Annotated in this window: 92 protein-coding genes, 2 tRNA genes and 1 other RNA gene; 48 read left to right on the top strand and 47 right to left on the bottom strand. The window is 65.0% G+C overall.

Going from position 1 to position 102,765, the window contains the following annotated elements:
• Window positions 1-48 precede the first annotated feature (48 nt).
• Together BMY12_RS18120 and uvrB are read right to left on the bottom strand one after the other, a co-directional pair.
• Window positions 49-125 (bottom strand) — tRNA-Val (locus BMY12_RS18120).
• 65 nt (window positions 126-190) lie between these two features.
• A complete protein-coding gene (gene uvrB, locus BMY12_RS18115) occupies window positions 191-2,251 on the bottom strand; it encodes an excinuclease ABC subunit UvrB (RefSeq protein ID WP_093289238.1) in 2,061 nt (686 codons plus the stop codon).
• A gap of 199 nt (window positions 2,252-2,450) precedes the next feature.
• On the opposite strand from uvrB, the gene motA reads away from it, so the two are divergent.
• Both motA and motB read left to right on the top strand, forming a co-directional pair.
• On the top strand, window positions 2,451-3,311 hold the full coding sequence (gene motA, locus BMY12_RS18110; RefSeq protein ID WP_093289237.1) for a flagellar motor stator protein MotA: 861 nt from the start codon (window positions 2,451-2,453) through the stop codon (window positions 3,309-3,311).
• 6 nt (window positions 3,312-3,317) lie between these two features.
• The gene (gene motB / locus BMY12_RS18105) at window positions 3,318-4,520 is read left to right on the top strand and encodes a flagellar motor protein MotB (RefSeq protein WP_093289235.1); all 1,203 of its coding nucleotides are present in this window, start codon (window positions 3,318-3,320) and stop codon (window positions 4,518-4,520) included.
• A gap of 8 nt (window positions 4,521-4,528) precedes the next feature.
• Here motB and abc-f read toward each other — a convergent pair whose 3' ends face one another.
• Both abc-f and BMY12_RS18095 read right to left on the bottom strand, forming a co-directional pair.
• Window positions 4,529-6,409 (bottom strand): ribosomal protection-like ABC-F family protein, encoded by a 1,881-nt coding sequence (gene abc-f, locus BMY12_RS18100; RefSeq protein ID WP_093289234.1) that lies wholly within the window; start codon window positions 6,407-6,409, stop codon window positions 4,529-4,531.
• 63 nt (window positions 6,410-6,472) lie between these two features.
• Complete coding sequence (locus tag BMY12_RS18095; RefSeq protein WP_093289232.1) at window positions 6,473-6,886, bottom strand: GFA family protein; 414 nt, start codon at window positions 6,884-6,886, stop codon at window positions 6,473-6,475.
• Window positions 6,887-7,026: 140 nt separating this feature from the next.
• Between BMY12_RS18095 and BMY12_RS18090 the strand changes: the two genes are divergently transcribed.
• The 4 genes from BMY12_RS18090 (at window position 7,027) to BMY12_RS18075 (ending at window position 11,068) form a co-directional block, all read left to right on the top strand.
• A complete protein-coding gene (locus tag BMY12_RS18090; RefSeq protein WP_093289231.1) occupies window positions 7,027-8,208 on the top strand; it encodes a pyridoxal phosphate-dependent aminotransferase in 1,182 nt (393 codons plus the stop codon).
• A gap of 131 nt (window positions 8,209-8,339) precedes the next feature.
• Window positions 8,340-8,415 (top strand) — tRNA-Asn (locus BMY12_RS18085).
• 137 nt (window positions 8,416-8,552) lie between these two features.
• Window positions 8,553-9,590: an RNA methyltransferase gene (locus BMY12_RS18080; RefSeq protein ID WP_093289229.1), complete on the top strand. Its 1,038-nt coding sequence runs from the start codon at window positions 8,553-8,555 to the stop codon at window positions 9,588-9,590.
• 110 nt (window positions 9,591-9,700) lie between these two features.
• A complete protein-coding gene (locus BMY12_RS18075; protein WP_093289228.1) occupies window positions 9,701-11,068 on the top strand; it encodes a TrpB-like pyridoxal phosphate-dependent enzyme in 1,368 nt (455 codons plus the stop codon).
• Window positions 11,069-11,162: 94 nt separating this feature from the next.
• Here the strand turns inward: BMY12_RS18075 and gcvA are convergent, their stop codons facing one another.
• Entirely contained in the window at window positions 11,163-12,149 is a 987-nt protein-coding gene (gcvA, locus tag BMY12_RS18070) for a transcriptional regulator GcvA (protein ID WP_093289226.1), read from the bottom strand.
• Window positions 12,150-12,838: 689 nt separating this feature from the next.
• Between gcvA and BMY12_RS18065 the strand changes: the two genes are divergently transcribed.
• The 4 genes from BMY12_RS18065 (at window position 12,839) to BMY12_RS18050 (ending at window position 18,632) form a co-directional block, all read left to right on the top strand.
• Window positions 12,839-14,464, top strand: coding sequence for a 3-(methylthio)propionyl-CoA ligase (locus tag BMY12_RS18065; RefSeq protein WP_177189065.1), 1,626 nt, complete (start codon window positions 12,839-12,841; stop codon window positions 14,462-14,464).
• A 79-nt stretch (window positions 14,465-14,543) separates the two neighbouring features.
• Window positions 14,544-15,639, top strand: a protein-coding gene (gene prfB, locus BMY12_RS18060; protein WP_177189064.1) for a peptide chain release factor 2 whose coding sequence is annotated in 2 segments (ribosomal slippage) — window positions 14,544-14,615 and window positions 14,617-15,639 — 1,095 coding nt in all. Because the reading frame shifts where the segments join, the coding sequence is not laid out codon by codon here.
• Between the two features lie 89 nt (window positions 15,640-15,728).
• The gene (lysS, locus tag BMY12_RS18055) at window positions 15,729-17,228 is read left to right on the top strand and encodes a lysine--tRNA ligase (protein WP_093289223.1); all 1,500 of its coding nucleotides are present in this window, start codon (window positions 15,729-15,731) and stop codon (window positions 17,226-17,228) included.
• A 168-nt stretch (window positions 17,229-17,396) separates the two neighbouring features.
• A complete protein-coding gene (locus tag BMY12_RS18050) occupies window positions 17,397-18,632 on the top strand; it encodes a Bcr/CflA family multidrug efflux MFS transporter (protein WP_093289222.1) in 1,236 nt (411 codons plus the stop codon).
• Here BMY12_RS18050 and BMY12_RS18045 read toward each other — a convergent pair.
• The 13 genes from BMY12_RS18045 to BMY12_RS17985 form a co-directional block, all read right to left on the bottom strand.
• Window positions 18,613-19,677 (bottom strand): serine hydrolase domain-containing protein, encoded by a 1,065-nt coding sequence (locus tag BMY12_RS18045; protein ID WP_093289220.1) that lies wholly within the window; start codon window positions 19,675-19,677, stop codon window positions 18,613-18,615. The genes BMY12_RS18050 and BMY12_RS18045 overlap by 20 nt on opposite strands.
• A gap of 105 nt (window positions 19,678-19,782) precedes the next feature.
• On the bottom strand, window positions 19,783-20,913 hold the full coding sequence (locus tag BMY12_RS18040; RefSeq protein ID WP_093289219.1) for a sulfate/molybdate ABC transporter ATP-binding protein: 1,131 nt from the start codon (window positions 20,911-20,913) through the stop codon (window positions 19,783-19,785).
• Between the two features lie 108 nt (window positions 20,914-21,021).
• Window positions 21,022-21,933 carry a sulfate ABC transporter permease subunit CysW gene (gene cysW, locus BMY12_RS18035; RefSeq protein ID WP_093289217.1) on the bottom strand — a complete coding sequence of 304 codons (912 nt, stop codon included), beginning with the start codon at window positions 21,931-21,933 and terminating at the stop codon, window positions 21,022-21,024.
• 15 nt (window positions 21,934-21,948) lie between these two features.
• Entirely contained in the window at window positions 21,949-22,794 is an 846-nt protein-coding gene (gene cysT, locus BMY12_RS18030; protein ID WP_218140250.1) for a sulfate ABC transporter permease subunit CysT, read from the bottom strand.
• 119 nt (window positions 22,795-22,913) lie between these two features.
• Window positions 22,914-23,909 (bottom strand): sulfate ABC transporter substrate-binding protein, encoded by a 996-nt coding sequence (locus BMY12_RS18025; protein WP_093289214.1) that lies wholly within the window; start codon window positions 23,907-23,909, stop codon window positions 22,914-22,916.
• A 24-nt stretch (window positions 23,910-23,933) separates the two neighbouring features.
• Entirely contained in the window at window positions 23,934-24,557 is a 624-nt protein-coding gene (locus BMY12_RS18020; RefSeq protein ID WP_093289213.1) for a class II glutamine amidotransferase, read from the bottom strand.
• A 14-nt stretch (window positions 24,558-24,571) separates the two neighbouring features.
• Window positions 24,572-24,796 carry a TOBE domain-containing protein gene (locus tag BMY12_RS18015; protein ID WP_093289211.1) on the bottom strand — a complete coding sequence of 75 codons (225 nt, stop codon included), beginning with the start codon at window positions 24,794-24,796 and terminating at the stop codon, window positions 24,572-24,574.
• A 70-nt stretch (window positions 24,797-24,866) separates the two neighbouring features.
• Entirely contained in the window at window positions 24,867-25,865 is a 999-nt protein-coding gene (locus tag BMY12_RS18010) for a sulfate ABC transporter substrate-binding protein (RefSeq protein ID WP_093289210.1), read from the bottom strand.
• A 35-nt stretch (window positions 25,866-25,900) separates the two neighbouring features.
• Entirely contained in the window at window positions 25,901-27,280 is a 1,380-nt protein-coding gene (locus tag BMY12_RS18005; protein ID WP_093289208.1) for an OprO/OprP family phosphate-selective porin, read from the bottom strand.
• A gap of 120 nt (window positions 27,281-27,400) precedes the next feature.
• Window positions 27,401-28,723: a TolC family outer membrane protein gene (locus BMY12_RS18000; protein WP_177189063.1), complete on the bottom strand. Its 1,323-nt coding sequence runs from the start codon at window positions 28,721-28,723 to the stop codon at window positions 27,401-27,403.
• Between the two features lie 27 nt (window positions 28,724-28,750).
• Window positions 28,751-29,065, bottom strand: a complete 315-nt coding sequence (locus BMY12_RS17995; protein ID WP_093289205.1) for a rhodanese-like domain-containing protein — start codon at window positions 29,063-29,065, stop codon at window positions 28,751-28,753.
• A gap of 36 nt (window positions 29,066-29,101) precedes the next feature.
• A complete protein-coding gene (locus tag BMY12_RS17990) occupies window positions 29,102-30,106 on the bottom strand; it encodes a DUF5924 family protein (RefSeq protein WP_093289204.1) in 1,005 nt (334 codons plus the stop codon).
• Window positions 30,107-31,096: a helix-turn-helix transcriptional regulator gene (locus BMY12_RS17985; protein WP_093289202.1), complete on the bottom strand. Its 990-nt coding sequence runs from the start codon at window positions 31,094-31,096 to the stop codon at window positions 30,107-30,109.
• A 161-nt stretch (window positions 31,097-31,257) separates the two neighbouring features.
• Between BMY12_RS17985 and BMY12_RS17980 the strand changes: the two genes are divergently transcribed.
• A complete protein-coding gene (locus BMY12_RS17980; protein ID WP_093289201.1) occupies window positions 31,258-31,728 on the top strand; it encodes an Mpo1 family 2-hydroxy fatty acid dioxygenase in 471 nt (156 codons plus the stop codon).
• 124 nt (window positions 31,729-31,852) lie between these two features.
• The gene (locus BMY12_RS17975) at window positions 31,853-32,440 is read left to right on the top strand and encodes a hypothetical protein (protein WP_093289199.1); all 588 of its coding nucleotides are present in this window, start codon (window positions 31,853-31,855) and stop codon (window positions 32,438-32,440) included.
• Between the two features lie 5 nt (window positions 32,441-32,445).
• Here the strand turns inward: BMY12_RS17975 and BMY12_RS17970 are convergent, their stop codons facing one another.
• Window positions 32,446-34,761 carry an NADP-dependent malic enzyme gene (locus tag BMY12_RS17970; protein ID WP_093289198.1) on the bottom strand — a complete coding sequence of 772 codons (2,316 nt, stop codon included), beginning with the start codon at window positions 34,759-34,761 and terminating at the stop codon, window positions 32,446-32,448.
• Window positions 34,762-34,939: 178 nt separating this feature from the next.
• Here BMY12_RS17970 and BMY12_RS17965 point away from each other — a divergent pair, with 178 nt between their 5' ends.
• The 3 genes from BMY12_RS17965 to BMY12_RS17955 all read left to right on the top strand — a co-directional run bounded on the left by BMY12_RS17965 (window position 34,940) and on the right by BMY12_RS17955 (window position 40,360).
• The gene (locus tag BMY12_RS17965; RefSeq protein ID WP_093289196.1) at window positions 34,940-36,259 is read left to right on the top strand and encodes a dicarboxylate/amino acid:cation symporter; all 1,320 of its coding nucleotides are present in this window, start codon (window positions 34,940-34,942) and stop codon (window positions 36,257-36,259) included.
• A 209-nt stretch (window positions 36,260-36,468) separates the two neighbouring features.
• A complete protein-coding gene (locus tag BMY12_RS17960) occupies window positions 36,469-37,770 on the top strand; it encodes an MFS transporter (RefSeq protein WP_093289195.1) in 1,302 nt (433 codons plus the stop codon).
• Entirely contained in the window at window positions 37,763-40,360 is a 2,598-nt protein-coding gene (locus tag BMY12_RS17955) for a hybrid sensor histidine kinase/response regulator (RefSeq protein ID WP_093289193.1), read from the top strand. The genes BMY12_RS17960 and BMY12_RS17955 overlap by 8 nt, the downstream gene beginning before the upstream one ends.
• On the opposite strand, the gene BMY12_RS17950 is transcribed toward BMY12_RS17955, so the two are convergent.
• The 3 genes from BMY12_RS17950 to hmuQ form a co-directional block, all read right to left on the bottom strand.
• On the bottom strand, window positions 40,340-40,981 hold the full coding sequence (locus BMY12_RS17950; RefSeq protein ID WP_093289192.1) for a response regulator: 642 nt from the start codon (window positions 40,979-40,981) through the stop codon (window positions 40,340-40,342). The two genes, BMY12_RS17955 and BMY12_RS17950, sit on opposite strands and share 21 nt — an antisense overlap.
• Window positions 40,978-41,667: a TerC family protein gene (locus BMY12_RS17945; protein ID WP_093289190.1), complete on the bottom strand. Its 690-nt coding sequence runs from the start codon at window positions 41,665-41,667 to the stop codon at window positions 40,978-40,980. Before BMY12_RS17945 ends, BMY12_RS17950 begins: the two co-directional genes overlap by 4 nt.
• Before the next feature lie 337 nt (window positions 41,668-42,004).
• Window positions 42,005-42,265: a heme-degrading protein HmuQ gene (hmuQ, locus tag BMY12_RS17935; protein WP_093289189.1), complete on the bottom strand. Its 261-nt coding sequence runs from the start codon at window positions 42,263-42,265 to the stop codon at window positions 42,005-42,007.
• A gap of 485 nt (window positions 42,266-42,750) precedes the next feature.
• Here hmuQ and BMY12_RS17930 point away from each other — a divergent pair, with 485 nt between their 5' ends.
• Window positions 42,751-43,578: a class I SAM-dependent methyltransferase gene (locus BMY12_RS17930; RefSeq protein WP_093289187.1), complete on the top strand. Its 828-nt coding sequence runs from the start codon at window positions 42,751-42,753 to the stop codon at window positions 43,576-43,578.
• A gap of 138 nt (window positions 43,579-43,716) precedes the next feature.
• Here BMY12_RS17930 and BMY12_RS17925 read toward each other — a convergent pair whose 3' ends face one another.
• The 4 genes from BMY12_RS17925 to BMY12_RS17910 are packed head-to-tail and all read right to left on the bottom strand — an operon-like array spanning window position 43,717 to window position 46,134.
• Entirely contained in the window at window positions 43,717-44,346 is a 630-nt protein-coding gene (locus BMY12_RS17925) for a 3-oxoacid CoA-transferase subunit B (RefSeq protein ID WP_093289186.1), read from the bottom strand.
• 2 nt (window positions 44,347-44,348) lie between these two features.
• Complete coding sequence (locus BMY12_RS17920) at window positions 44,349-45,044, bottom strand: CoA transferase subunit A (RefSeq protein ID WP_093289184.1); 696 nt, start codon at window positions 45,042-45,044, stop codon at window positions 44,349-44,351.
• The gene (locus BMY12_RS17915; protein WP_093289183.1) at window positions 45,041-45,955 is read right to left on the bottom strand and encodes a hydroxymethylglutaryl-CoA lyase; all 915 of its coding nucleotides are present in this window, start codon (window positions 45,953-45,955) and stop codon (window positions 45,041-45,043) included. Before BMY12_RS17915 ends, BMY12_RS17920 begins: the two co-directional genes overlap by 4 nt.
• Window positions 45,952-46,134: a hypothetical protein gene (locus BMY12_RS17910; RefSeq protein WP_093289181.1), complete on the bottom strand. Its 183-nt coding sequence runs from the start codon at window positions 46,132-46,134 to the stop codon at window positions 45,952-45,954. Before BMY12_RS17910 ends, BMY12_RS17915 begins: the two co-directional genes overlap by 4 nt.
• A gap of 548 nt (window positions 46,135-46,682) precedes the next feature.
• Between BMY12_RS17910 and BMY12_RS17905 the strand changes: the two genes are divergently transcribed.
• The 16 genes from BMY12_RS17905 (at window position 46,683) to BMY12_RS20070 (ending at window position 65,630) form a co-directional block, all read left to right on the top strand.
• Complete coding sequence (locus BMY12_RS17905; RefSeq protein ID WP_093289180.1) at window positions 46,683-49,241, top strand: FAD-binding oxidoreductase; 2,559 nt, start codon at window positions 46,683-46,685, stop codon at window positions 49,239-49,241.
• A gap of 161 nt (window positions 49,242-49,402) precedes the next feature.
• The gene (locus tag BMY12_RS17900) at window positions 49,403-50,164 is read left to right on the top strand and encodes a glucose 1-dehydrogenase (RefSeq protein ID WP_093289247.1); all 762 of its coding nucleotides are present in this window, start codon (window positions 49,403-49,405) and stop codon (window positions 50,162-50,164) included.
• Window positions 50,165-50,204: 40 nt separating this feature from the next.
• Window positions 50,205-50,606, top strand: a complete 402-nt coding sequence (locus BMY12_RS17895; RefSeq protein WP_093289246.1) for a limonene-1,2-epoxide hydrolase family protein — start codon at window positions 50,205-50,207, stop codon at window positions 50,604-50,606.
• Between the two features lie 125 nt (window positions 50,607-50,731).
• Window positions 50,732-51,961 carry a sensor histidine kinase gene (locus BMY12_RS17890; protein WP_177189061.1) on the top strand — a complete coding sequence of 410 codons (1,230 nt, stop codon included), beginning with the start codon at window positions 50,732-50,734 and terminating at the stop codon, window positions 51,959-51,961.
• The gene (locus BMY12_RS17885) at window positions 51,958-52,599 is read left to right on the top strand and encodes a response regulator (protein ID WP_093289177.1); all 642 of its coding nucleotides are present in this window, start codon (window positions 51,958-51,960) and stop codon (window positions 52,597-52,599) included. The genes BMY12_RS17890 and BMY12_RS17885 overlap by 4 nt, the downstream gene beginning before the upstream one ends.
• Before the next feature lie 391 nt (window positions 52,600-52,990).
• Window positions 52,991-54,202: an acyl-CoA dehydrogenase family protein gene (locus tag BMY12_RS17880; RefSeq protein WP_093289175.1), complete on the top strand. Its 1,212-nt coding sequence runs from the start codon at window positions 52,991-52,993 to the stop codon at window positions 54,200-54,202.
• Window positions 54,199-55,287: an acyl-CoA dehydrogenase family protein gene (locus tag BMY12_RS17875; protein WP_093289174.1), complete on the top strand. Its 1,089-nt coding sequence runs from the start codon at window positions 54,199-54,201 to the stop codon at window positions 55,285-55,287. The genes BMY12_RS17880 and BMY12_RS17875 overlap by 4 nt, the downstream gene beginning before the upstream one ends.
• A gap of 41 nt (window positions 55,288-55,328) precedes the next feature.
• Window positions 55,329-56,129 (top strand): enoyl-CoA hydratase/isomerase family protein, encoded by an 801-nt coding sequence (locus BMY12_RS17870; RefSeq protein WP_093289172.1) that lies wholly within the window; start codon window positions 55,329-55,331, stop codon window positions 56,127-56,129.
• Window positions 56,130-56,158: 29 nt separating this feature from the next.
• The gene (locus BMY12_RS17865; RefSeq protein ID WP_093289170.1) at window positions 56,159-57,790 is read left to right on the top strand and encodes an AMP-binding protein; all 1,632 of its coding nucleotides are present in this window, start codon (window positions 56,159-56,161) and stop codon (window positions 57,788-57,790) included.
• 166 nt (window positions 57,791-57,956) lie between these two features.
• On the top strand, window positions 57,957-60,488 hold the full coding sequence (locus tag BMY12_RS17860; protein WP_093289169.1) for an efflux RND transporter permease subunit: 2,532 nt from the start codon (window positions 57,957-57,959) through the stop codon (window positions 60,486-60,488).
• 195 nt (window positions 60,489-60,683) lie between these two features.
• Window positions 60,684-61,952, top strand: coding sequence for a DUF1329 domain-containing protein (locus BMY12_RS17855; RefSeq protein WP_245732608.1), 1,269 nt, complete (start codon window positions 60,684-60,686; stop codon window positions 61,950-61,952).
• 4 nt (window positions 61,953-61,956) lie between these two features.
• The gene (locus BMY12_RS17850) at window positions 61,957-62,970 is read left to right on the top strand and encodes a WD40/YVTN/BNR-like repeat-containing protein (RefSeq protein ID WP_093289166.1); all 1,014 of its coding nucleotides are present in this window, start codon (window positions 61,957-61,959) and stop codon (window positions 62,968-62,970) included.
• A gap of 238 nt (window positions 62,971-63,208) precedes the next feature.
• Window positions 63,209-63,667, top strand: coding sequence for a hypothetical protein (locus tag BMY12_RS17845; protein ID WP_093289164.1), 459 nt, complete (start codon window positions 63,209-63,211; stop codon window positions 63,665-63,667).
• Complete coding sequence (locus BMY12_RS17840) at window positions 63,667-63,981, top strand: hypothetical protein (protein WP_093289163.1); 315 nt, start codon at window positions 63,667-63,669, stop codon at window positions 63,979-63,981. The genes BMY12_RS17845 and BMY12_RS17840 overlap by 1 nt, the downstream gene beginning before the upstream one ends.
• Window positions 63,982-63,988: 7 nt before the next feature.
• Window positions 63,989-64,396 (top strand): hypothetical protein, encoded by a 408-nt coding sequence (locus tag BMY12_RS20075; protein WP_177189059.1) that lies wholly within the window; start codon window positions 63,989-63,991, stop codon window positions 64,394-64,396.
• Between the two features lie 7 nt (window positions 64,397-64,403).
• Window positions 64,404-65,630: a hypothetical protein gene (locus BMY12_RS20070; protein WP_143069002.1), complete on the top strand. Its 1,227-nt coding sequence runs from the start codon at window positions 64,404-64,406 to the stop codon at window positions 65,628-65,630.
• 18 nt (window positions 65,631-65,648) lie between these two features.
• Here the strand turns inward: BMY12_RS20070 and BMY12_RS17830 are convergent, their stop codons facing one another.
• Entirely contained in the window at window positions 65,649-67,268 is a 1,620-nt protein-coding gene (locus BMY12_RS17830; RefSeq protein WP_093289244.1) for an AMP-binding protein, read from the bottom strand.
• Between the two features lie 320 nt (window positions 67,269-67,588).
• On the opposite strand from BMY12_RS17830, the gene BMY12_RS17825 reads away from it, so the two are divergent.
• From BMY12_RS17825 to BMY12_RS17785, 9 genes are all read left to right on the top strand, one after another.
• Window positions 67,589-68,623 carry an alpha/beta fold hydrolase gene (locus BMY12_RS17825; protein ID WP_093289160.1) on the top strand — a complete coding sequence of 345 codons (1,035 nt, stop codon included), beginning with the start codon at window positions 67,589-67,591 and terminating at the stop codon, window positions 68,621-68,623.
• A gap of 5 nt (window positions 68,624-68,628) precedes the next feature.
• Window positions 68,629-70,008 (top strand): DUF1329 domain-containing protein, encoded by a 1,380-nt coding sequence (locus tag BMY12_RS17820; protein ID WP_093289158.1) that lies wholly within the window; start codon window positions 68,629-68,631, stop codon window positions 70,006-70,008.
• 384 nt (window positions 70,009-70,392) lie between these two features.
• On the top strand, window positions 70,393-72,420 hold the full coding sequence (locus BMY12_RS17815; protein ID WP_093289157.1) for a DUF1302 family protein: 2,028 nt from the start codon (window positions 70,393-70,395) through the stop codon (window positions 72,418-72,420).
• 60 nt (window positions 72,421-72,480) lie between these two features.
• Window positions 72,481-74,244, top strand: coding sequence for a hypothetical protein (locus BMY12_RS17810; protein ID WP_093289155.1), 1,764 nt, complete (start codon window positions 72,481-72,483; stop codon window positions 74,242-74,244).
• A gap of 63 nt (window positions 74,245-74,307) precedes the next feature.
• Window positions 74,308-74,676, top strand: a complete 369-nt coding sequence (locus tag BMY12_RS17805) for a c-type cytochrome (RefSeq protein WP_093289154.1) — start codon at window positions 74,308-74,310, stop codon at window positions 74,674-74,676.
• A 496-nt stretch (window positions 74,677-75,172) separates the two neighbouring features.
• Window positions 75,173-75,463 carry a co-chaperone GroES gene (locus BMY12_RS17800; RefSeq protein ID WP_093289152.1) on the top strand — a complete coding sequence of 97 codons (291 nt, stop codon included), beginning with the start codon at window positions 75,173-75,175 and terminating at the stop codon, window positions 75,461-75,463.
• A gap of 113 nt (window positions 75,464-75,576) precedes the next feature.
• Window positions 75,577-77,223 carry a chaperonin GroEL gene (groL, locus tag BMY12_RS17795; protein WP_093289151.1) on the top strand — a complete coding sequence of 549 codons (1,647 nt, stop codon included), beginning with the start codon at window positions 75,577-75,579 and terminating at the stop codon, window positions 77,221-77,223.
• 222 nt (window positions 77,224-77,445) lie between these two features.
• Window positions 77,446-78,399: a helix-turn-helix transcriptional regulator gene (locus BMY12_RS17790; protein WP_093289149.1), complete on the top strand. Its 954-nt coding sequence runs from the start codon at window positions 77,446-77,448 to the stop codon at window positions 78,397-78,399.
• An 83-nt stretch (window positions 78,400-78,482) separates the two neighbouring features.
• Window positions 78,483-78,689 (top strand): hypothetical protein, encoded by a 207-nt coding sequence (locus BMY12_RS17785; RefSeq protein WP_093289148.1) that lies wholly within the window; start codon window positions 78,483-78,485, stop codon window positions 78,687-78,689.
• Between the two features lie 51 nt (window positions 78,690-78,740).
• Here BMY12_RS17785 and BMY12_RS17780 read toward each other — a convergent pair whose 3' ends face one another.
• A complete protein-coding gene (locus BMY12_RS17780) occupies window positions 78,741-79,481 on the bottom strand; it encodes a hypothetical protein (RefSeq protein ID WP_143069001.1) in 741 nt (246 codons plus the stop codon).
• Window positions 79,482-79,614: 133 nt separating this feature from the next.
• Here BMY12_RS17780 and BMY12_RS17775 point away from each other — a divergent pair, with 133 nt between their 5' ends.
• Together BMY12_RS17775 and BMY12_RS17770 are read left to right on the top strand one after the other, a co-directional pair.
• A complete protein-coding gene (locus BMY12_RS17775) occupies window positions 79,615-80,244 on the top strand; it encodes a nuclear transport factor 2 family protein (protein WP_177189058.1) in 630 nt (209 codons plus the stop codon).
• A 118-nt stretch (window positions 80,245-80,362) separates the two neighbouring features.
• Window positions 80,363-81,382 (top strand): class 1 fructose-bisphosphatase, encoded by a 1,020-nt coding sequence (locus BMY12_RS17770; RefSeq protein ID WP_093289143.1) that lies wholly within the window; start codon window positions 80,363-80,365, stop codon window positions 81,380-81,382.
• 61 nt (window positions 81,383-81,443) lie between these two features.
• Here the strand turns inward: BMY12_RS17770 and BMY12_RS17765 are convergent, their stop codons facing one another.
• The 3 genes from BMY12_RS17765 to BMY12_RS17755 form a co-directional block, all read right to left on the bottom strand.
• Window positions 81,444-81,638 (bottom strand): YgaP family membrane protein, encoded by a 195-nt coding sequence (locus tag BMY12_RS17765; protein ID WP_093289142.1) that lies wholly within the window; start codon window positions 81,636-81,638, stop codon window positions 81,444-81,446.
• A gap of 56 nt (window positions 81,639-81,694) precedes the next feature.
• Window positions 81,695-82,645, bottom strand: a complete 951-nt coding sequence (locus BMY12_RS17760) for a DnaJ C-terminal domain-containing protein (RefSeq protein ID WP_093289140.1) — start codon at window positions 82,643-82,645, stop codon at window positions 81,695-81,697.
• Between the two features lie 122 nt (window positions 82,646-82,767).
• Entirely contained in the window at window positions 82,768-83,202 is a 435-nt protein-coding gene (locus tag BMY12_RS17755; protein WP_093289243.1) for an Hsp20/alpha crystallin family protein, read from the bottom strand.
• 204 nt (window positions 83,203-83,406) lie between these two features.
• Here BMY12_RS17755 and BMY12_RS17750 point away from each other — a divergent pair, with 204 nt between their 5' ends.
• Window positions 83,407-83,889, top strand: a complete 483-nt coding sequence (locus BMY12_RS17750; protein WP_093289139.1) for a protease complex subunit PrcB family protein — start codon at window positions 83,407-83,409, stop codon at window positions 83,887-83,889.
• 44 nt (window positions 83,890-83,933) lie between these two features.
• Window positions 83,934-84,845: a 1-acylglycerol-3-phosphate O-acyltransferase, YihG family gene (yihG, locus tag BMY12_RS17745; RefSeq protein ID WP_093289137.1), complete on the top strand. Its 912-nt coding sequence runs from the start codon at window positions 83,934-83,936 to the stop codon at window positions 84,843-84,845.
• 34 nt (window positions 84,846-84,879) lie between these two features.
• Here yihG and metW read toward each other — a convergent pair whose 3' ends face one another.
• From metW to proC, 4 genes are read right to left on the bottom strand one after another with little or no spacing between them, the layout of a single operon-like run.
• On the bottom strand, window positions 84,880-85,491 hold the full coding sequence (gene metW / locus BMY12_RS17740; RefSeq protein ID WP_218140251.1) for a methionine biosynthesis protein MetW: 612 nt from the start codon (window positions 85,489-85,491) through the stop codon (window positions 84,880-84,882).
• A 5-nt stretch (window positions 85,492-85,496) separates the two neighbouring features.
• Entirely contained in the window at window positions 85,497-86,645 is a 1,149-nt protein-coding gene (gene metX, locus BMY12_RS17735) for a homoserine O-succinyltransferase MetX (protein ID WP_093289134.1), read from the bottom strand.
• Between the two features lie 8 nt (window positions 86,646-86,653).
• On the bottom strand, window positions 86,654-87,211 hold the full coding sequence (locus tag BMY12_RS17730) for a YggT family protein (protein ID WP_093289133.1): 558 nt from the start codon (window positions 87,209-87,211) through the stop codon (window positions 86,654-86,656).
• Window positions 87,212-88,084: a pyrroline-5-carboxylate reductase gene (proC, locus tag BMY12_RS17725; RefSeq protein WP_245732606.1), complete on the bottom strand. Its 873-nt coding sequence runs from the start codon at window positions 88,082-88,084 to the stop codon at window positions 87,212-87,214.
• Between the two features lie 69 nt (window positions 88,085-88,153).
• Here proC and ilvA point away from each other — a divergent pair, with 69 nt between their 5' ends.
• The gene (gene ilvA / locus BMY12_RS17720; protein WP_093289240.1) at window positions 88,154-89,683 is read left to right on the top strand and encodes a threonine ammonia-lyase, biosynthetic; all 1,530 of its coding nucleotides are present in this window, start codon (window positions 88,154-88,156) and stop codon (window positions 89,681-89,683) included.
• Window positions 89,684-89,687: 4 nt separating this feature from the next.
• Window positions 89,688-90,911 carry a serine hydrolase domain-containing protein gene (locus BMY12_RS17715; protein WP_093289131.1) on the top strand — a complete coding sequence of 408 codons (1,224 nt, stop codon included), beginning with the start codon at window positions 89,688-89,690 and terminating at the stop codon, window positions 90,909-90,911.
• On the opposite strand, the gene BMY12_RS17710 is transcribed toward BMY12_RS17715, so the two are convergent.
• The 8 genes from BMY12_RS17710 to sohB form a co-directional block, all read right to left on the bottom strand.
• A complete protein-coding gene (locus BMY12_RS17710; RefSeq protein ID WP_093289130.1) occupies window positions 90,889-91,356 on the bottom strand; it encodes an EVE domain-containing protein in 468 nt (155 codons plus the stop codon). The genes BMY12_RS17715 and BMY12_RS17710 overlap by 23 nt on opposite strands.
• Window positions 91,341-91,871: a 5-formyltetrahydrofolate cyclo-ligase gene (locus tag BMY12_RS17705; protein ID WP_245732613.1), complete on the bottom strand. Its 531-nt coding sequence runs from the start codon at window positions 91,869-91,871 to the stop codon at window positions 91,341-91,343. Before BMY12_RS17705 ends, BMY12_RS17710 begins: the two co-directional genes overlap by 16 nt.
• A gap of 46 nt (window positions 91,872-91,917) precedes the next feature.
• A non-coding RNA gene (ssrS, locus tag BMY12_RS17700) (6S RNA) lies at window positions 91,918-92,101 on the bottom strand.
• A gap of 45 nt (window positions 92,102-92,146) precedes the next feature.
• Window positions 92,147-92,467 carry a cell division protein ZapA gene (locus tag BMY12_RS17695; protein WP_093289127.1) on the bottom strand — a complete coding sequence of 107 codons (321 nt, stop codon included), beginning with the start codon at window positions 92,465-92,467 and terminating at the stop codon, window positions 92,147-92,149.
• Window positions 92,464-92,658, bottom strand: coding sequence for a hypothetical protein (locus BMY12_RS17690; RefSeq protein ID WP_093289125.1), 195 nt, complete (start codon window positions 92,656-92,658; stop codon window positions 92,464-92,466). The genes BMY12_RS17695 and BMY12_RS17690 overlap by 4 nt, the downstream gene beginning before the upstream one ends.
• 76 nt (window positions 92,659-92,734) lie before the next feature.
• Window positions 92,735-94,183, bottom strand: coding sequence for a DegQ family serine endoprotease (locus tag BMY12_RS17685; protein ID WP_093289124.1), 1,449 nt, complete (start codon window positions 94,181-94,183; stop codon window positions 92,735-92,737).
• Between the two features lie 83 nt (window positions 94,184-94,266).
• Window positions 94,267-94,899, bottom strand: a complete 633-nt coding sequence (locus BMY12_RS17680) for a YbhB/YbcL family Raf kinase inhibitor-like protein (RefSeq protein ID WP_093289122.1) — start codon at window positions 94,897-94,899, stop codon at window positions 94,267-94,269.
• A gap of 19 nt (window positions 94,900-94,918) precedes the next feature.
• On the bottom strand, window positions 94,919-95,950 hold the full coding sequence (gene sohB, locus BMY12_RS17675) for a protease SohB (protein WP_093289121.1): 1,032 nt from the start codon (window positions 95,948-95,950) through the stop codon (window positions 94,919-94,921).
• A 145-nt stretch (window positions 95,951-96,095) separates the two neighbouring features.
• Here sohB and BMY12_RS20835 point away from each other — a divergent pair, with 145 nt between their 5' ends.
• Complete coding sequence (locus BMY12_RS20835) at window positions 96,096-97,253, top strand: OmpA family protein (RefSeq protein ID WP_177189057.1); 1,158 nt, start codon at window positions 96,096-96,098, stop codon at window positions 97,251-97,253.
• A 58-nt stretch (window positions 97,254-97,311) separates the two neighbouring features.
• Here BMY12_RS20835 and BMY12_RS17665 read toward each other — a convergent pair whose 3' ends face one another.
• The 4 genes from BMY12_RS17665 to BMY12_RS17650 form a co-directional block, all read right to left on the bottom strand.
• Window positions 97,312-98,133, bottom strand: coding sequence for an SDR family NAD(P)-dependent oxidoreductase (locus BMY12_RS17665; RefSeq protein ID WP_093289118.1), 822 nt, complete (start codon window positions 98,131-98,133; stop codon window positions 97,312-97,314).
• Entirely contained in the window at window positions 98,130-99,206 is a 1,077-nt protein-coding gene (hemH, locus tag BMY12_RS17660; RefSeq protein ID WP_093289116.1) for a ferrochelatase, read from the bottom strand. Before hemH ends, BMY12_RS17665 begins: the two co-directional genes overlap by 4 nt.
• A 39-nt stretch (window positions 99,207-99,245) precedes the next feature.
• Window positions 99,246-100,742 carry an APC family permease gene (locus tag BMY12_RS17655; protein ID WP_093289115.1) on the bottom strand — a complete coding sequence of 499 codons (1,497 nt, stop codon included), beginning with the start codon at window positions 100,740-100,742 and terminating at the stop codon, window positions 99,246-99,248.
• Between the two features lie 136 nt (window positions 100,743-100,878).
• Window positions 100,879-102,168: an acetyl-CoA C-acetyltransferase gene (locus tag BMY12_RS17650; protein WP_093289113.1), complete on the bottom strand. Its 1,290-nt coding sequence runs from the start codon at window positions 102,166-102,168 to the stop codon at window positions 100,879-100,881.
• Between the last annotated feature and the right edge of the window lie 597 nt (window positions 102,169-102,765).

The following is a 102,765-nucleotide window of genomic DNA, read 5'->3' as shown; positions in this document are numbered from 1 at the left end:
GTTTCGCGCAACAAAAAAGCCTCCGAAGATCGGAGGCTTTTCATGTGTTGGTAGGCGCGATTGGACTCGAACCAACGACCCCTACCATGTCAAGGTAGTGCTCTAACCAGCTGAGCTACGCGCCTGTGGGTCCCTGCGAGGGGCGCGAAAGATACCCTGTTTGCGGGCGCGGGCGCAACCGGTGCCGCGCTTACACGGGCTTGGCCAGGGCCTGCTCGCGCAGGCGGCGGATTTCGTCGCGCTTGGCGGCGGCGGCCTCGAATTCCAGGTTCATGGCGGCCTGTTTCATTTCTTTCTCCAGCTTGGCGATGCGCCGGGCCATCTGTTCCGGCGGAATCACCTCGTAGCGGGCCTTGACCTCGGCGGCCTTGAGCACCTGGCCCACCTGGTAGTCCTCGTAGCCGTAGCGCATGACGTCGGCGATGCGCTTCTGCACGCCCTTGGGGGTGATGCCCTGCGCCTTGTTCCAGGCCAGCTGCTTGTCGCGGCGGCGGTCGGTTTCCGCCAGGGCGCGGCGCATGGAATCCGTCACGCGGTCGGCGTAGAGAATCGCCTTGCCGTGCAGATGGCGCGCGGCGCGGCCGATGGTCTGGATCAGCGAGCGCTCGGAACGCAGGAAACCTTCCTTGTCGGCGTCCAGAATTGCCACCAGCGAGACTTCCGGCAGGTCCAGGCCTTCGCGCAGCAGGTTGATGCCGACCAGCACGTCGAACACGCCCAGGCGCAGGTCGCGGATGATCTCGGCGCGCTCCACGGTGTCCACGTCAGAGTGCATGTAGCGCACCTTCACGCCGTTCTCGTGCAGATAGTCAGTGAGGTCTTCGGCCATGCGCTTGGTCAGCACGGTGACCAGCACGCGCTCGCTCTTCTCGGCGCGGATGCGGATTTCGCCGAGCAGATCGTCCACCTGGCTGCCGGCCGGCCGCACTTCCGTCTGCGGATCGACCAGGCCGGTGGGACGCACCACCTGTTCGACGATGGCCTCGCCGGACTTCTTGCGCTCGTAATCGCCCGGGGTGGCGGAGACGTAAATGGTCTGCGGCGCCAGGCGCTCGAATTCGTCGAAGCGCAGCGGGCGGTTGTCCAGGGCGCTGGGCAGGCGGAAGCCGTATTCCACCAGCGTCTCCTTGCGCGAGCGGTCGCCCTTGTACATGGCGCCGATCTGCGGCACGGTCACGTGCGACTCGTCCAGCACCACGATGGCATCCGGCGGCAGGTAGTCGAACAAGCAGGGCGGCGGCTCGCCCGGCGCGCGGCCGGAGAGATAGCGCGAGTAGTTTTCGATGCCGTTGCAGTAGCCGATCTCGCGGATCATCTCCAGATCGAAGTTGGTGCGCTGCTCGATGCGCTGCGCCTCCAGCAGCTTGCCCTGCTGGCGGAACAGCTTCACACGTTCCTCCATCTCGGCCTTGATGGCGTCGAACATCGCCACGATCTTCTCGCGCGGCGTCACATAGTGCGTCTTCGGGAACACGGTGACGCGCGGCAGCTTGCGCTTGATCTCGCCGGTCAGCGGGTCGAAGTGCGCGATGCTGTCGATCTCGTCGTCAAACAATTCCACACGCACCGCGTCCTCGTCGGATTCGGCGGGGTGGATGTCGATGACATCGCCGCGCACGCGGTAGGTGCCGCGCTCCAGGGCCATCTCGTTGCGCGTGTACTGCATGGCGGTGAGCTGGCGGATCAGCTCGCGCTGGCTCATCCGCTCGCCCTTGATCAGGTGCAGCACCATCGAAAAATAGCTTTCCGGATCACCCAGGCCGTAAATCGCCGAAACCGAGGCGACGATGATGGCGTCGCGCCTCGTCATCAGCGCCTTGGTGGCCGACAAGCGCATCTGCTCGATGTGGTCGTTCACCGAGCTGTCCTTCTCGATGAAGGTGTCGGTGCTGGGGACGTAGGCTTCCGGCTGGTAGTAGTCGTAGTAGGAGACGAAGTACTCGACGGCGTTGTGCGGGAAAAATTCCTTGAACTCGCCGTAGAGCTGCGCGGCCAGGGTCTTGTTCGGCGCCATGATCAGCGCCGGACGCTGCACCTGCTGGATGACGTTGGCGATGGAAAAGGTCTTGCCCGAGCCGGTCACGCCCAGCAGGGTCTGGTGCGAGAGACCGTCGCGCAGGTGTTCCACCATGGCCGCGATGGCGGCGGGCTGGTCGCCGGAGGGTGACCAGTCGGCCTTGAGCGTGAAGGGCGCTTCTTCGCGCGCCTTCAGGCGGATGTTCTTCAGCGATTCGCGGGGGGCTTCCTGCATGGCGACCAGAACACTTCGGGGAGTCCGTCAAGGGTAGCGCAAGCCCGGGCCGCGCGGCCGGACGGGCGGGCAAAAACCCGGTATCCGACGAACGTTGCATTTAGCCCACCGACCGGCCTCGATTCTGTGGCGCCGCTGCCAATAAGCTGAATACAGGCGTCGCACCACGAGCAGCAGCCTCTCACGTTCCGGGTACAACATGCTGGCCATCATCGGTTCCATCGTCGTCATCGTCGCCGTGCTGGGCGGCTTCGTGCTGTCTCACGGCAAGATTGCCGCGCTCTGGCAGCCGTACGAGTTGGTGATCATCGGCGGCGCTGCTTTTGGCGCGTTCCTGTCGTCGAACTCCAAGCAGGTGGTGATCGGCACGCTCAAGGGCGTGCTGCAGGTGCTCAAGGGCCCCAAATACAAGCAGTCGCACTATCTGGCCATCCTCTCGCTGCTCTACGCCCTGCTCAACAAGATGCGCAAGGACGGCGCAATGTCCCTGGAAGAGGACGTCGAGAATCCCGACAAGAGTCCGATCTTCTCCAAGTTTCCCGAGGTGCTGGCCGATCATCATCTGATCGAGTTCATCACCGACTGCCTGCGCCTGATGGTCAGCGGCAACATCAATCCGCATGAGCTGGAACCGCTGCTGGAGCTGGAGCTGGAAAAGCATCATCACGATGCGCTGGCGCCGGCGCATGCGCTGAGCAAGGTGTCCGACGGTCTGCCCGGCTTCGGCATCGTCGCCGCCGTGCTCGGCATCGTGATCACCATGGGCGCGCTGGACGGCCCGGTGAACGAGATCGGCCATCACGTCGCCGCCGCGCTGGTGGGCACCTTCCTGGGCATCTTGCTGGCCTATGGGTTCGTGTCGCCGCTGGCCACCGCCATGGAAGGCCTTGCGCACGAGGACAGTGCGGCACTGGAATGCATCAAGTCGGCGCTGCTGGCGGCGCTGCGTGGCTACAACCCGATCGTGGCCGTGGAGTTTGCGCGCAAATCGCTCAATTCCAAGGTGCGACCGGCTTTTGCCGCGCTGGAAACCCATCTCAAGGAAAGCGCCAAGAAGTAAGCGCCGATGGCCGAAGAAAACAATGCATCCATCGTCATCCGCCGGGTCAAGAAGGTCCAGGGCGGCGGACACCACGGTGGCGCCTGGAAGGTGGCCTACGCCGACTTCGTGACGGCGATGATGGCCTTCTTCATGGTGATGTGGATCGTCGGCATCAGCGACAAGAACAAGCGCGCGGCGATCTCCGATTACTTCAACAATCCCAGTGCCTCGCCTGGTGCGGCGCAGACGCCGGCGCCCGGCGCCAATGGTCCGGGTGGCCCCAGCAATGCGCTGGTCGACATGGGCGGCGGCATGAGCCGTCCGGCCATGAGCAAGGAAACACCGCGCGAAGGCAAGGTGGAAAAGCCGGGCAAGCCGGTGCTGGGACAGCCCGGCGACGGCGGCCAGGAGAAGGGACTGCAGCTGGGCAAGGACAGGGATCCGGGCAAGGGTGCCGACAGCGCGCAGGAAAAAGCGCGCGCGCTGGCCAAGGAAGCCGACCGCCAGCGTCTGGAATCCTTGCGCGAGGAGCTGAAGAAGGCCATCACCCAGAGTCAGGCCCTGGAGCCGTTCAAGGATCAGCTGCTGCTCGATATCACGCCCGAAGGTCTGCGCATCCAGATCGTGGACAAGCAGAACCGGCCGATGTTCGACCTGGGCGGCGCTTCGCTGAAGACCTACACCACGCAGATCCTGCATGAGCTGGCGAGCTTCATTCAGACCGTGCCCAATCGCATCAGCATCACCGGCCATACCGACGTGACGCGCTATGGCAGCAACAAGGGCTATACCAACTGGGAGCTGTCCACCGACCGCGCCAATGCCGCGCGCCGAGCCTTGATCGAAGGCGGCATGGGCGCCGACAAGATTCACCGCATCGTCGGTCTGGCGGACACCGCGCTGTTCGACAAGCAGCATCCGGACAATCCCATCAACCGCCGCATCAGCATCATCGTGATGAATCTCGACGCCGCCGAGGACAAGAACGATGAGGTGTCGATTCCGCCGGTGTCGGGCATTCCGCCGATGAACAAGGTGCCGGGCGCGGAAGCAGCCAAGCCCGCAGCGCCCGCGTCGGCGAAGGCCGAGACGCCGGCTGAACCCGCCGCCGTGCCGGCCAAACCGGCGGGCAAGCCTGCCTCACCGGCGGCGCTGGCGCAGGAACTGCAGTCGGCGATGATCGATGTCAGGACCGAAAGCGCCATGCCGGACAGGCCGGGGCGCTGAGGCGGATCTCAGCCGCCGCGCGCGGCTTCCAGCGTTTCCCAGCGCTCGTAAGCAGCGGCGAGTTGCTGTTCCAGTTCGCTGAGCTTTTTCTGCGTGCTCACCGCCTGCGCGGGATTGCTGCTGTACAGCTCGGCGAGCTTCAAGCCCAGCTCCGCCTGTTCGGCTTCCAGTTTTTCGATGCGCGCCGGCAGGTCCGCCAGCTCGCGCTTTTCCTTGCTGCTCAGCGCCGGCTTGTTGCCCGCCGGTGGCGTGGTCACCACGGGCGCAGCGGCCGCCTTGGGCGGCGGCGCGGCTGAGGTTTTCACAGGCGCGGGACGCTGGCGCAGCCAGTCCTCGTAACCGCCCACGTATTCGCCCACCTGGCCTTCGCCTTCGAACACCAGCACGCGTTCCACGACGTGATCGAGAAACGCACGGTCATGCGAGACCACCAGCACCGTGCCGGCGAAATCCAGCAGCAGTTCTTCGAGCAGGTCCAGCGTTTCCATGTCCAGATCGTTGGTGGGCTCGTCGAGCACCAGCAGATTGGCCGGCTGCGAGAACAGCTGTGCCAGCAGCAGTCGCGAGCGCTCGCCGCCGGAGAGCACATGCGTGGGGCTGCGTGCGCGATCCGGCGTGAACAGGAAGTCCTGCAGATAACTCATCACATGCTTGCGCGCGCCGCCGACTTCCACGTACTCCTTGCCGCCGGCGATGTTCTCCCACACCGGCTTGCGCTCATCCAGGGCGCTGCGCAGCTGGTCGAACCAGGCCAGCTGCAGATTGCTGCCGGTGCGCAAGGTGCCGGACTGCGGCTGCAGCTGGCCGAGCAGCAGGCGCAGCAGCGTGGTCTTGCCGGCGCCATTGGGACCGATGATGCCGATCTTGTCGCCACGCAGGATCGCCGTGGAGAAATTGCGCACGACGGGCTTGCCGTCCCAGGCGTAGCAGAGATTCTTGGCCTCGGCGACCAGCTTGCCGGAGCGCTCCGCGTCCTGCACGGAAAACTGCGCGCTGCCCTGCAGCTTGCGGCGCTGCGCGTACTGATCGCGCATCTCGTAAAGCCGTTTGACGCGGCCCATGTCGCGCGTGCGCCGCGCTTCGATGCCCTTGCGGATCCAGGCTTCTTCCTGCGCGAGCTTCTTGTCGAACAGCGCCTGTTCCTGCGCTTCGGCGTGCAGGCGTTCCTCGCGACGGCGCAGATAGTTGTCGTAGTCGCCGGGCCAGCTGGTCAGCCGGCCGCGATCCAGTTCCAGGATGCGCGTGGCCAGGCGGCGCAGAAAGCTGCGGTCATGGGTGATGAACAGCAGCGCGCCCTGCCAGTCGGCGAGAAAATTCTCGATCCAGGCGATGGCGTCCAGATCCAGATGGTTGGTGGGCTCATCGAGCAGCAGCAGATCCGGCTCGGCGGCCAGCGCGCGGCCCAGCAGCACGCGGCGCTTGAGCCCGCCGGAGAGCGCGGAGAAGGGCGTGTCCGGCGGCAGCTCCAGGCGCGAGACCACGGTGTCGATGCGCGCATCCAGCGCCCAGCCGTTCTGCGCATCGAGCTGGCTCTGCAGCTGCCCCAGGCGATCCAGGCGTTCGGGGTCCTGCAGCAACAGGCGGTGGTACTCGGCGAGCTTTTCGCCCAGCGCGCCGGCGCCGCTGGCCACCACCTCGCGCACCGTGCCGGAGAGCTGCGGCGGAATGTCCTGCGGCATTTCCGCCACGCGCAGGTTCTGCGCGCGGATGATTTCACCCTCGTCGGCCTGCTGCGCGCCGGTGATCAGGCGCAGCAGCGTGGACTTGCCCTCGCCATTGCGGCCCAGCAGGCAGACGCGCTCACCGCGCTCGATGGCAAAGCTCACCGCGTCCAGCAGCGGCGGTCCGCCGAAACGCAGGCTGATGTTCTTGAGCGCGAGTAGGGTCACGGCGGCGGCTTGGGGCAGGGGGCGAGCATTCTAGCCGCCCCGCGCCTTTGCGCTCGCGCCGCCTTAGAGCGGCGGATTGCCCGGCAGGCGCGGCAGGCCGTCGTCCATCTTCAGCCAGCTGACCATGGAATCGCACCAGACGTGATTGCCCGGCGGCACCGCCGAGGGCTGGTCCAGCGAGCCGATCTTCATGATCGCCAGGTCCGGCATCTCCACCAGCGTGGACATGATCGGCGTGCCGCAGTTGGGGCAGAAATGGCGCTGCACGGTCAGGCCCGCCGTGCCCTTCACTGCGTAATGACGCAGCTCGCCCGTCAGGCTCAGCGCGGCGCCGGGAAAGAAGGCGACGGCGGAAAACGGGCCACCGGAGGCGTACTGGCAGTCGCGGCAGTGGCAGAGGCTGGCGCCCAGGGGCGCGGCCTCGCAGCGATAACGGATCTGGCCACAGCGGCAGCCACCGGTATGGGATTCGGACATCGGGGGTCTCTCCTGCAAGTCTGCTTTTGATTTTTGTGAAGCCTGCCGCAAATTATGCCCTGTGGGCGCCGGCCGGCGCTTTCCAGTATCATCCCGCGCCGCATTTTTTCAGCCGTAGGGCAAACGCCCGAGGATATGCCGTGGAACTGTCTCTCGCGCAACGCGTCAGCCGCATCAAGCCTTCGCCCACTCTTGCCGTGACCGCCAAGGCCGGCGAGCTCAAGGCGCAGGGCAAGGATGTTTACTCGCTCAGTGCCGGCGAACCGGATTTCGATACGCCGCAGCACATCAAGGATGCCGCCATCGACGCCATCAAGCGTGGCGTCACCAAGTACACGCCGGTGGGCGGCACGCCCGCGCTGAAGAAGGCGATCATCACCAAGATGCAGCGCGACAACGCGCTGGAGTACAAGCCCAACCAGATCGTGGTGGCCAATGGCGGCAAGCAGGCCTGCTACAACCTCTGCCAGGCCCTGCTCAACGCCACCGACGAGGTGCTGATTCCGGCGCCGTTCTGGGTCTCGTACCCGGACATGGTGCTGCTGGCCGATGCCACGCCGGTGATCCTCTACACCACCGCCGAAACCCGCTTCAAGATCACGCCGGAGCAGCTGGAGCGCGCCATCACCCCGCGCACCCGCATGCTGTGGCTGAACTCGCCGTCCAATCCCTCCGGCATGGCCTACAGCAAGGCCGAGCTGGCGGCGCTGGGCGCGGTGCTGCGCAAGCACCCGCAGATCGTCATCGCCACCGATGACATGTACGAAAAGATCCTGTGGACCGGCGAGCCGTACAGCAACATCATCAACGCCTGCCCGGATCTCTACGACCGCACCGTGGTCATCCACGCGGTGTCCAAGACCTACTCGATGACCGGCTGGCGCATCGGCTGGGCCTGCGGTCCGGCGAAGATCATCACGGCGATGAGCGACATCCAGTCGCAGCAGACCTCCAACCCCAACTCCATCGCGCAGGTGGCAGCCGAAGCCGCGCTGCTGGGCGATCAGGGCTGCGTGACCACCATGGTCGAGGCCTTCAAGCGCCGCCACGACAATCTGGTGGCCGACCTCAACACCGTGCCGGGCGTGAAGTGCCTGGCGGTGGACGGCACCTTCTACGCCTTCCCGAACGTGGAAGGCCTGATGGCCAAGCTGGGCTGCGCCGACGATCTGCAGCTGTCGAACCTGCTGCTGGAGAAGGCGCTGGTGGCCGTGGTGCCGGGTTCGGCCTTCGGCTCGCCGGGCCACATCCGCCTGTCCTTCGCCACCAGCGACCAGGTGCTCAAGGGCAGCGTCGAGCGCATCAAGGCCCTGCTGGCCTGAGGCACCGCAAACGCTGCGTGTCACCCGAGCCCCCGCCTTGCGGGGGCTTTTTCTTGGCCGCTGGACGAAAAATGCGCCGGCACGCATTGCATCGGCCCGATCAGCTGACTAGAATTCGCACCCCTGCCGCTTCCGCGATAGCTCAGTCGGTAGAGCAAGTGACTGTTAATCACTGGGTCGTTGGTTCGAGTCCAACTCGCGGAGCCATTCAACAAACGCTTCCCCCGGAAGCCAGAAGCCCAGATCCTGATCTGGGCTTTTTTGTTGCTGGCGACCGCACGCGGCGGCACCAGCCTGTGCCATCCGCCAACGCAAGCGTGCGGTGAACTCGAGACCAAGACGCCATGCACATCGCACAGATCCGTGAGCGACTGCGCCAGGCCGGCGCCGCGCCGGTGCATGAGCGGCATCTCTTGCAGCTGTGGGCGCAGGGTCCGGCGCGCACCCGTCAGCGTGATCCCGAGAATTTCCTGCCGCGCCCGCTGCGCGAGATCCTGCCGCAGCTGCAAGCCGAGCTGGCCGAGCTGCTGACGCTGCGCTCGGCGCACGGCAGCGAAGACGGCTCCGAGCGCCTGCTGCTGGCGTTGCGCGACGGCCAGATGATCGAGAGCGTGCTGCTGCCGCGTGAAGGTCTTTGCGTGTCCACGCAGGTCGGCTGCGCGGTGGGCTGCGTGTTCTGCATGACCGGCCGCGGCGGTCTGATCCGCCAGCTGGGCAGCGCCGAGATCGTCGCGCAGCTGGTGCTGGCGCGTCAGCGCCGCAGCGTGAACAAGGTGGTGTTCATGGGCATGGGCGAGCCGGCACACAATCTGGATGCGGTGCTGGAGGCCATCGAGTTGCTCGGCAGCAGCGGCGGCATCAATCACAAGAAGCTGGTGTTTTCCACGGTGGGCGATCCGCGCGTGTTCGAGCGACTGCCGCAGGGGCGGGTGAAGCCGGCCCTGGCCTTGTCGCTGCACAGCACGGATGCCGCCTTGCGCGCGCAGCTGCTGCCGCGTGCACCGCGCATGACGCCCGAGGAGCTGGTGGCCTGCGGCGAGGACTACGCGCAGCGCACGGCTTATCCGATCCAGTATCAGTGGACGCTGCTGGAAGGCATCAACGACGGCGAGGCGGAGTTCGAGGGCCTCGTGCGGCTGCTCAAGGGCCGCTATGCCGTGCTCAACCTGATTCCCTACAACGCGATCGATGCGCTGCCCTATCAGCGCCCGAGCTGGGAACGTGCCCGCGCCATGGCCCGCGCGCTGCACGAGCGCGGCGTGTTGACCAAGCTGCGCCAGTCGGCCGGGCAGGATGTCGATGGCGGCTGCGGGCAGTTGCGTGCGCGTGCGGCGGGGCTGAAGAAAGGCGGTGCGGTGCGTACGGTCGAGAACGGGCTCTGAGCGCAGCGACGGCTGTCACTGCGGGCATCCCGAGCTTCAATCGTCGACGGTCATCGGGCACGATACGCCGCGCACGCACAGGTCATGACAACAACAGGAGAGCACCCACCATGACGCCGCTCCGGATTCAGCTGGAAGCCAACGAGATTCCGACCCACTGGTACAACATCGCCGCCGATCTGCCCACGCCGCCGGCGCCGCCACTGGCCCCGGATGGCAGCATCGTTTCGCCGGAGCAGATGGGCGCGATTTTTCCGGGGCCGATTCTGGAACAGGAGATGAGCGCGCAGCGCTGGATCGAGATTCCGGACGAGGTGCGACAGATCTATGCGCAGTGGCGGCCAAGCCCGCTGATGCGCGCGCTGCGTCTGGAGCAGGCGCTGGGCACGCCGGCGAAAATTTTCTACAAGTACGAGGGCGTCTCGCCGGCCGGTTCGCACAAGCCGAATTCGGCGGTGCCGCAGGCGTACTACAACAAGCTCGCCGGCACCCGGCGTCTGACCACGGAGACCGGCGCCGGACAGTGGGGCAGCTCCATCGCCTACGCCGGGCAGATGTTCGGTCTGCCGGTGCGCGTGTACATGGTCAAGGTCAGCTATCAGCAGAAGCCCTTCCGCCGCTCGATGATGCAGACCTGGGGCGCGGAAGTTTTCGCCAGCCCCACCGACCGCACCGAGGCCGGTCGTCGCGCGCTGGCGGCTGATCCCGACAACATGGGTTCGCTGGGCCTGGCGATTTCGGAGGCCGTGGAAGAAGCCGCCGCCGATCCGCACACCTGCTACACCTTGGGCTCGGTGCTCAATCATGTGGTGCTGCATCAGAGCATCATCGGCCTGGAAGCCAAGAAGCAGTTCGACAAGATCGGCCTGTATCCGGATGTGGTGTTCGGGCCCTGCGGTGGTGGTTCCAGTTTCGGTGGTGTGGCCTTTCCCTTCCTCGCCGACAAGATCGCCGGCGACAAGCGCGCGCAGAAGCTGCGGCTGGTGGCGGTGGAGCCCACCTCCTGTCCGACGCTGACCAAGGGCGCCTACGCCTATGACTACGGCGATGCCTCCGGCTACACGCCGATCATGAAGATGTACACCCTGGGCCATGACTTCATGCCGCCGGGCATTCATGCCGGCGGCCTGCGCTATCACGGCGATTCACCGCTGGTCTCGCAGTTGCTGCACGAACAGCTGCTGGAAGCGCAGGCCGTGCCGCAGGTCGCCACCTTTGCGGCCGGCGTGGAGTTCGCGCGTGCCGAAGGCATCATCCCCGCACCCGAGTCCTGCCACGCGATCCGCGCCGCCATCGATGAAGCGCTGCGCTGCAAGGCCAGCGGCGAGCCCAAGAACATCCTGTTCTGCCTCACCGGCCACGGTCACTTCGACATGGCCAGCTACGACAGATATCTCTCGGGCCAGCTGGAAGACTACGAGTATCCGAGCGAGGCGATCAGCGAATCACTGAAGCATCTGCCCAAGGTCGGGGCCTGAACGCAGCCCGGGCGGCAGCAGGCTGATCGCAAACAAGTTTTGCATCAGCCTGCTGCCGCCCGGATTCAGGGGGTGGCTTCCGGCGCGCTGGCTTTCACAACACCATTTGCGCGTTGCCGGTGCTCGGGGCCTGCGGCGGCTCGCGCCAGGGTTCGTTGCGGGCGTGGTCCAGAATCCAGTCGCGGAAGGCCTTCACACCGGCTTCCTGCTCCACCGCCTGATTGTGAATCAGATAGTAGGACGCGCCGATCGGCAGGCTTAAAGGAAAGGGCACCACCAGCTCGCCGGCGGCAATCTGCGCGGTCGCCATCAGCGGAATGCCCAGCACCACGCCCAGGCCATCCTCGGCCGCCTGCATCGCCAGCATCACGTGATTGAAGGTGGGGCCGCGGCGCGGGTTCACGCCGCGCACGCCGGCGGCCTTGAGCCAGGCGGCCCAGTCGGGACGGCCGGCATCGGTGGCGTCGTCGGCCGCGTAGTGCAGCAGCTTGTGGTAACGCAGGTCTTCCGGCGTATGCAGGGGGTGCTCGCCCTGCAGCAGCTTGGGGCTGCACATCGGCAGGGCGTAGGAAGGGAACAGCTTGTGGGTGACGTAGCCGGGATAGTCGCCATCGCCGAAGCGGATGGCCAGATCGGCTTCCTCCAGAAGGCTGACGGTCTGGCCGGTCTCCTCGCGCAGGCTGTCGATCATGGTCTGCTTGGCGGACAGGCGCAGATCGATTTCCGGATGCCGGGTCTGGAAATCGCTCAGCCTCGGAATCAGCCATTTGCTCAGCAGGGCGGGCGGCGCACTGACCAGCACCCGACCGGCGTTGGCGAACTGCTGGGCTTCGGCCACGGCCTCGGCCATCTGTGCAAACGCGGCCGTGAGCTTGGGCAGGCAGGCTTCGGCGGCCGGGGTCAGGCTCAGGCGGCGGGGCAGGCGCTTGAACAGCTCGATGCCGAGGAACTCCTCGAGGGCCTTGATCTGGTGGCTGACCGCCGCCGGCGTGACGTGCAGCTCCTGCGCCGCCTTGTTCACGCTGCAATGGCGCGCGGTGGCTTCAAAAGCACGCAGAGAATTGAGTGGCGGAAGGCGCATGGGACGATAGTTTAGTTTTTTTTATCCGTCAGTGAAGAAAAAATCAATTGTTGCGACGCAACAAATTGGGTTTAATAGCTTCACGCAAGGTTGAGACCGCCAAGCGGTCAACCTTCAGACAGTCTCCTCCAGATCCCGCACAGGGGTCTATTCAGGCCACCCAAACCGGTGGCCTTTTTTTTGTGTTCAAAGCCTTGGCGCATTTTTGAAGTGTGCGGGCGGCGGGGCCGCCGGGCCGTGGTCCGGCGGGTGCCGACCGTTCGGCGGCCATTTGCTGCCCTTGCTCGGATGCTGCAGGGCCAGATGCAGGCGCTTGGGCGCAGGGCTTGGCCGCCGCGCATGACGATCCAAAAAATCCACGAACCCGGCCCAGCGCTGCCGGCTGCTCGTCGCGCTCGGCGCCCAGCCCGATCAGGGCGCCGTCATGGATGTCCGGGCCGCCATCGCGGATCGGGTAGGGCTTGATGACGGTATGTCGAAGTCGCGGTAGCGCTCGACCTTGTTGATGATGAACCCGTAGCCGCCATTAGTCCTTGCCGCGCGTGCTGATGCACGCCAGACGGCTTTCGGCCGGCGCGCTGCTCTCCTGCAAGCGGCACCCCCTATCTTTCGATGAGTGTATGGCACCTCTCATCCCGATAAGATTCGAGCTGATTTATCAGTCTAATTAGGGAAGAGGAGATTGTCCGATGGCCGCACTGATGGGGCAGATGATGGAGCGCCCCTTGCTGATTTCGTCGCTGCTGGATCATGCCGAGCAGTACCACGGCGACACTGAGATCGTTTCACGCACGCTCAGCGACGGCATCCACCGCTATGACTATGCCGCCGCCGCGGTGCGCGCCCGGCGTATGGCCAAGGCCTTGCTGCGCCTGGGCGTGCAGCCCGGCGAGCGCGTCGGCACCCTGGCCTGGAACGGCTACCGCCATTTCGAGCTGTACTACGCCATTTCCGGCATCGGCGCCGTCACCCACACCGTCAATCCGCGCCTGTTCCTCGAACAGCTGGTGTGGATCATCAACGATGCCGATGATCAGATTCTGTTCTTCGACCTGTCGTTCTCGGCGCTGATCGAAAAGCTCGCGCCGCAGTGCCCGAAGGTGCGCCACTGGGTGGGCATGTGCTCGCGCGAGCAGCTGCCCGCGGAAGCGATTCCGAACCTGCTCTGCTACGAGGACCTGCTGGCCGCAGAAGATGCGGATTACAGCTGGCCCGATCTGGACGAACGCAGCGCTGCGGCGCTGTGCTACACCTCGGGCACCACCGGCAATCCCAAGGGCGTGCTGTATTCGCATCGCTCCATGCTGCTGCACGGCCTGGCCAGCTGCGCGCCTGACGTCTTCGGTTTTTCGGCGCGTGATTGCGTCCTGCCCGTGGTGCCGATGTTCCATGTGAACGCCTGGACCATTCCCTACGCGGCGGCCATGGTCGGTGCCAAGCTGGTGCTGCCCGGCGCGGCCCTGGACGGCGCCAGCCTCTATGAGCTGTTCGAAACCGAACGCGTGACCTTCTGCGGCGGCGTGCCGACGGTCTGGCAGGGGCTGATGCTGTATCTGGACGCCAAGAAGCTGAAGCTGAGCACCCTGCGCCGTGGCGTGATCGGCGGCTCGGCGGCGCCGGCGGCCCTGCTGCAGAAGTTCGAGCAGGACTATCAGGTGAAGATCGATCAGGCCTGGGGCATGACCGAAATCTCGCCGCTGGGCACCTACAACCGCGCCAAGCTCAAGCACCTGAAGCTGCCGCTGGCCGAGCAGCAGGCCCTGGCCGTCAAGCAGGGCCGTCCGCCGTTTGGCGTGCAGCTGAAGATCGTCGATGCCGAAGGCCAGACCCTGCCCAATGACGGCGTGGCGGTGGGCGAGCTGATGATCCGTGGCCACTGGGTGGTGGATCATTACTTCAATCTGGACAAGTCGCCGCTGCAGAACGGCTGGTTCCCCACCGGCGACGTCGGCAGCATCGACGCCGACGGCTATCTGCAGATCACCGACCGCGCCAAGGACGTGATCAAGTCCGGCGGTGAGTGGATCGGCTCCATCGACCTGGAGAACCTGGCCTGTGCGCATCCCAGGGTGGCGCAGGCGGCGGTGATCGGCGTGTTCCACCCCAAGTGGGACGAGCGGCCGCTGCTCCTGGTGGTGCCGCGCGAGGGCGAGACGCTCACCCGCGAGGAGATGCTGGCCTTCTACGAGGGCAAGGTCGCCAAGTGGTGGATTCCCGATGACGTGGTGGTGGTGGAGGCCCTGCCGCTGACCGCCACCGGCAAGATCTCCAAGCTGCAGCTGCGCGAGAAGTACCGCCAGCATCTGGCCGGCTGAAGCAGCCGGGCGGTTCGGCGCGAAAAGGCTGCGGGCCGTATAATCCGCAGCCTTTTTCTTTGCGCAGCGGTTTTTCGCGATGGAAGCCCATCAGTTACGACAAGTGGTGACAGCCCTGCAGGCGCGTTTCGACGCGCTGCGGGGCTATCTTTGACTACGATATCAAGCGGGATCGCCTGGTCGAGGTCAATGCCGAGCTGGAACGCAGCGAGGTCTGGAACAAGCCCGAGTACGCGCAGAACCTGGGCCGCGAACGCGCCAAGCTGGAGGATGTGATCCAGCCGCTGGAGCGCGCCGCCAATGGTCTGAAGGACGCGCTGGACCTGCTGGAAATGGCCGAGGCCGAGAACGATCAGGCCACGGTGGACGAGGTGGAGCGCGATGTCACGCAGCTGGAAAAGCTGGCTGCCGACATGGAGTTCAAGCGCATGTTCAGCGGCGAGCTGGACGGCAGCAACGCCTATCTCGACATCCAGTCCGGCGCCGGTGGCACCGAAGGCCAGGACTGGGCCTCGATGCTGCTGCGCATGTACATGCGCTGGGCCGAATCCAAGGGCTTCAAGGTGGAGCTGATGGAACGCTCCGACGGCGAAGTCGCGGGCATCAAGTCGGCCACCATCTACATCCAGGGCGCGTATGCCTACGGCTGGTTGCGCACGGAAACCGGCGTGCATCGCCTGGTGCGCAAATCGCCTTTCGATTCCGGCAACCGTCGTCACACCTCGTTTGCCGGCGTGTTCGTGTCGCCGGAAGTGGACGATGACATCGAGATCGAAATCAATCCGGCGGATCTGGAAGTCGCCACCTACCGCTCCTCGGGCGCGGGCGGTCAGCACGTCAACAAGACCGAATCGGCGATCCGCATCAAGCACGTGCCCAGCGGCGTCGTGGTCGCCTGCCAGACCGAGCGCAGCCAGCACGCCAACCGCGACCGCGCGATGAAGATGCTGAAAGCGCGCCTGTACGAGCAGGAAATCCAGAAGCGCAACGCGCAGAAGCAGGCGCTGGAAGACTCCAAGAGCGATATCGAATGGGGCAGCCAGATCCGCTCCTACGTGCTCGATCAGTCGCGCATCAAGGATCTGCGCACCGGCGTGGAAATCGCCGACACGCAGAAGGTGCTGGACGGCTATCTCGATCCGTACATCGAGGCGAGTTTGAAGCAGGGACTTTAGAAACGTGAGGCGCGAGGGCTGAGGCGTCGGGCGTAAAGGCGGCGACTGGCCCGCCTCGCGCCTCACCCCTCATCCCTCACGACAGAAAAATGAGCGAAGAAACCAAGCCGGTCGACGAAAACTATGTGATTGCCGCGCGCCGCGAGAAGCTGGACAAGCTGCGTGCGCAGGGCAATGCCTATCCCAACGGCTTTCGCCGCGACACGCTGACTGCGGATGTGCATGGCTTCTACGGCGAGCGCGATGCCGCGTCGCTGGAGAGCGAGACGCAGGTGTTTGCGCTTGCCGGCCGCCTGATGGCCAAGCGTGTGATGGGCAAGGCCAGCTTCGGCCAGCTGCAGGACATGGCCGGGCGCCTGCAGATCTTCGTGCAGCAGAATGCGGTGGGCGAGGCAGTCTACGAAGCCTTCAAGGGCTTTGATGTGGGCGACATCCTCGGCGTGCGCGGCACGGTGTTCCGCACCAAGACCGGCGAGCTGTCGATCAAGGCGCAGAGCGTGGAGCTGCTGGTCAAGGGCATCCGGCCGCTGCCGGAGAAGTGGGCGGGGCTCACCGATACCGAAATCCGCTATCGCCAGCGCTATGTGGATCTGATCGTCAATCCCGAGGTCAAGCGCGTGTTCGAGAAGCGCGGTCTCACCGTGCGCTTCATCCGTCAGTTCCTCGATGCCCTGGGCTTCATGGAAGTGGAAACGCCGATGCTGCAGCCGATTCCCGGCGGCGCCACCGCGCGGCCCTTCATCACCCACCACAATGCCCTGGATCGCGAGCTGTATCTGCGCATCGCGCCGGAGCTGTTCCTGAAGCGGCTGGTGGTGGGCGGCTTCGAGAAGGTCTACGAGATCAACCGCAATTTCCGCAACGAGGGCTTGTCCACCCGGCACAATCCCGAGTTCACCATGCTGGAGTTCTATCAGGCTTACGCGGATTACCGCGACGCGATGGACCTCGTTGAAAACCTGATCCGCGATCTGGCGCTCACCGTCAATGGCAGCAGCACGCTGCACTACCAGGGCCGTGATCATGATCTGGGCAAGCCTTTCCTGCGCTGGAGCATGCGCGAGGCGGTGCAGCAGTTCAATGCCGACTTCGATGCCGCACGCGTGAATGATCGCGAGTATCTGGCGGCGTTTGCGAAGAAGGTGGGCGGCGATGTGAAGCCGGCTTATGGCGCCGGCAAGCTGCTCACGGAAATCTTCGAGAAGACCGTGGAGGCCAAGCTCCACGATCCGACCTTCATCACCGAGTACCCCACGGAAGTCTCGCCGCTGGCGCGTCGCAACGACGACAACCCCGAGGTCACGGACCGCTTCGAGTTCTTCATGGGCGGTCGCGAAGTCGCCAATGGCTTCTCGGAGTTGAACGACGCCGACGACCAGGCCGGCCGCTTCAAGGCGCAGGTCGCGGCCAAGGATGCCGGCGATGATGAGGCCATGGTGTTCGACGCCGACTACATCCGCGCCCTGGAATACGGCCTGCCGCCGACCGCGGGTGTGGGCATCGGCATCGATCGTCTGGTGATGTTCCTCACCGACTCGGCGAGCATCCGCGATGTTCTTCTGTTCCCCCAGATGCGGCCCGAGGTCTGAGCGCCGGATGGCCATCCCTGGCGCGACTTCAACGCTCGATGGCAGCCCGGGGCGGCCATCCTTGGCCGCCCGCGCATCGGGATCCATGTCCACTGGACATGGCTCTGATCCGATGCGCCCCCAGATGCGGCCTGAGGTCTGACTCGATGCACGCCGGCTGCAGACAAGATGCACGCCGGCGCTGATGCCGGCAGCGACAGGCTGCCGGCAGGCCTGAGCCGGCTGCGGCTGATTTTCATCCTGGCGGCAGTGGCGGCGCTGGGGCCGCTGTCCATCGATATGTATCTGCCCAGTCTGCCGGCGCTGCAGCATTATTTCGCCACGGACGCGGCCACCACGCAGCTGACGCTGGCGGCGTACTTCGTCGGGCTGGCCCTGGGGCAGATCTTCTACGGTCCGATTGCCGACGGCCTGGGGCGCAAGCCGCCGCTGCTGTTTGGTCTGGCACTCTACACCCTGGCCTCACTGGCTTGTCTGTTTGCCGCGAGCATGACGCAGCTGATCGGGCTGCGCCTGCTGCAGGCGCTCGGCGGTTGTGCCGGCATGGTGGTCAGCCGCGCCATCGTGCGCGACTGCTTTGGTGAAAGCAGCATGGCGCGGGTGCTGTCGCTGCTGCTGCTGATCATGGGTGTGGCACCGGTGCTGGCGCCGCTGCTCGGCGGGGTGTTGTTCGAGCACTTCAGCTGGCGCGCGATCTTTCTGGTGCTGACGCTGTACGGCGGCCTGTGCTGCACGCTGATCGCGCTGGGCATTCCGGAAACGCTGCGCGGGCCGCGACACCGTCCCAGCCTGGCGCACGCGCTGCAGGCCTATCGCAAGCTGATCCGCCACCGCCGCTTCATGGGTTATGCGCTCGCGGGTTCCGTGGCGCAGGCCGGCATGTTCGTCTACATCTCGGCCTCGTCCTTCGTGTTCATCGAGGTCTACCATCTCACGCCCTCGCAGTACGCGGCGCTGTTCGGACTCAATGCCTTCGGCCTGATCTGCGCATCGCAGCTCAATTCCCGCGCCCTGGACCGGGTGCCGGCGCAGCATCTTCTGCGTCGCGCGCTGCGCAGCAATGCCAGCGCCGGACTGCTGATGGTGCTGGCGGTCTATCTGACGCAGAGCCCGCTGTGGCTGATCGTGCCGCTGTTCTTCTGCGTGGCGAGCCTGGGCTTCAGTTTCCCCAATTCCACGGCAGCGGCAATGGCGCCCTTCGGCGATCGCGCCGGCGCGGCTTCGGCGCTGCTCGGCACGCTGCAGTTCGTGATCGCCTCGCTGTCGAGTTCGCTGGCCGCGAGGCTCTACGACGGCAGCGCGCGGCCGATGGCCCTGGTGATCGCCGGCTGCGGCCTGTGCGCGCTGCTCTTGCTGCGGGTTCTGGCGCCGCCGCTGCCGCAGCCTACTTCAGCTTCGCGATGATCAGCGGTCGCGCATCGTTCCACATGTCGATGCCGGTCTGCGTGCCTTCGTCGATCAGAATCACCGCACCGTAGGCGATATCGAAGTCCACCCAGGGCGTGGCGCCGGAGAGGCCCGGATCGCTCCACTCCGGACCATTGCTGCCCGGATGCAGGCTGGGATCGGAAAGCCACATGCCCAGGCCATAGCCGGGATAGTCCGAGCTCAGACCTTCGGGGCGAAACAGCACCGGCAGGTCGGCGATCAGATCGGTGGTCAGCAGCTGCGTGCTGCCGGACGAAAGCACGCGCCGGCCGTCCACGGCGCCGCCGCCAAGCACCATGCGCAGCAGCTTGGCGTAGTCGCGGACATTGGCGACGGCGCCGCCGGCAATGCGCGGATTGGTGACGGTGTCGGGGTTGCCATACGTGAAGCTGCTCAAGCCCAGCGGAGTGGTGATCGCCGCGCTGAAAAAGGTCTGCCAGTTCTCGCCGCTGATCAGGGTCGCGATGTAACCCGCCACCTGATAGTCCGCCCCGCCGTAGATGAAGGCGCTGCCCGGCTGTGCGGCCAGCACGGTGTTGGCGATGATCTGTGCGCACTGCTGCAGGGTCAGGCTGAGCACCTGATCCAGGCATTGCGGGCTGTCGTTGCCCAGACCCGGCAGGCCGGAGGTGTGCGAGAGCAGCATGCGCATGGTGATCGCGGCCTTGTCGTTGGGCCAGTTGATCGGATCACCCGCCGCGTCGATGTACTGCTTCACCGGCGTATCCAGATCCAGCTTCTGCTGATCCACCAGGGTGAGGATGGCCGCCGCTGCGGGCATCTTCGAGGCGGAGGCCAGGGACGGCGTGCTGTACAGCGTCTTGTCGCCGCCGGCGCGGGTATGCAGCAGGCCGTCGCGGTCCACCAGCGCAAAGGCGTAGCCGGCCACCGGGCCGCCGTTGGCCGACAGATAGCTGTCCAGCTTGGCGTCCAGCGCGCTGAAGTCGTAACTGCGGTTGGATGTACTGCTGCCGCAAGCGGCAAGCAGGCCAGTCAGCAGAATCAGGCAGAGGTGTCTCATGTCTTGCGTTCCGGTCAGAGCGGGCCATGTTAGCCCTCTGAGTCTGCGGCAGGCCAGCTGAACGCTGGCCCGCGATGCAAAACGCAAGATCCTGCGCTGCGCGCGCTAGCCGAGGCGACCGCGCTCGCGTTCGCTGCCGATCAGCACCGTGGGATCGCTGGGCTTGGCGCCCGGCTTGCCCTGGCCGCGCGGGAAGATGCTGAAGTTGTTCAGGCGCAGATACACGCGCTGGCCCGGCTGCAGGCGCGGTGCATCGTGATGCAGATGCGGGAATTCCAGCTCGATCAGCTGCCCCGAATGCACGGCCTGTGCCTCGCAGCGCACGATGGGCCCGGTGCGCTGCGTGCTGCGCACATCGGCGTAGAAGCCGGGAATGCCGCCGTCGGCCAGACGCAGATCGCCGGGCCGCACGTAGATATCGACCGCGCCGTTCGGATGGATGGTGTCGGTGACGATGGGCGTGTCGTGGCCGTCGATGAACACCTCGCGGCCGCGCGCTTCGCCGGGCAGCACATTGGTGTTGCCGAGAAAGTCGAAGACGAAGGGCGAGGCCGGCTTTTCGTAGACTTCGTCGGTGCTGCCGACCTGCTCGATCTGGCCGCGATTCATGATCACCACGCGATCCGCCAGCTCCAGCGCTTCCTCCTGGTCGTGCGTGACGAAGATGGTGGTGTAGCCGGTCTGCTCATGCAGGCTGCGCAGCCAGCGGCGCAGATCCTTGCGTACCTTCGCATCGAGCGCGCCGAAGGGCTCGTCGAGCAGCAGCAGGCGAGGATCAATGGCCAGGGCACGCGCCAGCGCGACACGCTGACGCTGACCGCCGGAGAGCTGCGCGGGATAGCGCTTTTCCAGGCCGGACAGCTGCACCAGGTCCAGCAGCTCGCGGGCGCGGGCGCGGATCGTCGCCTCCGGCGGACGCTCGCCGCGCTCACGCACGCGCAGGCCGAAGGCGATGTTGTCCAGCACCGTCATGTGCTTGAACAGCGCGTAATGCTGGAACACGAAGCCGACGCGACGTTCGCGGATCGGGCGCGCCGCCATGTCCTCATCGCCGAACAGGATCTGTCCCTGCTCGGGAAACTCCAGGCCCGCGATCACGCGCAGCAGCGTGGTCTTGCCTGAACCCGAAGGCCCCAGCAGCGCAATCAACTCACCGGAGGCAATATCCAGATCGACACCCGACAACGCCTTGAAGCCACCAAAGCTCTTGTGAATGCCGCGAACATGAATATCCATGAAGGTTCTCGCTTACCGCTTCGATTGAATCCCCTGGCCATGGCTGGCCAGGATCTTGTCAGGACGACACAACTACGGGATCTTGTCAGGACGACGTCACGCCGGTGCTCAGTGCTTTCGCGTGGCGGCCAACTCGTCGCCGTGTCGCCACTCCAGATAGCTCTTCAGGCTCAGCGTCACCAGTGCCAGCAGCGCCAGTAGGGACGCCACCGCGAACGCCGCCGAGAACTGGTACTCGTTGTAGAGAATCTCCACATGCAGCGGCATGGTGTTGGTCTGGCCGCGGATGTGGCCGGAGACCACGCTCACCGCGCCGAACTCGCCCATCGCGCGCGAGTTGCACAGCAGCACGCCGAACAGCAGGCCCCAGCGGATGTTGGGCAGGGTCACATGCCAGAAGGTCTGCCAGCCGCTGGCGCCCAGCGACAGCGCCGCCTGTTCGTAATCGGTGCCCTGTTCCTGCATCAGCGGAATCAGCTCGCGCGCCACGAAGGGAAAGGTCACGAAGATCGTGGCCAGCACGATGCCGGGCGTGGAGAAGATGATCTTGATGTCGTGGTCCGACAGCCAGCTGCCGAACCAGCCATGCGCGCCGAAGATCAGCACATAGATCAGGCCGGCCACCACCGGTGAAACCGAGAACGGCAGATCGATCAGCGAGATCAGCAGCGCCTTGCCACGGAACTGGAATTTGGCGATGGCCCAGGCCGCGCACAGACCGAAGAGCAGATTCAGGGGCACCGCGATCACGGCGGTGAGCAGGGTGAGACGGATCGCGGCCAGCGCATCGGGTTCGATCAGCGCCGCCAGATACAGGCGCCAGCCATTGCGGAAGGCTTCCACGAACACCGTGGCCAGCGGCAGGAACAGAAAGCCGGTTAGAAACAGCAGCGCGAAGCCGATCAGGATGTAGCGCACCCAGGGCGCTTCGGTGATGGCGGCGTTGCGGCGCGCCAGCGGGCCGGCACCGAATTCCGGCGGCAGGCTGGGCGGGTCTTGCAGGCTGGCGTCTTGGCTCATGAGCGTGGTTCCCGATTAGCGCGCGCTGGCATTGCGCCGGCGTACCCAGGCTTGCAGCAGATTGATCAGCAACAGCAGCGCGAAGGACAGCACCAGCATGGTGCCGGCCACGGCGGTGGCGCCCGCGTAGTCGAATTCTTCCAGCTTGATGATGATCAGCAGCGGCGTGATCTCCGAAATCATCGGCAGATTGCCGGCGATGAAAATCACCGAACCGTATTCACCGACCGCACGCGCGAAGGCCAGGGCGAAGCCGGTGAGAATCGCCGGCAGCACCGTGGGCAGGATCACCCGGGTGATGGTCTGCCAGCGCGTGGCGCCCAGCGAGGCGGCGGCTTCTTCCAGTTCCTTCTCCGCTTCCTCCAGCACCGGTTGCACGGTGCGCACCACGAAGGGCAGGCCGATGAAGGTGCAGGCCACCACCACGCCCAGCGGCGTGTAGGCGACCTTGATGCCCAGCGGCGTGAGGAACTGGCCGATCCAGCCATTGGGTGAATACAGGGCGGTCAGCGCGATGCCGGCCACCGCCGTCGGCAGCGCGAACGGCAGATCCACGGCAGCATCGAAGAAGCGCTTGCCGAAGAAGCGGTAACGCACGAACACCCAGGCCAGCAGCGGCCCGAACACGCCGTTGATCGCGGCGCCCACCAGCGCCGCGCCGAAGCTGAGCTTGAGCGAGGCCAGCACGCGCGGCGAGCTGACCACCTCCCAGATGCCGGAGAAACCCAGGCCGGCGGCCTTCAGGAAAATTCCGGCGAGCGGAATCAGCACGATCAGGCTCAGATAAGTCAGCGTGAAGCCCAGCGTGATGCCGAAGCCGGGAATGACCGAGCGGGCGCGACGGACCGGTGTGGCGGACATGGGAGCAGTCGAAGGCGGCATTTGTTTAATAAGAGTGGCCGTTATTGTTCCAGATTACATCGGGCGAGGATGTGAGAAATTCGCCCAGAGGACTGGCGGACGGCGCGCCGCCGTCCTGCTCAGCGCTGGGCGTAGATCTGGTCGAAGAGGCCGCCGTCGGCAAAATGCTTGGCCTGGGCTGCGGACCAGCTGCCGTAGCGCTGCTCGACGCTGAAGGTGTTCACCGCCGGGAAGCGCTCGGCGTACTTCTTCAGCACCGCCTCGTCGATCGGGCGCAGGTCGTTGCGGGCAATGAGGTCCTGGCCGGCGCTGCTGTAGTGATAATCCAGATAGGCGCGCGCCAGCTTCTCGTTGCCCTTCTTCTGCGCATAGCGCTCCACCACCGCCACCGGATTGTCGGCGCGCACGGTCAGCGAAGGCACGATGACCTCGAAGCCGTCCTTGCCGAACTCGTTCTGGATCAGGCGGATCTCGTTTTCGAAGGTCAGCAGCACATCGCCGATGCCGCGCTGCACGAAGGTGGTGGTGGCGCCCCGGCCGCCGGTATCCAGCACCGGCACGTTGCGGAACAGCGCGGTGACGAAGCTGCGCGCCTGCGCCTCGTCGCCATTGTTCTTGCGCAGCGCGTATTCCCAGGCGCCGAGATAACTGTAGCGGCCATTGCCCGAGGTCTTGGGATTGGGAATGATCGCCGCCACGCCCGGCTTCACCAGGTCGTCCCAGTCGCGGATGTGCTTGGGATTGTTCTTGCGCACGATGAACAGGATCGGTGACCAGGACGGGCTGGCCCGATTGGGCAGACGCTGCGCCCAGTTGCCGCTGATCAAGCCGGCCTTGGCGATGGCATCGATATCCAGCGGATTGTTCATGGTGACGACATCGGCCTGCAGACCGTCGATCACCGAACGTGCCTGCTTGCTGGACCCGCCGTGCGACTGCTCGATGCTGATGCTCTGGCCGGTCTTGGCCTGCCAGTCGGCGGCGAAGGCGGGATTGAGATCGCGATACAGATTGCGCGCGACGTCATAGGACACGTTGAGCAGCGGCGCGGCCGCGGCGACGGCCGAAAGGCTCGCCAGGCACAGACCGACAAGCAGACGCGGGATGCGTTTCATGATCCGGTGATTCCTGTTTTCTGTTCAGCCGAAGCTGAGCTTGGCCGGGTCGGGCTGCCACTCCTGTCGCTGCGGCGGCTGCGCGAGCGGAAACAGGCGGGCATCGATCCAGCGCGTGTTGGACAGCCACAGCCCGTCCAGTTCTGCGCCGTGATGGCGGTTGACCAGCACGATGCGACGCTGCTGCAGATCCAGCAGGGCCAGCTTGTTCTCACTGCGCAGGCCATGCTCGAGAATCGGCAGGAAGGCCGGGTCGCTGAGCAGGCCCGGATAACGCTGCACCAGGGGACGCAGCACGTCCTGCACCAGATGCCAGGTGTCGGACTTGCCCGGCACGCGCGGCTTCAGGTGCACGGTGCCGTTGTGCATCAGCCACAGGCCTTCGCTGATCTTGAACGGGTGCACATTGTCCAGGCCGCTGCCGCCGCGCGTCTGGCGGCGCAGGTGCAGGACGTATTCATGCCGGCGCCAGCGCTGCTCGGCGGCAAGCAAGGCCTGCGTATCGACCTCGGCATGACGTTCAAGCAAGAGCGCGCCGTCATCGGCAAATCCCATCAGGCCCCAGCCGTCGTTGTTATGCGCAGCGGCGGCCAGCAGCAGGCCGGCGGGAATGCTCAGGCCGGCGGGTTTGTGGACGATCAGGCACATGATGCGCGCGGCCTTCAGTCGTCGGCGAGCTTGGCGATCATCACCTCGGTGGCCTTGAACAAGGCCAGGGCCGCGTTGCCAACCCGCAGATTCAGGCGCTGCAGCGAGCTGGTGGTGACCACCGCGCTGATGATGCCGGCCGAGGTTTCGATCTCCACTTCAGAGACGATTTCGCCGCGCTTGATGGCGACGATCTGGCCTTTGAACTGGTTGCGGGTGTTGATGCTGGTGACGGACATGAGGGCGTGCGGCTGTTGTGGAAGCGATGGGGCCGGTGAACCCGGCCCCATGCGGTGGACCCGGGCGGGCTCAGTTGGCGAGGTAGATCTTGTCGAACACGCCGCCGTCGGCGAAGTGCGTCTGCTGGGCCTTGGTCCAGCCGCCGAAGTCGGCGATGGTGACCAGATTCAGCTTCGGGAACTTGTCGGCGTACTTGGCGGCAATCGCCGGGTTGCGCGGACGGTAGTAGTTCTTGGCGATGATGTCCTGGGCGGCGTCGGTGTAGAGATACTTCAGATACGCCTCGGCCACCTTGCGCGTGCCCTTCTTGTCCACCACCTTGTCCACCACCGAAACCGGCGGTTCGGCGAGGATCGACAGCGAGGGCACCACGATGTCGAACTTGTCGGCGCCGAATTCATCCAGCGACAGGAAGGCTTCGTTTTCCCAGGCCAGCAGCACATCGCCGATGCCACGCTGCACGAAGGTGGTGGTGGCGCCGCGCGCGCCGGTGTCCAGCACCGGAGCGTGCTTGTACAGCTCCTTCACATAGGCCTGCGCCTTGGCGTCGTCCTTGTTGTTCTGCTTCAGCGCCCAGGCGTAGGCGGCCAGATAGTTCCAGCGCGCGCCGCCCGAGGTCTTCGGGTTGGGCGTCACCACGCTCACGCCCGGCTTGATCAGATCACCCCAGTCCTTGATCTGCTTGGGATTGCCCTTGCGCACCAGGAACACGATGGTCGAGGTGTAGGGCGAGGCATTGTCCGGCAGACGCGACTGCCAGTTTTCCGGAATGGTCTTGGCGTTCTTGGCGATGGCGTCGATGTCGGCGGCCAGCGCCAGCGTCACCACGTCGGCGTCCAGGCCGTCGATGACGGCGCGCGCCTGCTTGCCCGAGCCGCCGTGCGACTGCTGGATGCTGACCGTGTCACCGGTCTTGGCCTTGTAGTCGGCGGCAAAGGCGGTGTTGATGGCCTTGTACAGCTCGCGCGTGGGATCGTAGGAAACGTTGAGCAGCTGATACGAGGCGGCGTAAGCGCTGAGCGGCGCGGCCAGGCCAAGCGCAAGCGTCGCGATGAGTTTCTTGAGCATGTTGAGAGTCTCGGGTGAGCGTCTTGAGTGCTGGCTTAGAACCAGATCTGGAAACGGGAATAGACGAGCTTTTCGTCCTGACGGTCCACGACCACCGTCGAAGGCGTACCCGCGGCGCCGCCGTCGAAGCGGGTCAGAGAGTAGGCCAGGTCGATCTTCAGGTTGTTGACCGGATACCAGTTCAGGCCGGCGGCCCAGGTGCTGGCCTTGCTCGCCGATGCGGTGGCGCTGGCGAAGGTCGGGAAGGTCTTGTCGTCGATGTCGAGCACGCCGTAGCGCGCCACCAGTTCGAAGGCGCCGTAGCCGTCCTTGCCCAGCGGATTCTTCGGCTTGGTCAGGCCGCCGTAGCTGGCGTCTTCACCGGTGAGGAAGTAGTTGGCCACGCCCTGGTAAGCCTTGTGGTGCAGGGTGTCGGCCTTGCTGCCGGTGTTGGTGATCACCTGCTGCGCGTTTTCGATGTATTCGGCGACCAGGCCGAAGCTGTTGCGGTAGTAATAGGCCTGCGGGCTGACGCGGTACTCATAGCCGTGCGACTGCGTGAACACCGAGCCTGAGCTCACATAGCTGAAGAAGGTGTTCTGACCCGGCGTGCGGTAAGCCAGATCGCTGATGCCTACGGTGCCGCGTTCGCGCGTGCCGTAAGTGCCGCCGACGCCGAAGCCCAGGCCCTGCAGCAGGCCCGGCTCGTTCTTGAACGGCTCGCTGAACACACGGCCGGCGAATTCCTTGCGGTTGTCGCCAGCGGTCTTCGCCTGCTGCGCGCCATCACGGCCGTCGCTGGCGCCGTTGAAGATGCCCAGGGCGTAGCTGGTGGTGCCGCCGAACAGCGCGCCGCCCAGCTGCACGCCGTAGTCACGGTTGGGGCCCAGCTCGTTGGGGAAGCCGCGCTCGTTGAAGGCTGTGGCGCCGCTGGCCTGCAGGTTTTCCAGCACCACCGGCACCTTGAACTTGCCGGCGCGGATCACCGCCGCCGGGTCCAGACGCAGTTCGCCATACACATCGGAGACCGTCGCGCTGTCCGGCGCGAAGTTGGGCTGGATGCGGAAGAACAGCTGCTTGCCCAGGGTCAGCTCAAAGGTGGGCTCGACACGGCGCAGGAGGAAACCGTCGTTGCTGCGCACCGAAGCGGCCGGACCGTCGCTCAGGAAGAAGCGGCCGTCGGCCTGCAGCAGGCCACGGAACTTGAATTCGTAATCACCCTTGGCGGACTTGATGGAGAAGCCATTGCTGCCGGCGGCAACCGTGGCGGCGTCCTTGGCCTTGGCGTCGGCTTCTTCCTTCTGGTTCTCCAGCTGGCGCTCCAGAATCTTGATGCGCTGATCCAGCTGTTCGAGACTGGGCCCCTGTTCGGCAAAGGCCTGACCGGCAATGGCGGCGATCGGCAGCAGAGCCCAGGTGTAATGACGCTTTGACATGAGACGCACTCTCCCTAAGAGTTCGGTTTGAAGAAGTGCGCTTATGCTGATGAGCTCTTATAACCCTGTAAAAGAATCAATGGCCATTCTTAAAGCTCAAAAAAATATAAGCCTGCCGCCTCAGCGCTGCAGCAGGCCGTCAATCAGCTCCAGGTCGGCGGCGGCGAGCTGGCCGGCGTAGGCCTTCAGATTCAGGTACGACATCAGGTAGTCGTAACGCGAGCGGGAATAGTCGCGCTGGGCCGAGTAAAGCAGCTGCCGCGAGTTGAGCACATCGATGGTGGTGCGCGTGCCCACCGAAAATCCGGTCTCGCTCGCCTCCAGCGCCGTGGTGTTGGAGACCACCGCCTGCCGGTACGCCTTCACCTTGGCGGCGCCGGTGACCACGCCCTGCCAGGCGTCACGCGTGTTGCGCTCCACCAGGCGCTTGCGTGCCAGGGCCTGCGCCTCGTACTGCCGCTGCGTGGCCTGGGCCTGGCGCAGCTGCGAGGCCACGCCGCCGCCGGCAAACAAGGGCAGCGACAGTTGCAGCGACACCGCATCGGCATCGGCCTTGCCCTGATTGAAATCATTCACCTGCCGCGTGCTGCGCGCGGCGGCGAGATTCACGGTGGGGTAGTGACCGGCGCGGGCGATGCCGATGTCGGCCTCGGCGATGCTGGCCTGATAGTCCGCCATCATCAGATCGAAGTTGCCTTGCAGCGCGGCCTGGACCCAGGTCTCGGCATCCTGGCTCGGCGTGGGCAGGGGAATTTCATCCTGCAGCGCCACCCAGCGCTCCACCGGCTGGCCGGTGATTTCGCGCAGGGCCTGCTTGGCGGCCTCCAGGCTCTGACGTGAGGCGATCAGCTGCGCGGTGGTGAGGTCGTGGCTGGCCTGCGCTTCCTGCACATCGGTGACTGCCGCCAGGCCCACTTCGAAACGGCGCTGCGCCTCTTCGCGCTGCCGCTGGCTGGCGTTGTTCTGCGCCTGCAGGGAGCGCAGATCATCGGCGGCGGCCAGCAGATTGAAATAGGCCTGCGCGGTGCGCAGCATCAGATCCTGCTCGGCGGCGCGGAACTGCGCCTCGGCCAGGGCCACGCGGTCACCGGCCTGGGCGTAACGGCGAAACGCCGCCCAGTCGAACAGTGGCTGGGAAAGATTCAGTCCGTAGCTGTAGGGATGCGAGCTGCTGTAGCTCGCATCAGCCAGGCCCTCGCCGCTGATGCGCTGCCGCTGCCAGCTTTGCGTGGCGCTGGCGGAGAGCTGCGGCAGCAGCCCGGCCAGGGCCTGCGGGCGTGCCTCCACGGCGGCCTCGCGGGTGTAGCGCGCGGCGCTGAAACTGGCGTCGTTGTCCTGGGCCTCGCCGTAGACGCGCAGCAACTCGCCCGCAGCGCTGGCGCCGGGTGCCGCGAGGCCGGCCAGCAGCGTCGCCGCCAGCCAGCGCTTCAAGGAATACCGCATGCCCATCTCCCGATACAGGCTTGAAAGTCAGTAGCGCGGCACGCTCGGATCGACCTGCGCCGACCAGGCATCGATGCCGCCGGCGACATTGGCCACGTCGGCAAAGCCGTTCTTGTCCAGAAAGCGCGCGGCCATTTCCGAGCGCATGCCGTGATGGCATAGGACGGCGATGGCCTGCTGCGGGTTTAATTCGCCGAGGCGCTGCGCGATTTCATGCAGGGGGATGTGCAGTGAAGGCTGCACGCTGGCGAACTCGCGCTCGTCGGCGCCGCGCACGTCCAGCAGCACCAGGCCACCGGCATCGAGCTGCTGCTTGAGTTCCTGCACGCTGATGATTTTCATGGCGGCCCTGGCTTTGAATGGGAAGTGCGGGAAAGTTTACTGCACGGTAAAACGCAGCTGGCCGATCAGCTGATCGCTCTGCGTCACCACGCGCACCTGCCAGCGTCCGCGCGGCTGCTCGCCGAACGCGGTCTTGTGCGTCCAGGCGCGGTAGCCGGCTTCGCGGCCGCCACGGATCTCGATGGCGATGGTGTCCACCAGCCGGCCCTCGTGCCACCACTGATGCAGGATGATTTCGTGCAGGCCGCGCGGTGCGTGAATCGGCGTCCAGGCGTACAGGCCGTGGCGCTGCAGTTCCGCGACACTGAGCGTGCGCGGCGCCGGCTGCGGCTCGCGGCTGCCGGTATCCACCTGCCAGGCCAGCTGCGCGTCGTGCACGCTCAGGGTGGCGGGCGGAATCGCGCCACGCAGCTGCCAGAGCGCCAGCGCCGCCGCCAGCGACAAGGCCGCAGCGGCGCTCAGGCGCCACCAGCGACGGCCGCGCAGCGTCAGATAAAACAGGGGCAGGCACAGCAGGCCGGCGGCGGCGACGGCCAGATGCAGGCTGCGCGTGGTGTCGATCTGCCAGAGCATGGGCGCGGCGGCCAGCACGGTGATGAAACCGGCGCTGACATGAAACAGCCAGAGCAGCAGGGGGCGCTTGAGCACCTGGCCGAAGTACAGCGGATCGATGATCGAGACCAGCCCCAGGCTGCCGAGCAGCAACAGGAACAGGGCCTGCGGAATGTCGCTGTTCACCGCCGCGATGAAGAAGGGCAGGGTGAAGAAGAACGACTCCTGATGCAGGGCCTGCGTGACATAACCCAGCACCGCCTGCGAATGCGTCTGCCAGCGCGCCGGCAGCAGCCGGTTCAGGCCGCGCGCTTCCAGCATCGCCAGCAGCCAGGACAGCGGCAGCAGAATGACCAGCACCTGTGCCACGCGCTCCTGACGCTGTACCAGCAGAAAGCTGGCGAGGCCGGCGGCGAAACTGCCCAGCGCCACCAGATGCCGGTAGCGCGACCATAGCTGCAGCCAGCGCGGCTGCACGGTCTGCGTCATTTACGAGTCGCCCGGCATCTGCTGCGGATGCACCAGTCCGGCCAGCTCGGTGCGGCTGCAGACGCCCAGCTTGCGGTAGACGCGATACAGATGATTGGCCACGGTGGACGGCGCCACACCGATCTTCTTGGCGGCCTGCTTGAACGACAGGCCCTGTGCCACGCAGAACACCACCTCGCGCTCACGCGCGGTCAGGCGGTCCAGCGGGCCGGCCGGCCAGAGGATCACCAGGAACAGGTCGCCGTAGGCCTCGCTGCGCAGCATCAGATCACCGAAGCCGCGCGTCTCGCCCGGCGGCGGCAGCTCGAAGGGCAGGCGCTGCGGATCGCGCTCGGGCACGCGCTCGTCGAGCAGGTCCAGGAAGCGCAGCTGCGCCTCATGAAAGACGCCGGCGCCATCCACCACCGCTGCCGCCGAGCCGGGCGGACGTTCGCGATGGGTGCTGGCCACGTGCACGAAGAAGGTGTGGGAGGCGGCGTTGAACAGGTGGTAGACCGCGCGCTTCTGCCGCGCCCGCTCCTGCTCGGTGAAGCGCTGGCCACGGTCCTTGCGATACAGGGTCAGCAGCGAGTACAGGCCGCTGCGCCGGTCCAGATGGCCGGTGGCGAGGATGCGCTCGATGCCGTAGGGCGCGAAGGTGTCGCGATACAGCTCGGAAGCAAAGAACTGCGCGTCGTCCATGACATCCGCCATGTCCACCGGCGTGTCCAGACTCTGCATCAGGCGCGGCACGATGGGGTTGAGCGGCGTGCTGTCCTGCAGGCGCTGCGGGAACTCCGAGGGCAGGCCGTGCACGGTCACGGTGTGAAACTTCAGCGGCGCCACCGAGCCGCTGCCCCAGATCGCGCCATCGCAGGGGATCAGCCGGGCCAGCTGCGCCAGCGCCCAGCTCCGGAACTGCTCGGCGGGCGTCAGGATGCCGGTGCGATACAGGCGCACGATGAGCCGATCAACCGGGTCGATGGCGTCGGATTGCGTGGGAACGCTCATGGAGCAGCGCGCGGCTTTAGGAGAATCATCTCAAGTCGATGCGGCGGGGCGCGATTTACTATCGGGAAGGTCTCGCAGGCTTCCCATACTAACAAGATCGGGCTGCGCCCACGGCGCGGAATTCACCCCAACAGAGTTCTGGGAACAGGAGGCGAGCGGGCATGAAGACCGTCAATGACTGGCTGGACGAATACAACATCAGCCACCGCAATCCCATCAACAAGCGCCTGCACTGGATCTGCGTGCCGCTGATCGTCTTGGCCGTGGCCTGCGCGCTGAAGCGGGTGCCGATGGGGCCGCTGCCCGATCTCACCCTGCTGGTCGGCGTGGCGGTGCTGCTCTACTACTTCCGCCTGTCCTGGCGCCTGGCGCTGGGCATGAGCCTGATTTTCGCCCTGGCCTACGCTCTGGTGCTGCAGGCCGAGGCGCAGCTGGGCGCGGGCCTGCTGTGGGCGGCGGCGGCTGTGTTCGTGCTGGCCTGGATCGGGCAGTTCATCGGCCACTACTACGAGCGCGCGCGGCCGTCCTTCTTCAAGGACCTGCAGTTCCTGCTGATCGGTCCGCTGTGGCTGCTGGCGCACGTCTATCGCCGCCTGGCGCTGCCCATCCAGCCGGCCACCGCCGGCGGCTGAGACCCTGGCCCCACAGGCAGTCGCGGGCGCACGTTACAGTGACGCTTTCGCGAACGGGGATCAGGGGGCGGGGATGGCGGAGCGGGATTCGACTGCGGTCTGGCGGTGGCTTGCGGGTCTGGGGATGTGCTGCTGCGCTGGCGCCGCTTCAGCCGCCGGCGATTCGGACTGGTCGGCCGGTGTGTTCGTAGGCCAGGCGGTCAAGGGCAATCTCTCCGACATCCTGCCGCGCGCCTTCACCGGCAAGCTGGACTTCCAGACCGCTTACGCCAGTGGTGTGCTGCTGCGCTATGAACTGGCCAAGCCCGGCTGGCTGAGCGACTGGAGCCAGCGCCACGGCTGGCCGCTGTCCAGCAGCCTGGAATTCGGCGCGCTGCAGATGAGCGGCCTGACGCACAACACCGAGCTGGATCTGGACTGGCGCCCCGCAATCACTTTCTGGCAGCCGGGACGCTTCCAGATCGAAACCGCCTGGGGCATCGGGCTCTCGCATTCCTTCGGCAAGCCCTGGTCCGACTACGAAGACCCCGAGCATCCGCAGGGCTACAAGACCCTGTTCCACATGACGCCGGAGCTGGCGCTGCGCAACGAAGACCTGCCCGGCTGGTCGCTGGGCCTGCGCCTGCATCACCGCTCCGGCATCTACGGCACCGTGGCGCCGCGCAAGGTCGGCAGCAACCACGTGGGCCTGGCGCTGATGCGGCAGTTCTAGCTGCACTACTCGTGCAGCGGCACCTGCGCCTGCACCACGGCAAACGCGGTCATGTTGACGATGCGCCGCACCGTGGCCGAAGGCGTGAGGATGTGCGCCGGCCGCGCCGCGCCGAGCAGAATCGGGCCGATGGCGACATTGTTGCCGGCGGCGGTCTTGAGCAGGTTGTAGGCGATGTTGGCCGAGTCGAGATTCGGCATCACCAGCAGATTGGCCTCGCCGCTGAGCGTGGTCTCGGGCAGGATGCCGCGCCGCAGCTTGTCGTCCAGCGCGCAGTCGCCGTGCATCTCGCCGTCCACTTCCAGTTCCGGCGCCTGCTCCTGCAGCAGCTCCAGCACGCGGCGCATCTTCAGCGCCGAGGGCGCATCCGAGCTGCCGAAGTTGGAATGTGAGAGCAGCGCGACCTTGGGCTCCAGGCCGAAGCGGCGGATTTCCGCGGCGGCCAGACGCGTGATTTCGGCCAGCTGCTCGGCGCTGGGATCGAGATTGACGTGGGTGTCGACGATGAACAGCTGGCGGTTGGGCAGAATCAGGCCGTTCATGGCGCCGTAGCAGCTCACGCCGGGCGCGCGGCCGATCACCTGGTCCACATAGCGCAGATGCCGCGCGGTGGTGGACAGGGTGCCGCAGATCAGGCCGTCGCCTTCGCCTTTCTTCAGCAGCATGGAGGCGATCAGCGTGGTACGCCGGCGCATCTCCATGCGCGCGTACTGCGCGGTGATGCCGCGCCGCGCGGTCATCGCGCGGTAGTCCTGCCAGTACTCGCGATAGCGTGCGTCGAATTCCGGATTGACCACCGTGTAATGCTGGTTCTCTTTCAGGCGCAGGCCGAAGCGCTCGATGCGCTGCGCGATCACCGCCGGGCGGCCGATCAGAATCGGCGTGGCCAGCTTGTCGTCCACCACGATCTGCACCGCGCGCAGGATGCGCTCTTCCTCGCCTTCGGCGAACAGCACGCGCTTGCGTTCCGGCGGCACATGGCGCGCGGCGGCGAACAGCGGCTTCATCATGGTGCCGCTGCGGTACACGAACTGCTGCAGGCGTTCGATGTAGGCGTCGAAATCCGTGATCGGCCGCGAGGCCACGCCGGAATCCATCGCCGCCTTGGCCACCGCCGGCGCGATCTTCACGATCAGGCGCGGATCAAAGGGCTTGGGGATCAGGTATTCCGGGCCGAAGCTCAGGGACTCGGTGCCGTAGGCCTGCGCGACGATATCGTTCTGCTCCTGGCGCGCCAGCTCGGCAATCGCCTGTACCGCCGCGATCTCCATCGCGCGCGTGATGGTGGTGGCGCCAACGTCCAGCGCGCCCCGGAAGATGAAGGGGAAGCACAGCACGTTGTTGACCTGGTTCGGATAGTCCGTGCGGCCGGTGGCGATGATGGCATCGCCACGCACCGCGCGAACCTCGTCCGGCAGGATTTCCGGCGTGGGATTGGCCAGGGCAAAGATCAGCGGCTTGGCCGCCATCTTCTTCACCATCTCGGCTTTCAGCACGCCGCCGGCCGACAGGCCCAGGAACATGTCGGCGCCTTCGATCACCTCGGCCAGCGTGCGCGCCGCGGTCTTCTGCGCAAAGCGCGCCTTGTCCTCGTCCATCAGCTCGGTGCGGCCCTGGTAGACCACGCCGGCCAGATCGGTGAGCCAGATGTTGCGCTCGGGCAGCCCCAGGTCCACCAGCAGGTCCACGCAGGCCAGGGCGGCGGCGCCGGCGCCGCTGACCACGAGCTTGATGTCCTGGATGTTCTTGCCGACCACCTTCAGGCCGTTGGTGAAGGCGGCGCCGACGATGATCGCGGTGCCGTGCTGATCGTCGTGGAACACCGGAATCTTCATCCGCTTGCGCAGCTCGCGCTCGATGTAGAAGCACTCCGGCGCCTTGATGTCTTCCAGATTGATGCCGCCGAAGGTGGGCTCCAGCGCGGCGATGATCTCGATCAGCTTGTCGGGGTCGCGCTGATCCACTTCGATGTCGAAGACATCGATGCCGGCAAACTTCTTGAACAGCACCGCCTTGCCTTCCATCACCGGCTTGGCGGCGAGCGGGCCGATGGCACCCAGGCCCAGCACCGCCGTGCCATTGCTGATCACCGCCACCAGATTGCCACGCGCCGTGTAACGGTAGGCATTGACCGGATCGGCGACGATCTCCTCGCAGGCCGCCGCCACGCCCGGCGAATAGGCCAGGGCCAGATCGCTCTGGTTGGTCATCTGCTTGGTGGAGCTCACCGCCAGCTTTCCGGGCACCGGGAACTCGTGGTAGTCCAGCGCGGCCTTGCGCAGACGGTCTTTGGCGGAAAGCGGGGCGGCGTCCTGACTCATGGGCTTGTGCGAACTCGGGCGAAAAGCGAAGGCCGCGATTATAGCGGTGGGGCGCTGGCACACCGGCCGGGTAATACCATCGGGCTATTCAAAAACGGGACAGGGGCGCTCAGCATGCCGGGCATGGTCGGCCTGTGCCGGCCGCCACCGCCCACCCGTGCAAAAAGGGGAGAGTTTCATGAGCGCAAAGCGCAGCAAAGGCAATCTCTATCTCTGGGTGCTGACGGCGATTGTCGCCGGCGCGCTGCTCGGGCATTTCGCGCCTGCCAGCGGCGTGGCCCTCAAGCCGCTGGGCGATGGCTTCATCAGTCTGATCAAGATGCTGATCGGGCCCATCATCTTCCTCACCGTGGTGATCGGCATCGCCGGCGTGTCGGACGTGAAGAAGGTGGGCCGCGTCGGCGTCAAGGCGATTGCCTACTTCGAGGTGGTGTCCACGGCGGCGCTGATCATCGGCCTGATCGTGGTCAACACGCTCAAGCCCGGCCACGGCTTCAACGTCGACCCCGCCACGCTGGACGCCAGCGCGGTGGCCAAGTACGCCGAGCAGGCGCATGAGCAGAGCACCTCCGGCTTTCTGCTGCACATCATCCCGAAGACCTTCATGGACGCCTTCACCGGCGGCGGCGATCTGCTGCAGGTGCTGCTGATTGCGCTGTTGTTCGGCTTCGCGCTCTCCGCCATCGGCGAAGCCGGGCGGCCGGTGATGACGCTGCTGGAATCGCTGTCGAAAGTGTTCTTCCGCGTGATGAACATGATCATGGTGCTGGCCCCGGTGGGCGCCGGCGCGGCCATGGCCTTCACCATCGGCAAGTACGGCGTGGACAGCCTGGGGCCGCTGCTCAAGCTGATGGGTGGCTTCTATCTATGCTGCGTGTTGTTCGTGGTGCTGGTGCTCGGCAGCATCGCGCGCCTGTCCGGCTTCAGCATCTTCAAGTTCCTGCGCTACATCCGCGACGAGCTGCTGCTGGTGCTGGGCACCTCGTCCTCTGAATCGGCGCTGGTGCCGATGATGCAGAAGATGGAGCGCCTGGGCTGCAAGCGCTCGGTGGTGGGTCTGGTGATTCCGAGCGGCTACTCCTTCAATCTCGACGGCACCAACATCTACCTGACCATGGCCGCGATCTTCATCGCCCAGGCCTTGAACATCGAGCTGACGCTGACCCAGGAGATCAGCCTGCTGGCGGTGGCCATGCTCACCTCCAAGGGCGCCAGCGGCGTGACCGGTGCCGGCTTCATCACCCTGGCCGCGACCCTGGCCGTGGTGCCCTCGGTGCCGGTGGCGGGCCTGGCGCTGATTCTGGGCATCGATCGCTTCATGAGCGAGGCGCGCGCGCTGACCAACATGATCGGCAATGGCGTGGCCACGGTGGTGGTCGCCGGCTGGGAAAACGAGCTGGATCGCGAGCGCCTGCGCCGCGAGCTGGATGCCGGCCCTGCGGTCACGAGCGAAGGCGCAGGCGAGCCGCAGACCCAGACGCTGATTGCAGGCACCTGAACCTCCGCTCCTGAAAAAGCCGCCGCGGCTCTGCCACGGCGGCTTTTTTCATGCGGGCGGGCGCCACTTGTGCAGCCATCGCCTGCCCCCAGGCAGGGCGGGTGAGGGGCGCAGCCGCGTAGGCCGCCCTGCTGGCGGCTGCCTGGGGGACGCTCGTGCAAGCAGGCTGCTAGAGTTCGAGCGACACCAAAATCCAAAGCCCTATCGCCATGATGCCGTCCCCCGCGCAAACCGCCGCCCATGGCGCTGCCTGGCGCATCGCATCCATCCTGCGCGGCGCCATCGGCAATCTGGTGGAGTGGTACGACTGGTATGTGTACTCCGCTTTCTCGCTGTACTTCGCCAAGGCGTTTTTCCCCAAAGGCGATCTGACCGCGCAGCTGCTCAACACCGCTGCGGTGTTCGCCGTGGGCTTTCTGATGCGGCCGCTCGGCGGCTGGCTGCTGGGACGGTATGCGGATCGTCACGGCCGGCGCGCGGCTTTGATGGTGTCGATCTATCTGATGTGCGGCGGCTCGCTGATCGTGGCGCTGACGCCGGGCTATGCGCAGATCGGCGTCGCGGCGCCGGTCTTGCTGGTGCTGGCGCGGCTGCTGCAAGGCTTGTCGCTGGGCGGTGAGTACGGCAGTTCGGCGACTTATCTGAGCGAGATGGCCACGGCCCGGCATCGCGGTTTTTATTCCAGCTTCCAGTACGTGACCCTGATTGCCGGCCAGCTGCTGGCACTGCTGGTGCTGATGTCGTTGCAGCATGTGTTCCTCAGCACCGAGGCGCTGGAGGCCTGGGGCTGGCGGATCGCCTTCGGCATCGGCGCAGCCACCGCGCTGGTGGCCCTTTATCTGCGTCGCGGCATGGCGGAAACCAGCGCCTTTGCGCAGCGCTCGGCACCGGCGCAGGCCGGTACGCTGCACGGCCTGCTGCAGCATCCGCGCGCCCTGCTCACCGTGGTGGGCCTGACCATGGGCGGCACGCTGGCCTTCTACACCTACACCATCTACATGCAGAAGTATCTGGTCAACAGCGTCGGCATGAGCAAGACCGATGCGACGCTGATTTCCGCCGCCACCTTGTTTCTCTACATGCTGCTGCAGCCCGTGGTGGGGGCGCTCTCGGATCGCATCGGTCGCCGCCCGGTGCTGATCGCCTTCGGCGTGCTGGGCAGCCTGCTCACGGTGCCCATCCTCAGTCATCTGCAGGCCGTGACCACGCTCTGGCAAGCCTTCGCCCTGATCATGCTCGCGCTCATCGTGCTCAGCGGCTACACCGCGATCAACGCGGTGGTGAAAGCCGAGCTGTTTCCCACCGAGGTGCGGGCGCTGGGCGTGGCGCTGCCGTATGCGCTCACCGTCTCGATCTTCGGCGGCACCGCCGAGTATCTGGCGCTGTGGTTCAAGAGCATCGGCCATGAGCAGGGCTTCTACTGGTATGTGACGGTCTGCATCGCGATATCGCTGCTGGTGTATCTGCGCATGCCGGACACGCGTGCGCATTCGCGCATCGTCGATGGCTGAGCCTCTGCCCCGCGCCGCCACGCTGCCGCCGCGTCGCTGGCGGCGCCTGGGTCTGGCGCTGCTGCTCGCCGCACTGATCGGTGCGCTGATGGTGCTGGCGGCGACGCAGGCACAGCGGCGTGCCGAGCGGGTGGCCGGCGAGCGGGCGCAGGAACAGCTGCGTCTCTACGCCGGTGCCCTGCAATCCTTCATCGAGCGCTATCGCCGCCTGCCTTCGGTGCTGGCGCTGGACGCCGAGCTGCGCGCGGCGCTGCGCGGTGAACCGGATGCGGCGCAGCGCGCGGCGCTGAGCCGCAAGCTGGAAGAGGTCAACGGTCTGGCGCTGACCTCGACGCTGACCCTGATCGACCGTCAGGGGCGCGGCCTGGCGGCCAGCAACTGGCGCTCGCCGCGCAGCAATGTCGGCGTCGATTACAGCTTCCGTCCGTATTTTCTGCAGGCGCGGCGCGAGGGCAGCGGGCGCTTCTATGGCATCGGCATCACCACCGGTGTGCCCGGTTATTTTCTGGCGCAGGCGGTGCGCGACGAAGACGGCAGCTTTCTGGGCGCGGTGGTGGTGAAGATCGTGCTCGCCGAGCTGGAAAGCGAATGGGCGGGCAACCATGACATCGTGCTGGTCAGCGACGAACACGGCGTGGTGCTGCTGAGCAATCGCAGCCCCTGGCGTTATCGCGAGCTGCGCAGCCCCAGTGCCGCCGAACGCGAGGAGCGGGCGCGCAGCCAGCAATATGCCGGCCTCACGCCGCAGCCGCTGAACCGCGACCGCGTGGCGCGCGACTATCTCTGGCGCAGCCTGGCGCTGCCCGGCGAACACTGGCAGCTGCATCTGCTGCATGCGCGCGGCGACATCGCCGCCGCCGGACGCAGCGCGGCGCTGGCCAGTGGTGCCAGTCTCACTGGTCTGCTGTTCCTGCTGCTGTTCGTGCAGCAGCGCCGCCGCCTGCTGCAGCTGCAGAAGCGCAGTCGCGCGGAACTCGAAGAGCTGGTGCGGCAGAACGCGCAGGCGCTGCGCAGCGCGCAGGACGCGGTGGTGGCCGCCGCGCAGCAGGCCGCACAGGGACAGGTGCGCAGCCTGGAGCATCTGCCGCAGGGCGTGAGTGTGATCGATGCCGAGCTGCGCCTGGTGTCCTGGAACCGCCGTTACGCGGAAATCTTCCGCTATCCGCCGGAGCTGCTGCGCGTCGGCCGGCCCATCGAAGAACTGCTGCGCTACAACGCTGCGCGCGGCCTGCTCGGCGTGCGCGATCTGGAGGCCGAGATTCACAAGCGCCTGCAGCATCTGCGCGCCGGTGCGCCGTACACCTTCGAGCGCGAATGGGCCGATGGCACGGTACTGGAAATGCGCGGCAATCCGCTGCCCGGCGGCGGCTTCGTCACCGCCTATGCCGATATCACGAGCTACAAGGCCGCCGCGCGCGAGCTGCGTGAACTCGCCGGCGTGCTGGAGCGGCGTGTCGCGCAGCGCACCGAGGATCTGGCGCAGGCGCGCGGCGAGGCCGAGCGCGCCAATCGCGCCAAGACCCGCTTCGTGGCGGCGGCGGTGCATGATCTTCTGCAGCCGCTCAATGCGGCCCGTCTTTATCTGTCGGCGCTGCAGGCGCGTCTGCGCGAACCCGAGACGCAGCGGGTGGCGGCGAACATCGAAGAAGCCCTCTCGGCACAGGACGCGATTCTCACCAGCCTGCTGGACATCTCGCGCATCGAGTCCGGTGCCATCGCCGCCGAGATTCGCGACTTCGCGCTGCAGCCGCTGTTCGAAACCCTGGCGCGCGAGTTCAGCATTCTGGCGCAGGCGCGCGGCCTGTCGCTGCGGGTGAGGGCGACGCGCGCCATCGTGCGCAGCGACGAAGCCCTGCTGCGCCGCATCCTGCAAAACCTGCTGTCCAATGCCCTGCGCTACACGCGCAAGGGCGGCGTGCTGCTGGCCTGTCGTCGTGAAGGCGGGCAATGGCGCATCGAGGTCTGGGATACCGGCATCGGCATCGCCGAGCATCAGCGCGAGGAGATCTTCGAAGAGTTCCGGCGTCTGGATCGCGGCGGTGAAGCGGGCGCGGGCCTGGGGCTGGCGATTGTCGAACGCATCGCCCGGCGCCTGGGCCATCGCCTGAGCCTGCGCTCGCAGCCAGGGCGGGGCAGCGTATTTGCCTTGCGCCTGCCGGCTGGTGAAAGTCCCGCGCCGGCGGCCGTGGCGCAGGTGGCGGCGGGCGGTTCCAGCCTGCAGCAGCGCCGCATCTGGTGCATCGACGACGATGCGCGCGTGCGCGAGGCCACGCGCGAGCTGCTGCAGGGCTGGGGCTGCGTGGTGCGGCTGGCGGCCGGTGCCGAACAGGCGCTGGCGCTGCAGGCCAGCGAGCCGGCACCGGAACTCTTGCTGCTCGATCACCGCCTCGGTGATGGCGAGGGCTGGCAGCTGTTTGATCGTCTGGCGCCGCAATGGCCGAAGCCGCCGGCGGTGATCGTGATCTCCGGCGATCAGGACGAGGCGCTGCTGGCGCGCTGGCGCGAACGCGGCTGGGCGTATCTGGGCAAGCCGGTGAAGCCGGCGGCGCTGCGCGCGCTGATCGGCAGCCTATTGCGGCGCGCGGTCTGAGTCGTCCAGGCGCAGCGCGCGCAGCAGCACGGCGGCCTGGGTGCGGCTATGGCATTCCAGCTTGGCGAGAATGGCCGAGACATGCACCTTCACGGTGTTCTCGGCCAGGCCCAGCTCGTAGGCGATCTGCTTGTTGAGCAGGCCGCGCGCCAGGCACAGCAGCACGCGCAGCTGCTGCGGCGTGAGCTGCGCCAGACGCGTGGCCAGCTGCGCATCCTGCGGGTCTTCACCGGCCGCGCCGGGAAACCATTCGCCGCCGGCCATCACGCTGCGCAGCGCCTCGCCGATCAGCGGCAGCGGCGCCGACTTGCTCAGGAAGCCCGCCGCGCCGAACTGGCGCGCGCGCTGCACGGTGCGCGCGGCATCGTCGGAGGAAATCATCAGCACCGGCAGCGCCGGACGTTCGCTGCGCAGATACACCAGCGCCGAATAACCTTCGGCGCCGGGCATGTGCAGGTCCAGCAGCGCGAGGTCGAGATCGGCATGTGCGGCCAGCGCCTGCTCCAGGCTCTGCAGGCTGTCGGCCTCGACGATCCGGCAGGGCTCGCTGAAGAACGAGGGCAGGGCCTGCGCCAGCGCCTGGCGCAGCAGCGGATGATCATCGGCGATCAGAATCTTCATGGCGATGCGGCACGGCTGCGCAGTGCCAGCAGCCGCCCGCCCAGCAACACCAGCGCCGCGCCCGCCGCCGAGGAGGCATAAGTGCTCCACAGCGGCCAGTTCACGGTGTGGTGGGACACGGCCTCATCGTCCATCCACATATCGCCGGCGATCCAGCCCAGCAGCGCCGCGCCCAGTTGCACCACCAGCGGCAGCTTGTCCATCAGCATCAACACCAGACGGCTGCCCCAGACGATGATCGGCACGCTGACCAGAATGCCCAGTGCCACCAGGCCCAGATGACCATCGGCGGCGCCCGCCACTGCCACCACATTGTCCAGGCTCATCACCGCGTCGGCGACGATGATGGTGCGGATCGCGCCGAGCAGATGGGTGCTGGCCGAGACCTCATGCGCGTCCTCGTCCTGCGGGATCAGCAGCTTGATGCCGATCCACAACAGCAGCAGCGAGCCGATGATCTTCAGAAATGGCAGCGCCAGCAGACTCAGCGCGAAGAACACCATCAGCACGCGCAGGCCGATGGCGCCGAACACGCCCCAGAAGATGCCGCGGTTGCGCAGTTCCTCCGGCAGCTGCCGGCAGGCCAGGGCGATGACCACGGCATTGTCGCCACCGAGCAGGACGTCGATGGCGATGATCTGGGCGACAGTGAGCAGCGAGAGATCGGCGAAGAAGGACAGGCTCATGCGCGCGATTTTACGCGCGATGTGCTCTTACAGCGCCGCTTCGAACAGCTCCAGGTGCGGATGGCCCGGATAGATGCCCTAGGGCCTGTTAACAATCACTTGACGCGCTGCGACGGCGGCTGTTTTGGCGCAGGGCAAGGCGGCAGACGCGCCGCTTGGTGATTCCAAGCCAGCGGCTGTCAACGCCGCCCTGCGCCAAAACAGCCCCGTCCCTTCGGGTTGCGCCGGAAATCGCGCCATGCGGCGTTGCGAAACTTGGCCTTGGAACCACCAAGGCCTGCGTTTCGCGCCTTGCCTGGCGCGATTTCTGGCAGCAACGCAACGCTTCAAGTGATTGTTAACAGGCCCTCGTGTCGCCGGCATTGCGGTGCGCCATGCGAAACGCCTCCGAGCGCGTCCAGGCTTCGAAGGCGGTGCGCGAGTCCCACACCGAGTGCGAGGCGAACAGGGTGTGGTCGTCCTGACTCTCGCCGCGCAGCAGATGAAACTGACGAAAGCCCGGCACGCCGGCGAGGTGACTGTCGCGGTTCTTCCACACCGCGACGAAATCATCCTCGCGGCCGCGCGCGATCTTGAAGCGGTTCATGGCGATGAACATGGCGGTTCTTGGTAGCCTGCGAAGGTGGCGATGCCGGTAGGCTAGCGCAGATGCGCGGGGCGGCGCTTTTTCTTGCCGCCGCCGTCGCCCGGCATGAGCAGGAACACGATGGCGAAGCAGGCCAGCAGATCCAGCAGCAGAAACAGGGCGATGCTCATGGTGTGTTCTCCAGGGCGGTAGGGTCGCCTGCGGTGTCGCGGTTTTCCGGCGGGGCCGGCCGCCGGCCGGCGCAGACTGGCGACGGCGTCTTGCGCCGGGCCTGCGGCGGTTTCCGTGTCGAGATCGGGTGAGGCGGTGGTAAAGACGTCGGAGGAAATGCGGGCATCGCAGACTCCTGGTGAAGAAAGGGAGGCTGGCGATGGGGACCCTGCTGGCCATTCCCAGGTTATTGAGAATTACTCTCAATTGCAAGCTGTGGCTGGCCAGGCTTTAAAGTCGATCTGAATCCAAGCGCATCGCGGCGCGTGCGCCGCCTGAGGACCGGTATGAACATCCAAGCGTTGAGGGCGGCCTGTCTGGCCGCGGTCTGTTGCTTCCTTTCGCAGGCGGCGCCGGCGGCCGGCGCGCTGGAGGCGGCGGTGGGCAGCGCCAAGCGCACGCCCGACTATGTGCAGCGCGATGGCGCGCGCCATCCGGTGCAGACCTTGCGCTTCTTCGGCATCCGTCCGGAGATGACGGTGGTGGAGATCTGGCCCGGTGGCGGCTGGTACACGGAGATTCTGGCGCCGCTGCTGCGCGAGCAGGGGCATTACTACGCCGCGCATTTCCCCGCCGACTCGGACTCGAAGTATTACCGCGAGGCCCGCGCCAGCTTCGACGCCAAGCTGCGTGCCGATCCGGCGCTGTACGACCGCGTCAGCGTCACCACGTTCGACCCGCCCAGGCGCGTGGACATCGCGCCCGCCGGCAGCGTCGATCTGGTGTTGACCTTCCGCAATGTGCACAACTGGTACATGCGTGGCGGTGGCGATGAGCGCGTGGTGGCGGCGTTCAAGGCCATGTATGTGGCGCTCAAGCCCGGCGGCGTGCTGGGTGTGGTGGACCACCGCCTGCCGGCCGGCCGGCCGCTGAGCGATCAGGAAGCCAGCGGCTATCTGCGCGAGGACTATGTGATCCAGATGGCACAGCGCGCCGGTTTTGAGCTGGCGGCCAGATCCGAGATCAACGCCAATCCCCGCGACGACGCCAATCATCCCGAAGGCGTCTGGACCCTGCCGCCCACCCTGCGCCTGGGCGACAAGGACCGCGAGCGGTATCTGGCCATCGGCGAAAGCGACCGCATGACCCTGAAGTTCGTGAAGCCGGGGAAATGAGGCGCACCGCGCTGCGCTGTGGTGCTCGCCGCGGCCAGCCGGTTCGATCCTGAGACAGCCGCCGCCGGTGGCGGCCGTGCTGGGTGAAGCGCTGCAGGCTGCGCGATGCTGCCGCCGATTTCTGCTACGGCGCTTATGTCACTGCAGTACCGGCACGCCGGTTTTCTGCCTGACCTCGTCCATCGAGACCTCAGGTGCCAGCTCCACGAGCTGCAGCCCGGCTGCGGTGACGTCAAAAACGCCAAGCTCGGTGATGATGCGGTCGACGACGCCGACGCCGGTGAGCGGCAGTGTGCATTGCGGCAGAATCTTGAGCTCGCCGCCCTTGGCCGTATGTTCCATGAGCACGACGACACGCTTGACGCCGGCGACGAGATCCATCGCACCGCCCATGCCCTTGACCATCTTGCCGGGCACCATCCAGTTCGCTAGGTCGCCCTTTGCGGAGACCTGCATCGCGCCGAGGATCGACAGATTGATGTGGCCGCCACGGATCATCGCAAACGAATCGGCGCTGGAGAAGAAAGAGCTGCCGGGGATTGTGGTGATGGTCTGCTTGCCGGCGTTGATGAGATCGGCATCGACCTCGTCGGCGCGCGGGAACGGACCGATGCCCAGCAGGCCGTTCTCGGACTGCAGCCACACGTCCATGCCCTCGGGAATGTAATTGGCGACGAGTGTCGGCAGGCCGATGCCAAGATTGACGTAGAAACCGTCCTGCAACTCGCGTGCGGCGCGCTGCGCCATCTGTTCACGGGTCCAAGCCATCGTCATGTCCTCACGGTGCGTTGTTCAATGCGCTTCTCGGGAGTCTTGTTGAGCACGAGGCGCTTCACATAGATGCCCGGTGTATGGATCTGGTCGGGATCGAGTGCACCGGTTTCGACAATCTCCTCAACCTCGGCGATGCAGACCGGTGCCGCCGCGGCAACCATCGGATTGAAGTTGCGCGCGGTGCGACGATAGACAAGATTGCCGGCCTGATCGGCCTTCCAGGCCTTGACCAGCGCGACGTCGGCCTTCAGTGCTCTTTCGAGTACATACCACTCACCGTCGAACTGCCGCGTTTCCTTGCCCTCTGCCACAATCGTGCCGTAGCCGGTCCTGGTGAAGAACGCAGGGATGCCGGCGCCACCGGCGCGCAGGCGTTCGGCGAGATTGCCCTGCGGCGTGAACTCCAGTTCGAGTTCGCCGGCGAGATACTGGCGCTCGAACTCCTTGTTCTCGCCGACGTACGACGAGATCATCTTCCGGATCTGTCGCGTCGTCAGCAGCTGGCCGAGACCGAAGCCATCGACGCCGGCGTTGTTGCTGATGATGGTGAAGTCTTTCTTGCCGGTATCGCGCAGGGCGGCAATCAGCGCCTCGGGAATGCCGCAGAGGCCGAAGCCGCCGACGGCGAGCGTGATTCCGTCACGGACCAGATCCTCGAGCGCGCTCCTGGCGTCGGGGTACAGCTTGTTCATGCCTTGCTCCTCTTCTTGGAAAGGGCCTGCGCGACGCGCGAGCGCGTCGGCCGGCCGATTGTCGAACAGATGTAGTCGCCGGCGTGCACGAGCGCATCGAGATCGACGCCGGTTTCGATGCCCAGGCCGTGCAGCAGATAAATGAGGTCCTCGCTGGCGACGTTGCCCGCCGCGCCCGCCGCATAGGGGCAGCCGCCGAGCCCGGCCACCGAGGCATCGAAGGTGCTGATGCCCATTTGCAGCGAGGCGTAGACGTTGGCCAGCGCCTGCGCGTAGGTATCGTGGTAGTGAGCGGCGAGCTTTTCGACCGGCACCACCTTGAGCACGGCCTCGATCATGCGCTTGGTCTTCTCGGGCGTGCCGACGCCGATGGTGTCGCTCAGCGCGATCTCGTGACAGCCCATCTGATACACGGCGGCGGCGACCTCGGCCACTGCCTGTGGCGAGACCTCACCCTGATAGGGGCAGCCGAGCGCGCAGGAGATGTAGCAGCGCACCGGGATGCCGTGCATCTTCGCCGCAGCCACCACGTCCTCGAAGCGAGTCAGGCTCTCGGCGATCGAACAGTTGATGTTCTTCTGCGTGAACGCCTCGGACGCCGCGCCGAACACGGCCACCTCGTCGGCGCCGGCGGCGAGCGCGGCCTGGAAGCCCTTGAGGTTCGGCGTGAGGGCCGAGTAGCGCAGCCCGGCGCGGCGTGGCACGCCGCGCATGACGGCGTCCTGGTCGGCCATCTGCGGTACCCACTTTGGCGAGACGAACGCAGTGGCCTCGATATGACGCAGTCCGGCATCGGCGAGCCGCTCGATGAGGCCGAGCTTGACCGCCGTGGGCACCTCGCCCGGTTCGTTCTGTAGCCCGTCGCGCGCGCCGACTTCGACGATGCGGACCTGCTTCGACAGGGCATTCATGGCGCGCGCTCCAGGCCGATGAGCGAGACGCCGCTCCGTGTCTGCTGGGTCGGAATGCAGTGGAAGCCCTTGTCCGTTTCTTGCGCGGACGCCTCCGGCCTGTGCGCATGACGCACCGGCGTTTCGTGCAGCGCATCGATATCGAAGCCCGGATCAAATTCAGATGTCTTGTTGCTCATGTCGATCCGTCATGAAGGGAACCACTGGGTTATGGGCGGCGGCCGGAGTCCTGCCTTGCCGGGCAGGCGCCATGGCGGGCGAAGCCATTCTATGAGCGGCGCGGTAAAAAGTGAATAAAAATTCGCAAAATGAAATTGCGTTCGGCAATGTGCTGCGGGCGCTGGCCGCCGGCGCGCGGGTGCCTGGTCGACAGGCGAGGGAAAGGAAAGCCGCCCCGGACGCGGGCCGGGTGCCAACAAGGTTCAGGTATGCACCGCACGGCGCTGCTGCGGCGAGCCCGGCTTCTGGCGTGCGCAGAACCGGGGGGCGGTTGCGCGAGTGGAGCGGATATCGGTGGTCTTTTTCCGGGCACGAGGCGCACCCCCTGATCGGATCGGGCCGTTCCCCTATCTGAGCGATAACAAAGGCGTTACGGCTCGGCGATGTTACGTCGGGTACAGGGACGCGGCTGGCGCTGCGGGCGATCCGCGCGGCATAGGCGCGGGCCGCGAATCGCGCTGACGCTGTGCCCATGCCCAAGACGGCCCAGGCCGTGATGCGTGGAGGAATGGATCACATGTTGCACAAGATTACGGTGCGTTATTCGGATGGCACCGAAAAGCGTCTGAGCGTTTCGGAGGATCAGACGATCCTCGAAGCTGCAGAGGCCAGTGGGGTGCCCATCGTCAATGAATGCCAGAGCGGCATCTGCGGTACCTGCGTGGGCAACTGTACCAGCGGCAGCTACGAACTAGGCCGCACGGAGGGTTTGAGCGAACAGGAGCGAAGCACCCGTAAGTTGCTGGCCTGCCAGGCCCGGGTGCGTTCGGATTGCGTGATCGAGCTGGCGTACCCGGCGAACGCCAATGCAGCGCGGCTCGTCGCTGGCGAGGCCATGCTCGAATCTGTCGAGCTGGTGTCCAATTCGACCGCCATCCTGCGGATAGACGCCTCCAATCTTGGTGAGAAGCTGAGCTACCAGCCCGGACAGTTTGCGCAGCTCATGGTACCCGGCACCGGGCTGTGGAGAAGTTATTCATACGCGCACGTCGCCAACGACGAAAATCGCCTGGAGTTCATCATCCGTCTGCTGCCACAAGGCGCGATGTCGGATTATCTGCGTCTGCGCGCGCGTGCCGGAGATCGGATCCAGTTACGGGGCAGCAAGGGGCGCTTCTATCTGCGCGAAGCCACGCGCCCGGTTGTGCTGATGGCTGGCGGTACCGGACTGTCGGCGATTTTGGCGATCGCAGAGCAGCTGAGCCGCGATGGCTGCACACAGCCGGTTCATCTGTATTACGGGGTCTCCCGGTACGAGGATCTTTGCAAGCTTGATGCGCTGAAAAAGCTTGGCGACGCCTGCCCGGGCCTTGCCCTGCATACGGTCGTTGCCGAGCCTGACCCCCGCTGGAAGGGGGCGACCGGCCTGATTACGGATCTGCTCGACGTCGGCGACCTGAACGGTGGCGATGTGGATGTCTATCTCTGTGGGCCGCCGGCCATGGTGGAGGCGGTACGGCGATGGTTTGATGCGCGTGGGATGCACAACATCACGCTCTATTACGAGAAATTCGTGCCCACTGGCGTCAGCGCTGCCGCGCATGAACCGCTGCGTCTGGATACGAAGGGTCTGGACTATGGCGAGCTGCGCCGGCGCGGGCTGGGCACTGCGGTTGTTATCGGCGGCAGCATAATCGGCATGGCAACGGCCAAGGTGCTGCTGCAGAAATTCGAACGCGTCATCGTGCTGGAGAAGGATAGCGGACATCATCGTATGGAGGGGCGCCCCGGTGTGGCACAAGGCTGGCATCTCCATCATCTGCTGATCGCGGGCCAGCGCATGCTTGAAACGGTGTTCCCCGGCATCATCGACGACATGGTGCGGGCAGGCGCCTTCAAAGTGGACATGGCCGAACAGTACCGCTTGTACATGGCTGGCGCCTGGAAAAAAGTCTGCAAGAGTGGGATCGAGATCGTCTGCGCCGGCCGCCCCCTGCTTGAATGGTGCGTGCGGCGGCGACTCGATCGCGAAGCGCGCATCGAGTTCCGCTATGACTCGGAAGTCCACGACCTGATCTACGACAAGGCCTCGAATCGGGTGCTTGGCGTCGGCGCTTCCATCGAAGGCCGCCTGCAGCCCGTCGCTGCGGAATTTGTGGTCGATGCATCGGGCAAGAACACGCCGATCCCGCAGCTCCTCGAGCGTATCGGCATCGGTACGCCGGAGGCGGAACGCGACAGCATCAACTGCTTCTACTCGACGATGCGGCACGCGGTCCCGCCGGAGCGGCAGTGGCGGGACAAGGTCATGGTCATCTGTTATGCGTACCGCCCGCATCAGGAGCACTACACGGCTCAATATTACACAGACTCCAGCCGGACGATGCTGTCAACATCGCTGGTCGCATATAACTGCTATTCGCCGCCGCGCAACGATGAGGAGTTCCGCGAATTCGCCAAGCTGATGCCGAATACGGAAGTGGCGCGCAATCTCGAAGGCCTGAAGCCCATCTCTCCGGTCTACAACTTCCGCTACCCGGACATGGTGAGGCTGCACTACGAAAAGATGAAGCACCTGCCCTCGGGGCTCGTCGTGGTCGGAGATGCTCACGCCAGCGCCGATCCGGTCTCCGGTGCCGGCATGACCAAGGGTTTGCTGGAACTGGCCGAACTGAGAGCGCTTCTGGAAAGCGCCGACTTCGGCAGCGAGTCCTTCGTGCATCGCTACAACCGCAGGATCGGAAAGATAGGGGACCTGGTCTGGTTCGTCGTGCGCGAACAGAACCTGCGTTACCCATGGATTCATCAGGTTGATGCCAAGCGCCCGTGGTATTTCCGCGCCCTGACCTGGTACATGGACCGGCTGACGGAGTTGTCCCACGACGACATGGACGTCTATCGCCAGTTGCTCTCGGTCGTCCATTTCGTTTCGCCACCGGGCAGCCTGACGACGCCGTATATGGTTGCCAGAGTGCTCGGCAAGTGGCTCGGCACCAAGCTGCGTTTCAAGCGCACGCTGATCGAGCGAAATTTCGGCGAAGGACGCAACGGCGAATACCACGCGCCAGCGCCACGGGCGCATCCGGGGCCGGATGTGGCGATCAGTGACGTCACGACACCCAACTGACCGTGTGAGGTCCGTACCGGCTTCCCGCGCGCCGGCAACACGGACAGGCGGACCGCTCTCCTGGATACCCGTTTGGGGATGCTGTTGTCCCGGATCGGGGGATGGCCGAAAGAGCGCAGCGTTGTGAAGCTTCCCCAATGAAAACCGTGGGGACAGATCACATGAAGAGGCTGATGGAAGGCAAGGTGGTGCTCGTGACCGGGGCGGCCATGGGGATAGGGGCGGCGATCGCCCGGGCCGCGGCAGCTGAAGGCGCCGCGCTGGTTCTGGGTGACATTGCCACCGGGGCGCTTGAGGAAACGGTCGTGGGGCTGAGGCAGTCGGGGGCGAGAGTCGCCTGGGATTTCTGCGACGTTACCCGCCAAAGCGAGGTTGACGGGCTCGTAGCGCTGGCCGTCCGGCACTTCGGCGCTCCGGATATCGTCTATGCCAACGCGGGGGTGGAGGGACCGCTCGGGTCGCCCGCAGACTGTGCGGAGGACGCCTTTCTTCGCGTGATCGATATCAATCTCAACGGAATCTTCCGGACGATCAAGGCGACGCTGCCAGCCATGATCGAGCGCGGCAGCGGCTCGATTGTGGCGACCGCGTCGGTGGCCGGCTTGGTCGGTGCTGCGGGCCTGCCAGCCTACGTCGCCAGCAAGCACGGTGTTGTCGGACTGGTGCGTTCAACCGCAATCACGGTGGCGAAGACGGGTGTGAGGGTCAACGCCTTGTGTCCAGGCATGGTCGAAACCGCGCTGCTCGAACGCCTGATCGAAACCGATCCCTCGATCCGTCAGGGCTTGCTGGCGCTCAAGCCGATGGGGCGTCTCGGGACCACCGACGAAATCGCGGCGGCGGCGATCTGGCTGGGCTCCGATCAGTCCAGCTTCGTCACCGGTCACGCACTGGCCGTTGATGGCGGTTACGCGGCGCAGTGAGCCCAGCGCTGCAGCGAGGCGCATGGATACGGGGGGGAATATGAAGAACGTTGAGCTTGCATCGGATGGCGCGGCGGAGCTGGTGCGCGGCTTCCTCGGTGCCTGGAGAGAACGGGATCTCGATCGTCTGGTCGGTTTTTTTGCGGATGCGGCTGTCTATCACAATGTGCCGGTCGAACCGATCCGCGGAGTCGCCGGGATACGGCATGCCTTTGCCCGGTTTCTGGAAATGTTCGAGCGGGCGTCTCTCGACATCGTCAATATCGCATCGGACTCGAATCTGGTTCTGGTTGAGCGCATCGACAGATTCGTGATGCGAGACGGGCGTGGCATCGAGTTGCCGGTAACCGGCGTTTTCGAGGTCGCCGATGGAAAGATCGTGCGCTTCAGCGATTATTTCGATCTGGGGGACTTTCAAAGGCAGAGCGGCCTGTCTCTCTGATCCGGACCGGGTGGACGAGCCGCAACTGCGAACGCTCCTGCTGCCGACATTCTCCAAAAAGCCAGGATGCGCGTATATTTGCACATGCTATGAGAACTCACACCCAGCGAGTTCTGGAGGATGACTTGCTGGAAAACGCCACAGAGGCGCTGGAACACGAGCGCCTGCTTGCGCACTTAAAGCGAGCCGAGCACGAAATCCTGTGGATACGTGTCATCGGCATGCTCAGCTGGCTTGTGGTGCTATATCTGCAAGGGTATGGACTCGAGCGAGTGCTGGTATGGGGAATCTACGCATGCGGTGTGTTCTACACCGCCTGGTCATACTGCAGCGCGCGGCGGGCGCACAACATTCAGCGCACGTCCGCAATCACGACCGTTGGCGACCCCTTGGCGGCGTTTGCGATCTGTTTCGTGACCGGCGGGGTCAGCTCGATTTTCTATGTGTTCTTTTACTTCACGCTACTGGCGACCGCGTTCCGCTTCGGTCTTCGCAAGCTGATCGGGATTGCGGTGTTCAATGCGCTGCTGGTGGTGGTGTTGTATCTGTCCGCGCCGGACTCGGATGCCGAACTCAAGACCCTGTTGGTTGCCCTCTACTATCTTGGCATCGTTACCGCCATGGCAGCGATGCTGGCCAACTGGGCGCGCCAGAATATCGTGCTCGTGCAGCAGCAATCTCGCTCACTGTCACAGGCCAGCCAGCGCCTGAGATGGCTGCTGCACCGCTTGATCAGTGTCGGGGAAGAGGAAAAGAAGAACATCGCGCATGAGCTGCATGACCGGATGAGTGGTCGCATGTTCAATTTGCGCCAGATTCTCGAACGGCTGAAGCGTGAGGTGGGGGAGCGGCCGGAGACGCAAGCGCATCTGGACATGCTGGCCGTTGAGATCAGCGAATGCACACGTGATGTGCGCAACATCATGAATGAGCTGCAGCCGACGGTTCTGGAGGAGCTTGGATTCTACGAGGCTGCCGTGGAATATCTGATGAAGCTGTCGGACATCGTGTCATTCAAGTTGAAAGTGCACATCGATGCGTCTCTGCATGGCTGGCGTTCAAAGCATGATGCGGCGCTGTTCAGGATTCTGCAGGAGGCGATACTGAACCTGCGCAAACATGCCGATCCGCGGCACGTCGAGGTGCGGTTCATTCCGAACGGTGAAGATGTGCTGTTGACGATCACCGACGATGGTGCTGGATTCGATGCAGGTAATGTCCCCCTTGGGCACTATGGCCTGATGGCCATGCGCGAACGCGCCAAGGCTCTCGGTGGCAACATGACCATCCTCAGCCATGGAAATGGCAGCGGAACCAAACTCACCGTCAGACTTCCGAGAAGAGCACCCCGATGAATCAGATTCGCGCATACCTGATCGACGATCATCGTGCTTTGCGTGAGGCGGTCGCGACGATGCTTGATGCGCAGTCCGACATCACCGTCGTTGGGCAGGCGGGCGACGCCACGGCCGGCATCGTCGATATTGCCGCGCTGCGACCCGATATCGTTGTTCTGGATCTCAAGCTGCCTGGCCAGAGTGGCATGAGCGCGATCGGCCAGATACTGGCCGTATGCCCTTTCACCAAGGTCATGATCTTCACCATGTACGACAACCCAGGCTATGTCTGGGCGACGATGAACGCCGGCGCCACCGGCTACGTTCTGAAAAGCGCGGCCAGCGAGGAGTTGCTGCGCGCGGTGCGCGCCGTGGCCGCAGGTGGTGGTTTCCTGCAGGCCGAGGTGACGATGCCTTTGCTGAAGAGACTTGCCCGCGAGGCGAAGCTCGCGGATGAAAGCGGCGCCTTGAGCAGCCGCGAAATGCATATCCTCGAATCGCTTGCCGCCGGCAAGAGCAACAAGATGATTGCGCGCGATCTGTCGCTCAGCGAGGACACGGTCAAATCGCATCTGCGGCGCGTCTACGAAAAAATCGGTGCGGCTGACCGTGCGCACGCGGTGGCCATAGCCCTGCGCATGCAGATCATCGAATGATGGTGGTGGCGAGCTGACGGGGTAATGCAAACGATTTCTGCATCGCCCCGTTAGTTATCTGCTGCCAGACGCCCCCGAACGGACTCCGCCATTCACCCGATAGCTGTATGGATCGGGGTCGCCGCGGCCTTCACCATCAGGACACTGCAAAGGCCGCCGGGGCGGCCAATGTGGGAATCTCCTCCACATGCCGACGGTAGCGCTTATGCCCGTCGGCTTTTTTGTGCGCGCTGGAATTCCGGCCGGATTCACCCGAAAGGGTCGAGGCCTTGCTCATATTGCGTGATGGTCGCGTTCCGGTGCGCAAGACAGGATATCCGCTCTCACCCCGGCCGCTGCGCTCGCAGACGGCGGCAGTGCGAACAAATAGAAACGGAGCGGGCGGACGCTTATGGACGGAGACGGGCAGGTCGGCAAGGGTCGATTCGATGAGCGCGCCTTTCGCGCTGAGGTTCGCGAGTTCTGCGCCAATGGCATTCCCGATGAGCTGGCGGAAAAAATCCGCCGGCATGCATATTTTTCAAAGGAAGATCGTGTGCAGTGGCAGCGCCTGCTGCATGCGCGCGGCTGGTTCGTCGGTGACTGGCCGGTGGCCTATGGCGGTGGCGGATGGGGGCCGGTGCAGCGTCTGGTTCTGATCGAGGAGTTGGAGCGCGCCGGCACGCCGTGGCTGACACACTTCGGCTTCAGCTTCGTTGGTCCGGTTATCTACACCTTCGGCAGCGAGGCGCAGAAGGCACGCTACCTGCCGGGAATTCGCGAATCAAAGACCTGGTGGTGCCAGGGATTCTCGGAACCTGGCGCCGGGTCCGATCTGGCTTCGGTCGCGACATTCGCAGAACGCGATGGCGATCACTACATCGTCTCTGGCCAGAAAACCTGGACGACGATGGCGCAGTGGGCGGACAAGATGTTCTGCCTGGTCCGTACCCAGCGCTGTGAACGCCGGCAGCAGGGCATTTCGTTTCTGCTGATCGACCTGCGCAGTCCGGGTGTCACGGTGCGTCCGATTCAGACCATCGACGGCATCCGGCACGTCAACGAGGTGTTCCTGGACGCGGTGCGTGTGCCGGTTCAAGACCGCGTTGGAGAGGAAGGCGATGGCTGGAAGCTGGCCCGCTTCATCGTCGGCCGCGAACGTCTGCTGGTGGCTGAGCTCGGCAAGGCGCGCCGTCTCTTGGATCGACTCACCGCGCTTGGACTCGAACTCAAGGACGGCGACCTCCCGCTCGGGGAGACGCCCGCCTTCCGCCTGCGCCTGGCACAGCTTGAAGTGCAGTTGCACAGCCTTCGGACCTCGGCTTACGCGATCGCGCAAGACATGGAGCGAGCCGGCGGCGCCGAAAGCGATGCATCGCTGCTCAAGATTCGCGGCTCCGAAATGCAGCAGGCCATTCTTGATGCGGTGATTTCAGCGCTCGGGGCGACCGGTCTGGCATTCCAGCCGGAAGCGATTCTGGCTGAATTTGCCGGCGAAGTGCATGGCCTCGAGGAAGCGCCCGCGCTGATCTTCGATCATCTCTACAGCCGCGCGACGAGCATCTATGGCGGCAGCAATGAAATCCAGCGTGGCATCGTCGCCAAGGCGCAGCTGGGGCTATGAGCATGGACGCCGATTTACTTGCGATGCTTGAAGACGGCGTGGCCCGCTTCAGCCGCGAGCGCTATTCCCGGGCGCAGTGGAAAGCCTATGGTGCGGAGCCGGACGCTTACCGCTTGCCGGTTTGGCGGGAGATGGCCGAACTGGGGTGGTTCAGCCTGGTTCTCCCGGATGAGGGTAACACTCATCCCTTGCTGGCCAATGTGCTGCCACTGTTCAAGGGCGCCGGCGCCGCCCTGTGGCGGGAGCCCCTGCTGGGTGTGCTCGCCGAGTCCGCCAGCCTGTTGCTGGACGCCCGGCACAGCGGCAGCGACGACGGCTTGCTGGACGCTATCGTCGAAGGGCTTGCACGTCCCGCGTTTGCCGATCGCGAGGCCAATCCAGCGTCGCGCGATGGCCTGCTGTCCACGGTGGCGGCGGCCGAAGGCGGCGCTTATCGCCTGAACGGCGAAAAGACCTGCGTGCCGGCGGCGCTGACCAGCACCGGGCTGATTGTCAGTGCCCGTATTGCCGGCACCGATGAGCCGGCCTCCTTCCTGCTGCTGCGCGACGAGCCGGGCGTGACCCTGCGGCCCTATCGCACGCTGGATGATCGCGGTGCGGCGGCAATCCGCTTCGAAGGCGCACGTGCACGCCTGCTGGTACGTGGCGAAGCGGCACTGCGACGCGCCCGCGCCCGGGGGGCGGCGCTGGCGGCTGTCGAAACCGCCGGCTTGCTGCGCAGCGTCGTGGATGCCACGGCCGATCACATGCGGCAGCGTCGCCAGTTCGGGCGGACGTTGAGCAGCTTTCAGGTCCTGCAGCACCGCCTCGTCGATATGTACCTGCATTACCGCGAGTCGCTGGCTCTGGCGCACAGAGTGGTGGAGGCCGTGGACCGGAACGAAGCTGATTTACCGCGACAGTTGCTGATGGTGCGCGCGCAGATAGCGGCGGCTGGTCGTTTCGTTACCCAGCAGGCGATTCAGTTGCACGGCGGCATGGGCATGACTGACGAATTGGCGGTCGGCGATTACTACAAACGCGTCCTGATGCTCGAAAGCTTGTACGGCAGCGCCGACTGGGCGCTTTCCCGCATGGCGGCATGAGCGCTTTACCTTTTACCACCCCACCTTTCGGAGGCAGCAGCATGAGCAGCGCATTCGATGCGTATCGGCACATCAAGTTCAGTCGGCGCGGACGCATCCTGACCGTATCCCTGGATCGGCCCGATGCATATAACGCCGTCAACGGCGAAATGCATCGCGAGCTGGCGAACTTGTTTCATGACGTGAACAAGGATCCGGAGTCCGACGTCATCGTGCTCACCGGCAGCGGTCGCGCATTCTGCGCCGGCGGCGACTTGAAGTGGTTGCAGGCCGCAATCGACGAGCCGTCGATCTTCGAGGAGATGACCCGGGAGGCGAAACGCATCCTGTTTGGCCAGCTCGAAGTCGAGAAGCCGATCATTGCCCGCCTGAATGGTGCGGCAACCGGACTGGGCGCGTCGCTGGCGCTGTTGAGCGATGTGATCTTCGCAGCCGAAGGCACCGTGATTGGCGATCCGCATGTCTCGGTAGGACTGGTCGCCGGTGACGGCGGCGCAATCATCTGGCCGCAGCTGGTGGGTTTCGCCCGCGCCAAGCAATACCTGTTGACCGGCGATCTGCTGGACGCGAAAGAAGCGGAGCGCATTGGCCTGATCAACCGTGTGGTGCCGGCAGACGAACTTGACGAAGCGGTCTACGGCTTCGCAGAGCGGCTCGCCGCTGGCGCAAGCAAGGCGATCCGCTGGACCAAGATCACCACCAATCTCACGCTAAAGGCGATCGCCCACCAGATCTTTGATACCGGCCTGGCTTACGAAGCGCTGTCGAATCTGAGCGCGGATCATCAGGAAGGCATTGATGCATTTCGCGAGCGCCGCAAGCCTGTCTACCGGGGCCGTTAGCACGCTGCGGACGGAAGGGGATTCGGGCAATGAGGAAACTGGACTGGGACACACTGTCACGGCAGATCGCGCCGGTGCCGGATCTGTCATGTGCATCCATCGACGAGACCATTCTCGACAAGGCAAGACGCTGGGCGCAGCGGGATCCGCAGCGATGCGCCATTCGTGACAGTGCAGGGGCATGCCGATCGTATGCGGAGCTGCTGGCTGATGCCGAGTGCCTGGCGGCATCGCTGTGGGCCTTGGGGCTGCGCCCCGGCGACGTGCTGAGCTTCCAGCTGCCTAACTGGTCTGAAGCCGCCGTCATCAACCTTGCTGCCTGCATCGGCGGATGGGTGTGCAATCCGATCGTGCCAATCTATCGTGACGCCGAGGTGGCCGTGACACTGGCTGACTGCCAAAGCCGGATCTGCTTCGTTCCCGGCCAATGGCGCGGCTACGACTATGCAGCGATGGCGGAACGCATTTCCGCAGAGCTCCCGGAGTTGCGTGCGATCGTGCGTGTGCGAGACCCCCGTGGTGGCGGGCTGTCGTACGAGGCGCTGCTCGAACAGGGCAGGGGTCTTGCGCCGCCGTCACCGGAGCGTTGTGCCGACGCGGTGAAGTTGATCATGTACACCTCGGGAACGACAGGGCGTGCCAAAGGTGTGCTGCACTCCCATCGCTCGCTGCCTGCGGCGGTGCTGCGTGCCGCCACGCGTTGGGGATTAGGGCAAGGCGACCGTGTGCTGATGCCGTCGCCGGTGACTCATGTCACCGGCTATTGCTGCGGTCTGGAGATGCCGTTCGAACTCGGTACGCAGACCGTGCTGATGGAGCGCTGGGATGCGGCGGAGGCTGTTGAGCTGACGCACGCGCTCCGCATCGATGCCACGGTGGGGGCCACGCCATTCCTCAAGGAGTTGCTGGAGCAGGCTGAGGCCGCCGGATCGAGCCTGCCAAGCTTGCGCGTCTTTGCCTGTGGGGGTGCGGCAGTGCCCCCGGACCTGGTTCGCCGCGCCAACGCCACGCTTGCCGGTCGTACATTCCGTGTTTATGGCATGACAGAAGCGCCGCTGATCACCTTTGGCATCGCGGCTGACGCTGATGCGGAACTCGCAGCGGTCACCGATGGATGCGTGAATGGCTATGCCCTGCGGATCGAGGATCCGGTGGCTGGCGGCGCGGCGGCGCCTGGCACTGAAGGTGAGATTCTGGTCCGCGGCGCCGGTCTGTTTCTCGGCTATGCCGATCCGGCTCAGACCGCGGAAGCTGTGACTGACGATGGCTATCTTCGCACCGGCGATCTTGGTGTCTGCGGCGAGCATGACACCTTGACGATTACGGGCCGAAAGAAAGATCTGATCATTCGCGGCGGTGAAAATATCTCAGCCAAGGAAATCGAGGATGTATTGCACCGGCATCCGGATATTGTCGAAGCGGCGGTCGTGGCGATGCCGGACCATCGTCTCGGTGAGGCGGTATGCGCTTATGTGATCGCACGCGAAGGTACGGCGCCGACGCTGGATGAGATATGTCGCGTGGTGCAGGAGGCCGGGCTGGCGCGACAGAAATGTCCTGAGCGCCTTCAGCGCGTCGAAGCATTGCCGCGCACGCCGTCCGGCAAGATCCGGAAAGACATCCTGCGCAGATGGATTGCCGAAGCAGGTGGCGGCTGCTGAGCCCGGCATCGCATTGAACCCGAAAGAGACGGTGAGTCCACCGATCCGGGCGATTGGTACTTCGGAAGCCCTTTGCCACAGTAGGCGAATATCAAAGTAAAAAAACGGGCGTGGCTGCAGGAACGCCCGACTGAATCATCAGTGCGGGATATCTGGAAGAGAACTCGTGAATTCAATCCGATTCAAAATCGCGGCATGGATGATGCGGCACCGTCTCGGCGCCGGACTGTTCTTCGTGGCGGTGACGCTGTTCTTCGCGGTTGGTTTGCGCAATGTTGAATTGAAGACGATCTTCTCCGATCTTCTGCCGGAAGACGACCCCTTCGTGCAGGTGTACAAGGATCATCCCGGATTTGGCAGCCCGCTGACGATTTCGGTGATGGTCAAGCGTAAGGACGGCCAGGACATCTACAACGCCGAGACGCTGCGTAAAGTCTGGAACCTGACCCGTGATATCGACCTGACGCTAGGCGTCGACCACGACAAGATCCTATCGATCACGACGACCAAGGCACGCTACGCGGAGGCAACACCTGCTGGCATTGAATCCCAGCCGCTGATGGGCGATCACGTCCCGCAGACGGGCGACGAGATCGCCGAGTTTCGGCGTCGGGTCGACAAGGCCCCCGGTGCGCGCGGATTCCTGATTTCAAAAGATCATACGGCGACAATCATAGAAGCGACCTTCATCGAACGCATTCTTGATTATGGTGCCGCCTTCCGCCACGTACAGAAGCTGGTGGAGTTGGCACGCGACGAGCACCACAACGTCTACCTTGCCGGCCAGCCGGCACTGACCGGGTGGGTGTATCAGCTTGAGTCGCAGATGTTTGGCATCTTTGCGGTCACGCTCGGCTTGCTGGTGCTGGCACTGGCACTGTACATGCGCAACATCGTTGGCGTGGTGACGCCGATTGTCACCAGCCTGGTTGCCGCCATCTGGGGCTTCGGCCTGACAGGTTGGCTCAAGTCGCCGATCGAGCCCTTGCTGATGATTGTGCCCTTGCTGCTGGTGGCGAGGTCATTTTCGCATTGTGTGCAGTTTACGGAGCGCTACTACGAGATCTATGCGCACGTGCGGGACAAGGTGAAAGCCGCCGAGATCACGATGGGCTGCATGATGGCACCGTCGGTGCTGGGCATCTTCACCGATATCGTCGGCATCTTCGTGATAGCCATTGCGCCGATTCCGGCAATGGATCGCTTCGCGCTGTTCTGCGGCTGGTGGGCGGTATGGCTCATCCCCACGGGTGTCGTGTTGATCTCGCTGCTGCTGGCCACGCTGCCGGCGCCGCGCAACGTCGAGCGATTGGTCAGCAGTCGGTCGTCGGCATTTCAGCGACGTTTCCAGGCTTTTCTGGCGGGAATTGCACGTTTGACGTTTGGCAGGCCGGCGCTGCTCACGGCGGCCGTTGTCGCGGTCGGTGGCATATTCGCAGTGTACACCGCGCTGCAGATCAAGATCGGAAATCCCGTCGAGGGCTCTAATCTGCTCTGGGACGATTCCGAATATAACGAAGCGGTGCGGCAGATCAACAAGCACTTTCCCGGCGTCAATACACTTGAGATCGTTCTCGAATCGCGCCATCCGGATGACAACACCCGCCGCACTGCGCAGCAGGCACACACTGCGCAAACGATGGCGATGCTGCAGGTGCTGATGGAGAGCGGCGACGCACCGCCGACGGCGACGCGCTCGTATAACGACTACATGATGGGTGCCAACAGCCTGTTCCAGGGCGGCAACACCAAGTGGTTGCCGATCGATCCGGATGATCGCCACGTACAGGGCGCCTCACGCGCGGCTCTGACCGGTGGCAGCCCGAAGGACTTCAGTCAGGTTGTTGATTTCCAGATTCAGAACAGCACCGTGTCGTTCTGGTATCCGGACAACAAGCAGGAAACCGTCGACGCAGCCCTGGCCGCCGCCGGGCGAGCAGTCGCGCTCGTCGGCACCGAACATGATGATTTCATCGTGCGTCTGGCCACGGGCACGATTCCGCTTCAGCAGGCGATGAACCACGTCGTCGAGCGCTATCACTGGATCATCATCGGCTTGCTCAATTTCATGATTCTGCTCGGCTGCTCGTATGCCTACCGGTCGTTGCTGGCCGGCCTGCTACTGCTGATTCCGGTGAATCTGACCAACTTTGCGCTGCAAGCCACCATGCACCTGCTCGGCATCGGCCTGGATATCAATTCGCTGATGGTTGCGGCCATCGGCGTGGGTGTTGGTATCGACTACGGGATCTATCTGCTGTCGCGCATTTGCGAGGAATACCATGCCAACGATGGCGACTGGGGGCTTGCAATCACCGCCTCGCTGACGACCACCGGCAAGGCGATCATGTTTACTGCGGTGATCATGCTGGCTGGCATCATTCCCTGGTACTTCCTTTCTGGCTTGAAGTTCATGGCCGACATGGGGCTGATGCTGGCGATGATCATGTTGATCAACATGATCATGTCGCTGGTGGTGCTGCCACTGCTGGTATGGCTGCTCAAGCCAAGCTTCGTCGGCCGCAAGGATCTCTACATCGGCGAAGGCGTTGACCTCTCGGCGTATACCGCGGCCGATGGCGGCCCCGCTGCACGAGCGCAGACCAAACCCTCCGAGTCGCAGCCGGCATCCGGCCAGATCAGCCGTGCGGCGCCGGGCGCGTCTGTATCACGGGACGCTATGAGCCCTGCGGAATAAGGCGTCGCTGGCAGCCAGCGGAAACAGTGTTGCCGCCCATTACTGGAAATCAGATCAGAGGAGATCGATATGCACATCAGAAAGTATGACTTCAATTACTCACGACGCATGTTCATGGAAAAGACCCTCAGGGGGAGTGCGTCGGCTGGTGTTCTTTGCGGTATCTGGCCGTTGCTGGCAAGTGGCAAGGATTTGATGAAGGCCTATCCCGACGAACTGGTCAGCATCGAGGTCAATACCAAGGGCAAGGTGAAGCCGGGCGATGTCATCACCGCCAACAATGTCGAGCACGTCAAGCACCTGCTGACGGAGATCGACTTCAAGCAAATCAAGGAGGATGGCCGGAAGATCATCATCAACGATGCGCCGGCCGCGACGCCCGACTACCTGTTTCCCCTGGACTACTACGAAGCCAGCGTACGCAACGCCGGGCGTGCGGGCTTCGATGCCGGTGGCAATCTGGTCGACAGCAAGGGCGGTGGCAAGTGGATCGGCGGCGCGCCGTTCATGGATCCGAAGGATGCGGTGCAGGCTTATGCCAACATGACCTACAGCTGGGGGCGGCACGATTTCGCGCAGTACGCGATCCGTGACTGGGACATCAATCCCGATGGCAGTCAGGCCTATGCCTACGAATTCCTGTGGATCGAGTTGAATACCACCAACCGCATTCGCGAACCCAGGGTATTCAAGAACTTCGAAAATCTGCTGCGTCTGAATACGGTGCTGTTCACCTCGCCGCAGGAACAGGCCGGCAGCTCGTTCCTGTCGGAATGGTATTACGACCAGAGCAAGTTTCCCGAGCTGTATGGCTACATGCCGCTGTTTCGGCGTGTGCGCCAGTTCCCCACCAACCAGCGCTTCGAGCCGCTGGTGCCGGGCATCACGATGTTCCTGTCGGATGCCTGGGGGGCCGGCGATCCCATGTTGACCTGGGGCAACTACCGGATCGTCGACCGGCGCCCGATGCTCGTGGGCGGCAGTGGCAGGAATTTCTTCGAGGGCATCCAGCCCGATGGCAAACCGCCGGTGCATGGTGGTCCCAAAGGGCAGAGCTACTGGGATATGTATATGGAACTGTGCCCCGAGGCGCTGGTGATCGATTCGGAGCCGACCGGTTACCCGCGTGCGCCGGTGGGCCGTCGTCGCGTCTATGTGGATGCGCGCAACAGCATGTTGATCAACCAGATCACCTACGACCGTCGCGGCGATCTGTGGAAAACCGTGATCGCAACCGCCGGGCCGAAGAACAACGGGAAGAAGGCGCTCAAGAACAGTCACGGCCACGTGGAATGGGGCGTGCAGACCTTCATGATCCACGACATCCAGTCCAATCGCCTCAGCCGCTTCTACCTGGCGCCGCAGATCACCGGTGGACACAAGACTGCTTTCGAGGCCGACGAGACTGCGGTTTACGACGGCTTTCTCACCAAACAGGCTTTGACGCGCCTGGGCGCGGCTTGAGTGCATGGCGATGTCCACACAAGGCATCAGTGCGAAGGGCCTCGCGGCCGTGATCCGGCACGTCGTCGCAGTGGCCGTGCTGGCCACGGTCACGACCACTCCGGCGGCCATGAGTCGGATCGAGGTGGTGCACAAAGGCATTGCTCACCAGGCTTATTTTGGTATCGACTTTCGCGGCGAACACGGAATGGCGGTCGGGACCGGTGGATCGCTGCTGGCCAGCGACGACGGCGGCGCGAGCTGGCATCCGCTGCCGCAGGCGGTTACTCAGCTGAGCCTGTTTGACGTCACGGTTGGGGGCGGCAGAACGCTGGTCTCGGGCCAGATGGGTACGGTGCTGATCGGCGAGGCTGGCGGGAAGTGGCGCGCGGTGCAGACGCCAACCAAGATGCGTCTGCTGGCGATAGATCAGAACAGCCAGGGACTGGCGGTTGCGGTTGGGCAGTTCGGCACGATCTTGCGTTCACGCGATGGCGGCGACACCTGGCAGGCAGTTGCGCCGCAATGGCATGGCTACACGGGGCATGAGTTCGAGCCACAACTCTATGATGTCGTCGTGGATGAAAGGGGTCGCGTCACCGTCGTTGGAGAATTCGGTCTGATTATCCGCTCGGATGATGGCGGCGATAGCTGGCGACTGCTGTGGCGTGCCGAGTCGCCCGTCGAAGATGTGCCGGCGCCAGCGCTGTGGGCCCTGACGCTGGGCGAAGACGGCGTTGGTTACGCGGTCGGCCAGGAGGGGCTGATCGTCAAGACCGCAGATGACGGTCGCAGTTGGCGCAAGCTCGATTCGGGAACGCACTCGGGCCTGCAGGGCGTACAGATGGTGGCCGGCGGTCAGGTTCTGGCCATCGGCATCCGCGAACTGCTCGAGAGTCGTGACGGCGGCGCGACGTGGCAGCGTCTTGCGGGTGAGGATATTTCGACGGAGTGGTATCAGGGGCTTGCCGCACCTCAATCAGGCAGCGCAGTGCTGGCAGTGGGCCATTCCGGCCGCGTACTGCGCATCAGGCGCTGAAGGGGCGTAGGCAGATGCCGCCAGGCAGACGAACGCGGGGTTTCGCCATCAGCCGCATCGCACCGGGCCTGGGGCCGACCGGGATTGCCTGCCGCGGACTTGTTGCCGATTGCCGGTGGTCTTGCTTGCTGATGATCGTCAGCGCCGTGCCCTTTCTGCCGGTGATCCTGATCCTCAGGTCCGACGACTGGCCGTCCCCGGACGGGCTGCGCAGCCCGCACGCCCCGGAGGGGTATCGATGATCGTTGCGACGCTGATCGCTCACGGCCTGATCGCCACGGCGCTGCTCGGCGCGATCACGCACCAGGCGATGGCAGCATTGCGGCTCACCTTGCGCGATGGCCATGGCGACTCGTTCGTGGCCAGGTATTCGGGAGTGAGGCCGCCGGCTTTCCGCAACGCGGTCATCGTGATGTATGTCATCGGATTCGGCCTCGGCTGCCTGATCTACCCGGACTATCGTCTCGATGCGCGGATTCCGATTGAAGAGATGCAGCTGGGCTGGGCGGTGGGCCTGTTCGAGCTCAAGGAACATTTCGGCGGAATCGGTCTTGCGATGCTGCCTCTCTACGCACACTACTGGAGCCCGACGCGTGCGCCCGAGACGGGGCGGCTTGCCACCACGCTCCTGCTGGCCTGCATCACATGGTTCGACTTCGTGGCCGGACATATCGTCAACAACATCCGGGGGCTGTGATGCGCTGCCTCTCTCCTGCCTGGTTCACGGTGGCGTTCAGTCTGTCGTACATCGTTGTCTTCGCGCTCGACCTGGCCTTGTTCCTCTACTATCCCCTGCGCCGTGAATTTCACCTGAGCAGCTTGTCCGAGCCATCTGCCGGACCGGCGATGCACTGGTACGGGCTGCTGGCGAGCGCGACCTGCATCGGGCTGCTGGCGAGCCTGCTGCTGCGTGATCACTGGATTCCTGCGCGGCTGACGCAATGGCTCTGGCTGACGCCGGTGTCGACAATGCTGGCCAGCCTCTATCTGCTGCGGCATTTCTTCGTGTGAATGCGTGGTGGATCGTTTCGGAACATTGCGCCGGATCATCGCTGCAGCGGCCTGCATCGCTGCCGTCAACGCAGCGCAGCCTGTGCGGGCTGGCTGGTATGGATGGGATCCTTCGGTGCCGCGCGAGCGTCGGCCCGGGAACATCTATTTCGGATCGGCCAAGGATACGGATGGACGTCTTCTGCAAGGCGTAACGGTCGTGCTCGTCACGTCGAAAGTGGATTTCGTCGTGGTCACTGGACCGGATGGCAGGTTCCGACTGGAATTGCCCAAGGATCTGCATGGCATGGACGTCGCGCCGCGCTGTTCTAAAAGCGGCTATGCCGTAGGCAGGGCAATCAAGCGCCCGCCGTCCGGCGGCGCGCTCAGCCCAGTGCAGGTGGACTGCGTGTTGCGCCGAGACGTGACCCGCTGAACCGGGCATGGCGCGCATGGCCGGCTGGCGCAATCTCGCGCGCACCATGATGATGCTTGGAATGGCGGCGTCTGCCATTGCCGTGACGGCGACTGGGCAGGAGGCTCGCAGTGACGAAGAGCCACGACAGCGCGGGTGGAGTTTGCTGGCCTCTGTGGCGGGCGTCGATGGCGTGAGTGCGGTTTCCGGTTGGTACAACGAGGCCGATCTCTTTGGGCGTGGGGAGGCCGGTCGGAGCATGAGGCGTCCCGTCTTTCCCGGTCTGCCCATCGGTGCCGCCGGCACGATGGAACAACGTCTCCGGCATGTCGCGGATGCGCCCGTGATCACCTTCGTTCATTACGATCCGGAGGCTTATGGACATGTGCGGGGCCATCGTCTGTATCAGGCGGAGCGCCTTACCGAGTTGATGCAGAATGGAGCGAGAGACCCGGTATATCCGCACATGCTAGCGATTCCGCCGCTGCCGCGAGGGGCTCGCGTCCTGATGAGTGCTTGGTGGCCGGTCGGGGCAGGGAGCGTGACGCCGCTGCCTGTCTGGGATCCGCGCGAGGTGGCCCGTCCTGGCGGCAGCAACGACTACACGAGCTGGCGGCGTGTGGTTGCCGTGGATGCCGGCGCAGCCGCCGGGCGTGCGGCTCCGGTGACGTTTGCAGGGCGTACTTTCGTGACCGCGCGTCGGGTCGCTCTGAATCGTTTCATCCATCTGCCGGTCGGCCGGCGTCTGGCCGCGCACCTGATGGAGGACGCCGGCGCCCGCAAGGCAGCGCTGATCGCACTCGGGCGTCCGCTGCGGACGGGCGATTCGCTGGTGCTGGTTGCTTTCCACTTGATGGCTGCAGATGCGGGCATGGGCGTATGGGCTACGGCCTGGTGGCATGACCGGCCCGACGAAGGCGTGTTCGCTGCGGATCGACCTGCCACGATCCGTGGCCGCTGGCGTCATTACTTGATGGATGTTGCCGTCGACCCCGTGCTACCGCTGGAGCCGGATGGTTCGCCGCATATCTGCTTCAACCCCTGGTTCGAGGCGAAATTTCCGGATGGCGGACAAGGCAGCGGGCTGAAGTCGAACTGCATCAACTGCCACGAACGTGCGAGCTATCCGCCGACAGAATTCCTGCCAGTGCGTCGCGGAACAAGCGATGCGTCGGGCGATCCCGCCTTCGCACCCGGCCGGCTGCGAACGGCACGCTTGTGGGCACTGGCGAACCCGCCGCGCGAATCGCCGTGATGTGGTGGAGCCCTGTCGCTATCCTGCAGCAGACAGCTCCGCCATGGCCAGTTCGCGCATGCGGAACTTCTGCACCTTGCCGGTGACGGTGACGGGAAACTCTGCGACGAACTTCCAGTGCCTTGGCACTTTGTAGCCGGCCAGACGCTCGCGGCAGAATGCTTCCAGTTCCCCGGATTGCGGAATCGTCCCGGTTTTCGGACGCACCCAGGCCATGACCTCCTCCCCGTAACGTTCAGACGGGATGCCGATGACCTGCACGTCGGCAACCTGGGGATGCTGGTACAGGCATTCCTCGATTTCCCTCGGATAAATGTTCTCGCCACCGCGGATGATCATGTCCTTGATGCGGCCGACGATGCTGATGTAGCCGTCGCGGTCCATGATCGCGAGATCTCCGGTGTGCATCCAGTGGCCCGCATCGATCGCTTCGCTGGTTGCCGTCGGGTTATTCCAGTAGCCGCGCATGACCGAGTAGCCGCGGGTGCACAACTCGCCGGCCTGGCCGATGGGCATGACGCAGCCGCGCTCCGGATCGACGATCTTGATCTCCAGATGCGGATGCACGCGCCCCACGGTGGCGACACGCTGTTCGACCGGATCGTCCACGGCGGTCTGCGTTGAAACCGGCGAGGTTTCGGTCATGCCGTAGCAGATCGTGACCTGCTCCATGTGCATGCGCTCGCGCACCTGTTCCATGACGCGTACAGGGCAGGTCGCGCCTGCCATGACGCCGGTGCGCAGCGAGCCCAGATCGAGCTCGTCCAGCAGCGGGTGGCGCAGCATGTCGATGAACATCGTCGGCACGCCATAGAGCGAAGTGCAACGCTCCTCGGCGACTGCACGCAGGGTGGCTTCCGGGTCGAACGCGTCGCCGGGGATCACCATGGCCGCGCCATGGCTGACGCAGTTGAGGTTGCCGATGACCATGCCGAAGCAGTGATAGAACGGCACGGGGATGCAGACACGGTCCTGCGGCGTATAGCCCATCGTGCGGCCGATGAAATACCCATTGTTGAGAATGTTGTGGTGCGTCAGTGTCGCGCCTTTCGGGGTGCCGGTCGTTCCGGAGGTGTACTGGATGTTGATCGGATCGTCGAACTGCAAGGCGGATTCACGTTCGAAAAGTGTGCGTGACGTCACCTCGTCGGCGCGCGCGAGAAAATCGCGCCAGTCGTCATCGATCACCAGCGCATGCCGCAGCTGGGGCAGGGCGTCGCGTACCTGTGCCAGTGTTGCGCGATAGTCCGAGGTGCGGAAGCCGCGTGCCATCAGCAGCACGCTGACGCCGGACTGATCCAGGGCGTAGTGCAGTTCACTCGCGCGATAGGACGGATTGATGTTGACCAGGATCGCGCCGATACGTGCCGTCGCGAACTGGATCAAGACCCATTCATATCGGTTGCTTGCCCACAGGCCTACGCGATCGCCGTGGGCGACGCCGAGCGCAAGCAGCGCCCGAGCGAGCGTATCGATCTGCTCCCAGAGCTGCCGATAACTCGCTCGATAGTGCTGCGAGCGCACGATCAGCGCGTCGCGGTCGGGATGCCGCTCAACCGTGCGACGCAGGTTCTCGCCGATGGTCTGGCCCAGCAGCGGTGCGGCTGCGGGTCCGCTCGTATAGGACAGCTCCAGCATGTTCGTGCTCCTCTCGTCGTCATTCTCGATCTGGTGGCCTGCCTGGGCGCGCGCCGGGATTGCAGGAAAGGCGCGCTCTTGTGAGGCGACAGGCAGAAGGTCGCGGATGACCTTTTGCATCACTCTGTCAGATTCCATGTTCGCGGCCACGGTTGAAATCGCGCAGATCGGGGAACCGCCGCGCTCTTTTTGGGGATCGTGCCCGGCCGGATGTGGCGACAACCGCAATCGAGTCTCCCGCCTCACCCAACCGGGGGGTGCCTGCAGGTGCACCGGCCCCTCTAGCATTCAGACGCCGAAAGATGAGGAGGCCATCTACGATGACACAACGAAAGCACAGGCTGGTGCAAACCAACGGTGCGCGCATCCATGCGGTCGAGCAGGGTGAGGGGCCGCTGATCATTCTCGTCCACGGGTTCCCGGAATCCTGGTATTCGTGGCGCGAGCAGATCGATGTGCTGGCGCAGGCAGGATACCGCGTCGTTGCGATTGATCAGCGGGGTTACGGGCGCTCGTCGAAATTCCGCGACAACAAGGCGTACCGGATCAGAACGCTGGCGGCCGATGTCGTTGGCGTCGCGCGGGCTCTGGGCGATGCGCCGGCTGTGGTCATCGGGCACGACTGGGGGGCGCCGGTGGCGTGGACTGCGGCATGGTTGTATCCCGAGGTATTTCGCGGCGTCATGGGACTGAGCGTGCCCTTCGCGGGACGCGCGCAGATCGCATTGCCGGGCAATCCCTTCGGCGAGCAACGCCCGGGCGACTATCATCGCGTCATCGCTGGCCCCGGCAGGACCTTCTATCAGGATTACTTCGGTGCGCAGGAGGCGATCATTGACGAGATCGAAGTGGATCTGCGCGCCTGGCTGACCGGACTGCTGTATAGCGTGTCAGGTGATGCACTGTCGAAGGCGCCGGCGCCGGTGGATGCCGACCCCGTTCTCGTGCTTCGCAACAGCCCGCTGTGCATAGCCGACGGCGCACGCATGCGTGACGCGTTCGCAATGCCCGAAGAGCTGCCCGCCTGGCTGCGAGAAGAGGATCTCGATTTCTACGTCGGAGAGTTCGAGCGCTCCGGCTTCGGCGGACCCTTGGCCTTCTATCACAATGTCGATGCCAACTGGGAAGACCTGGCTGAGCAGGACCGCTTGCCATTGACGGTGCCGGCTGGCTTCATCGGTGGCGAATTCGATGTCGGCACGCAGTGGGGGCTGGAGGCCATCGCGCGCGCCACGGAGCGGATTCCCAATCTCGTCGGCAGCCATATCGTGCCGGGTTCGGGCCACTGGATTCAGCAGGAGCGGCCACAGGAGATCAATCGCCTGATTCTCGAATTCCTGCGTGCGCTGCGCTGATTGTCATGCACATCCGCCGATTTGACCGCGGCTATACGCGTCGCAAGTTTCTGGCCGATGCATCACGCGGCATTCTCACGGCCGGAGTCATCGCGCCGCTGTGGGAGGTGCTTGCGGCCGATGGCGACGCCACGGCTGCGTATCCGGAGGAACTGCTCTCGCTCGAAGCTTATACGCGCGGGCGCATCAAGACCGGCGACGAAATACATGCTGGCAACGTGGAGCACGTCAAGAATCTGCTGGAGCCCATCCGCTACGAGCAGATTCTCAAGCAGGGCCGCAGGCTGAGGACGACGCGGACCACCACGGATCTCATGCGCCTGTCTCCATGGGAGTACATAGAAGCGACCTTGCGAAACCAGGGCAAGGCGCGCTTCGACGGACGTGGCAACGTGGTCGCGCCGGATGGCCGGCCGTGGATTGGCGGCAATCCGTTTCCCGATCCGAGGACCGGTTTGGAGCTGTTCGCCGCGCAGACGCTGAGCTGGGGGCGGCACGACGCCTCGTTCTATGCCTTTGAGGTGCAGGATGTTGATGTCTCCGGCAAGGTGAACTTCAACTATGCGGGGGGCTGGGCGGAGCTGCATCCGGTCGCGCGTGTCAGCCTGGAGCCCAGGCCTTACTGGGAGCAGCATCAGGACAAGTTGCGCTTCCAGTCGGTGTTTTTCTTGGCGCCGCACCAGCATCGGGGGACATCCTTCCTCAACATCTGGCCCTACGACCAGAAGACCTTCCCCTTACTCTACGGCTACATACCGGACTTCCGCCGCATCCGCCAGCTTCCGACCGACCAGCGCTTCGAGCCGCTGCTGCCGGGAACGACCATGTACCTCTCAGACGCCTGGGCCGCAGGCGATCCCCTGCATACCTGGGGCAACTACCGCGTCGTTGCGCGTGGTCCGTTCCTCGCCGCGATTTCGGGAGGCTGGAATCCTGACGATCCTGATTGGCGGCACGGTACGCACGGAGGGGCAAAGGGCAATTCCTTCTGGGATACAACCGTCGAACTGGTGCCGGAAGCCATCGTCGTCGAGGCCGAGCCGACGATGTTCCCTCGCGCGCCGATCTCCAAGAAACGCGTCTGGTTCGATGCACGAAACCAGATCGTCATCGGCATGGTGACGTATGACCGCATGGGGCAGCCGTTCCGTTCATTCGACGGCGCATACAGTCTCTACGAGCGCGGCGGCAAGAAGGTGATGGACGGTGCGCATCCCTACTGGAGCTGGACGCATGTGATCGCTGCCGATATCCAGACTGGCGGCATCACGCGACTGCAGCAGATCCGGCAGCTGGAGAACGCGCATTTCAGCGGCGCCAACCAGGCCGACCTTTACGACCGTTATCTGACCCAGAGCGCGATGCTGCGCCTTGGCGGCGTCTGAAATCACGGGCAAACGGCGCGATTACGTTCAGCAGCGCCCATTCAGCACCGTGAACCCGGTTCGGTACCTCCCGGCATGTCTCAAACGCTTCCTTGGCGAAGCGCCGATGCTGGTTCTGATCACAGGGAGTGCCACGTGACTCACGCTGATTGCGAGGCCGTTGCCGACGCGGCCCTCAGGTCCGCGCTCGCTGTGCAGGAGGTGGCAGTGGAAACCCTCGAATGGGCCGGCATCCTCCCCGAATCGGGTAATGGTTTTGCGGGCACGGCCTGCGCAACATGAATGCTCTGCGGGAAATCTGATCATCGGTGCTTCAATCCCGATCCGCGGGATGAGCGCCGAACGGGCTGCGCGAGTCGCTAAATTATAAAGGGAGGATGACAGATGCATGAGACCATTCGCCGTGCGTGTTTGGGCCTGGCCGGCGTGGCGTTCGCGTTATCTGGTACTGCCTGGGGGCAGGCTAAAGGGTCCCTGTTTGGAGTGGACTACGCAACGAGCGGCTACTTGCGCGCCGACATCGCGATCAAGACGAATGACGATCCCAATCCGTACAACCAGTTCGGCGATCCATTCAACAAGGTCACCGTAACGCGTACGCCAGGCAATCCCGGCTTGCCGGTCGATGGATTGGATATTCTTGCGCCGATTCTTCGCGACGGCCTGCCGTTTGCGATTCCATTGAGCGTCCTGACGGATGAGATTCAGCGGCCGCAGAAAACAGTCAAGAATCTGCTCAACTACAATGTCCTGCGCTGGGAGCAGCAGCTCGAGCTGCGATTCACCAGCACACTGCGCTTTGTCGGGCAGATGCGCGGAATCTACAACCTGCGCGACTACGATGATGACTTCAACGCGAGGGACTTCAGCAACAGTCAAGGCATGATCGAAGGAGGTGTTCCGCGCTTGTATCAGGGCAAGCCGAACCACTACGAATATCTGGTTGATGGCAAAAACAATCCCCAGATGTTCGAGATTACAGGTCGGAACTACTTCGTCGATTTTCCTGCCTTCTTGTTCGAATATGCCGATGGGCCCTTCACGCTGCGTGCCGGCAACCAGCGCATCGCCTGGGGGCAGGCGCTGTTCTTTCGGGTCATGGACAAGGTGGACGGGTTGGATCTGCGCCGTCACCTGATTCTGGATCGGGCGCTTGAGGAGTACTCGGATGAGCGCGTGCCGTCCCTGGGCGTGCGTCTCGGAGCGCAGCTTGGATCGACAATCGTGGCGGATGCGTTCGTCAAGAAGTTCCAGCCGTCCGTGCTGCCCAATCCCAATACGCCGTACAACGTCATCCCGACGCAGTTCACCGTTCATGACATGTACGCTGCGGGTGGATACGACAATAAGGTCAACTACGGCATACGTCTCAAGGGCGACTATGGGTCTTGGGGCTGGCAAGCGATGGCGGTTCGTCGTTATAACGACGCTGGCGTGTTCCGATGGACCGAGACCGGCGTCAACAAGGATTTGCCGAACGACAATCTGCTTGGTGCAGTGCTGAACACCTACTGTGCAGCAGTGCTCGGCGCCGGTAGCGGCTGCGGACCCCTCATGGCGCAGACAGCATTCGAAGTTGCCCCTACGCCGGTGTCCGTGGTCAGCGCAGACGAGTGGTTCTGGTATGCGGCAGATGTGCGCCTCGGTGGCATCTCAGCGCTCAATGCTGCGATTGATGAGTTCCCGGCTGCGCAGCAGATTCTTGCGCGATCAGTCGGCAATGACTTCGACCGGGCACATCGCGAGCTCAGCGCGTTCTTCCAGGCGTCCGGTGGCCTGCGCGGCCATATCGCCCGTGAGTACTACCAGGAGGACGTATTCGGACTTGGCCTCAGCTATGTGACCGAGACGGATGATCCCGGATCGTTCTTCAATCAGGTCATCTTCAATCTTGAAGCGGCCTACACGCCAGACCGCGCTTTCACGCCATTGAGTCTGTCGCGGAATCCGCTGCGCAGCAACGAGACCGAAATTGCATTCGTGGCCGAGAAATACCATCGCTTTACATCAGAGTTTCCGGCGACCTATCTGGTGTTCCAGGCGATGCACAAGACCGAGAGTGATCTTTTCGGGCGGCACTTGAGCGGTTACGGCGGTGAAACGGTCAAGGGACGCAATACCGACAAGGCGATTGCGACCGGCATCGGAGGCGGGGCGACTTACTTTGCGCTGGCCTTCCTGCAGCCATGGCCGGCATACATTTGGGAGCTCAGTGCGGCGGCGCTGATCGACGTTCATGGCGGCATCCTGGTGCAACCCGGTCTGAAGTGGAAGCCGAGCGGTGCAGTGACAGTCGAAGGGTTCTACAACTTCATCGATGGTACGACCTGGAACCACAATCCGAACGACAGCACGCTTTCGACTGCGGACTTCATGAATGAATTCACGATGCGTTTCACGTATCAGTTTTGATCCGGATGAGGCGACGACGTGAGTAGATCAAGTATCGCGCTATCCATCGCGAGCGCACAGATGGCTATGCTGCTGGCGGCTTCGGCCTATGGCGCAGAGCTGTCGGGGCGGGTGATATCTTCGGAAGATGGCCGAGGTGTGGCGCAGGCCGCCGTCACACTGACGTTTTCCGGAGGGCACGCAGGGCCTGCTGCGATTACAGTGTTTTCGGGGGCTGATGGACGCTTCACGATTGCGGATGAGTCGCTGGGCAAGCGCGACAGGATATCGCTGACCGCGCGCAAGCTCGGGTGGCGCCAGCTTGAACCAGCGCCATCGGGAAATGCCGGCGCAGACGCGACCGTCTATCTGGCGCGCAGCTCGAATATTGCCGAGATAGCGCCGGCCTCCGCGTGGTTCGCAGGCATGCCCGGTGGCACGGCGCGCAATATCACACTCTCCGGCTGTTCGAGTTGCCATCAGATGGCCAGCCCGCGTGTGCGTGAATATGCGGCCAGGATCGAAGCGGTAAGCAATGGCCCAGAGGGCGACCGAAAAGCGCTCTCCGAATGGCGCAAGCTCGTGCGGCATGAGTCCTGGCGCGCCGTGGTCAAATACATGCGCTCCAAACACTATGCAGTCTTTCCGCTTGAGAGCCCCATGAATCTCGATGCCATAGACTGGCCGACCGCGCAGAACGCTGCTTACAATTTCTTCGATGTTCGGCAGGGTGAAATCATCGCCAAGTATCTGGCAGATCATTTCCCGACGCAGACAGTGCATCTGGCCGCAGACGACTATCGATACGGCGCTGCGCTGGGTGTATCGCGCAAGACTGTGATCAGGGAGTATGCCCTGCCGAAGGACGCGTTGGTGCGTGAAATGGTCCCTGTGCCGAACTCTCCGTATCTTTGGGGGGCGGACGTACGTCGCAATCTGATCGTACGACTTGATCCGCATGACGGCGAGACAAAATGGATCAAAGTCGACTTCAACGGTTCAACCGGACCACATACGATTGTTCCGGACGACGATGGCCGGCTCTGGGTGTCGATGATCGATCACGACCAGTTCGGCCGGTTCGATCCACGCACCGAAAAGTGGACGCTATGGACGCTGCGACCGACCAACTTGCCGGATACGCAGGCCATCGGCGGCGCCGCGATTGTTCATGACATGTCGATTGATTCGCGTGGACACCTGGCACGCGACGCTTTCGGAAAGATCTGGGTCACGCTGGTCGGATCCAACCAGATGGGAACGCTGGATCCGGACACGGGGGCGGTCGCGTTCCACGATGTCAATGCCCTCAAGGGGCTGAGCCCCATCAATCACCTCATCTATTCAACAGTCTTGTCTGCCGACGGCAAGGAAGCTTGGTACTCGCAGGTCAATGGCTATGTAGGTTGTATTGATACGGCTACGCACAAGGTGGTCAAGGTCGTGCCCTTTGCCGAGGGTGAAGGGCCGAGGCGAATGGCCAGGGACAACGCCGGGCATCTGTGGGTGGCGCTCTTTGGCAGCGGCCGTGTTGCGAAGATTGATATGCAGACGGGCAAGATTGTTGGCACGTACGAAATGCCTGATCCGGCTGCCGCTCCCTATGCCGTGACCTGGGATGAGCGGCGCAAGGCGGTCTGGGTCGTCAACGCAAACAGTGATGCGATCTATCGTCTCGATCCTTCTACGGGCCGCAGCACGGTCTATCCCTTGCCCAGGCAGATGGCGTACTTGCGACAGCTTGCGATCAGTCCTGTCAGCGGTCACCTGATAGCGTCCTACGGAAATTACCCGGAAGGTTCGGGTCCATCCATGGCTGTGGTCATTGATGTTGGCGATGATTGATTGCTGCGTCTGAAACGTCAGCTGGTTTATTTCCGGACTAAAGGCGAAGGGTAGGAATCGAGCATGGCACGCAAGCTGTTTGCATTTTCGCTGCTGACAGGTGTGGCAATGGTTGCGACTGCGTCGCCGGCGCCCGCGTTCGATGACGCAACGGCCAAAAAATTCTTCAATGACAAGGGCTGTAACGGCTGCCATGCGCGTGAGGAACAGCGCATCGGCCCTCCCTACAAGATGGTTGCAATTCGCTATGCGTCGGAATCCCGGGCGGAGCGCACCGAAAGTCTGGCGATGAAGATCCGGCACGGTGGCTCCGGAGCCTGGGGCATCGTTCCGATGCCAAGCAATCCTGCTGTGACGCAGGAGGAAGCCGAGGCGATCGTCCGCTGGATACTGAAACTGAATGAGTCCGTTCCGGCGACGCCGACTGATTAAACCCGATGCCAAGGCACAAGCTGGCGGAAGCTTGCGCCCGGATGCCGGTGAAACACCTGATTTTCCTTGGCACATGTGTGTGAGTGGAGCCTGCCGAATTGATGTGCTGACTAAAGTCCGGGCAGGCTTGGTTGTCTGCTTGTGGCTTGGTGCGGGGGTATGGCGGGCACCGCCGCTGCGGCAGCTGGTATCGCCCGGGAACGGCTGAAGCCGGGAAAGGCTGAAGTAAAAACATTTTGAAAACAGCCTATTAGGCGCCACGAACAGGCTGAAGCAGGAGGGTTCCGCGCCGGCCGAGAGCGCCATACCATCACCATGCTGATGGCGGGCAGCCCGACGATGAAGGGCAATCCGTATCTCGTCCCCCCTTGAAACCGGGGCCGCTGTCCCCAAGAATTAGCAGCCTTCGATTGAGAGTGCTAACACGGTCAGCCAAAAAGGCCGGGAGCATTCGCCGAAGTTCCACTCAAGTTATTGAACCATCGGGAGATTCGTTATGAAACTGCGTCCCCTGCACGATCGCGTGATCGTGAAGCGTCTGGAAGAAGAGAAGAAGTCCGCTGGCGGCATCATCATTCCGGACGCTGCTGCCGAGAAGCCCTCCCGGGGCGAAGTGATCTCGGTCGGCCCCGGCAAGCGTGGCGACGACGGCAAGCTGAATGCGCTGGACGTGAAGGCCGGCGACATCGTGCTGTTCGGCAAGTATTCGGGTTCGGAAGTGCGCGTTGACGGGCAGGACCTGCTGGTCATGCGCGAAGACGACATCATGGCCGTTTTCGCGAAGTGACCCATTGCGGCTGCAATGGGGCATCCCCGCGCAAGCGGGGATCCAGTGCGCCGCTTCCTAGTCTGGATTCCCGCTTTCGCGGGAATGATTAAATCATTTAAGAGGATTCCATCATGGCAGCCAAAGAAGTCCGTTTTGGTGATGACGCGCGTTCGCGCATGGTCACTGGCGTCAATATTCTGGCCAACGCGGTCAAGGTCACCCTGGGCCCCAAGGGCCGTAACGTCGTGCTCGACAAGAGCTTCGGCGCCCCCACCGTGACCAAGGACGGCGTGTCCGTGGCCAAGGAAATCGAGCTGAAGGACAAGTTCGAGAACATGGGCGCGCAGCTGGTCAAGGAAGTCGCTTCCAAGACCTCCGATGAAGCCGGCGACGGCACCACCACCGCCACCGTGCTGGCCCAGGCCATCGTCAATGAAGGCCTGAAGTCGGTCACCGCCGGCATCGACCCCATGGACATCAAGCGCGGCATCGACAAGGCCGTGGAAGCCGTGGTGGAAGAAGTGCGCAAGAACGCCACCCCCTGCAAGGACCGCAAGGCCATCGCCCAGGTGGGCACCGTGTCCGCCAACGCCGACGACGCGATCGGCAAGATCATCGCCGACGCGATGGACAAGGTGGGCAAGGAAGGCGTGATCACCGTTGAAGAAGGCAAGTCGCTGGACAACGAGCTGGACGTCGTCGAAGGCATGCAATTCGACCGCGGCTACCTGTCGCCCTACTTCATCAACAACTCCCAGAGCCAGCAGTGCGAGCTGGAAAACCCGCTGCTGCTGATCACCGAGAAGAAGATCAGCAACATCCGCGAGCTGCTGCCGGTGCTCGAAGGCGTGGCCAAGAGCGGCCGTCCGCTGCTGATCATCGCCGAAGACGTGGAAGGCGAAGCGCTGGCCACCCTCGTGGTCAACAACCTGCGTGGCATCCTGAAGGTGGCCGCCGTGAAGGCGCCGGGCTTCGGTGACCGCCGCAAGGAAATGCTCAAGGACATCGCCATCCTCACCGGCGGCACCGTGATCAGCGAAGAGTTGGGACTGTCGCTGGAGAAGGCCACCCTCAACGATCTGGGCACCGCCAAGAAGGTGCAGATCGAGAAGGAAAACACCACCATCGTCGACGGCGCTGGCAAGAAGGACAAGATCAAGGCCCGCATCACCGAGATCCGCGCCCAGGTCGACGCCGCCACCAGCGACTACGACAAGGAAAAGCTGCAGGAGCGTCTGGCCAAGCTGTCGGGCGGTGTGGCCGTGATCCGCGTCGGCGCCGCGACCGAAGTCGCCATGAAGGAAAAGAAGGCGCGCGTGGAAGACGCGCTGCACGCCACCCGTGCGGCCGTTGAAGAAGGCATCGTCGCCGGCGGCGGCGTGATGCTGGTGCGTGCGGCCAAGGTGCTCGACAAGCTCAAGGGCGCCACGGACGACCAGACCGTCGGCATCCAGATCCTGCGTCGCGCCATCCAGGAGCCCCTGCGTCAGATCGTGAAGAACGCTGGCGAAGAGCCCTCCGTGGTCCTGAACAAGGTCGCGGAAGGCAAGGGCGCCTTTGGCTACAACGCCGGCAACGGCGAGTACGGCGACATGATCGACATGGGCATCATCGACCCGGCCAAGGTCACCCGTCTGGCGCTGCAGAACGCGGCCTCGGTCGCTGGCCTGCTGCTCACCACCGAAGCGATGATCGCCGAGCTGCCTCAGAAGGCCGAAGCGCCGATGATGCCGCCGGGTGGTGGCATGGGCGGCATGGGCGGCATGGGCGATTTCTAAGAGAAGCCCAAGAAGGCTGATGTCATTCCCGCGCAAGCGGGAATCCAGCACGCAGGACGGGCAGGCGGTACGCACGATCCTGGATGCCCGCATTCGCGGGCATGACAAGCTGGCCGCAGGGCGGGTTAGCGGCGCAAGCCGCGTAACCCGCCAGCATCACAAGCTGCAACGATCGGGGCGCCTCACAAGGGCGCCCCGATTTTTTTGCGTTACGCTTAGGCGATGAAATCCTTCGAGCACGTCTACCGCCTGCACCGGCTGATGAAGCGCTCCCGCTATCCGGTGCCTTTCGAGCGCGTGATGGCGGAGCTGGAATGTTCGCGCGCCACCACCAAGCGCGTGCTCGCCTATCTGCGCGATGTGCTCGGTGCGCCGCTGGAAAGCTCGCGCGAGCCGCGCGGCTACCACTACAGCGATGCCGCGTATGAACTGCCCGGCTTCTGGTTCAGTGCCGAAGAACTGCAAAGCCTGCTCTCGCTGCAACAACTGCTCGCCAGTTTCCAGCCCGGCTTGCTCGATGAAGCGCTCGACCCGCTGCGCGAACGCTTGAACCAGATTCTCAAATCCCAGCATCTGCAAACCGGCCAGGCCTCACGCATCCGCCTGCTGCGCGCCGCCGCGCGTCCGCCCGGCGCGCACTTCGCCACACTGGCCGCCGCTGTGCTGCAAAGAAAGCGGGTGCGGATCGACTACCAGGCGCGCGGCAAGAGCGAACGCAGCGCGCGCGAAATCTCTCCGCAGCGCCTCGTGCACTATCGCGACAACTGGTATCTGGACGCCTGGTGCCATCGCGCCATGGGCCTGCGCACCTTCGCCGTGGACTGTGTGTGCGAAGCGCAGCTGCTGGACAGTGCCGCACAGGAGCTGCCGGACACTCAGCTCGACGAGGCACTGGGCGGCTCTTACGGCATCTTCAGTGGCGCCCCCAGCGCCACCGCCGTGCTGCGCTTCGCCGCCAGCCGCGCCCCCTGGGTGGCTGCCGAAACCTGGCATCCGCAACAACAAGGCGTGTGGCTGCCCGATGGCCGCTATGAACTTTCCGTGCCCTATCACCGCGACGAAGAACTGATCCTCGACATCCTGCGTTACGGTCCCGAAGTGGAAGTGCTGGGCCCGCTGGCCCTGCGCATGGCCGTCTCCAAACGCCTGACACAAGCCGCTGCGCAATATCGCTGAGCAGGGCCGCGCGCCAAGCTCAGGTTTTGAGCCAGCGCCCCAGCACAATGCCCCGGCACTCAACGCCAAGCCGGAGCCTTGCCATGATCGACACCCTGCCATTCGCCGTGCAGCTCACTGCCGACGGCAAATATCTCAACGTCCGCATCCCCGTCACGCACCTGCCCGAACAACTGCGCAAGCGCCCCTCGGCCATGAACGTGCGACTGCTGCCCGAGACTCAGGAGGTGAAGCGTCGACCGTGGCACAGTTACGTGCCGGATTTTCTTCTCGCGCTCGCCGCGCGATGAATCAAAAAACCCGCTATACGAAGCGGGTTTTTTGATTTGCTTTGAGATTGGTTACTGGATATACACCGGCCCCGACACCCGGCTGCCGCTGTCCACCACCACGGTGTAGCGTCCGGGGCTGAGCTGGTTCTGCACGAGCACGCGCGGGTTGTTGCCGTTTTCCCAGTTGGTGGCCACGGCCTTGCCGCTGGCATCGAGCACGCTGATGCGCTGGCTGGCTTGTGCGGCGCTCACGGGATTGGCGAACAGCACCACCAGAGCGTTGCTGCCTGCGGCCTGACCGACGAAGTTCACGGCATACGGCGAGTTGGTGTCACTCTTCCACCATTCACGCAGCACGGCGTGCGCCGGCGGACGTTCCGGCACCACAGGCTGGTTGTGAGCCACGCGCCGGGGCTTGGCGGCGGGTGCCGGTGTTTGTGCGGCGGCGCTGTCCTTGGCGGGCGGCGCGTTCAGCGCGGTCTCGTCCAGCGGCTGCGGATTTGCGGCCGATGCGCTGCTCGGGGCCACCGCTTCAGCTGCCGCTGCTGCCTCGCTGGTGCTGTCGGCTGCCGGTGCGGCGGCAGCGGAGGGCGTTGGCGTGGGCGCTGCTGCGGGTTCAGACGGTGTCGGCTGCGCGGCTTCACTGGCCGGCGTCTGAGGGATCGTCATCGCGGCCGCTGCGGGCTTGGCTGGCAGCGTGGCTGAAGAACTGGTCAGCGCGTAAGCGGCTGCGCCGAAAACGGTGAGTACGGCTCCGGCGATGCCCAGCTTGAGCTTCGAGCTGCCGGCGCCCATTTCGAGTTGGCTCATGGTCTCCTCCTGCATGGCATGTGTGAGTCTTCAGGTTCGGCGTCTCGGTTTTAACCGGCACTGAACCATGTGGGGCGGCAGACTGAGACTCGGCCCGCGATCGGGCAATGTCCTGGAGTGCAGGCGATTCGCATTGAACAGGCAGGCTGCCGGGCTTGCAGGATGCGACTGCCGCGTCAGGCTAGAAAGGCAGGCGCGGTCCGCCTGTGTGGCGGCGGCTGGCTCAGGCGCTATATTCGCCTGTGCGGTACTTCAAGCTGGCGGGATCTGTGGCAATCAGGAGGAGAGCAAGATGAAACGACGCGATTTCGTGCTGTGCGGCGCGGCAGCGGGGCTGTTGATTCCGGCGGCGGGAGCCGCAGGCGCATCGCGCCAGCAAAAATCGCAGGCGCCCGGCGCGGACGAGCAGCAGGTTCTGCTGGCGCGTGACAATGCCTGGGGCAGGGCCGAAAAAGAGGGCGACATTGCCGCGCTGGAGCAGTTGCTCGATGAGCACTTCATGCTCGTGGACTTTGACGGCAGCACGTACAGCAAGGCGCAGTACCTGGATTCCCTGCGCAAGACCAGGTTCGACTCGTATCTGATCAGCAAGCAGCTCGTGCGGCACTGGGGTGAAACCGGCATCGTGACCGGGGAGTGGCGTGCAAAATGGACTTTCGAAGACAAGGAAGATCAGGGCACGCTGAGGTTCACGGCGGTGTTTGCCAGGCGCCAGGGTGTCTGGCTGGCGGTGGCCGAGTCGGTGGTGAAGCTCGCCGGCTGAGATACCCGGGCGGTGGCATTGAGTGCGGGGACTGCAGGGTTTGGGCGCCCGCGCTTGCAAAGCGCCCGCCAGTCACGACAATGACGAACTCCTTCGAATCGTCAGGTCCACGCTGCCCATGAGCACACCCACGAAACCCATAGCCCTCACCCGTTTTCTGATCGAGGCGCAGCGCGCCGGTCACATCAATCCCGACCTGCGCCTGCTCATCGAGGTGGTGGCACGCGCCTGCAAGGCCATCTCGCATGCCGTGAGCAAGGGCGCGCTGGGCGGCGTGCTCGGCGAGGCCGGCACCGGCAACATCCAGGGCGAGGCGCAGAAGAAGCTCGACGTGCTGTCCAACGAAATCCTGCTGGAAGCCAATGAGTGGGGCGGCCATCTGGCCGGCTGCGCCTCGGAGGAAATGGACGACTTCAGCAAGATTCCCAACGCCTACCCGAAGGGCAATTACCTGCTGCTGTTCGATCCGCTGGACGGCTCCAGCAATATCGACGTGAACGTCAGCGTCGGCACCATCTTCTCGGTGCTCAAGTGCCCGGACGGCATCGACGAGCTCAAGACCGAGCACTTCCTGCAGCCGGGCACGCAGCAGGTGGCGGCCGGTTACACGGTGTACGGCCCGAGCACCATGCTGGTGCTCACCATCGGCCACGGCACCCACGAGTTCACCCTGGATCGCGAGCTGGGCTCCTTCCTGCTCACCAAGCGGGACTTGCGCATTCCGGCGGACACCAAGGAATTCGCCATCAACATGTCCAACCAGCGCCATTGGTTCCCGCCGATGCAGCGCTATGCCAGCGAGCTGCTGGCCGGCAAGACCGGTCCGCGCGGCAAGGACTTCAACATGCGCTGGGTGGCCTCGATGGTGGCCGACGTGCACCGCATCCTGACCCGCGGCGGCATCTTCATCTATCCGCGCGACCAGAAGGACCCGGACAAGCCGGGCAGGCTGCGTCTGATGTACGAAGCCAATCCCATGAGCTTCATCGTCGAACAGGCCGGCGGCGCCGCTACCAACGGCGCGCAGCGCATTCTGGAAATCCAGCCCGAAAAGCTGCACCAGCGCGTGGCGGTGTTCCTGGGTTCCAAGAACGAGGTGGAAGTGGCCACGCGCTACCACCTGGAAGCCCAGGGCTAAAAGATCGGCATCGGCTGCAGGAGCGGGCAAGCCCCGCTCCTGCAGCGCGCGGTGCTGCCTTTCAGGCTTTCTTCATCTTGCAGGTATTGATGCCCAGCGGCAGATAGGCCGGGCACCAGCCCAGCGCGCCCGTGGCCAGGGGCACGATGCCCACCCAGGCCCAGACCGGACCGCCGCCCACGGTGGCCCAGGCCAGCAGGCCCAGCCCCGCGACGATACGCAGCACGCGATCGATACCGCCGACATTAGGATTCATCTGCCTGCTCCTTCGCACACGAACTGTGCGAAGGACTCTAGGCCGCCGGCGCGGACTTAGTTTTGACGCGGGTCAAAGCCGGCAAAGTGCTTGGCCATGCTTTCGTAGACCGCGCGGTCGGCATCGCTGGCCGCCGGCGGCTGCACGATCTGCAGGTTCACGAACTGGTCGCCCGGCGTGGCGCCCGGCAGGCCACGGCCTTTCAGGCGCAGCTTCTGGCCGCCACGGCTGTTGGCCGGCAGATTGAGTTCCACCGTGCCGCCCAGTGTCGGCACCGGCAGCTTGCCGCCCAGCGCCGCTTCCCAGGGCGCGAGATTCACGGTGACGTGCACATCGCGGCCTTCGGCGCGGAACTGCTTGTGCGGCGCAAATTCCAGCTCCAGCAGCAGATCGCCGCCCTGCGAGCCCTGGCCGGCCAGGCGGATGGTCTGGCCTGAAGTCACGCCCTTGGGCACGCGCACGTTCAGCACGCGCTCGCCGATGCTGATCTGCCGCTGCGCGCCTTCGTAGGAATCTTCCAGATTGATGCTGAGCTTGGCGCGGGTGTCGCCGGGGGTGGCGTTTTCAAAGTTCTGGAAGCCGCCGCCCGCGCCGCCAAAGCCGCCTGCGGCGCCGCCGAACAGCTGCGAGAAGAAATCGGAAAAGCCGCCCGCGCCGCCCATGCCTGCGCCTGCGGCGCCGGCGCGCGTACGGCCACGGCTGAAACCACGGGTATCGAAGCCGCCGCCAAAGCCGCCCGCGCCACCGCCGAAGTCCCAGCCGGGTGGCGGATTGAACTGCTGGCCGGCCTTCCAGTTGGCGCCCAGCGCGTCATAGGCCTTGCGCTTTTCCGGGTCGCTCAGCACCTCGTTGGCCTCGTTGACTTCCTTGAAGCGCGCCTCGGCGCCGGCATCCTTGTTCTTGTCCGGATGGAACTCGCGCGCCAGCTTGCGGTAGGCGCGCTTGATCTCCTCGGGCGTGGCCGAGCGAGAGACACCGAGAATCTTGTAGTAGTCCTTGTATTCCATTGCAGCTCGATGGCGAATCAACAAACCGACAATCTAAACGAAAGCGGGGCGCTTGCGCGCCCCGCACTTACCGCATCGGTCGGCCGGGCGCCGCCGGCGATCAGCGTCTGCGCATCCCCGGATCAGTGGGTGACCGTGATCTTGCGCGGCTGCGCCTGCGCCCGCTTGGGAATCACGATCTGCAGCACGCCGTTCTTGCCGCTGGCCGAAACCGCATCGGCGTCGGCGGTGTCCGGCAGCACGAAGCGGCGCAGGAACTTGCCGTTGGCGCGTTCGCGGCGCTTGCGCTCGATGCCCGCCTGCTCCACGGTCTGCTCGCGCTGGCCGGCCAGCGTCAGCACGCCTTTCTCCAGGGTGACCTCGATGCTGGCCGGATCGATGCCGGGAACGTCGGCGTACAGCACGAACTTATCGGCGTATTCCTCGATGTCCACAGCAGGTGCCCAGTCGGCGGTGGCGGCGCTGGAAGCGTCCGCGCCGCTGCGCTCGAAATAGCGGCTGACTTCGTTCAGCAGATCGCGGTGCAGGCCCCAGGGCTGGTAATGGTTGACGCTCATGTTGCTCTCCAAAAGTGAAGTGTTGAACAGGGTTTCAAATCGGCTCGCAGCTGGCGATGACTCTCAGATAGGGGGCGCCGGAAAATTTTCAAGAGCCCCCGGGTGGACGGCGGCGCTTGCCGGATCGGGCGGCAAACCAGTTACCATCCGCAGCGCCGGTGCGGGTGCGCCGCGGCCGGCCTGCAAAACCGATTGGAGTCGACGATGAAACGCGCGTTGCTGCTGCTGCTGGTTCTGCCTTTGTCGGCCTGCTCGACCCTGGTCGGGCTGTTTGTGCCGGCGCGGGCGGTCACGGTGGTGGAGGCCGGCCGTAGCCAGTTCTGCCCCGCCAGTTCGGAGAAGCTGAGTGCGCAGTTTTTCATCACGGCGGAGGCGGTGCTCAATTACGAGGCGCAGGCCGGTGTGGATCTGCATCCGGGTGAGCCGCTGCCGCCCGCCTCCTATGTGCTGATCGGCATGGGGCAGCGCCCCAGCGGTGGCTACGGCCTGCTGGTGGACCCCAGCGCCTACGTCGACGGCGATGTCGCGCGCCTGCACGTCACCGCCATCACGCCGCGCCCGGACAGCGCACCGCCGCCGGAGCCCAGCAGTCCCTGCCTGCTGGTGCGTCTGCCGGCGGGCGAGTGGCGCGGCGCCGCGGTCTACGACGAAAACGGCTCGCGACGCGCCAAGACCTACCGCTACTGAAGCGGTGCGCCTGACGCGGCATCAAAAAACCACAAGGGGAAGACATGAATTCGGCACTGGCGTCGCTGCGCGGCGCGGTTTGCGGCTTGATTTTGGTGATCAACACGGTGTTCTGGGCCACGCCGCTGTACGTGCTGGTGCTGGTCAAGCTGCTCTTGCCCAAGGGCCCGGCGCGGGACCGCGTCTCGCGCGGCGTGGCCTGGTGCGCGCAGCGCTGGGGCCATGTCGATGTGCTGCTCGCGGATCTGCTGCTGCCGATCCACTGGGACATCCGCATCCACGCCGAGCTCAATCCCCGGGGGCAGTATCTGGTCTGCGCCAATCACCAGAGCTGGAATGACATCATGGTGCTGATCAAGGCCTTCGATGGCCGCGCACCGTTCTTCAAGTTCTTTCTCAAGCAGCAGCTGATCTGGGTGCCGGTGCTGGGCCTGGCCTGGTGGGGGCTGGATTACCCCTTCATGCTGCGCCATACCAAGGAGCAGGTGGCCAGGAATCCCGCGCTCAAGGGCCAGGACATCGCCCGCACCCGCCGCGCCTGCGAGGCGTTTCGCAATCAGCCGGCCATGATTCTGAATTTTCTCGAAGGCACGCGCTTCAAGACCGAGAAGCATGCGCGGCAAAAATCACCCTACCGGCATCTGCTCAAGCCCAAATCCGGCGGCTTCGCCTTCGCGCTCTCGACCCTGGGCCAGCAGCTCGACTGCCTGCTGGACGTGACCATCGTCTACCCGCAGGGCGCGCGCGAGTTCTGGGATTTCCTGTGCGGGCGCGTCAATTCCGTGATCGTGGAAGTCCGCCAGCTGCAGGTGCCGCACGATTTCTATCAGGGCAGCTACGAAACCGACCCGGAATTCCGTGCCCGCTTCCACAGCTGGATCGGCCGCCTGTGGAGCGAGAAGGATCAGCGCATCAGCGAGCTGCTGGCGGAGCATCAAGCTCGCGCGAAGGGGTGAAGCATCGCCGCCGCGTCCTGCGGTTCAGGCGCGTTCAGGCCGTGAAGCCTTCCAGCCTCGGCGCCTGCAGCAGATACATCGCCACCTCGGTGAACAGGTTCGGCGCGAGGCGATGGCGCCAGCCGCCGCGCAGCGAGCGGTCCAGCAGGCGGCGGTCGAGAATGCGCCAGCCACGCTGCGCGCACAGCGCTTCGAAGTCCGCGACCGTGCAGAAATGGATGTTCGGCGTGTCGTACCAGGCGCTGGGCAGCGAGGCGGTGATCGGCATGCGCCCGCGCGCCAGGGCCAGGCGCACCTGCCAGTGGCCGAAGTTGGGAAAGGTGACGATGCCGGTGCGGCCCACGCGCAGGATTTCGGCAATGGCTTCATCCGGACGCTGCAGGGCCTGCAGGGCCTGGGTCATCACCACATGGTCGAAGGAGCCGGCTTCGAAATCGCGCAGGCCCTCGTCGATGTCGGCCTGAATCACATTCACGCCCGACTCGATGCAGGCCTGCACCTCGTCGGAATCGATCTCCAGGCCGTAGCCGCGCACGCCGCGATTGGTGGCCAGATAGGCCAGCAGCTCGCCCTTGCCGCAGCCCAGATCGAGGATGCGCGAATCGGGCTTGATCCAGTCGCAGATCAGCGCGAGATCAGGGCGCAGCTTGTTCATGCCTCGCACTCCAGCGCCACGCGATGCAGATAGCCGCGCAGCAGATCGTGGTAGGCGGTGATCGGCATCAGGAAGTCATCATGGCCCAGCTGCGATTCGATCAGTGCGTAAGAGACCTCGCGGCCGGCATCCACCAGCGCCTTGACGATCTCGCGCGAGCGCGCCGGCGAGAAACGCCAGTCGCTGGAAAAGGCCACCACCAGAAAGCGCGCGCTGGCCTTGGCGAAGGCGTGGTCCAGGCGGTTGCTGAAATCACGCGCCGGATCGAAGTAGTCCAGGGCCTTGGTCATCAGCAGATAGGTGTTGGCATCAAAGCGGTCCACGAAGGACTGGCCCTGATAACGCAGATAACTCTCCACCTCGAATTCGACATCGAAGTTGAAGGAGGGGGTGGCGATCTTCAGCTCATTGCCGAACTTGGCGCGCATCGCCGCGTCGGAGAGATAGGTGATGTGGCCCAGCATGCGCGCCAGCATCAGGCCGCGCGAGGGCACCACGCCGTGGTCGTAAAAGCGCCCGCCGTGGAAATCCGGATCGGAGAGAATCGCCTGGCGCGCGATTTCGTTGAAGGCGATGTTCTGCGCCGACAGGCGCGGCGCCGACGCGATGACGATGGCGTGCGCGATGCGTTCGGGGAAGTCGATGGTCCACTGCATCACCTGCATGCCGCCCAGCGAACCGCCGACCACGGCGGCCCAGCGGGCGATGCCCAGCGCGTCGGCGAGCAGGGCCTGCGAACGCACCCAGTCGCGCACCGTCAGCAGCGGGAAGTCCGGGCCCCAGGGGCGGCCGGTGTCGGGATTGATCGTGCTGGGGCCGGTGGAGCCGCGGCAGCCGCCGAGATTGTTCAGCGACACCACGAAGAAGCGCTCGGTGTCGATGGGTTTGCCGGGGCCGATGCAGTTGTCCCACCAGCCGGGCTTGCGCGCGCCTTCGTGAAAGCCGGCGGCATGATGATCGCCGGACAGCGCATGGCAGATCAGGATCGCATTGCTGCGCGCGGCATTGAGCCGGCCGTAGGTTTCCACCATCAGCTCGTGATGCGCGAGCAGGCGGCCGCATTCCAGGGGCAGCGGCGCGTCGATGCCGATGCGCCGGGGTGCGACGACGCCGACCGATGTCGGATCCTGGACGGCCTGCACCATGGCGCGCTTTAGCGGAAGAAGCCGGGCAGCGGCAGCAGGCGGTTGATCACCTGCAGCACGAGCATCACCAGCAGCGGCGAGAAGTCGATGCCGGCGCTGCTGGGCAGCAGACGCCGCACCGGGCGCAGCAGCGGCTCGTTGAGGCTCCACAGGATGTTGCTGGCCGGATTGTTCACGCCGGGGCCGAACCAGGACAGAATCGCCTGCACGAACAGGGTGAAGGTGAACAGATTGACGGTCAGCGTCAGCAGCTTGAGGGCGCCGTACCACAGCGCCTCCAGCGGGCTCGGCGAGTAGCCGAGGAAGGCCGTGGTCACGTAGACGTAGACCACCGCCAGCACCGCGGCGCTGAGCAGGGCGGCGAGATTGATGTTGCCGGGGCTGGGCAGATAGGGACGCAGGAAGTCGGTTGGAAAGCGCGTGGCCTTCCAGATCGCCTGCGAGATGGGGTTGTAGAAGTCGGCGCGCGACCATTGCAGCAGGATGCGCAGCAGATACACCCACAGCGCCAGATCGAACAGCGTGGTCAGCAGAAACAGCAAGGCGTTGGCGGAATTGGCGCCCATTTAGCTTTCCTTGGAGAGAAGTGCGCCCAGCTCGCGGCTGCGCGCCTCGGCGGCGCGCAGGGCGTCGGCGAACAGCTTGCGCAGACCGGCCTGCTCCAGATGCTCCAACGCCGCCTGCGTGGTGCCGCCCTTGGAGGTGACCTGCGCGCGCAGCTGCTGCACATCGGTCTCGCCCGCGGCCATCAGCGCGCTGCCGACGAAGGTCTGCCGGGCCAGACGCGCGGCGACCTCCGGTGCCAGGCCCAGCTGCACGCCGGCTTCACGCAGGGCCTCGGTGAGCAGGAAGAAGTAGGCCGGACCGGAGCCGGACAGCGCGGTCACCGCATCGATCTGGGTTTCCTGTTCCAGCCACACGCAGTCACCGGCGGCGCGCAGGATGCGCTCGGCCAGGGCGCGGGCCGCGGCCGGTACGCTGGGCTCGGCATACAGGCCGCTGATGCCGGCGCCGAGCAGGGCTGGGGTGTTGGGCATGCTGCGCACCAGGTGCACGCCGCCGCCCAGGCTGCGGCGCAGCGAGGCCAGGGTCACCCCGGCGGCGATCGATACCACCACGCAGCCCGCGTCCAGCGCCAGATTCGCCAGGGCCTCGCGCATCTGCTGCGGCTTGACCGCCAGCACCACGGCGCGCGCGCCGGTCACCACCGCCGTGGCCTGCGTGCCCAGCTGCACGCCGGGGAATTCGTGCTGCAGCCAGGCGCTGCGCTCGGCCAGGGGCTCGGCGACGGCGATCTGCGCGGGGCTGTGGCCGGCTTTGAGCAGGCCGCCGATCAGGCTGGCCGCCATATTGCCGCCGCCAATGAAGGCGATGCGTTCGGACATCGGCAGGGGAGTTTCTTCGAAGGTGGTTTTGAACTGCGCGGTATCATAGGGCATACGCCCCTCTGAAACGATGCCGACGTGACCCAGCGCAACCCCTCGGGCGGCAGCGCGGAAACCCGCAAGCTGCTGCAGCAATACCGTGCCCGCATCGAAGCGGCGCGCGTCTACGACGTGGCCACGGTCTCGGCCCTGGAGATTGCGCCCAAGCTCAGCGCCCGGCTCGACAACCGCGTGCTGTTCAAGCGCGAGGATCAGCAGTCGGTGTACTCCTTCAAGCTGCGCGGCGCCTACAACAAGATCGCCCAGCTCACGCCCGAGCAGCGCGCGCGCGGCGTGGTCACCGCCTCGGCCGGCAACCACGCCCAGGGCGTGGCGCTGGCGGCGCAGAAGCTGGGCATCACCGCGCACATCTGTATGCCGCGCACCACGCCGGCGCTGAAGGTGGAGTCGGTGCGGGCCCTGGGCGGCAAGGCGATTCTGATCGGCGACGCCTACGACGACGCCCGCGAGCACGCCGAGCAGATGGTGATCGAGAAGGGCTGGACCATGGTCCACCCCTACGACGACCCGGACGTGATCGCCGGGCAGGGCACCATCGGCCGCGAGCTGATCGAGCAGAGCACGGTGCTGGGCTGCGGCCTGGATGCGGTGTTCGTGCCGGTGGGCGGCGGCGGCCTGCTGGCCGGCGTGGCGGCCTGGATCAAGGCGGTGAAACCGCAGATCAAGATCATCGCCGTGGAGCCGGACGACTCCTACTGCTTCGCTGCCGCCTACAAGGCCGGCCGGCGCGTGACCCTGCCGCAGGTGGGGCTGTTTGCCGACGGCGTGGCGGTGCGCCAGATCGGCGAGGAGACCTTCCGCGTCGCGCGGCATCTGGTGGACGACATCGTGCTGGTCAGCGTCGATGAAATCTGCGCCGCCACCCGCGACATCTTCTACGACCGTCGCGGCCTGCCCGAGCCGGCCGGTGCGCTGGCGGTGGCCGGCATGAAGCGCTGGGTGCACGAGCAGGGCGTGAAAGGGCAGTCGCTGGCGGCGATCATCTCCGGCGCCAACGTCAATTTCGACCGCCTGCGTCACATTGCCGAACGCGCCGAGCTGGGCGACGAGACCGAGGCCCTGCTGGCGGTGACGCTGCCGGAGAAGCCCGGCGCCTACAAGCAGTTCGTGCGGCAGATCGGCAAGCGCGTGATCACCGAGTTCAACTACCGCTATTCAGACGCCGCCGCCGCGCATGTGTTCGTGGGACTGAAGTTCGCGGGCGGCCACGAGGAGCGCGATACGCTGATCGCCAATCTGCGCGAGCACGGCTACGCGGTGGTGGACATGAGCGGCAACGAGATGGCCAAGGACCATGTGCGCTTCATGGTCGGCGGCCGCGTGCCGGGCCTGACGGACGAGCGCCTGTTCCGTTTTGAATTCCCCGAGCGGCCCGGTGCCTGCGGCGACTTCTTAAGTGCCATCGGCACGCGCTGGAACATCTCGCTGTTCCACTACCGCAACCACGGCGCCGCCTACGGCCGCGTGCTGGTGGGCCTGCAGGTGCCGAAGAAGGAATGGGCCGAGTGCCGGCGCTCCCTGGACGCGCTGGGCTACGAGTACGCCGAGGAAAGCGAGAACCCGGCGTATCAGCTGTTTCTGGGGACGGGCTGAGCGCATGCGCCGCTGCGGGTGGTGGCGCTTGCTGCTGGGCTGGCTGGCCTGCTGCAACGCGTTTGCGCAGGCCGGGCCGGGACCGCTGGCGGCGCAGCAGGCCTGCGATGCGGCCTTCAGCGCGGTGGATGGTCAGATGCGCGCCGACATCGAAGCGGGCGCTTATCCGGGCGCGGTTTATATGCTCAGCGTTGCCGGGCGCAGCGTGCACCACGCGGCGCTGGGCATGAGTCAGCTGTCGCCGCCGCTACCGCTGCAAGAGGACGCAATCTTTCGCCTCGCCTCGCTGAGCAAGCCGATCACCGCCGTGGCGATCATGATGCTGGTGGACGAGGGCAAGCTCACGCTGGACGATCCGCTGCCGCGCTATCTGCCCGAGTTCGCGCGGCTGCGGCTGGCGGACGGCACGCAGCCGGCGGCAGCGATCACGCTGCGCCAGCTGCTCACGCACACGTCTGGATTGTTGGCGGATGCGCGTGACTTGGCGGCGTTCGCCGAGGCCTGGCGGCAGCGCAGCACGCTGGCCGCGCAGATGCCGGTTTACGCGCAGTGGCCGCTGGCGAGTGCGCCGGGCACGCGCTTCGCCTACAGCGCCTTCATGGGCTTTGATGTGCTTGCGCGCGTGGTGGAAGTGGTCTCGGGGCAGAGCTATGAGCGCTTTTTGCAGACGCGCCTGTTTGCGCCCCTGCAGATGCGTGATACCGGCTTTCGCCTCTCACCGGCGCAGCAGGCGCGGCTGGTGCCGCTGTATCGCCGCAGCCGGCAGGGCCTGCTGCCGAGCTTCAGCGAGTTCAATTCCGAGACTTACTTCTCCGGTGCCGCCGGCCTGTACAGCACGGGAGCCGACTATCTGCGTTTTGCGCACATGCTGGCGGGACACGGCCAGCTCGGCAGCGTGCGGATTCTGAGTCGCGCCGCCGCCGATCAGCTGAACCAGCTGCAACTGCCGGCGAATTTTCCCGGGCTGCCGGAAGGTATGGCCTGGGGCCTGGGCATGCGCATTGTGTCGGCCGATCCTTATCTGCCGCCCGGCAGCTACGGCTGGAGCGGCGCCTACGGCGGGCATTTCTGGATCGACCCGCAACACGATCTGGTGGCGGTGCTCTTGCTCAACATCAGCAATGCGGGCGGCGCCGCCGCGCCCAGCGCGCAAGCCTTTGAAGCGCGCTCGATGCAGGTGCTGCCGTTCTGTGATCCGGTGCGGTTCAGCCCGCCAGCGAAAGAATGAAGTCCCAGTGCTCGGGTTTGACCGGCGTCACCGACAGCCGGCTGCCCGGCGCCAGCACCAGCAGGCCCTTGAGCTTGCCGCTTTCGTGCTCGCGCAGCTGGGCCAGCGTCACGGGGTTCTTCAGCTTGCGCTGGAATTGCACGTCCACCAGCAGCCAGCGCGGATTCTCCGGCGTGGACTTCGGGTCGTAGTGATCGGCCTTGGGGTCGAACTGCGTGGGATCGGGATAGGCGTTGCTCACCACTTTCATCAGCCCGACCACACCCGGCACCTCGCAGCTGGAGTGATAGAAGAAGGCCTGATCACCTTTCTTGAACTGGTCGCGGAACATGTTGCGCACCTGGTAGTTGCGCACGCCGTCCCATTTCTCGGTCTTGTTCGGGCGCGTGGCCAGATCATCGATCGAAAAACAATCGGGTTCGGATTTCATCAACCAGTAAGCCATCGCCATCCTCTTTCGCTGAGCACCGCATCCAGCCGCACGTCCCAGGGTTCGCGCGGCAGCGTGTCGAATTCCTGAATCGCGTAAGCGTAGCCGACCAGCAAGGGTCTGCGCAGCGGGCGCGGCGTCTGCAGATAGCGGTCGTAATAGCCGCCGCCGGCGCCCAGACGCGTGCCGTGCGCATCAAAGCCCAGCAGCGGCAGCAGCATCACATCCAGCTGATGGCGCAGCAGGCGCGCGCCGCGTCGTGCCGGCTCGCGGATGCCGTGGCGCTTGTGGCGCAGCCGCTCGCCCGGACGCCAGCGCACGAAGCACAGGCGCGCATCGGCAAGGGTGCAGGGCAGGGCGATGCGGATACCGGTGGCGTGCAGGGCGGCAAGCAGCGGCGCGGTGGAAAGCTCACTGCCGGTTTCCAGATAAGCGCTCACCATGCGCACGCCACGCGCGCGCAGCGCGCGCAGCGCCTGCTGCGCGGCGGCTTGCGCCGCGTGCTGGCGTGTTGCTGCGGAGAGTTGCAGCCGCCGCGTGCGCGCCTGGCGTCGCAGCGTCTGCTTGAGAAGAAAGATGTCTCCCGCCTGTGCCGTCATCGGTCATCGACCTTGAGACGGAGTCTCAAGTGGGCACCGCGCTCTGCCTTTGGGCTTCCCACTACGAGGTGGGCCTGCACGCCCGGCAGGGTTATGGTTCCCGGGTTTTTGCAAATAGGCTCAAGGGTACTAAGACCGCCACTCGAACACCGCAGGAGACACGGGGCAGAGAATACCACGAGGTGCTGCGCAAGCCCTACCGTCCGTCACTCTAAAGACAGCGTCGAGTCGATATCGAGCGCCAGCTGACGCAGGCGCGCGGCGGACTGCGGGTCGTCCTGTGCCACGCCTTCCACGCCTTTGAGTTCCAGCAGCTCGCGCGTGATGTTGAGCGCCGCCATCACCGCGATGCGCTCGGTGCCCAGGGCCTTGCCGCGCTTCTTGATGCTGGTCATGCGTTCGTTGAGATAGTCCGCGGACTTCACCAGCGCCTCGTGTTCATCGGGCGGGCAGGCCACCGCGTATTCTTTGCCCAGGATGCGCACGGTGACGCTCAAGGGCTCGCTGGGATTGTCGGCCTTGCTCATGATTCCTGCTCCGATTCGAGCGAGCGCACGCGCTCGACGATGCCTTCAATGCGGCGGCGCAGCTCGGCATTGAGCGCAAGCAGGCGGTCGCGTTCCTGCAGGGCCCGTTTCTGTTCCAGGCGGGCCTGGCGATAGGCGGCCATCAGGCGCTGCACGCGGTCTTCGAGCTGTTGCAGTTCGCTTTCGAACATAAGCCAAAGGCTCAACAAAAAACGGGCGGTGGCCCAGTATAGGCCACCGCCCGCGTGCCCGACAGAAGGGCTTGCCTTACTGGAGGATCAGGAACAGCGCGCCCTGGCCACGACGCAGCTGCAGCAGCAGCTGGCCCTTGGCGCTGGTGAGCTTGCTGAACTCTTCCAGCGTGGTCACCGGTTGACGGTTCACGGCGATGATGATGTCGCCCTGCCGCAGGCCCGCGCGCGCGGCGGCGCTGTTGGGCTTGACGGTCTTGACCACGATGCCGGCATCGACATCGGCGTCGCGCGTGCTGTCATCGACCACGCCGAAGGTGGCGCCCGCCAGACGCGGCGTCAGCTCCTGTCCGCCGCTGGTGGCGGTGGTGGCGCCGCTGTCCTTGCCGATGGTGACGCTGACATCCCTCTCCTTGCCGTCGCGATACAGGTGCAGCGCGACCTTGTCGCCCACGCGCAGCAGGCCGACGATGTTGCGCAGCTGCGCGAAGTCGGCGAGCTCGCGACCGTTGGCGGAGACGATCAGGTCGCCGGCCTTGAGGCCGGCCTTGTCCGCCGGCGAACCGGGCAGCACGCGCGCCACCAGCGCACCGCGGCTGGTCGGCAGGTTCAGGGCCTTGGCCAGCTCCGGCGTCACTTCCTGGCCGCCGACGAGGCCGATGCGGCCGCGCTCGATGGAGCCGTGCGCAATCAGCTGCGTCTGCACCGACTTGATCAGGTTCACCGGAATGGCGAAGCCGATGCCGATGTTGCCGCCCGAGCGCGAGTAGATCATCGAGGGCACGCCCACCAGCTCGCCGCGCAGGTTCACCAGCGCGCCGCCGGAGTTGCCGGGGTTGATCGAGGCGTCGGTCTGGATGAAGTCACCCAGGCCGTCGCTGACGCCGGTGCGGCCCAGGGCCGAGACGATGCCGCTGGTGACGGTCTGGCGCAGATTGAAGGGCGAGCCGATGGCCACCACGAAATCACCCACCTGCAGGCCGTCGGAGTTGCCCAGCGGCAGGGCGGTGAGCTTGTCGGCCTTGATCTGCAGCACGGCGATATCGGTCTGCGGATCGCGACCGATCAGCTTGGCTTCGAACTGGCGGTCATCATTGAGCTTGACCTTGATGTCCTTGGCGTTCTCCACCACGTGGGCATTGGTGACCACGTAGCCCTTGGCGGCGTCGATGATCACGCCGGAGCCCACGGACTGGAACTCGCGCTCCTGCGGTTCTTCCTGCTGCTCGGGGGCGCCGAAGAAGCGGCGGAACAGCGGGTCGTTCATGAACGGTGCGAGCTGGCTCTGCACCTCCACTTCACCGGTCACCGAGATGTTGACCACGGCCGGCAGCACCGGCTTGAGCATCGGCGCCAGCGAGGGCAGGCCGCCCTGCACCGGCAGACCGCTGGCGGCCTGCGGCGCCGGCACCGGGATGTCGGCATGGGCCGGCGGCGGTGCGGAGGACATCATGAAGGCGGCGCCGAGAATCGAGGCGGAAACCGCAAGCGGGGCAAAGATCTTGAGGGCTAGCGATTTGGACATCGGGTGGTTCTCATGTTCTGGCTGCAATCGGCAGCGGGGCTAAGACCGCGGGGCGGATCAAGAGTTTCCGGCGCCTGAGGCCTTCAGCGCAGGCGGATCGCCGGGTTCAGGCTGTAGCGGCCCAGGATGCTGGCGCGGGCCAGCACATGGCCGCTCACCGCGCGTTCGAAGTCGGCGCGGGCAAAACCCGGCGCCAGGCCGAGGCCGGCGGTGTCCAGGGCCAGCACTTCGAAGCGGTAGCGGTGCACGCGGGCATCGTTCCAGGGCGGGCAGGGGCCGTCATAGCCCAGGTACTGGCCGCCCATCTGCGCATCGCTGCCGAACCAGCCGGTGTAATCGTTGACTCCCTGCACGCTGCCGGCCGGGCCGGCCGGTTCGCGCTTGCCCTTGGCGGTGACGCCCGCGCTGCAGGCGCCCTCGGCGATCTGCTGCACCGAGGCCGGGATGTCCACCATCAGCCAGTGCACGAAGTCGGCGCGCGGCAGATCGGCTGGCACGATGCGGCCTTCCTGGTTCACGTCGTCACCGCGCGTGGGCACCTCGCTGTCGATGCAGCTCAGGGCAAAGCTGCGCGTGCCTTCCGGCACCTGCGTCCAGGCCAGATGCGGATTGCGGTTCTGCGAAAGACGCAGATGCGCGACCGGGGCCTGTACGGCGAAGGCGCAGCGGCCGGGAATCACGCCGCCGTCGACGAGGCTGCGGCTGTAGAGTTTCATGCGGGCTCCTTTTTATTGACTACTGCCAGCGCGGCAGGGTGGTCTGTTCCAGGCTGTGGCGCAAGCCCAGGCCCAGACGCACCATGCCCTGGGCCAGACGCTGCGCCAGATTCTGCCGGCGCCGGTAGCTGAGTTCATACAGATCGGCCTCGCGGCTGCGTGCCAGCAGATAGTCGTCGCTGGTTTTCAGCTCATCCACCAGACGCAGCGCCAGGGCCTGCGTGCCGTACCAGTGTTCGCCGGTGGCGATGCGCTGCATGTCCAGCTGGCCGCGATACTGATGCACGAAGGACTTGAACAGCTCATGCGTCTCTTCGATCTCGGTGCGGAATTTTTCGCGCGCGGCCTCGGTGTTCTCGCCGAACAGCGTCAGGGTGCGCTTGAAGTCGCCGGCGGTATGCAGCTCGTAGTCCACATCCATACGCTTGAGCAGGCGGTTGAAGTTGGGCAGCTGCGCAACCACGCCGATGGAGCCGAGAATCGCAAATGGCGCGGCGATGATGCGTTCGGCCACGCAGGCCATCATGTAACCGCCGCTGGCGGCGACCTTGTCCACCGCGCAGGTGAGCTTGATGCCGGCGTCGCGCAGGCGCACCAGTTGCGAGGCGGCCAGACCATAGCCGTGCACCATGCCGCCCTCGCTGTCCAGGCGCAGCAGCACCTCATCCTGCCCCGGCCGCGCCACTTGCAGCACGGCGCTGATCTCCTCGCGCAGATTGTCCACCGCCGAGGCGCGGATATCGCCGTGGAACTGCAGCGCAAACACGCGCGGCCGCGTCGTGGACGGCTGCTTGGCCCGCGCCTTGGCCTCGCGCTTGCGCTGCTTGAGCAGCGCCTTGTAGGACTCGTCGTCGAGAATTTCGTCGTGCAGCGCGTCGGCAAGCTGGCGGAAGCGATCGTTGAGATTGCGCACGCGCAATTGCTCGCCGCCGGGTTCGGCATCGCCGCTGCGCACGGCGCGCGCAATCAGCGCCACCAGCACGCCCAGCGCCAATACCAGCGTCAGTGTCTTGGCGAGAAACAGGCCGTAGTGGCTCAGCAGTTCGGTCATGGTGGGTGTTGTGAAGGCGAAGGGAAAGTTGGCGTGCGCTACGCTGCGCATGCTGCGCGGCGGGGCGCTGCGCAGGCGCGGAGCCCGGACGGCCTATGATACGCTGCGCGCTGGCTTTCGCTTTTTTGCCGCGGGACAAGATGCCATGAACCACAAAACCCGTGTCGCCGCCGCGCTGCTGCTCGGCGCGCTGGCCACCCCCGTGCTGGCTGCCGAGACGGATGCGCTGCCTTATCTCAGCGGCGGCTATGCCTATACCTTCGACGACAGCGCGCGGCACAGCGACGCCGGTCAGGGCCTGTTCCTGGGTGCAGGCGCGGCGTTGAACCCGTTCTGGGGTCTGGAACTGAGCCTGTTCGGTGACCGCTTCGCCAGCGGCGGCAACCATGGCAATCGCTGGCAGGATTACGGACTCAAGCTCGACACGCAGTTTTTCTATTCGCGCGATCCGGCCTTCTCGCCGTATGTGGGCATCGGCGTCGGCGCGATGTACAGCAAGCTCAGGAACGGCAACGATTCGAGCAGCGATCCCTTCATCGATTTCGGCGTCGGCTTCCTGCATTACTTCAGCGGCTTCGCCGATGGCCGCCTGGGCTTTCGCGCGGATGCGCGTTATCGCTGGGTGGATCTGGGCGACACCGGCAATGCCGGGCATCTGACCGAGCCGGTGCTGCGCGTCGGTCTGGTCTGGGCGCTGGGCGAGAAGAGCGAGCCAGTCAAGCCGGTGCTGGATGCCGATGGCGATGGCGTGCCCGATGAGCGCGACCGCTGCCCGGACACGCCCAAGGGTGTGAAGGTGGATGCCAATGGCTGCCCGCTGGATTCCGATGGCGACGGTGTGCCCGACAGTCTCGATCAGTGCCCCGGCACCGCGCCGGGCGTGGCGGTGGACGCGCGTGGCTGTCCGGCGCGCATGGGCTCGGGCCGTTTCAAGATCAGCGGCAGCGGTGCGGTGCTGCGCTTCGAGGACGTGCACTTCGCCTTCGATCACGACGAACTGTCGGACTACGCCAAGGCCATGCTCGACGATGCCGCGCAGGTGATCAACGACACCGCGCAGAAATATCCAGCGCTGAAGGTCGATATCTCCGGCCACACCGATGCGATCGGCAGCGAGGGCTACAACCAGGCGCTGTCCGAGCGCCGCGCGCAGAAGGTCAAGCAGTATCTGGTCAGGAAGGGCGTGGACGAGGGGCGCATCAGTCTCTATTCCTACGGCGAGTCCAAGCCTGAAGTCAGCAATGACACCGAGGACGGCCGCGCGCAGAACCGTCGCGCCGAGACGCGCACCCGCGAGGAGTGAGTCGGGCTCCTCTGCCTCGCGGCGCGAGAGGCAGTGATCTCGCGAGGCGAGCGTCAGGTTAACGCAGGCCGAAGCGACGCAGCAGGATCGCGTCGCGCAGCGCCTGCGGCAGACGCGCCAGCAGCGGCAGCAGGCGCGAGCCCGCGCCGATGCGGATGGTCGCCTGCGGATGCGGCGCCAGCACCGCCCGCAGCAGTTGCTGCGCAAACACCGTGGTGGGCGTGGCGTGTTCCTGCGAGGCGCCGGCACGCTTGGCGATGCCCTGCGCATAAGCCGCGTACAGACGCCAGGCATGGCCGCCGGTCTGCGTGTGGGCACTGGCGCCGAAACCGGATTCGATGGCGCCCGGCTGCACCAGCAGCACCTCGATGCCGAAGGGCTTGAGTTCCATGCGCAGCGCCTCGTTCATGGCATGCAGCGCGGCCTTGCTCGCGCAGTAGGGACCGGCGAAAGGCGTGGTGAGAATGCCGGAGACGCTGCCGATGTTGACGATGCGGCCACGACGGCGCGCGATCATCGCCGGCAGCGCCGCCTGGATCAGCGCCATCGGCGCGGTGAGATTGGTCTCCCACTGCTGGCGCAGTTCGTCCAGCGGCAGCTCCGCCACGGGTCCCATCACCGGAATGCCGGCATTGTTGATGAGGATGTCGATGGCTTGATGCTGGGTCTGGATCAGCGCCACGGCGGCGGCGATGTCCTCGCCGCGCGTGACATCGAGCTTGAGCGTGCGGATGCCGCGCGCGCAGAGTTCCGACAGCGTTTCGGGCTTGCGCGCCGAGGCATAGACCAGGCAGCCGTGTTCGTGAAAGGCCAGGGCCAGCGCGCGGCCGATGCCGCTGGAGCAACCGGTGATCAGTACCACCTGACGCTCGGTGCTCATGCCTCCAGGCTCCGCTGCAGCATCTGCACACGCGCATCGGCACTGGCCTGCGCGTCCGGCGTGATGCTGCCGGGCCAGCCCTGCAGATGGCGCTGCGCGAGTTGCGCGAGAAAATCCAGATGCGCGGGCGCATCGTTGAGTGCCGGCACATAGCGCAGCGCGCCGCCGCCGGCGGCGCGGAACTGCGCGTCGTAGCGGATCGCCACTTCTTCCAGCGTCTCCAGGCAGTCGGCGGCAAAGCCCGGACAGATCGCATCCAGCTGCCTGACGCCGCTGGCGCCCAGGCGCGTCACCGATTCATCGGTGTAGGGCGAAAGCCATTTGGCGCGGCCCACGCGCGACTGAAAGCTCAGCGTCCATTGCTGCGGTTCCAGCTGCAGGGCCTGCGCGAGCAGGCGCGCGGTCTTCTGGCAGTGGCAGTAATAGGGATCGCCCAGCTGCAGGCAGCGCAGCGGAATCGAGTGAAAGGACATCAGCAGGTGATCGCCACGCCCATGCTGGCGCCAATGCGCCTGCACGCTGGCCGCCAGCGCAGCGATGTAGGCGGGATCGTCGTGATAGCTGGCGATGCTGCGCAGCTCCGGCTGCCAGCGCAGGCTGGCCAGATGCGCAAACGCGGCGTCGAAACCGGTGGCGGTGGTGGTGGCCGAATACTGCGGATACAGCGGCAGCAGCAGGATGCGTCGCGCGCCCTGCGCCAGCAGCGCGCTGATGCCCTGCGCAATCGAAGGCTCGCCGTAGCGCATCGCCAGCGCCACGACCACGTCCGCGCCCAGGCGTTGCTGCAGGCCGGCCTGCTGACGGCGGCTGATGGCCATCAAGGGTGAGCCCTCGGCGCTCCAGATCGAGCGATAGGCATGCGCCAGCCGCCGCGGGCGCAGGGTCAGGATGATGCCGTAGAGAATCGGCAGCCAGAGCGCACGCGGCAGCTCCACCACGCGCGGGTCGCTCAGGAACTCCGCGAGGTAGCGGCGGATCGCCGCCGGTTCGGGCGCCGAAGGGGTGCCGAGATTGAGCAGCAGCACACCGCTGCGCTGCGTCTGCCGATGCGCCTCGGCCGGGGAGAGAGTCATGTTCGCGTCCAGTGGCTACAGGCGCGTGTTATACGCGTTTCAACCCGGCGTGGATGCCAGCACGCTGTGGCTGCGCGAATAGGCGAAGAAAATCACCAGACCAATCGCCATCCAGCCGGCGAAAGCGGCCCAGGTGAAGGCGGCGAGATTGAGCATCAGATAACCGCAGGACAGCACGCCCAGCACCGGAATCAGCGGTGCGGCCGGCGTGCGGAAGGGACGATGCAGCTCGGGATGCGTGCGGCGCATGACCAGCACGCCGGCGCAGACCACCACGAAGGCGCCCAGCGTGCCGATGTTGGCCAGCTCCGCGAGCCGGCCCAGCGGCACGAAGCCGGAGAAGGCCAGCATCAGCACGCCGGTGGCGGCGATGGAGCCGACCGGCGTGCCGGTCTTCGGATGCACGTAGGCGAAAAAGCCCGGCAGCAGGCCGTCATGGGCGATGGCGAAGATCACGCGCGTGAGGCCGAAGTACATCACCAGAATCACGGTGGTGAGGCCGGCGATGGCGCCCACCGAAATCGTGCCCGCGACCCAGGGCTGGCCGATGGCGAGCATGGCATGCGCCACCGGCGAGGGCACGTTGAGTTCGCGGTAATTGACGATGCCGGTGAGCAGGGCCGAGACCACGATGTACAGCGCGGTGCAGGCGAACAGCGAACCGAGAATGCCGATGGGCAGATCGCGCTGCGGATTGCGCGTCTCCTCCGCCGCCGTGGAGACCGCGTCGAAACCCAGATAGGCAAAGAAGATGGTGGCGGCACCGGTCATGATGCCCACCAGGCCGAAGTGCGTTTCACCGCCGCCGCCGAAGCCCAGGCCCAGCTTCAGGGCATCGAGCAGACGCATGTCCCAGGAGAAGGCGGCGCCGCCGCTGCCACCCACCCGTTCCAGCGGCGGAATGAAGGGCGACCAGTTGGCGGGGTTCAGATGAAACACCGCCACCGCGATGAACAGGGTGATGGCGCTGACTTTCACCGCGACCATGATCGCGTTGAACTGCGCCGAGAGCTTGGCGCCGGAGGCGAGCAGGATGCCGATCACCAGCACCACCAGAAACGCCGGCAGATTGATCAGGCCCGGTGCGGTCTTGTCGAAGGGGCCGTGTATGAGTTGCTCCGGGACATGAACGGACAGCGCCTGCAGGCTGTTGACCACGTAGCCGGACCAGCCGGTGGCCACCGCCGGAATCGAGACCATGTATTCGCAGACCAGCATCCAGCCGATGATCCAGGCCGGCAGCTCACCCAGGCTGGCATAGCCATATCCGTAGGCCGAGCCGCAGCCGCCGACGGCACTGGCCAACTCGGCGTAGGACAGCGCCGCGCAGCCGCAGGCGAAGCCCGCCACCACGAAGGACAGCACCACCGCCGGGCCGGCCTGGGTGGCGGCGGTGATGCCGGTGAGCACGAAGATGCCGGCACCGATCACCGCGCCCACGCCCAGCAGGGTGAGATCCCAGGCGCCCAGCACGCGCTTGAGGCCGCGATCCTTGCTGCGGTCGGATTCCAGCGGTTTGGTGCGCAGCAGGCTCATGTAGGGCTCCCCGGATGTCGATGCCCGATTATGCACAAAGCCGGATGCCGGCCTCGATAGCGGAACATTCCTCATGCGCAAGAAAAAAGCCCGGCGCGCGGCCGGGCTTTTGTGCTGCTGACAACGCTGCAGGTTTTCAGGCGCGCTCGACGATCGCGGTCACGCCCAGGCCGCCCGCCGCGCAGATCGAGATCAGGCCGCGGCCGCCGTTGTTCTGGTCGATGATCTTGGCCAGGGTGGCGAGGATGCGCCCGCCGGTGGCGGCGAAGGGATGACCCGCCGCGAGGCTGCCGCCCTTCACATTCATCTTGGCGCGGTCGATGCTGCCCAGCGGCGCGTCCAGGCCCAGACGCTCCTTGCAGAAGCGCGGATCTTCCCAGGCCTTGAGCGTGCACAGCACCTGCGCCGCGAAGGCTTCGTGAATCTCGTAGAAGTCGAAGTCCTGCAGGCTGATGCCGGCGCGCTGCAGCAGGCGCGGCACCGCATAGGCCGGCGCCATCAGCAGACCTTCCTTCTTGCTGAAGGCGAAGTCCACGGCCGCGCACTCGGCGTGCGTGATGTATGCCAGCGGCTTCAAGCCATGCGCCTTGGCCCAGTCTTCCGAAGCCAGCAGCACCGCCGAGGCACCGTCGGTGAGCGGCGTGGAGTTGGCGGCGGTGAGCGTGCCCTGACCGGACTTGCGGTCGAAGGCCGGGCCCAGCGTGGCCAGTTTCTCCAGGGAGATTTCCGGGCGCAGATTGTTGTCGCGCGTCAGGCCGGCGAAGGGCACGATCAGATCATCGAAGAAGCCGGCCTCGTAGGCGGCGGCGGCTTTCAGATGCGACTCATAAGCCAGCTGATCCTGCGCCTCGCGCGGGATCTTCCATTCCTTGGCCATCACCTCGCAGTGCTGGCCCATGCTCATCTTGGTGCGCGGCTCGCCATTGCTGGGAATGGCCGGCGCCAGCATCGCGGGGCGGAACTTGGCCAGCGCCTTGATGCGCTGACCGGCGGTCTTGGCGCGGTTCACTTCCAGCAGGATCTTGCGCAGCTTCTCGCCCACGGCGATCGGCGCATCGGAGGTGGTGTCCACGCCGCCGGCGATGCCGGATTCGATCTGACCCAGCGCAATCTTGTTGGCGATGTTGATGGCGCCCTGCAGGCCGGTGCCGCAGGCCATCTGCAGATCATAGGCCACCGTTTCCTGGGCCAGGCCCGAGGACATCACCGATTCGCGGCAGAGGTTGAAGTCGCGGGAATGCTTGAGCACCGCGCCGGCGGCCACTTCGCCGATACGCTCGCCGTGCAGCTGGTACTTGTCGACCAGGCCCTTGAGGGCTGCGGTCAGCATGTCCTGGTTGGACTTCGTCGCATAGGCCGTGTTGGAACGCGCGAAGGGAATGCGCGAGCCGCCGATGATGGCCACCTTGCGTCCGTAGGGTTTCATGAAGCTCTCCCGCCTGGTTCAGATAAAGGATGGCGCGCAGCTTAGGCGCGTGGCGGCGATTCGCCTATTGCTGCGCTGCCACATGGCTGCGTTGCGCGGATCAGCCGCCCCGAAAGCCCGGCGGTCCCGGGGTGGGTGAGATCGCAGCACAGCTGCGCATCCTGCTGCCGGCCGGATGGCTTTGCTGTTGGCGTTTGGTTTGTGTCCTGATCTATTGCCTTCTTCCACCGCCCTCCGGCGGCGGACTTACTTCTCTTTGCTTGTGCAAAGAGAAGTAAGCAAGAGAAAGCACACCCCGGCTCTGGCGCCCGCTGCGCGGGTGCCTTCGCTGTGCAACGTGCTCGGGGCCGTTGCGGACACGCCATCCCTGGCGTGGCCGCAACTGAGCCGCCCTTGGTGGGCGGCTCTCCCCTGCGCTCGCCGCACAGCTCAGCGCCAGAGACGGGGACCCCAAAGTCAAAAGCAACAGCGCAGCGACGCTCCGCGCGCGAAGCCGCTGTTGCCGTTGCTGTGGCTTTGCTTTTAAACCCCCTTTGCCTCGCACCGAGCAGCGTAGCGAGCGCAGCGGGAGAGCCGAACAGGAAGTTCGGCTCAGTT

Origin of the sequence: Solimonas aquatica (genome assembly GCF_900111015.1) — a bacterium.
Classification (GTDB): Bacteria; Pseudomonadota; Gammaproteobacteria; order Nevskiales; family Nevskiaceae; genus Solimonas; species Solimonas aquatica.
Note: the sequence above shows the minus strand (reverse complement) of the source record. Positions and strands in the feature narration are given on the sequence as shown.

Excerpts from the sequence above, each read along its gene's own strand:
- uvrB (WP_093289238.1), bottom strand. The coding sequence starts at position 2,251 with ATGCAGGAAGCCCCCCGCGAATCGCTGAAGAACATCCGCCTGAAGGCG.
- motA (WP_093289237.1), top strand. The coding sequence starts at position 2,451 with ATGCTGGCCATCATCGGTTCCATCGTCGTCATCGTCGCCGTGCTGGGC.
- motB (WP_093289235.1), top strand. The coding sequence starts at position 3,318 with ATGGCCGAAGAAAACAATGCATCCATCGTCATCCGCCGGGTCAAGAAG.
- BMY12_RS18095 (WP_093289232.1), bottom strand. The coding sequence starts at position 6,886 with ATGTCCGAATCCCATACCGGTGGCTGCCGCTGTGGCCAGATCCGTTAT.
- BMY12_RS18080 (WP_093289229.1), top strand. The coding sequence starts at position 8,553 with ATGCACATCGCACAGATCCGTGAGCGACTGCGCCAGGCCGGCGCCGCG.
- BMY12_RS18075 (WP_093289228.1), top strand. The coding sequence starts at position 9,701 with ATGACGCCGCTCCGGATTCAGCTGGAAGCCAACGAGATTCCGACCCAC.
- gcvA (WP_093289226.1), bottom strand. The coding sequence starts at position 12,149 with ATGCGCCTTCCGCCACTCAATTCTCTGCGTGCTTTTGAAGCCACCGCG.
- BMY12_RS18065 (WP_177189065.1), top strand. The coding sequence starts at position 12,839 with ATGGCCGCACTGATGGGGCAGATGATGGAGCGCCCCTTGCTGATTTCG.
- lysS (WP_093289223.1), top strand. The coding sequence starts at position 15,729 with ATGAGCGAAGAAACCAAGCCGGTCGACGAAAACTATGTGATTGCCGCG.
- BMY12_RS18050 (WP_093289222.1), top strand. The coding sequence starts at position 17,397 with ATGCACGCCGGCGCTGATGCCGGCAGCGACAGGCTGCCGGCAGGCCTG.
- BMY12_RS18045 (WP_093289220.1), bottom strand. The coding sequence starts at position 19,677 with ATGAGACACCTCTGCCTGATTCTGCTGACTGGCCTGCTTGCCGCTTGC.
- BMY12_RS18040 (WP_093289219.1), bottom strand. The coding sequence starts at position 20,913 with ATGGATATTCATGTTCGCGGCATTCACAAGAGCTTTGGTGGCTTCAAG.
- cysW (WP_093289217.1), bottom strand. The coding sequence starts at position 21,933 with ATGAGCCAAGACGCCAGCCTGCAAGACCCGCCCAGCCTGCCGCCGGAA.
- cysT (WP_218140250.1), bottom strand. The coding sequence starts at position 22,794 with ATGTCCGCCACACCGGTCCGTCGCGCCCGCTCGGTCATTCCCGGCTTC.
- BMY12_RS18025 (WP_093289214.1), bottom strand. The coding sequence starts at position 23,909 with ATGAAACGCATCCCGCGTCTGCTTGTCGGTCTGTGCCTGGCGAGCCTT.
- BMY12_RS18020 (WP_093289213.1), bottom strand. The coding sequence starts at position 24,557 with ATGTGCCTGATCGTCCACAAACCCGCCGGCCTGAGCATTCCCGCCGGC.
- BMY12_RS18015 (WP_093289211.1), bottom strand. The coding sequence starts at position 24,796 with ATGTCCGTCACCAGCATCAACACCCGCAACCAGTTCAAAGGCCAGATC.
- BMY12_RS18010 (WP_093289210.1), bottom strand. The coding sequence starts at position 25,865 with ATGCTCAAGAAACTCATCGCGACGCTTGCGCTTGGCCTGGCCGCGCCG.
- BMY12_RS18005 (WP_093289208.1), bottom strand. The coding sequence starts at position 27,280 with ATGTCAAAGCGTCATTACACCTGGGCTCTGCTGCCGATCGCCGCCATT.
- BMY12_RS18000 (WP_177189063.1), bottom strand. The coding sequence starts at position 28,723 with ATGCGGTATTCCTTGAAGCGCTGGCTGGCGGCGACGCTGCTGGCCGGC.
- BMY12_RS17995 (WP_093289205.1), bottom strand. The coding sequence starts at position 29,065 with ATGAAAATCATCAGCGTGCAGGAACTCAAGCAGCAGCTCGATGCCGGT.
- BMY12_RS17990 (WP_093289204.1), bottom strand. The coding sequence starts at position 30,106 with ATGACGCAGACCGTGCAGCCGCGCTGGCTGCAGCTATGGTCGCGCTAC.
- BMY12_RS17985 (WP_093289202.1), bottom strand. The coding sequence starts at position 31,096 with ATGAGCGTTCCCACGCAATCCGACGCCATCGACCCGGTTGATCGGCTC.
- BMY12_RS17980 (WP_093289201.1), top strand. The coding sequence starts at position 31,258 with ATGAAGACCGTCAATGACTGGCTGGACGAATACAACATCAGCCACCGC.
- BMY12_RS17975 (WP_093289199.1), top strand. The coding sequence starts at position 31,853 with ATGTGCTGCTGCGCTGGCGCCGCTTCAGCCGCCGGCGATTCGGACTGG.
- BMY12_RS17970 (WP_093289198.1), bottom strand. The coding sequence starts at position 34,761 with ATGAGTCAGGACGCCGCCCCGCTTTCCGCCAAAGACCGTCTGCGCAAG.
- BMY12_RS17965 (WP_093289196.1), top strand. The coding sequence starts at position 34,940 with ATGAGCGCAAAGCGCAGCAAAGGCAATCTCTATCTCTGGGTGCTGACG.
- BMY12_RS17960 (WP_093289195.1), top strand. The coding sequence starts at position 36,469 with ATGATGCCGTCCCCCGCGCAAACCGCCGCCCATGGCGCTGCCTGGCGC.
- BMY12_RS17955 (WP_093289193.1), top strand. The coding sequence starts at position 37,763 with ATGGCTGAGCCTCTGCCCCGCGCCGCCACGCTGCCGCCGCGTCGCTGG.
- BMY12_RS17950 (WP_093289192.1), bottom strand. The coding sequence starts at position 40,981 with ATGAAGATTCTGATCGCCGATGATCATCCGCTGCTGCGCCAGGCGCTG.
- BMY12_RS17945 (WP_093289190.1), bottom strand. The coding sequence starts at position 41,667 with ATGAGCCTGTCCTTCTTCGCCGATCTCTCGCTGCTCACTGTCGCCCAG.
- hmuQ (WP_093289189.1), bottom strand. The coding sequence starts at position 42,265 with ATGTTCATCGCCATGAACCGCTTCAAGATCGCGCGCGGCCGCGAGGAT.
- BMY12_RS17930 (WP_093289187.1), top strand. The coding sequence starts at position 42,751 with ATGAACATCCAAGCGTTGAGGGCGGCCTGTCTGGCCGCGGTCTGTTGC.
- BMY12_RS17925 (WP_093289186.1), bottom strand. The coding sequence starts at position 44,346 with ATGGCTTGGACCCGTGAACAGATGGCGCAGCGCGCCGCACGCGAGTTG.
- BMY12_RS17920 (WP_093289184.1), bottom strand. The coding sequence starts at position 45,044 with ATGAACAAGCTGTACCCCGACGCCAGGAGCGCGCTCGAGGATCTGGTC.
- BMY12_RS17915 (WP_093289183.1), bottom strand. The coding sequence starts at position 45,955 with ATGAATGCCCTGTCGAAGCAGGTCCGCATCGTCGAAGTCGGCGCGCGC.
- BMY12_RS17910 (WP_093289181.1), bottom strand. The coding sequence starts at position 46,134 with ATGAGCAACAAGACATCTGAATTTGATCCGGGCTTCGATATCGATGCG.
- BMY12_RS17905 (WP_093289180.1), top strand. The coding sequence starts at position 46,683 with ATGGATCACATGTTGCACAAGATTACGGTGCGTTATTCGGATGGCACC.
- BMY12_RS17900 (WP_093289247.1), top strand. The coding sequence starts at position 49,403 with ATGAAGAGGCTGATGGAAGGCAAGGTGGTGCTCGTGACCGGGGCGGCC.
- BMY12_RS17895 (WP_093289246.1), top strand. The coding sequence starts at position 50,205 with ATGAAGAACGTTGAGCTTGCATCGGATGGCGCGGCGGAGCTGGTGCGC.
- BMY12_RS17885 (WP_093289177.1), top strand. The coding sequence starts at position 51,958 with ATGAATCAGATTCGCGCATACCTGATCGACGATCATCGTGCTTTGCGT.
- BMY12_RS17880 (WP_093289175.1), top strand. The coding sequence starts at position 52,991 with ATGGACGGAGACGGGCAGGTCGGCAAGGGTCGATTCGATGAGCGCGCC.
- BMY12_RS17875 (WP_093289174.1), top strand. The coding sequence starts at position 54,199 with ATGAGCATGGACGCCGATTTACTTGCGATGCTTGAAGACGGCGTGGCC.
- BMY12_RS17870 (WP_093289172.1), top strand. The coding sequence starts at position 55,329 with ATGAGCAGCGCATTCGATGCGTATCGGCACATCAAGTTCAGTCGGCGC.
- BMY12_RS17865 (WP_093289170.1), top strand. The coding sequence starts at position 56,159 with ATGAGGAAACTGGACTGGGACACACTGTCACGGCAGATCGCGCCGGTG.
- BMY12_RS17855 (WP_245732608.1), top strand. The coding sequence starts at position 60,684 with ATGAAGGCCTATCCCGACGAACTGGTCAGCATCGAGGTCAATACCAAG.
- BMY12_RS17850 (WP_093289166.1), top strand. The coding sequence starts at position 61,957 with ATGGCGATGTCCACACAAGGCATCAGTGCGAAGGGCCTCGCGGCCGTG.
- BMY12_RS17845 (WP_093289164.1), top strand. The coding sequence starts at position 63,209 with ATGATCGTTGCGACGCTGATCGCTCACGGCCTGATCGCCACGGCGCTG.
- BMY12_RS17840 (WP_093289163.1), top strand. The coding sequence starts at position 63,667 with ATGCGCTGCCTCTCTCCTGCCTGGTTCACGGTGGCGTTCAGTCTGTCG.
- BMY12_RS20070 (WP_143069002.1), top strand. The coding sequence starts at position 64,404 with ATGGCGCGCATGGCCGGCTGGCGCAATCTCGCGCGCACCATGATGATG.
- BMY12_RS17830 (WP_093289244.1), bottom strand. The coding sequence starts at position 67,268 with ATGCTGGAGCTGTCCTATACGAGCGGACCCGCAGCCGCACCGCTGCTG.
- BMY12_RS17825 (WP_093289160.1), top strand. The coding sequence starts at position 67,589 with ATGACACAACGAAAGCACAGGCTGGTGCAAACCAACGGTGCGCGCATC.
- BMY12_RS17820 (WP_093289158.1), top strand. The coding sequence starts at position 68,629 with ATGCACATCCGCCGATTTGACCGCGGCTATACGCGTCGCAAGTTTCTG.
- BMY12_RS17815 (WP_093289157.1), top strand. The coding sequence starts at position 70,393 with ATGCATGAGACCATTCGCCGTGCGTGTTTGGGCCTGGCCGGCGTGGCG.
- BMY12_RS17810 (WP_093289155.1), top strand. The coding sequence starts at position 72,481 with ATGGCTATGCTGCTGGCGGCTTCGGCCTATGGCGCAGAGCTGTCGGGG.
- BMY12_RS17805 (WP_093289154.1), top strand. The coding sequence starts at position 74,308 with ATGGCACGCAAGCTGTTTGCATTTTCGCTGCTGACAGGTGTGGCAATG.
- BMY12_RS17800 (WP_093289152.1), top strand. The coding sequence starts at position 75,173 with ATGAAACTGCGTCCCCTGCACGATCGCGTGATCGTGAAGCGTCTGGAA.
- groL (WP_093289151.1), top strand. The coding sequence starts at position 75,577 with ATGGCAGCCAAAGAAGTCCGTTTTGGTGATGACGCGCGTTCGCGCATG.
- BMY12_RS17790 (WP_093289149.1), top strand. The coding sequence starts at position 77,446 with ATGAAATCCTTCGAGCACGTCTACCGCCTGCACCGGCTGATGAAGCGC.
- BMY12_RS17785 (WP_093289148.1), top strand. The coding sequence starts at position 78,483 with ATGATCGACACCCTGCCATTCGCCGTGCAGCTCACTGCCGACGGCAAA.
- BMY12_RS17780 (WP_143069001.1), bottom strand. The coding sequence starts at position 79,481 with ATGAGCCAACTCGAAATGGGCGCCGGCAGCTCGAAGCTCAAGCTGGGC.
- BMY12_RS17770 (WP_093289143.1), top strand. The coding sequence starts at position 80,363 with ATGAGCACACCCACGAAACCCATAGCCCTCACCCGTTTTCTGATCGAG.
- BMY12_RS17765 (WP_093289142.1), bottom strand. The coding sequence starts at position 81,638 with ATGAATCCTAATGTCGGCGGTATCGATCGCGTGCTGCGTATCGTCGCG.
- BMY12_RS17760 (WP_093289140.1), bottom strand. The coding sequence starts at position 82,645 with ATGGAATACAAGGACTACTACAAGATTCTCGGTGTCTCTCGCTCGGCC.
- BMY12_RS17755 (WP_093289243.1), bottom strand. The coding sequence starts at position 83,202 with ATGAGCGTCAACCATTACCAGCCCTGGGGCCTGCACCGCGATCTGCTG.
- BMY12_RS17750 (WP_093289139.1), top strand. The coding sequence starts at position 83,407 with ATGAAACGCGCGTTGCTGCTGCTGCTGGTTCTGCCTTTGTCGGCCTGC.
- yihG (WP_093289137.1), top strand. The coding sequence starts at position 83,934 with ATGAATTCGGCACTGGCGTCGCTGCGCGGCGCGGTTTGCGGCTTGATT.
- metX (WP_093289134.1), bottom strand. The coding sequence starts at position 86,645 with ATGGTGCAGGCCGTCCAGGATCCGACATCGGTCGGCGTCGTCGCACCC.
- BMY12_RS17730 (WP_093289133.1), bottom strand. The coding sequence starts at position 87,211 with ATGGGCGCCAATTCCGCCAACGCCTTGCTGTTTCTGCTGACCACGCTG.
- proC (WP_245732606.1), bottom strand. The coding sequence starts at position 88,084 with ATGCCCTATGATACCGCGCAGTTCAAAACCACCTTCGAAGAAACTCCC.
- BMY12_RS17715 (WP_093289131.1), top strand. The coding sequence starts at position 89,688 with ATGCGCCGCTGCGGGTGGTGGCGCTTGCTGCTGGGCTGGCTGGCCTGC.
- BMY12_RS17710 (WP_093289130.1), bottom strand. The coding sequence starts at position 91,356 with ATGGCTTACTGGTTGATGAAATCCGAACCCGATTGTTTTTCGATCGAT.
- BMY12_RS17695 (WP_093289127.1), bottom strand. The coding sequence starts at position 92,467 with ATGAGCAAGGCCGACAATCCCAGCGAGCCCTTGAGCGTCACCGTGCGC.
- BMY12_RS17690 (WP_093289125.1), bottom strand. The coding sequence starts at position 92,658 with ATGTTCGAAAGCGAACTGCAACAGCTCGAAGACCGCGTGCAGCGCCTG.
- BMY12_RS17685 (WP_093289124.1), bottom strand. The coding sequence starts at position 94,183 with ATGTCCAAATCGCTAGCCCTCAAGATCTTTGCCCCGCTTGCGGTTTCC.
- BMY12_RS17680 (WP_093289122.1), bottom strand. The coding sequence starts at position 94,899 with ATGAAACTCTACAGCCGCAGCCTCGTCGACGGCGGCGTGATTCCCGGC.
- sohB (WP_093289121.1), bottom strand. The coding sequence starts at position 95,950 with ATGACCGAACTGCTGAGCCACTACGGCCTGTTTCTCGCCAAGACACTG.
- BMY12_RS20835 (WP_177189057.1), top strand. The coding sequence starts at position 96,096 with ATGAACCACAAAACCCGTGTCGCCGCCGCGCTGCTGCTCGGCGCGCTG.
- BMY12_RS17665 (WP_093289118.1), bottom strand. The coding sequence starts at position 98,133 with ATGAGCACCGAGCGTCAGGTGGTACTGATCACCGGTTGCTCCAGCGGC.
- hemH (WP_093289116.1), bottom strand. The coding sequence starts at position 99,206 with ATGACTCTCTCCCCGGCCGAGGCGCATCGGCAGACGCAGCGCAGCGGT.
- BMY12_RS17655 (WP_093289115.1), bottom strand. The coding sequence starts at position 100,742 with ATGAGCCTGCTGCGCACCAAACCGCTGGAATCCGACCGCAGCAAGGAT.
- BMY12_RS17650 (WP_093289113.1), bottom strand. The coding sequence starts at position 102,168 with ATGAAACCCTACGGACGCAAGGTGGCCATCATCGGCGGCTCGCGCATT.